The sequence below is a fragment of the Micromonospora narathiwatensis genome, assembly GCF_900089605.1.
Lineage (GTDB): Bacteria > Actinomycetota > Actinomycetes > Mycobacteriales > Micromonosporaceae > Micromonospora > Micromonospora narathiwatensis.
On the sequence record NZ_LT594324.1, the window covers coordinates 1482030 to 1593756 of the forward strand.

At 73.4% G+C, this 111727-nt stretch carries 117 protein-coding genes and 1 pseudogene (2 of these 118 only partly in view); 58 read left to right on the forward strand and 60 right to left on the reverse strand.

Annotated features, from left to right (window positions below):
• From GA0070621_RS06595 to GA0070621_RS06640, 10 genes are all read right to left on the reverse strand, one after another.
• On the reverse strand, positions 1-75 hold the beginning of the coding sequence (locus tag GA0070621_RS06595) for a replication initiator (protein WP_091192369.1). Its footprint begins 1716 nt before the window's first position; 75 of the gene's 1791 nt are visible here — the first part of the coding sequence; it begins with the start codon at positions 73-75; its stop codon lies beyond the left edge, outside the window.
• Entirely contained in the window at positions 75-341 is a 267-nt protein-coding gene (locus GA0070621_RS06600; RefSeq protein ID WP_091192371.1) for a hypothetical protein, read from the reverse strand. The genes GA0070621_RS06595 and GA0070621_RS06600 overlap by 1 nt, the downstream gene beginning before the upstream one ends.
• Positions 338-1078 (reverse strand): hypothetical protein, encoded by a 741-nt coding sequence (locus GA0070621_RS06605; RefSeq protein ID WP_091192372.1) that lies wholly within the window; start codon positions 1076-1078, stop codon positions 338-340. Before GA0070621_RS06605 ends, GA0070621_RS06600 begins: the two co-directional genes overlap by 4 nt.
• Positions 1078-1425 (reverse strand): RRQRL motif-containing zinc-binding protein, encoded by a 348-nt coding sequence (locus tag GA0070621_RS06610; RefSeq protein ID WP_091192373.1) that lies wholly within the window; start codon positions 1423-1425, stop codon positions 1078-1080. Before GA0070621_RS06610 ends, GA0070621_RS06605 begins: the two co-directional genes overlap by 1 nt.
• Positions 1422-1721 carry a hypothetical protein gene (locus tag GA0070621_RS06615; protein ID WP_091192376.1) on the reverse strand — a complete coding sequence of 100 codons (300 nt, stop codon included), beginning with the start codon at positions 1719-1721 and terminating at the stop codon, positions 1422-1424. Before GA0070621_RS06615 ends, GA0070621_RS06610 begins: the two co-directional genes overlap by 4 nt.
• Positions 1718-2164 (reverse strand): DUF6197 family protein, encoded by a 447-nt coding sequence (locus GA0070621_RS06620; protein ID WP_091192378.1) that lies wholly within the window; start codon positions 2162-2164, stop codon positions 1718-1720. The genes GA0070621_RS06615 and GA0070621_RS06620 overlap by 4 nt, the downstream gene beginning before the upstream one ends.
• A gap of 87 nt (positions 2165-2251) precedes the next feature.
• Positions 2252-2461 (reverse strand): hypothetical protein, encoded by a 210-nt coding sequence (locus GA0070621_RS06625; RefSeq protein ID WP_091192379.1) that lies wholly within the window; start codon positions 2459-2461, stop codon positions 2252-2254.
• On the reverse strand, positions 2458-3321 hold the full coding sequence (locus GA0070621_RS06630; RefSeq protein ID WP_091192381.1) for an FtsK/SpoIIIE domain-containing protein: 864 nt from the start codon (positions 3319-3321) through the stop codon (positions 2458-2460). Before GA0070621_RS06630 ends, GA0070621_RS06625 begins: the two co-directional genes overlap by 4 nt.
• Positions 3322-3408: 87 nt before the next feature.
• Positions 3409-4299: a hypothetical protein gene (locus tag GA0070621_RS06635; RefSeq protein ID WP_091192382.1), complete on the reverse strand. Its 891-nt coding sequence runs from the start codon at positions 4297-4299 to the stop codon at positions 3409-3411.
• A 276-nt stretch (positions 4300-4575) separates the two neighbouring features.
• The gene (locus GA0070621_RS06640) at positions 4576-4893 is read right to left on the reverse strand and encodes a hypothetical protein (RefSeq protein WP_091192384.1); all 318 of its coding nucleotides are present in this window, start codon (positions 4891-4893) and stop codon (positions 4576-4578) included.
• A gap of 168 nt (positions 4894-5061) precedes the next feature.
• Here GA0070621_RS06640 and GA0070621_RS06645 point away from each other — a divergent pair, with 168 nt between their 5' ends.
• On the forward strand, positions 5062-5802 hold the full coding sequence (locus tag GA0070621_RS06645) for a helix-turn-helix domain-containing protein (RefSeq protein ID WP_091192386.1): 741 nt from the start codon (positions 5062-5064) through the stop codon (positions 5800-5802).
• On the opposite strand, the gene GA0070621_RS06650 is transcribed toward GA0070621_RS06645, so the two are convergent.
• The 4 genes from GA0070621_RS06650 to GA0070621_RS06665 all read right to left on the reverse strand — a co-directional run bounded on the left by GA0070621_RS06650 (position 5790) and on the right by GA0070621_RS06665 (position 9753).
• Positions 5790-6518 carry an HAD hydrolase-like protein gene (locus GA0070621_RS06650; RefSeq protein WP_157739874.1) on the reverse strand — a complete coding sequence of 243 codons (729 nt, stop codon included), beginning with the start codon at positions 6516-6518 and terminating at the stop codon, positions 5790-5792. The two genes, GA0070621_RS06645 and GA0070621_RS06650, sit on opposite strands and share 13 nt — an antisense overlap.
• 646 nt (positions 6519-7164) lie before the next feature.
• Entirely contained in the window at positions 7165-8118 is a 954-nt protein-coding gene (locus GA0070621_RS29440) for a hypothetical protein (RefSeq protein WP_157739875.1), read from the reverse strand.
• 411 nt (positions 8119-8529) lie between these two features.
• Positions 8530-9324, reverse strand: a complete 795-nt coding sequence (locus tag GA0070621_RS06660; RefSeq protein ID WP_091192390.1) for an AbiTii domain-containing protein — start codon at positions 9322-9324, stop codon at positions 8530-8532.
• 210 nt (positions 9325-9534) lie between these two features.
• Complete coding sequence (locus tag GA0070621_RS06665; protein WP_091202095.1) at positions 9535-9753, reverse strand: hypothetical protein; 219 nt, start codon at positions 9751-9753, stop codon at positions 9535-9537.
• A gap of 360 nt (positions 9754-10113) precedes the next feature.
• On the opposite strand from GA0070621_RS06665, the gene GA0070621_RS06670 reads away from it, so the two are divergent.
• From GA0070621_RS06670 to GA0070621_RS31075, 4 genes are all read left to right on the forward strand, one after another.
• Positions 10114-10887, forward strand: coding sequence for an arsenate reductase/protein-tyrosine-phosphatase family protein (locus tag GA0070621_RS06670; protein WP_091192391.1), 774 nt, complete (start codon positions 10114-10116; stop codon positions 10885-10887).
• Positions 10888-10900: 13 nt separating this feature from the next.
• Complete coding sequence (locus GA0070621_RS06675; RefSeq protein ID WP_091192393.1) at positions 10901-11290, forward strand: VOC family protein; 390 nt, start codon at positions 10901-10903, stop codon at positions 11288-11290.
• Positions 11291-11536: 246 nt separating this feature from the next.
• The gene (locus GA0070621_RS06680; protein WP_091202097.1) at positions 11537-12397 is read left to right on the forward strand and encodes an alpha/beta fold hydrolase; all 861 of its coding nucleotides are present in this window, start codon (positions 11537-11539) and stop codon (positions 12395-12397) included.
• 151 nt (positions 12398-12548) lie between these two features.
• Positions 12549-12671: a hypothetical protein gene (locus GA0070621_RS31075; RefSeq protein ID WP_269455437.1), complete on the forward strand. Its 123-nt coding sequence runs from the start codon at positions 12549-12551 to the stop codon at positions 12669-12671.
• Positions 12672-12686: 15 nt separating this feature from the next.
• Here GA0070621_RS31075 and GA0070621_RS06685 read toward each other — a convergent pair whose 3' ends face one another.
• Together GA0070621_RS06685 and GA0070621_RS06690 are read right to left on the reverse strand one after the other, a co-directional pair.
• Positions 12687-13916, reverse strand: coding sequence for an RNA polymerase sigma factor (locus GA0070621_RS06685; protein ID WP_091192394.1), 1230 nt, complete (start codon positions 13914-13916; stop codon positions 12687-12689).
• Positions 13917-13919: 3 nt separating this feature from the next.
• Positions 13920-14321 carry a YciI family protein gene (locus GA0070621_RS06690; protein ID WP_091192395.1) on the reverse strand — a complete coding sequence of 134 codons (402 nt, stop codon included), beginning with the start codon at positions 14319-14321 and terminating at the stop codon, positions 13920-13922.
• Positions 14322-14468: 147 nt separating this feature from the next.
• On the opposite strand from GA0070621_RS06690, the gene GA0070621_RS06695 reads away from it, so the two are divergent.
• Together GA0070621_RS06695 and GA0070621_RS06700 are read left to right on the forward strand one after the other, a co-directional pair.
• Positions 14469-14681, forward strand: coding sequence for a hypothetical protein (locus GA0070621_RS06695; protein WP_157739876.1), 213 nt, complete (start codon positions 14469-14471; stop codon positions 14679-14681).
• 192 nt (positions 14682-14873) lie between these two features.
• Entirely contained in the window at positions 14874-15521 is a 648-nt protein-coding gene (locus GA0070621_RS06700) for an HAD family hydrolase (RefSeq protein ID WP_091202099.1), read from the forward strand.
• A 37-nt stretch (positions 15522-15558) separates the two neighbouring features.
• Here GA0070621_RS06700 and GA0070621_RS06705 read toward each other — a convergent pair whose 3' ends face one another.
• The 5 genes from GA0070621_RS06705 to GA0070621_RS06725 all read right to left on the reverse strand — a co-directional run bounded on the left by GA0070621_RS06705 (position 15559) and on the right by GA0070621_RS06725 (position 22061).
• A complete protein-coding gene (locus GA0070621_RS06705) occupies positions 15559-18111 on the reverse strand; it encodes an ABC transporter permease (RefSeq protein WP_091192398.1) in 2553 nt (850 codons plus the stop codon).
• Positions 18108-18878 (reverse strand): ABC transporter ATP-binding protein, encoded by a 771-nt coding sequence (locus GA0070621_RS06710; protein ID WP_091192400.1) that lies wholly within the window; start codon positions 18876-18878, stop codon positions 18108-18110. The genes GA0070621_RS06705 and GA0070621_RS06710 overlap by 4 nt, the downstream gene beginning before the upstream one ends.
• A 283-nt stretch (positions 18879-19161) precedes the next feature.
• Complete coding sequence (locus GA0070621_RS06715) at positions 19162-19848, reverse strand: response regulator (protein ID WP_091192402.1); 687 nt, start codon at positions 19846-19848, stop codon at positions 19162-19164.
• A 34-nt stretch (positions 19849-19882) separates the two neighbouring features.
• Positions 19883-21076, reverse strand: a complete 1194-nt coding sequence (locus GA0070621_RS06720) for a sensor histidine kinase (protein WP_091192403.1) — start codon at positions 21074-21076, stop codon at positions 19883-19885.
• Positions 21077-21152: 76 nt separating this feature from the next.
• Entirely contained in the window at positions 21153-22061 is a 909-nt protein-coding gene (locus tag GA0070621_RS06725) for a RecB family exonuclease (protein ID WP_091192405.1), read from the reverse strand.
• Between the two features lie 72 nt (positions 22062-22133).
• Here GA0070621_RS06725 and GA0070621_RS06730 point away from each other — a divergent pair, with 72 nt between their 5' ends.
• The 3 genes from GA0070621_RS06730 (at position 22134) to GA0070621_RS06740 (ending at position 25007) form a co-directional block, all read left to right on the forward strand.
• Entirely contained in the window at positions 22134-23285 is a 1152-nt protein-coding gene (locus tag GA0070621_RS06730) for a M50 family metallopeptidase (protein WP_231921027.1), read from the forward strand.
• On the forward strand, positions 23282-24268 hold the full coding sequence (locus GA0070621_RS06735) for a tRNA (adenine-N1)-methyltransferase (protein WP_167666664.1): 987 nt from the start codon (positions 23282-23284) through the stop codon (positions 24266-24268). Before GA0070621_RS06730 ends, GA0070621_RS06735 begins: the two co-directional genes overlap by 4 nt.
• A 166-nt stretch (positions 24269-24434) precedes the next feature.
• Positions 24435-25007, forward strand: a complete 573-nt coding sequence (locus GA0070621_RS06740) for a hypothetical protein (RefSeq protein WP_091192408.1) — start codon at positions 24435-24437, stop codon at positions 25005-25007.
• Between the two features lie 69 nt (positions 25008-25076).
• On the opposite strand, the gene GA0070621_RS06745 is transcribed toward GA0070621_RS06740, so the two are convergent.
• A complete protein-coding gene (locus GA0070621_RS06745; RefSeq protein WP_091202103.1) occupies positions 25077-25370 on the reverse strand; it encodes a ferredoxin in 294 nt (97 codons plus the stop codon).
• Between the two features lie 178 nt (positions 25371-25548).
• Here GA0070621_RS06745 and arc point away from each other — a divergent pair, with 178 nt between their 5' ends.
• The 6 genes from arc (at position 25549) to prcA (ending at position 31593) form a co-directional block, all read left to right on the forward strand.
• A complete protein-coding gene (gene arc / locus GA0070621_RS06750; protein ID WP_091192410.1) occupies positions 25549-27330 on the forward strand; it encodes a proteasome ATPase in 1782 nt (593 codons plus the stop codon).
• Positions 27331-27505: 175 nt separating this feature from the next.
• Entirely contained in the window at positions 27506-29023 is a 1518-nt protein-coding gene (gene dop / locus GA0070621_RS06755; RefSeq protein ID WP_091192411.1) for a depupylase/deamidase Dop, read from the forward strand.
• A gap of 108 nt (positions 29024-29131) precedes the next feature.
• Positions 29132-29338: a ubiquitin-like protein Pup gene (locus GA0070621_RS06760; protein WP_091202105.1), complete on the forward strand. Its 207-nt coding sequence runs from the start codon at positions 29132-29134 to the stop codon at positions 29336-29338.
• Positions 29339-29464: 126 nt separating this feature from the next.
• The gene (locus GA0070621_RS06765; RefSeq protein WP_167666665.1) at positions 29465-29932 is read left to right on the forward strand and encodes an endonuclease VII domain-containing protein; all 468 of its coding nucleotides are present in this window, start codon (positions 29465-29467) and stop codon (positions 29930-29932) included.
• Positions 29851-30690: a proteasome subunit beta gene (gene prcB / locus GA0070621_RS06770; RefSeq protein ID WP_091192413.1), complete on the forward strand. Its 840-nt coding sequence runs from the start codon at positions 29851-29853 to the stop codon at positions 30688-30690. The genes GA0070621_RS06765 and prcB overlap by 82 nt, the downstream gene beginning before the upstream one ends.
• A 66-nt stretch (positions 30691-30756) precedes the next feature.
• Positions 30757-31593: a proteasome subunit alpha gene (gene prcA / locus GA0070621_RS06775; protein WP_091192414.1), complete on the forward strand. Its 837-nt coding sequence runs from the start codon at positions 30757-30759 to the stop codon at positions 31591-31593.
• 156 nt (positions 31594-31749) lie between these two features.
• Here the strand turns inward: prcA and rfbB are convergent.
• Positions 31750-32712 (reverse strand): annotated as a pseudogene (rfbB, locus tag GA0070621_RS06780) (dTDP-glucose 4,6-dehydratase); the annotation flags it as partial.
• A gap of 127 nt (positions 32713-32839) precedes the next feature.
• Here rfbB and pafA point away from each other — a divergent pair.
• Together pafA and GA0070621_RS06790 are read left to right on the forward strand one after the other, a co-directional pair.
• Positions 32840-34198 carry a Pup--protein ligase gene (gene pafA / locus GA0070621_RS06785; RefSeq protein ID WP_091192418.1) on the forward strand — a complete coding sequence of 453 codons (1359 nt, stop codon included), beginning with the start codon at positions 32840-32842 and terminating at the stop codon, positions 34196-34198.
• Between the two features lie 62 nt (positions 34199-34260).
• Entirely contained in the window at positions 34261-34455 is a 195-nt protein-coding gene (locus GA0070621_RS06790; protein ID WP_091202107.1) for a hypothetical protein, read from the forward strand.
• A gap of 124 nt (positions 34456-34579) precedes the next feature.
• On the opposite strand, the gene GA0070621_RS06795 is transcribed toward GA0070621_RS06790, so the two are convergent.
• Together GA0070621_RS06795 and GA0070621_RS06800 are read right to left on the reverse strand one after the other, a co-directional pair.
• The gene (locus tag GA0070621_RS06795) at positions 34580-35665 is read right to left on the reverse strand and encodes a DUF3866 family protein (RefSeq protein ID WP_091192419.1); all 1086 of its coding nucleotides are present in this window, start codon (positions 35663-35665) and stop codon (positions 34580-34582) included.
• Between the two features lie 80 nt (positions 35666-35745).
• Positions 35746-36717: a cation diffusion facilitator family transporter gene (locus GA0070621_RS06800; RefSeq protein ID WP_091192421.1), complete on the reverse strand. Its 972-nt coding sequence runs from the start codon at positions 36715-36717 to the stop codon at positions 35746-35748.
• Between the two features lie 150 nt (positions 36718-36867).
• On the opposite strand from GA0070621_RS06800, the gene GA0070621_RS06805 reads away from it, so the two are divergent.
• The 7 genes from GA0070621_RS06805 to GA0070621_RS06840 all read left to right on the forward strand — a co-directional run bounded on the left by GA0070621_RS06805 (position 36868) and on the right by GA0070621_RS06840 (position 42881).
• Positions 36868-37866 carry a helix-turn-helix transcriptional regulator gene (locus GA0070621_RS06805; protein ID WP_091192423.1) on the forward strand — a complete coding sequence of 333 codons (999 nt, stop codon included), beginning with the start codon at positions 36868-36870 and terminating at the stop codon, positions 37864-37866.
• Positions 37863-38870 carry a helix-turn-helix transcriptional regulator gene (locus GA0070621_RS06810; RefSeq protein ID WP_091192424.1) on the forward strand — a complete coding sequence of 336 codons (1008 nt, stop codon included), beginning with the start codon at positions 37863-37865 and terminating at the stop codon, positions 38868-38870. The genes GA0070621_RS06805 and GA0070621_RS06810 overlap by 4 nt, the downstream gene beginning before the upstream one ends.
• A 10-nt stretch (positions 38871-38880) precedes the next feature.
• Positions 38881-39129, forward strand: a complete 249-nt coding sequence (locus tag GA0070621_RS06815) for a hypothetical protein (protein ID WP_091192426.1) — start codon at positions 38881-38883, stop codon at positions 39127-39129.
• Between the two features lie 217 nt (positions 39130-39346).
• Entirely contained in the window at positions 39347-39652 is a 306-nt protein-coding gene (gene tatA / locus GA0070621_RS06820) for a Sec-independent protein translocase subunit TatA (protein ID WP_091192427.1), read from the forward strand.
• A 17-nt stretch (positions 39653-39669) separates the two neighbouring features.
• Entirely contained in the window at positions 39670-40623 is a 954-nt protein-coding gene (tatC, locus tag GA0070621_RS06825; RefSeq protein ID WP_091192429.1) for a twin-arginine translocase subunit TatC, read from the forward strand.
• A 217-nt stretch (positions 40624-40840) separates the two neighbouring features.
• Complete coding sequence (locus GA0070621_RS06830) at positions 40841-41536, forward strand: cupredoxin domain-containing protein (protein WP_091192431.1); 696 nt, start codon at positions 40841-40843, stop codon at positions 41534-41536.
• A 418-nt stretch (positions 41537-41954) separates the two neighbouring features.
• Positions 41955-42881: a diacylglycerol kinase gene (locus GA0070621_RS06840; RefSeq protein WP_091192433.1), complete on the forward strand. Its 927-nt coding sequence runs from the start codon at positions 41955-41957 to the stop codon at positions 42879-42881.
• A gap of 64 nt (positions 42882-42945) precedes the next feature.
• Here GA0070621_RS06840 and GA0070621_RS06845 read toward each other — a convergent pair whose 3' ends face one another.
• Entirely contained in the window at positions 42946-43710 is a 765-nt protein-coding gene (locus GA0070621_RS06845; RefSeq protein WP_091202109.1) for an HAD family hydrolase, read from the reverse strand.
• Positions 43711-43796: 86 nt separating this feature from the next.
• Here GA0070621_RS06845 and GA0070621_RS06850 point away from each other — a divergent pair, with 86 nt between their 5' ends.
• Positions 43797-46595 carry a DEAD/DEAH box helicase gene (locus GA0070621_RS06850; protein WP_091192435.1) on the forward strand — a complete coding sequence of 933 codons (2799 nt, stop codon included), beginning with the start codon at positions 43797-43799 and terminating at the stop codon, positions 46593-46595.
• 13 nt (positions 46596-46608) lie between these two features.
• Here GA0070621_RS06850 and GA0070621_RS06855 read toward each other — a convergent pair whose 3' ends face one another.
• Both GA0070621_RS06855 and GA0070621_RS06860 read right to left on the reverse strand, forming a co-directional pair.
• Positions 46609-47529, reverse strand: a complete 921-nt coding sequence (locus GA0070621_RS06855; RefSeq protein WP_091192436.1) for a 5'-3' exonuclease — start codon at positions 47527-47529, stop codon at positions 46609-46611.
• Positions 47530-47592: 63 nt separating this feature from the next.
• Complete coding sequence (locus GA0070621_RS06860) at positions 47593-47817, reverse strand: DUF3040 domain-containing protein (RefSeq protein WP_091202111.1); 225 nt, start codon at positions 47815-47817, stop codon at positions 47593-47595.
• A 98-nt stretch (positions 47818-47915) separates the two neighbouring features.
• Here GA0070621_RS06860 and GA0070621_RS06865 point away from each other — a divergent pair, with 98 nt between their 5' ends.
• A complete protein-coding gene (locus GA0070621_RS06865) occupies positions 47916-48989 on the forward strand; it encodes a DUF4037 domain-containing protein (protein WP_091192438.1) in 1074 nt (357 codons plus the stop codon).
• A gap of 10 nt (positions 48990-48999) precedes the next feature.
• On the opposite strand, the gene GA0070621_RS29855 is transcribed toward GA0070621_RS06865, so the two are convergent.
• The 3 genes from GA0070621_RS29855 to GA0070621_RS06875 are packed head-to-tail and all read right to left on the reverse strand — an operon-like array spanning position 49000 to position 50627.
• Entirely contained in the window at positions 49000-49179 is a 180-nt protein-coding gene (locus GA0070621_RS29855) for a hypothetical protein (RefSeq protein ID WP_167666439.1), read from the reverse strand.
• A complete protein-coding gene (locus GA0070621_RS31240) occupies positions 49100-49339 on the reverse strand; it encodes an MBL fold metallo-hydrolase (protein WP_197673995.1) in 240 nt (79 codons plus the stop codon). The genes GA0070621_RS29855 and GA0070621_RS31240 overlap by 80 nt, the downstream gene beginning before the upstream one ends.
• Positions 49340-49361: 22 nt before the next feature.
• Positions 49362-50627: an MFS transporter gene (locus GA0070621_RS06875; RefSeq protein WP_091192439.1), complete on the reverse strand. Its 1266-nt coding sequence runs from the start codon at positions 50625-50627 to the stop codon at positions 49362-49364.
• An 83-nt stretch (positions 50628-50710) separates the two neighbouring features.
• On the opposite strand from GA0070621_RS06875, the gene GA0070621_RS06880 reads away from it, so the two are divergent.
• From GA0070621_RS06880 to GA0070621_RS06895, 4 genes are all read left to right on the forward strand, one after another.
• A complete protein-coding gene (locus GA0070621_RS06880; protein ID WP_091192441.1) occupies positions 50711-51592 on the forward strand; it encodes a winged helix-turn-helix transcriptional regulator in 882 nt (293 codons plus the stop codon).
• Positions 51593-51794: 202 nt separating this feature from the next.
• Positions 51795-53126, forward strand: a complete 1332-nt coding sequence (locus tag GA0070621_RS06885; RefSeq protein ID WP_091192442.1) for an extracellular catalytic domain type 1 short-chain-length polyhydroxyalkanoate depolymerase — start codon at positions 51795-51797, stop codon at positions 53124-53126.
• 128 nt (positions 53127-53254) lie between these two features.
• Positions 53255-53377: a 50S ribosomal protein L36 gene (locus GA0070621_RS06890; RefSeq protein WP_073836781.1), complete on the forward strand. Its 123-nt coding sequence runs from the start codon at positions 53255-53257 to the stop codon at positions 53375-53377.
• 189 nt (positions 53378-53566) lie between these two features.
• Positions 53567-56155 (forward strand): discoidin domain-containing protein, encoded by a 2589-nt coding sequence (locus GA0070621_RS06895; protein WP_091192444.1) that lies wholly within the window; start codon positions 53567-53569, stop codon positions 56153-56155.
• Between the two features lie 117 nt (positions 56156-56272).
• On the opposite strand, the gene GA0070621_RS06900 is transcribed toward GA0070621_RS06895, so the two are convergent.
• The 17 genes from GA0070621_RS06900 to GA0070621_RS30710 form a co-directional block, all read right to left on the reverse strand.
• The gene (locus GA0070621_RS06900; protein WP_091192445.1) at positions 56273-57736 is read right to left on the reverse strand and encodes a cellulase family glycosylhydrolase; all 1464 of its coding nucleotides are present in this window, start codon (positions 57734-57736) and stop codon (positions 56273-56275) included.
• Between the two features lie 142 nt (positions 57737-57878).
• Complete coding sequence (locus GA0070621_RS06905) at positions 57879-58613, reverse strand: hypothetical protein (RefSeq protein WP_091192447.1); 735 nt, start codon at positions 58611-58613, stop codon at positions 57879-57881.
• A gap of 30 nt (positions 58614-58643) precedes the next feature.
• Positions 58644-59120: a hypothetical protein gene (locus tag GA0070621_RS06910; protein ID WP_091192448.1), complete on the reverse strand. Its 477-nt coding sequence runs from the start codon at positions 59118-59120 to the stop codon at positions 58644-58646.
• On the reverse strand, positions 59117-60037 hold the full coding sequence (locus GA0070621_RS06915; RefSeq protein ID WP_091192449.1) for a carbohydrate-binding protein: 921 nt from the start codon (positions 60035-60037) through the stop codon (positions 59117-59119). Before GA0070621_RS06915 ends, GA0070621_RS06910 begins: the two co-directional genes overlap by 4 nt.
• Positions 60034-60639, reverse strand: coding sequence for a phage tail protein (locus tag GA0070621_RS06920; protein WP_091192451.1), 606 nt, complete (start codon positions 60637-60639; stop codon positions 60034-60036). The genes GA0070621_RS06915 and GA0070621_RS06920 overlap by 4 nt, the downstream gene beginning before the upstream one ends.
• A complete protein-coding gene (locus tag GA0070621_RS06925; protein ID WP_091192453.1) occupies positions 60620-63286 on the reverse strand; it encodes a putative baseplate assembly protein in 2667 nt (888 codons plus the stop codon). The genes GA0070621_RS06920 and GA0070621_RS06925 overlap by 20 nt, the downstream gene beginning before the upstream one ends.
• The gene (locus GA0070621_RS06930) at positions 63283-63726 is read right to left on the reverse strand and encodes a GPW/gp25 family protein (RefSeq protein ID WP_091192454.1); all 444 of its coding nucleotides are present in this window, start codon (positions 63724-63726) and stop codon (positions 63283-63285) included. Before GA0070621_RS06930 ends, GA0070621_RS06925 begins: the two co-directional genes overlap by 4 nt.
• Positions 63723-64061: a hypothetical protein gene (locus tag GA0070621_RS06935; RefSeq protein WP_091192456.1), complete on the reverse strand. Its 339-nt coding sequence runs from the start codon at positions 64059-64061 to the stop codon at positions 63723-63725. The genes GA0070621_RS06930 and GA0070621_RS06935 overlap by 4 nt, the downstream gene beginning before the upstream one ends.
• Positions 64061-65632: a phage baseplate assembly protein V gene (locus tag GA0070621_RS06940; protein WP_091192457.1), complete on the reverse strand. Its 1572-nt coding sequence runs from the start codon at positions 65630-65632 to the stop codon at positions 64061-64063. Before GA0070621_RS06940 ends, GA0070621_RS06935 begins: the two co-directional genes overlap by 1 nt.
• Positions 65633-65756: 124 nt before the next feature.
• The gene (locus GA0070621_RS06945; RefSeq protein ID WP_091192458.1) at positions 65757-66512 is read right to left on the reverse strand and encodes a CIS tube protein; all 756 of its coding nucleotides are present in this window, start codon (positions 66510-66512) and stop codon (positions 65757-65759) included.
• Entirely contained in the window at positions 66512-67948 is a 1437-nt protein-coding gene (locus GA0070621_RS06950) for a hypothetical protein (protein ID WP_091192459.1), read from the reverse strand. Before GA0070621_RS06950 ends, GA0070621_RS06945 begins: the two co-directional genes overlap by 1 nt.
• Positions 67923-68405, reverse strand: coding sequence for a phage tail protein (locus GA0070621_RS06955; RefSeq protein WP_091192461.1), 483 nt, complete (start codon positions 68403-68405; stop codon positions 67923-67925). The genes GA0070621_RS06950 and GA0070621_RS06955 overlap by 26 nt, the downstream gene beginning before the upstream one ends.
• 1 nt (position 68406) lies before the next feature.
• On the reverse strand, positions 68407-69648 hold the full coding sequence (locus GA0070621_RS06960) for a phage tail sheath family protein (protein ID WP_091192462.1): 1242 nt from the start codon (positions 69646-69648) through the stop codon (positions 68407-68409).
• Positions 69649-69673: 25 nt separating this feature from the next.
• Positions 69674-70354, reverse strand: a complete 681-nt coding sequence (locus GA0070621_RS06965) for a carboxypeptidase-like regulatory domain-containing protein (protein ID WP_091192464.1) — start codon at positions 70352-70354, stop codon at positions 69674-69676.
• A complete protein-coding gene (locus GA0070621_RS06970) occupies positions 70351-70959 on the reverse strand; it encodes a glycine zipper family protein (RefSeq protein ID WP_091202113.1) in 609 nt (202 codons plus the stop codon). The genes GA0070621_RS06965 and GA0070621_RS06970 overlap by 4 nt, the downstream gene beginning before the upstream one ends.
• Positions 70960-70975: 16 nt before the next feature.
• Positions 70976-71320, reverse strand: a complete 345-nt coding sequence (locus tag GA0070621_RS06975; protein WP_091192465.1) for a hypothetical protein — start codon at positions 71318-71320, stop codon at positions 70976-70978.
• Between the two features lie 101 nt (positions 71321-71421).
• The gene (locus GA0070621_RS30710) at positions 71422-72288 is read right to left on the reverse strand and encodes an LppM family (lipo)protein (protein WP_167666669.1); all 867 of its coding nucleotides are present in this window, start codon (positions 72286-72288) and stop codon (positions 71422-71424) included.
• A 186-nt stretch (positions 72289-72474) separates the two neighbouring features.
• On the opposite strand from GA0070621_RS30710, the gene GA0070621_RS06985 reads away from it, so the two are divergent.
• The 4 genes from GA0070621_RS06985 to GA0070621_RS07000 all read left to right on the forward strand — a co-directional run bounded on the left by GA0070621_RS06985 (position 72475) and on the right by GA0070621_RS07000 (position 77260).
• Positions 72475-72888: a phosphotransferase gene (locus GA0070621_RS06985; RefSeq protein ID WP_331715199.1), complete on the forward strand. Its 414-nt coding sequence runs from the start codon at positions 72475-72477 to the stop codon at positions 72886-72888.
• Between the two features lie 290 nt (positions 72889-73178).
• Positions 73179-75506, forward strand: coding sequence for an isoamylase (locus tag GA0070621_RS06990; protein WP_091202117.1), 2328 nt, complete (start codon positions 73179-73181; stop codon positions 75504-75506).
• Between the two features lie 44 nt (positions 75507-75550).
• Entirely contained in the window at positions 75551-75988 is a 438-nt protein-coding gene (locus GA0070621_RS06995) for an NUDIX hydrolase (protein WP_091192469.1), read from the forward strand.
• Positions 75989-76081: 93 nt separating this feature from the next.
• The gene (locus tag GA0070621_RS07000; protein WP_091202119.1) at positions 76082-77260 is read left to right on the forward strand and encodes an FUSC family protein; all 1179 of its coding nucleotides are present in this window, start codon (positions 76082-76084) and stop codon (positions 77258-77260) included.
• A 4-nt stretch (positions 77261-77264) separates the two neighbouring features.
• Here the strand turns inward: GA0070621_RS07000 and GA0070621_RS07005 are convergent, their stop codons facing one another.
• Complete coding sequence (locus GA0070621_RS07005; RefSeq protein ID WP_091192470.1) at positions 77265-77960, reverse strand: alpha/beta hydrolase; 696 nt, start codon at positions 77958-77960, stop codon at positions 77265-77267.
• Positions 77961-78030: 70 nt separating this feature from the next.
• Positions 78031-79020, reverse strand: coding sequence for a LacI family DNA-binding transcriptional regulator (locus GA0070621_RS07010; RefSeq protein WP_091192472.1), 990 nt, complete (start codon positions 79018-79020; stop codon positions 78031-78033).
• A gap of 159 nt (positions 79021-79179) precedes the next feature.
• Here GA0070621_RS07010 and GA0070621_RS07015 point away from each other — a divergent pair, with 159 nt between their 5' ends.
• Together GA0070621_RS07015 and GA0070621_RS07020 are read left to right on the forward strand one after the other, a co-directional pair.
• Entirely contained in the window at positions 79180-80397 is a 1218-nt protein-coding gene (locus tag GA0070621_RS07015) for an MFS transporter (protein ID WP_091192473.1), read from the forward strand.
• A 97-nt stretch (positions 80398-80494) separates the two neighbouring features.
• Positions 80495-80827: a hypothetical protein gene (locus tag GA0070621_RS07020; RefSeq protein WP_091192475.1), complete on the forward strand. Its 333-nt coding sequence runs from the start codon at positions 80495-80497 to the stop codon at positions 80825-80827.
• Between the two features lie 80 nt (positions 80828-80907).
• On the opposite strand, the gene GA0070621_RS07025 is transcribed toward GA0070621_RS07020, so the two are convergent.
• Genes GA0070621_RS07025 through GA0070621_RS07035 form a run of 3 tightly spaced genes read right to left on the reverse strand, consistent with a single transcriptional unit; the run spans position 80908 to position 82546 of the window.
• On the reverse strand, positions 80908-81657 hold the full coding sequence (locus tag GA0070621_RS07025; RefSeq protein ID WP_167666670.1) for an MBL fold metallo-hydrolase: 750 nt from the start codon (positions 81655-81657) through the stop codon (positions 80908-80910).
• A 50-nt stretch (positions 81658-81707) separates the two neighbouring features.
• A complete protein-coding gene (crcB, locus tag GA0070621_RS07030) occupies positions 81708-82070 on the reverse strand; it encodes a fluoride efflux transporter CrcB (RefSeq protein WP_091192477.1) in 363 nt (120 codons plus the stop codon).
• Complete coding sequence (locus GA0070621_RS07035; RefSeq protein WP_091192478.1) at positions 82067-82546, reverse strand: FluC/FEX family fluoride channel; 480 nt, start codon at positions 82544-82546, stop codon at positions 82067-82069. Before GA0070621_RS07035 ends, crcB begins: the two co-directional genes overlap by 4 nt.
• 278 nt (positions 82547-82824) lie before the next feature.
• Between GA0070621_RS07035 and paaK the strand changes: the two genes are divergently transcribed.
• The 4 genes from paaK to GA0070621_RS07055 all read left to right on the forward strand — a co-directional run bounded on the left by paaK (position 82825) and on the right by GA0070621_RS07055 (position 86346).
• Complete coding sequence (gene paaK / locus GA0070621_RS07040; RefSeq protein WP_091202125.1) at positions 82825-84132, forward strand: phenylacetate--CoA ligase PaaK; 1308 nt, start codon at positions 82825-82827, stop codon at positions 84130-84132.
• A gap of 37 nt (positions 84133-84169) precedes the next feature.
• The gene (gene paaI, locus GA0070621_RS07045; RefSeq protein WP_091202123.1) at positions 84170-84562 is read left to right on the forward strand and encodes a hydroxyphenylacetyl-CoA thioesterase PaaI; all 393 of its coding nucleotides are present in this window, start codon (positions 84170-84172) and stop codon (positions 84560-84562) included.
• Between the two features lie 45 nt (positions 84563-84607).
• The gene (locus GA0070621_RS07050) at positions 84608-85717 is read left to right on the forward strand and encodes a nucleotide disphospho-sugar-binding domain-containing protein (protein ID WP_091192480.1); all 1110 of its coding nucleotides are present in this window, start codon (positions 84608-84610) and stop codon (positions 85715-85717) included.
• Positions 85718-85779: 62 nt separating this feature from the next.
• Complete coding sequence (locus GA0070621_RS07055; RefSeq protein WP_091192481.1) at positions 85780-86346, forward strand: dienelactone hydrolase family protein; 567 nt, start codon at positions 85780-85782, stop codon at positions 86344-86346.
• Positions 86347-86602: 256 nt separating this feature from the next.
• On the opposite strand, the gene GA0070621_RS07060 is transcribed toward GA0070621_RS07055, so the two are convergent.
• A complete protein-coding gene (locus tag GA0070621_RS07060; RefSeq protein ID WP_167666673.1) occupies positions 86603-88867 on the reverse strand; it encodes an AAA family ATPase in 2265 nt (754 codons plus the stop codon).
• A 190-nt stretch (positions 88868-89057) separates the two neighbouring features.
• Between GA0070621_RS07060 and GA0070621_RS07065 the strand changes: the two genes are divergently transcribed.
• The 3 genes from GA0070621_RS07065 (at position 89058) to GA0070621_RS07075 (ending at position 95193) form a co-directional block, all read left to right on the forward strand.
• Positions 89058-92003, forward strand: coding sequence for a helix-turn-helix transcriptional regulator (locus GA0070621_RS07065; RefSeq protein WP_091192483.1), 2946 nt, complete (start codon positions 89058-89060; stop codon positions 92001-92003).
• A 118-nt stretch (positions 92004-92121) separates the two neighbouring features.
• On the forward strand, positions 92122-92892 hold the full coding sequence (locus tag GA0070621_RS07070) for a DUF5995 family protein (protein WP_091192484.1): 771 nt from the start codon (positions 92122-92124) through the stop codon (positions 92890-92892).
• Between the two features lie 195 nt (positions 92893-93087).
• A complete protein-coding gene (locus tag GA0070621_RS07075) occupies positions 93088-95193 on the forward strand; it encodes an APC family permease (RefSeq protein ID WP_091202127.1) in 2106 nt (701 codons plus the stop codon).
• Between the two features lie 124 nt (positions 95194-95317).
• Here the strand turns inward: GA0070621_RS07075 and GA0070621_RS07080 are convergent, their stop codons facing one another.
• From GA0070621_RS07080 to GA0070621_RS07095, 4 genes are all read right to left on the reverse strand, one after another.
• Positions 95318-95524: a hypothetical protein gene (locus GA0070621_RS07080; RefSeq protein WP_091192486.1), complete on the reverse strand. Its 207-nt coding sequence runs from the start codon at positions 95522-95524 to the stop codon at positions 95318-95320.
• A 285-nt stretch (positions 95525-95809) separates the two neighbouring features.
• A complete protein-coding gene (locus GA0070621_RS07085) occupies positions 95810-96571 on the reverse strand; it encodes a helix-hairpin-helix domain-containing protein (RefSeq protein WP_091192488.1) in 762 nt (253 codons plus the stop codon).
• 221 nt (positions 96572-96792) lie between these two features.
• On the reverse strand, positions 96793-97149 hold the full coding sequence (locus GA0070621_RS07090; protein WP_091192490.1) for a TcmI family type II polyketide cyclase: 357 nt from the start codon (positions 97147-97149) through the stop codon (positions 96793-96795).
• 199 nt (positions 97150-97348) lie between these two features.
• A complete protein-coding gene (locus GA0070621_RS07095; RefSeq protein ID WP_091192491.1) occupies positions 97349-98182 on the reverse strand; it encodes an AfsR/SARP family transcriptional regulator in 834 nt (277 codons plus the stop codon).
• A 441-nt stretch (positions 98183-98623) separates the two neighbouring features.
• Here GA0070621_RS07095 and GA0070621_RS07100 point away from each other — a divergent pair, with 441 nt between their 5' ends.
• Genes GA0070621_RS07100 through GA0070621_RS07135 form a run of 8 tightly spaced genes read left to right on the forward strand, consistent with a single transcriptional unit; the run spans position 98624 to position 106319 of the window.
• A complete protein-coding gene (locus tag GA0070621_RS07100) occupies positions 98624-98956 on the forward strand; it encodes a TcmI family type II polyketide cyclase (RefSeq protein WP_091192493.1) in 333 nt (110 codons plus the stop codon).
• Complete coding sequence (locus tag GA0070621_RS07105) at positions 98953-100671, forward strand: acetyl-CoA carboxylase carboxyltransferase subunit alpha (RefSeq protein ID WP_091192495.1); 1719 nt, start codon at positions 98953-98955, stop codon at positions 100669-100671. Before GA0070621_RS07100 ends, GA0070621_RS07105 begins: the two co-directional genes overlap by 4 nt.
• Positions 100668-101144 carry an acetyl-CoA carboxylase gene (locus tag GA0070621_RS07110; RefSeq protein WP_091192497.1) on the forward strand — a complete coding sequence of 159 codons (477 nt, stop codon included), beginning with the start codon at positions 100668-100670 and terminating at the stop codon, positions 101142-101144. The genes GA0070621_RS07105 and GA0070621_RS07110 overlap by 4 nt, the downstream gene beginning before the upstream one ends.
• Complete coding sequence (locus GA0070621_RS07115; protein ID WP_091192499.1) at positions 101144-102691, forward strand: acetyl-CoA carboxylase biotin carboxylase subunit; 1548 nt, start codon at positions 101144-101146, stop codon at positions 102689-102691. The genes GA0070621_RS07110 and GA0070621_RS07115 overlap by 1 nt, the downstream gene beginning before the upstream one ends.
• On the forward strand, positions 102688-103413 hold the full coding sequence (locus GA0070621_RS07120; protein ID WP_091192501.1) for an SRPBCC family protein: 726 nt from the start codon (positions 102688-102690) through the stop codon (positions 103411-103413). Before GA0070621_RS07115 ends, GA0070621_RS07120 begins: the two co-directional genes overlap by 4 nt.
• Positions 103406-103813 carry a cupin domain-containing protein gene (locus tag GA0070621_RS07125; RefSeq protein ID WP_091192502.1) on the forward strand — a complete coding sequence of 136 codons (408 nt, stop codon included), beginning with the start codon at positions 103406-103408 and terminating at the stop codon, positions 103811-103813. Before GA0070621_RS07120 ends, GA0070621_RS07125 begins: the two co-directional genes overlap by 8 nt.
• Positions 103810-105078, forward strand: coding sequence for a beta-ketoacyl-[acyl-carrier-protein] synthase family protein (locus GA0070621_RS07130; RefSeq protein ID WP_091192504.1), 1269 nt, complete (start codon positions 103810-103812; stop codon positions 105076-105078). Before GA0070621_RS07125 ends, GA0070621_RS07130 begins: the two co-directional genes overlap by 4 nt.
• Entirely contained in the window at positions 105075-106319 is a 1245-nt protein-coding gene (locus tag GA0070621_RS07135) for a beta-ketoacyl synthase N-terminal-like domain-containing protein (protein WP_091192506.1), read from the forward strand. The genes GA0070621_RS07130 and GA0070621_RS07135 overlap by 4 nt, the downstream gene beginning before the upstream one ends.
• A 12-nt stretch (positions 106320-106331) precedes the next feature.
• Here the strand turns inward: GA0070621_RS07135 and GA0070621_RS07140 are convergent, their stop codons facing one another.
• On the reverse strand, positions 106332-106790 hold the full coding sequence (locus GA0070621_RS07140) for a hypothetical protein (protein WP_091192508.1): 459 nt from the start codon (positions 106788-106790) through the stop codon (positions 106332-106334).
• A gap of 374 nt (positions 106791-107164) precedes the next feature.
• On the opposite strand from GA0070621_RS07140, the gene GA0070621_RS07145 reads away from it, so the two are divergent.
• Positions 107165-108562, forward strand: a complete 1398-nt coding sequence (locus tag GA0070621_RS07145) for a class I adenylate-forming enzyme family protein (protein WP_091192509.1) — start codon at positions 107165-107167, stop codon at positions 108560-108562.
• 8 nt (positions 108563-108570) lie between these two features.
• Here the strand turns inward: GA0070621_RS07145 and GA0070621_RS07150 are convergent, their stop codons facing one another.
• Complete coding sequence (locus GA0070621_RS07150) at positions 108571-109179, reverse strand: 4'-phosphopantetheinyl transferase family protein (protein ID WP_091192511.1); 609 nt, start codon at positions 109177-109179, stop codon at positions 108571-108573.
• 17 nt (positions 109180-109196) lie between these two features.
• Here GA0070621_RS07150 and GA0070621_RS07155 point away from each other — a divergent pair, with 17 nt between their 5' ends.
• The 5 genes from GA0070621_RS07155 to GA0070621_RS07175 all read left to right on the forward strand — a co-directional run.
• Entirely contained in the window at positions 109197-109463 is a 267-nt protein-coding gene (locus GA0070621_RS07155; protein WP_091192513.1) for a phosphopantetheine-binding protein, read from the forward strand.
• Positions 109463-109705 carry a hypothetical protein gene (locus tag GA0070621_RS07160; protein WP_091192515.1) on the forward strand — a complete coding sequence of 81 codons (243 nt, stop codon included), beginning with the start codon at positions 109463-109465 and terminating at the stop codon, positions 109703-109705. Before GA0070621_RS07155 ends, GA0070621_RS07160 begins: the two co-directional genes overlap by 1 nt.
• Positions 109698-110822 carry a beta-ketoacyl-[acyl-carrier-protein] synthase family protein gene (locus tag GA0070621_RS07165; RefSeq protein ID WP_091192516.1) on the forward strand — a complete coding sequence of 375 codons (1125 nt, stop codon included), beginning with the start codon at positions 109698-109700 and terminating at the stop codon, positions 110820-110822. Before GA0070621_RS07160 ends, GA0070621_RS07165 begins: the two co-directional genes overlap by 8 nt.
• A gap of 95 nt (positions 110823-110917) precedes the next feature.
• The gene (locus GA0070621_RS07170) at positions 110918-111430 is read left to right on the forward strand and encodes a beta-ketoacyl synthase chain length factor (protein ID WP_091202129.1); all 513 of its coding nucleotides are present in this window, start codon (positions 110918-110920) and stop codon (positions 111428-111430) included.
• Positions 111427-111727: the beginning of a class I adenylate-forming enzyme family protein gene (locus tag GA0070621_RS07175; RefSeq protein WP_091192518.1), read on the forward strand. It continues 1349 nt past the right edge of the window; the window shows 301 of its 1650 coding nt (coding positions 1-301); its start codon is at positions 111427-111429; its stop codon lies off the right edge, out of view. Before GA0070621_RS07170 ends, GA0070621_RS07175 begins: the two co-directional genes overlap by 4 nt.

Here is a 111727-nt window from a genome sequence, read left to right on the forward strand (position 1 = left end):
GTAGACGATGGTGTCGGCGTTCGAGCCCACCCCCCGGGCCGAAGCGCGGGGGGTGAGGTCCAGCGCCGAGGCCATCAAGCCGCCACCCCGGCAGGGTGGTGGTTGGTGATGGTGCGTTCGGTGACGATGACCCGGCAGGCGCCGCACTGGCGCTTGGCCGGCTCGTGCCGGTGACACGGGATGGTGGCGGTCATTTGCCCGCAGCGGATGGTGACCGGTGCCCGGCAGGGTCCGCCGGGGATGACGTCGACGACGGTCCGGCGGATGTCGTACGGGTGCGGCTCGGCGTGAGCGGGGCAGGTGTGGATGACCTGCTCGACGTCGACGAGGTAGATGGTCATCGGGCACCACCGGTAAGGGTGGTGAGGAGTTGCCCGGCGACGGCCGGGGCGACGTCGAGGCGGTTGGCCAGCTCGGCGGGCGTGATCGGGGTGCCGGTGGATTGTTCGTGCTGCACGGCGGCGAAGCGGGCCATGGGCAGCAGGTGGGTAGGGACGTCGACCGGCTCCGGGGCCGGCACGGTGACAGGTTCCGGCTCGACCACGGCCGGCACGGTGGCCGGGGTCGGTTCGGGTGCGGGGGTGATGGCGGCCGGCGGTGCCGGCTCGGTGACCTGCTCGGCCACCTGGACCCGGATCGGCTCGACCGGCTCGACAGCCGGCGGCGTGGTTTCCCGCGTGGTAGGTGCGGGGGCGAGGACAAGTTTGACCAGGGCCATAAAGGCCAGGGCCGGGACGGCCGAGAGGAGCCAGCCGGAGGCGCTGGGTTTGGCGACCGCGAGTTGTGCGGCGAGGGAGAGGCCGGCGGCGGCGATGAGCAGCAGCAGCGGGTAGCTGATGGATGTGCCGGTCCGGCGGCGTCGGCGGATGGTCAGCAGGGCGGCGATGGGGACGAGTTCGGAGATGACGGCGTTGGCCCAGCCGAACCACTCGCCGGTGCCGGTGGGGGAGTTGGCGAGGGTCCAGTCCTTGACGTGGGTGAAGGAGGCGGCACCGGCGAAGCCGGCGACGGTGATGAGGATGAGGACCAGGACGACACCCTCGATGCGGGTGCCCCGGGTCGTGGCGGTGGTGGTCATCAGTGACCTCCGGTGCAGTCGAGGCAGGAGCCGGTACGGCGAGGGATGTAGTAGGGCCTCACCTGGTCGCAGTGCCGGCAGGTGCGGCGGGCGCGTAGGGCCTTGGCGATGGCCTCCCGCTGGGCGGGCGTAGCAACCCGTTTGGGTGCGGCGAGGTCGAGGCGGTAGAGGTAGGCGACGCGCTTGCCGCGCCGCCAGACGATCTGGGCGACCGGGTCATGCCCTCCGGGTCGAAGGCCGGCGGCACGCAGTTGCCGACGAGTAGCCAGGCCGGCAGGGGCCATCCGGAAGGGGAAGGTCGGGAAACCGGTCACGGTGCCGGCCGGGTCGTAGATGGTGGTGGTCATTGCTGGCCTCCCCAGCGCTGCTGGGCGGCCTGCCGGGAGATCCCCAGCCGCTGGCCGATTTCGGCCCACGAGTAGCCGAACGTCCGCAGCCCGATGACGGCGTCGCCGATGGCGTCGTCGAGGTTGGCCGACAGGGCGACCAGGTCGCGGAGGGCTTCCACGTCGCCGGTGGCGACGCGGCGGCCGTGGGCGCGGATGATGCGGCGGGCGAAGGCCGCGAACTCGTCGTTCTCGACGACGTCCCGTCGCTTCTGGCGCGGGACGCAGGGCGTCAAGGTCGGCTTGACAGTGCTCATGCGTTTGCGCCTCCCTCGGTGTGGAGGCGGTCCCACTCGTCAGCGGCCTTCTCAAGGGCGGTGATGACCTGCTCGGCGGTGCGGGCCGGGTCGTCGTTCCACGAGTAGGGGGAGGTGTGCTCGTCGAGCAGGTGGCCGTCCTCGTCGACGACGCAGATGGGCTCGCAGTCGTCGAGGTAGGTGGTGAGGACGCCGACGGCCTGCCGGAAGGTGACCTGGGTGTCGAGGTCGAGGCCGTAGAAGTGCTCGACGCGGTGGCCGGCGCAGGCCATGCCGATGGCCCCGACGGCGCAGGCCGGCGGGGTGGGGAAGTCGGCGGGGAGCAGGTTGTTGTAGTAGGTGCCCTGGTGCCAGCCGTGCCGGCGTAGGTAGAGGGCAGCCATCCGCAGCAGGTCGGCCGGGGTGACCGGCGCGAGGGTGGGCGGTTGGTGGGTAGCCTTCATGGCAGCCACGTCCTTTCAGAAGGGCTTGGTGGGAGGTCGGCAGGACCGGCAGTTGCTGCCAGGCGTTGTCCGGTCCTGTCGGCCGTTTCAGTTGGTGCGCAGCCGCAGGTAGCGGCGGTGGCGGGTGTCGTCGCCGCCCATGCGGGTCGGCGGGGAGATGTAGACGAGTCGGCCGCTGGCGGAGGCGACCTGGACCATCGCGGCGATGTCCTCGGGACGGCCGATGATCCACAGTTCGGTGTACTGCGCGGCCCGCTGGTTGTTGGCGCGGGCGTAGGTGCGCTCTCGGATGGTCATGCCGCGATCTCCCACTCGGTCGGGTTGCCGGCCGGCGTGTTGGTGGGGCGGCGGGTCCAGGCGGCGTAGTCGGCGATGTTGTAGATGTCGGTGTCGGTGAGGTAGGCGGCCTTGATGCGGCGGGGTACGCCGCCTTCGGCGAGGAGGTAGGCCGCGCCCTGGTTGGTGGGTGAGATGTCGGAGGCGGTGTAGCCCTGTTCGGCCCAGCCTTGGCCGAGGATGATGTTCGAGCTGTTCAGCGAGGTGCAGCGGAACGCGGCCCGGTAGCCGAACAGGTCCCGCAGGCTGGCGGGGATGATGTCCCACGAAGGCCGCTGCGTCGCGGCGACGACGGGCATCCCGCAGGCCCGGCCGAGGGAGACCAGGCCCCGCAGGAGGGCGGAGAACTCTTCCTGCTGGGTCTTGGTGCCGAGCACGGTGGAGTACATGGCGAGTTCGTCGATGATGGTGACGATGACCGACATGCCGTCGCCGGGGGCGAGCTTGCGGCGCCGGTTCGCCAGGAGCCAGGTGTAGCGGTTGGTGGCCACGACCAGGAGGCGACGCAGCACCTCGATGCCCTGGTCAATGTCGGGGCCGATGAACGCATCGGCCAGGTCGCGCCAGGGGCCGAGTTCGACGAGTTTGGCGTCGAAGAGCACGAGGCGGGTGTTGTCGCACAGTGCGCCGTGGCCGCAGATGTTGTTGACCAGGCCGGACTTGCCGCCGCCCGGCTCACCGGCAATCAGGATGTTGCGGTAGATGACATCCAGGTAGACGGGCTGGCCGAACTCGTCGATCCCGATGAAGATCGGGTCGAACATCGACAGGCCAGGACCCACCGGCACCCCAGCGGCGGGGGCGGGAATCGTGGTGGTCATGGTGTGCCCTCCTTGGGCGGTTGGTGGGCGCGAGAAGCCACACGAACGAGCCGAAGGCGGCTCCTCGCGTCCCGGTTGGGTTTGGGGTCAGATCCAGTCGGAAACGTCGTCGTCCGGCGCGGACGACGAATCAGCCGCGGGCTTGCTGCCGTTGGCGGTCGTGGTGGTGGCCGGCTTCTTCGCCGGCTTGCTCTGGGCCGGGAGGGTGATCGTCGGCGCGTCGACGTCCGGCAAGTCCAGAGCGGTGGGCACCGTCAACGGCGATGCCGAGACGGGCGCGTTGCGGTCGATGGCCTCGACCAGCGGGGAGCCCACGTTGGCGGTAAGCACCTCGCGGCGCTTGATGTCGAACCGCACATAGGCGGCGTTGTTCTCCGTAGCGCGCTCGATGAGCACGGTGGAGGCGTGACAGGTCACGGCGATCTTGTCGAGCCGGCCTTCCAGGTCCTTGACCGACAGACCCGGGCGCAGGTACACCCACACCCGCTCACCGACCGGGGTGGGTTTGGCCCACAGGATCAGCGGCAGGCTTCCGGACTGGTTGGCGATGATGAACTGCGCGAAGCACACCCGCAGCCGATGCCGGACGATCAGGCACCACGCCCAGGCGACCACCAGGCGGCGAATCGCGGGAACGCCGGCAGGAACGCCGACGGCCAGGGCAACGACGAGCAGCGTCACCAGCATCGGCGTGTGGCCCGCAAGCTGCACCCAACCGGTCAGCAGCCCAGCCGAGAGAAGAACCTCGGTGGACCACCACCACAGCAGCCGCAGCACCGGCCACACCCGTACGAGCAGCCAGGCAGCCGCACCGCACGGGACACCGACCAGGGCACCCACGATCAGAGCCACGATCGGGTGCCAGTACGACGCGGCCACCACGGCCGCGAGAACACCGACCACGACGGCGGTGAGGACGAACGCCAACCGGGCGTTCCGCGCACTGGAACGGTGAACCCTGGCCTCGATGACCGTCACCGTTCCGGTTGTCTTGCCGGCGAACCGGCGAGGGCTAGACTTGGACACGACGAGTCCTCCCAGGTAATGGGCGGGATGAGTTGGAGGGCACGGGGTCGGCGATGTAGGAGTCGGACCGACCCCGCGCCAGCTCTTGCGGGGGATGTCACCACCACTGGTGGTGACCAGACCGGGAATGTAGGAGTCGGAACCACTCCCGGACCGTTGGATCAGCGGACCACTAGGCCGCTAGAGGTGAGACACCGCGCAGGCTTCACACAGCCGATGTGTGAAGGACTACTTGGCCGCCGAACCAGCCTTCGGCTTCAGCGAGATCGCACGGAACGCGACGCCGTTGCGCCCGTTGGTCGCCCACGGAATGGCCTCCAACTGCTCGACCTCGATGAGCTGCCCCACCATCACGCCCGGCTTCTCACCCGCCGTGGTGATGGTGATGACCTCACCGCCCGTCTCGTCGAGAACGAAGACCTGGGTCGACCACATGAGCCGGCCAGTGTTCTTCTCCGACCGCTGATTGCCGTTCTGGTCGTTCTTCGGCTCCGGGTCCTTCGACACCGTCACCTGCTTCGCCTTGGTGTCCACGTACAGCTTCACAACAGACCTCCTGTGTCTAGGCGCATCCTCTGTTGGATGACTTGCCCTGCAACCAGGAAACCGCAAGCGATAGGACACGGTAACCACAAGAGACAGTCTTCTCAGGACGGTGAGGCGGGGCTATAGTGTCCCTCTAGCGTCCCTTCCGCGTCCTCTTGGAGATTGACGATGGCAAACGAGCGGCTACGGAATGCTTTGCGAAGCAACAACCACACCGAGCGCACGTTCGCCGAAGATCTAGGGGTTGACCCAAAGACGGTTCAGCGCTGGATAACGACGGGACGCGTTCCGCACCAGAGCACGGCCCAACGCGCGGCGAAGCTGCTTGACGTGCCCATGAGCTGGCTCTGGCCGGACTTGGAGCGCCCGCAAGCCGCTGGGGCATCGGCCGAGGTCGTGGGCTTCTATCCTCACCGTTCCGAGTCGCCAAAGCAGCTCTGGTCAGACCTCCTGCTCAGCACTCACGAACGGTTGGACCTCGTTGCTTTCGCCAGTCTTTTCCTGCCCGAGGAGAACCCGGAGTCCATCGAGATCATCAAGTACAAGGCCAGCAAGGGTGTGAAGGTGCGGATTGCCCTCGGAGAACCGGGGACGCCGGAGCTAAAGCTGAGGGGCCGAGAAGAACGGCTATTCGACGCCATCGACGGACGCGTCCGGATGGCTCTTGCCTACTACCGTCCCTTGGTCGGCGTCGCGGGTATCGACTTTCACGTTCACACCACGACGCTCTACAACTCTATCTTTCGCTTCGATGATCAAATGCTGATCAACCAGCACATCTTCGGGACGTACGGCTACATGGCTCCGATTCTTCACCTGCGGCGTTGCAACAGCTCGACAGACCTGTTCGACACCTACGCGACTAGCTTTGAGCGCATCTGGGAAGAGTCCAAGCCTTACGAGCCGTAGGGGGCCGATGCGTTCGTGAGTCGGTGAAGAGAACGCAGGACCAGCTCCGTATCGGCAAGGTCCGCCAGGACCAGGTCAGCGCCGGCCTCCCGTAGAGCCTCTACTGAGTCGACGCCGGTAGCAACGGCGAGGACGCGAGCTCCACCCTTGACGCCCGCTTCTACGTCACGCGTCGTGTCGCCAACGAGGATTGTGTTACCACGGTCGAACTCGGTGTCGTACTTGCGGCTGGCTTTGGTCTGGGAAGCCGCCACCAGGTCGGCTCGAACCATGCTGTCCGACCCGAAGCCGCCGACCTCGAAGTCAAGATGCCTGTGCAGCCCGAAGGTCGCCAGCTTGGTGAATGCGTTCTCAGGGATATTGCCTGTCAACACGGATTGGACGAAGGCTGGGTCTTGGCCGACGGCGGTCAGGGCAGCCTCGGCACCAGGCAGAGCGTGGCCGCGAAGCCGAAGCGCGTCGGCGTTCTGCGTCATGGCCGCGACGAGCGTCGGAAAGAGGCGGTCACGGTGGGCCTGGGTAACGTCGACACCGTTAGCCGCGAACAGCTCCGCCATGATGGACTGGTCAGTGCGTCCGTCCGTCTGAGGCCGAACGGTCGGCGGCATGCCGATCATCAGCTCGAAGGCGAGCGCGTAGGTCTCTTTGCTGACGCCGCCGTTCTCGATCAGCGTGTGGTCGACGTCCCAGAGGATCAGCGTCTTCGGCGTGGTCACGCTGCCATCATCGCAGCTACCTCCGATAACCACACGGGACGAACGACCCGGTAGCACTTGCGGGGCCACTGATGAGCAGGGCCGGTCCGGCCGGGCTGCCGGCGATGTGGTTCAAAGTTTCTGTACGTCTTCAAGGCGGCCCTTGACGGGCCGCACGCGCCGCCGCCTGGGCGCGCGCCGGCCGCTGCCGCTGTCGCTCTGCGGCCGTCACGCCTGACGCCCGGCGGCTGGCGCGGAGAGCGGGGAGCCCGGTGGGCCGCCGCAGAACGACAGATCGTTGATGGGTGGTGTGGTGGGCCGGCAGCCGGCCGGGCCGCGCGGCCACGAGCCCGCGCGGCGTAGGGGAGCGGACGCCGGCCGCGTCGGCGAACTGGCGGCGGTCGCGGGGTTGCGGTTACTGCGCCTCCGGCGGGGGCGCTCCGGCTCCAGGATGGCCGGGGCACCGTCGGCGGGTCACGGTCCGTGGGTGGTTGCGGTAGGCCATCCCGCCCACCGTCGACCCGGGCGAGCCGAGCAGACCACCGCCCGACCCGCCAGCGTCCGTACGAGCCGTCAAGGTCCGCTTGACGTGGCGGGCCGGGCGGCGGCCCGCTCCCCAGGAGGGCGGGTCGACGGCAGACGGGATGGCTGAGCGCTTCAGGTCGGACTACTCCCTAATTCCAGTTCTCTTGCTGAACAGATCGAGCCACGTCTCGAATTCGGCAATCCTGCTCGGATCCCCATACTGCTTTCTCAGCCAGAAAGGATTGAACATCCTTGCCTTCGATGCCAAGGTTTGTTCGACGCTGTGCACAAATCGCAGGGCGCGCTCATTGATGTAGTTTTCAAGCTGGCTGAATTCGACAACCTCGATCAGGTATTTCTTGGTCTTGGTCCCATCGCTTAGATGTCGGACGACCGGAGCCCATGGGACGCGCCTAACGGACGGGCTCTCCTGGCCGATGGAGACCGTATAGACAGGACCGTTGGTTACGAGTATCGGGAAGTACAGGTGGTAGGTGGGATGTTCATCTTCGGGCTCGTAACTCGGCTTCTCCATCAGTGACACAGTGGCCTTGATCAGCGGCATGACAATGCTGTCGTAGACACTGTTGTTGTCGGCGCGCCACTTGCCGCTCTGCCTGTTCAGGCGGACGAGTTGGTTGCCCTCGAAGCCCCCTTCGAATGCTCGACCAAGAAGGGAGCCAGAATTGAGGAGAAAGGCCGCCGAGTAGGGTCCTCGGTTCCAGCCGAGTCGAAGGGGATCGAAAACCGGCACATATACGTTGTCGAACCTGTAGAGGGCCGCTTCGGGTGCGACATCTCTTCCCACTACAATGAAAGGGTTATCGGTATTCTTGCATTCAACAATAATGTCAGCGGAGACCCACGGGCATGCCATATTGCGGTCGCCTACAAAGGCTCCATAGTCGGCAACAACATCGATCTCTCGTGACTTTCCCGTATCGGGATCTGTGTAAGGGACGCTAATGCGGACGTCATCGAAGCTCGAATGCTCCTCAAAGAGGCGATAGACTCGTTGCTCAAGAAGAAATCCTGTTTGATCCAGGGCGGAAAGGATGTCCTCATTCGTCGGATCGGTGGCAGTCTTGCTATCCACTGGGAACCCCTCCGCCCGTCGCTGCGGTATTGACCGTAAATCGGTCCACAGCGGGTTGGTTGCTGTCGGCTCTTCTCCGTCATTCTTCACTACCCCGGCAGCGGTTTCTACCAACCTCGCGGCCGTTCTCTATGGAATGCCGGCCCTGCGCTGCCTCCTGAAGCGCATAGCCTGAGAGCGGTGTGGGGCACACTGGGGGCACCAGACACCGTGGAACGTCGTGAACCAGTGACCAACCATGGCAGCCCGTGACGCCGTGTGAGCAGGCATTGAGCGGCGTTGCCGCTGGTTGCGGGGTAGCGGCTCCAAGTTCCGCTTCAACGTCTGAGGACGCGGCTCCGCCTAGGCGGTGGCACGCTAAGCGCACTCCTCTACTTCGGCTGAGCAGCGGGCGTTGGCCGGCCGCCTGTCTCAGCCTCTGAGCTGCAGATACGCCATGTACAAGGCGGCGATCGCTACGACAACGCCGAGGACGGTCCAGTACGTCTGTCGCTTGGTCCACCGTACGGCTTCGTTGTCGCCTGCAGAAGCGGTGCCCGCGTGGCCGTGGACCGATTTATTCGTGGTGACGTTGATGCTATGCCGACTCCCGCCTTCTACATGCAGGTGGATGGCGTTGCTGGCGGCCTCGGTACCTGACATACCTACCTCGGCAGACTCGACCCGGATCTCGGTCAGGATCGACACAGCCGTGGTGCGAACCTGGTCGATCAAGCCGCGAAAGACTGAGGCACTTACGTTCCAGTACACATCGTCGATGTACGCGCCCGCTGAGGTTGCCTTGTTGAGGTGTGACTTGACTTCTTCGGCGCAGGGCACAGGCAAGTGCACTGATCCGGCCCAGTGCGCGTCCGCGTGAGCGGCCATGGCCTCCACCTCAGCTACGCCTGCGCGAACGTCGCAGCGACCACCCATGGCGCTCAGTTGCTCTCGAACTGACGCGGGTACGTTGTTGATCGACGTGACCTTGGCGATTCTGCCCCCGGCCCTCAGATCAGCGGCCAAACCCCCGGGGACCTTGCGATATGCCGGCGGCTCCACTTCGGCGGGGTACCCGGTCAACTCCCTCTGCGCCCACTCTCGTAGAGGAGCCGAACGGAGATCCGCACCGAGCGCAATGCACTTGCGCAGACAGTCGGGCAGGGGCGAGCCGTTCAGAAGGTCGTCCTCGATCGAATTCAGCCGCCGCTGCACCAGATCCGTCATGGCTCCATAGTGTCATTCTGGCTACCGTGGGCTGCGGCCCGGGGACGACAGCAACGCTGACAGCAACCGTCCGAGACGAGGGCAGCCGTCAGCGGCCGGTCATGGACAGCCGCCCGAGGCGGTAGACGTGAACGGACCTCGCCGAACGGAGCGCCCAGAACTTACAAGCGAGGGGTCGTGGTGAGCAGCCGGGTCGTGGGGCAAGCTGCGCTACTCGAACTCCTCGCGGAAGTAGACCGTGACTGAGTACCAGTCCCCATCGGCCGTGACCTCGTTGTGCAGGACCAGGTCTTGGACCCACACCTGTCCGAGCGCCTCGATCGAGTCGGCGACCCGACGCAGTAGGGCCGGGACGTCGCCCTGGCCCGGCCCTTCAGGATTGCTCTGCGAGAAGTGCCGCGAGGGGAAGGACTCTGTCTTCTGGGGCATCAAGGCAGTATCCAGCAGGTAGCCGCCGCCGTGGAGACCCCTGGGTGACGATCGGGCGTCCTGGCGTACCACCGAGGGAAGCCCCAAGATCAGGCCGTATCCAGGCCGTCAGAGGTGGACCAAGAGCAACGAACGTTGACCATCGACCACCAATGAACGGGCAGCTCAGGCGGCATCTTGTCCGCGTTGATCGACTATGCCCTTACCTTTCATCAATACAACGCCAAATAGTCGGGGCAAGTGGCCGCATCGACCATCCGCAGCCGCCGCAACTCCTCGTGACGCGGCTGCGACGCGGACACCATTGCCCACCCTCACGCAGAGTATTCAATCAAATTGACTTGATGTATTCTGTCGATCATGGCGTCGTCGAGTCAAACCACCCCGGCGTTCGTGCGCTTGGCCGCCCATCCGCTGAGGTGGCGACTGCTGACTGAACTCGCGGTCAGCGACTACCGAGTCCGGGAATTGGTGGCACGGACGGGTGAGTCGCAGAACCTCGTCTCCTATCACCTGCGGCTGCTACGAGACGGTGGACTGGTCACCGCCACGCGCAGCAGCTTCGACGGCCGCGACAGCTACTACCACCTGGACCTGGATCGCTGCGCGGACGCACTGGCCGATGCCGGAGCCGCGCTGCACCCGGAGCTGCACCGGGAGTCGGCGCCACGGACACCCCCGGTTGACCTGCGGCGATCTCCCCGCGTCCGCGTGCTGTTCCTGTGCACGGGCAACAGCGCTCGTTCACCGGTCGCTGAGGCGCTGCTACGCCACCGCACCGGCGGCCAGGCCGAATCGGTCAGCGCCGGCAGCCGCCCCAAGGCCCGCCTTCATCCCAACGCTGTCCGGGTCCTGCATGACGAGTTCGGCATCGACACCGCTGGGCAGCGCCCCCGGCACTTCGACACGGTGACCGGTCGCCGCTTCGACTACGTGATCAGCCTGTGTGACAAGGCCCGCGAGGTTCTTCCTGACTTCCCGGAGCATCCCCGGCGCGTGCACTGGAGCATTCCCGACCCCGCCGCTGCCGGCGACACCGACCAGGTCAGCTACCCCGCCTTCCAGCACGCCGCAGCCGACATCGACACCCGCATCAGGCACCTGCTGCCAGTCCTCAACGCAAATCGTTCATGAAGGAGGTTCAGCCGTGACAGCATCCGACCAGTACGCCAGTGTTCGCTACCTCGTTGATGACGTCCAAGCCGCCGTCGACTTCTACACCACCCATCTCGGCTTCACCCTGAACACCAGCGCCGCGCCCGCCTTCGCCGACGTGGTCCGCGGCCCGCTGCGACTGCTGCTGTCCGGGCCGGCTAGCTCCGGCGCTCGTGCCACCCCCGCCGACGCCACCACCGCCGGCCGCAACAGGATCCACCTGACCGTCGACGACCTCGACGCTGAAATCGACCGACTGCACGCCGCCGGCCTACCATTCCGCAGCGACCTGATCAGCGGCCCCGGTGGACGCCAGATCCTGCTCACCGACCCTGCCGGCAACCTCATCGAATTGTTCCAACCCGCCCACCGGCCTTCGTGAGTGACTAACCGAGTGACGACGGGAACGCACGCCCACGGACGGGCGTGGACAGCAACGGACTGTCACAAGAGGTGAGAGCGCGTCGCGGCGCAGGTTTGCGTCCGGGGCGCTTCCGCTGGCGGCGACCACCCGGGCGACGGCGGAGGCGATCCCGTCGGTCGAGGTTCAAGCTGCAACTCGTTCGTGACGTTCCGGCGGGCCCGGCACCCGAACTCCTCAGGGGGCGTGAGTGGCACGATCATCGCCGTGGAGAGCTTCAGGTCCTGGGACGGCACCGAACTGGCGTACCGAGCGGTCGGCTCCGGGCCGCCGCTGGTGTGCATCCCCGGTGGCCCCGGGCAGGCGGTGGAATACCTGGGCGAGCTGGGCGGGCTCGGCAGTCGCCGTACCCTGATCCTGCTGGACAACCGGGGCACCGGCGCGTCGCGCGTTCCCGCCGACCCCGCCACCTATCGGGTCGACCGCCTCCTCGATGACGTGGAGGCACTGCGGCAGCACCTGGGCTTCGACCGCATGGACCTCTTCGGGCACTCCGCCAGCGGCGGGACCTGCCTGCTCTACGCGGCCCGACACCCCGGGCGGCTGACCCACCTGGTGCTGGTCGCCCCGTCGTTGCGGGTGGTCGGGTTGCCCTCGGACCTCGACGTCGACAGCGTGCTGGCCCGGCGGGCGCACGAGCCGTGGCACGCAGCCGCGGTGGCGGCGCTGCACGCCGAGCCGACGACCCCGGAGGAGCAACAGCGGTACCGGTGGCAGGCGGCGCCGCTGCTGTACGGTCGCTGGAGTTCCGCGGCTCAGGCGCAGGCCGCGGCCGAGCCCGCCCAGTTCGCGTCGGCCGCCACCGACGGGTTCTACGCGGGGTTCGAACCCGACCCGGCGCTTCCCGCACGCCTGGCGGAGTTCACCGTGCCGACCCTCCTCGTGGCCGGCGAGCACGACATCTGGCCGACCGCTGCCGCGGTGCGGCAGCTCGCCGCTCTCTTCGGCAACGTCGACATGGTGACCCAGCCGGAGAGCGGCCACTTCCCCTGGGTCGACGATCCGGCGGTCTTCGCGGCGTCGGTGGAGGAGTTCCTGTCCCGGTGTCGAGCGGCCCGCTCGGGGTAGTTGCACGGTGTGGGCCACTCGGAGACCTGAACAGCTCGGAAGATGCCGGCGCCGGGCGGCGTCGGCGAAGATAAGGTGACGAGGGAAGGGGACGACGATGGCCGACGACACGCCAGTCCAGGCTCGGCGGGCCACACCCACGATCGTCGGTGTGTCAGCCGACTCTCCCGAGGAACCGCCGAGCAGCCTCGACCTGTGGGCCAAGGCCCAGGTGCTGCACCGCTGTTTCGGCGAGGACGACGGGGAGCCCCACATCATGCGCGGCCTCGACTGAGATCTGCCGCCGCGCTCAGCCCAGCCGGGCAGCGCGGGCGTGCAGGTAGCGCTGCTGGGCCAGGTTCATCGACCGGCGGGCCGCCGCCAGGTACGCCTGCCGTGCCGCCTCCGCGTCGCCGGCCAGCTCCAGCAGGTGCGCGCGGGCGGCGTACCGGCGTGGGTCCTCGGCGACCCGACGGTCGGCACCGAGCGCGTCGAGCAGCCGCAGCCCGGCCCGGGGACCGCGCGCCATGGCCACCGCCACCGCGTGGTTGAGGCGTACCACCGGGTTGTCGGCGACGGCCAGCAGCATCTCGTACAGGGCGACGATCTGCGGCCAGTCGGTGGCCTCGACGCTGGGGGCCTCGTCGTGCAGGGCGGCGATGGCGGCCTGGAGCTGGTACGGGCCCACCGCGCCCCGGGGCAGGGCGGCGTCGACGAGCCGGGTCCCCTCGGCGATCTGCTCACCCCGCCAACGGCGCCGGTCCTGCTCGGCCATCGGCACCAGCGATCCGTCCGGTCCGGTTCGCGCCGGGGTACGCGCGTCGGTGAGCAGCATCAACGCCAGCAGCCCGGCCGCCTCCGGGTCGTCGGTGAGCCGGTGCAGCAGCCGGGCCAGCCGGATCGCCTCGGCGCGCAGGTCCGTGCGGTGCAGCCGTTCCCCGGCGGTGCTCGCGTACCCCTCGTTGAAGATCAGGTAGAGGACGTGCAGCACGGCGTCGAGCCGGGTGGCCCGGTCCGCGCCGACGGGCAGCGCGAACGGCAGGCCGCTGTCGCGGATGCGCTGCTTGGCCCGGGTGATCCGCCGGGTCATGGTGGCCTCCGGCACCAGGAACGCCCGGGCCACCTCGGCGGTGCTCAGCCCGCCGACCGCGCGCAGGGTGAGCGCGATCTGGCCGGCCGGGGGCAGCGACGGATGGCAGCAGAGGAACAGCAGGATCAGCGTGTCGTCGGCGTCGTCCGACCCGTGGTCGGCCGGCGGTGCCAGCCACCGGTCCGGCGGAAGCTGGCGGGCGACGGCGTCCTCCCGTCGGCGCCGGGCCTGTTCGGCACGGAGCAGATCGGTCAGCCGACGGGAGGCGACGGTGATCAGCCACGCCTTCGGGTCGTCGGGCGGTCCGGTGCCGGGCCACCCGCGGGCGGCGGCGAGCAGCGCCTCCTGGGTGGCGTCCTCGGCGGTGTCGAAATGCCCGTACCGACGCACGAGCGCGCCGAGGACCTGCGGCGCCAGGGCGCGCAGCAGGTCCTCGACGCCGTCGGCCACCGGTCAGCCCTGGAGGTTTTCGAAGCCAGCCACGATCGGGCGCACGTCGACGTACTCGCCCTCGGCGTCCGGGTTCACGAACCGGGCGGCGATCTCGGTGGCCCGGTCGAAGCTGGCGCACTCGACCACGGTGTAGCCGGCGAGCACCTCCTGCGTCTCGGCGTACGGGCCGTCGGTGACCACGGGCGCGCCGCCGCGCAGCCGGACCCGGCGGGCGTGCACCGGGGCGGTCAGGCCCTGGGCGTCCACCAGCTCCCCGGACTCGACCAACTCCTTGTGGACCGACTCCATGTGCGCGTGCATCGCCGCGATCTGCTCGGGGCTCATCGACGGCCGGTCACCCGGTCGCCCGGCGATGGCGTCGTAGTCCTGCTGGCTGCCGTAGAGCATGATCAGATACTTCACGGTCTCTCCTCTCGGCCGGCGTCGGTCGCGCCGCTCACCCGGGACGTCGGAGCCGGGCAGCCGCCCCGGACACCAGCCTAGGGAGGTGCGCCGCCCGGGCCCTGCGGTCGCCTCCGACGGGTGCGCCACGGTCCTACCGTGGACGGCATGACGACGATTCTGATTGTGCTGGCGGTGGTCGCCGTGGCCGCGGCGGCGTTCGGGTTCGTGTCCTGGCGGGACCGGTCGCGGTCCGTCGCGGGCGAGGACCGGACGGCCGTCCGCGACGCCGAGGTCCGCCACCAGCAGCACGAGGGACAGCGCCACGCCGCCCAGGGCGACACGGTCCGCCGGAACCAGTTCAGTTCGGGTAACTGGTGACCTCGCGACCCGGGCCGCCCGTCGGACCGTCGGTGGCCGTGGCGGGGCTCGCCGGGCACCTGCGGACCGGGCTGATGCCGTAGGTCACCCAAGCCGGGTGGGCCGGGCGCCGGCCCGTACCCGGCTGGGAGGATCGGCGGGTACGCCCAGCGCGTGAAGGAGGCCCCGCTGATCAGCAAGCATCCCGCCGCCGTGCTCTTCGACATGGACGGCACCCTGGTCGACAGCGAGAAGCTGTGGGACGTCGCGTTGCAGGAGCTGGCCGCGGTCTACGGCGGCGAGCTGTCGGAGACGGCCCGCAAGGCGATCATCGGCACCAGCATGGCCGCCTCGATGCGGATCGTGCACGACGATCTCGGCCAACCGGAACGAGACCCGCAGGCCAGCGCCGAGTGGATCAACGCGCGGATCCTGGAGCTGTTCCGCACCGGGCTGCGCTGGCGGCCGGGCGCGCTGGCGCTGCTGCGGGCGGTCCGTACGGCCGGCATCCCGACCGCCCTGGTCACCTCCAGCGGCCGACCGCTGGTCGAGGTCGCCCTCGACACCCTCGGCCGGGACAGCTTCGACGCGGTGGTGTGCGGGGACGAGGTGGGCGCGGCCAAGCCGCACCCGGAGCCGTACCTGACCGCCGCCCGGCTGCTCGACGTGCCGATCGAGCGGTGCGTGGCGATCGAGGACTCGCCGACCGGGGTGGCCAGCGCCCTGGCCGCCGGGGCGGCCGTGCTGGCCGTACCGGCCGAGGTGCCGCTGCCGCCGACGGACGGCGTACACCAGTTGGAGAGCCTGACCGGGGCGGACCTGGAGCTGCTCGCGGCGCTGCTCGGCGACCCGCCGGTGTGACAGGAGGGGCCCCTTGGTCAGGGGCCCCTCCTTCATCTCACTCGTGGGCGATGGCGCCCAGCACGTTGATCCGGGCGGCCCGGATCGCCGGCAGGACCGCGGCGACCACCCCGACGATCGCGGCCAGGCCGAGCATGATCGCCATCTGGCCCCAGGGCAGGATCAGGTCCTTGATGCCCTCGTCCTTCAGGGCCCGGACCACGGCGGCGCCCAGGCCGCTGCCGACCGCGACGCCCAGCAGCGCGCCGAACACCGAGATCACCACCGCCTCGACGGTGATCATGCGCATGGTCTGCGCCCGGCGCAGCCCGATCGCCCGCAGCAGGCCCAACTCCCGGGTGCGTTCCAGCACCGACAGCGCCAGGGTGTTCACGATGCCCAGCACCGCGATCACGATGGCCAGCGCCAGCAGGATCTGGATCATCGTGAGCAGCCCGTCGAGCGAGCTGGTCTGCTGCTTGATGAAGGCGTCCCGGTCGGCCACCGACACCTCGGGGGAATCCGCGAGCAGCCGTTCCACCTGCGGCTGGACGTCCGCCACCCGGGCGCCCGGCGCGAGCTGCACGAAGCCCTGGATCGGCTGCGGGATGGCGAAGTCGCGGGCCGCCTGCGGGGGCAGCATCATCGGGTTGGTCAGCTGCGAGCTCTCGTAGATGCCGCTGACCGTGTACGTGCGGGCATCACCGCGGGACAGCTGCACGGTCACCTGGGAGCCGACGGAGAGATTCCGTGACTTCGCCGTGTCCGAGCTGACCAGCATCTGTTCCGGGGTGAGCCGGCTGATGTCGCCGGAGGAGGACTTCGCCCCGAAGATCCGCTCCAACGCGGCCACGTTGCTGGACGCCGACACCCAGGTCCGTTCCCCGTTGACCAGGGCCATGTCGCCGTACTCGCCGTCGACCAGCTGCACGCCGGGCAGCGCCGCCGCCTTGTCCAGCACCGCCGGGTCGAAGCTCGGCGGTCGCGGGCCGCTCTGCGTCCCGGCGATCACCAGTTCGGCCTTGATGGTGTCCTTCGCCAGCGCGCTGATGCTGCCCTTCGCCGAGTCCAGGATCACCGTCACGCCGGTGACCAGGGCGATGCCGACCATCAGCGCGGCGGCGGTGATCGCCGTACGGCGGGGGTTGCGCCCGGAGTTGAGCCGCCCCAGCTTGCCCGGCACCGACCAGGCGAAGATCGCCCCCAGCAGGGAGACCACCGGGCGGCTGATCAACGGGGTCAGCAGCGCCACGCCGATGAAGGCGAACAGCACCCCGCTCAGGATGGTGGCCAGGGTGTTGTCCCCCGCGTTGCCGTTGAGCCCGAGGAAGAGCAGCGCGGCGCCGACCGAGGTGACCAGCGCACCGGCCACCGTGATCCGGGTCAGCGGCCGGTCGGGGGTGGCCACGTCCTGCATCGCCGCGATCGGCGGGATCCGGGACGCGCGCAGCGCCGGCAGCACCGCCGCCACCACGGTGATCACCAGGCCGACCCCGAACGCGCCGATCACCGCCGCCGCCGGTACGCCGATCCCGGCCAGGGTGAGCCCGCCGGCGAAATTGCCGAACACCCACGCCAGCAGCGCGCCGATGCCGATGCCGGCGGCCAGGCCGAACACCGAGGCGATCAGGCCCACCGCGATGGCCTCCAGCACCACCGAGCCGATGATCTGCCGGCGGCTCGCCCCGACGGCCCGCATCAGGGCCAGCTCACGGGTCCGCTGCGCGACGATGATCGAGAAGGTGTTGAGGATCAGGAACGTGCCGACCAGCAGCGCCACCGCCGCGAAGCCGAGCAGGATCCGGTTGAAGAAGGACAGGGCCTCCTTGAAGCTCTGCGCGGCCTCGGTGGAGAGCTGCTCGCCGGTCTTGACCACGTATCCGTCACCCACGGCGGCGGCCACCGCGTCGCGCAGCGAGTCGTCGGTGACCCCGCCGGTGGCCTTGACCGTCACACTGCTGAAGGTGTTCGGCTCGCCCAGCATCAGCCGCTGCGCCGTCGGGGTGGTGAACATGATCTCGCTGCTGCCGCCGATCGAGTCGCGGCCGCCGCTGTAGCCGGTGATCCCGACGATCGTGAACTCCTGCTTCGGCTCCAGGGGGGTGAGCACCCCCACCCGGTCGCCGAGCTTCACCTTGCCGGCGGTCGCGAGCCCCTGGTTGATGACGATCTCGTCGTCGGCCCGTGGCTCGTGCCCCTCGCGCAGCTGCAACTGCTCGGACTCGCCGGTCCAGTTCTCGCCCAGCTGCGGCGGGCCGAACGAGGCGACCGCCTTGCCGTTGCTGCCGATCAGCCGGGCCCCGTCGACGGCGACCACGCCGGTGGCCGAGGCCACCCCGGGCACCTCGCGGACCTTGTCCAGCGTCGCCGCCGGGAGCGGCGGCGACGTCTGCTCGCCCTCCATCTCCGACACGGCGATCTTCGGCTTGGCCGCGACGTTGACGTCCACCCCCTGGTACGCGTCGGCGAAGATCGCGTCGAAGGTACGGCCGAGAGTGTCGGTCAGCACGAACGCGCCGGAGACGAACATCACGCCCAGCACCACCGCCAGGCCGGAGAGGATCAGCCGCAGCTTCCGGGCCAACAGGCTCTTCAGCGTTGCCCGAATCATCGGCCGTTCACCTCGGCCGGGGCGTCCAGCTTCTTCATGGTGTCCAGCACCGTGTCGGCGGTCGGCTCGATCAGCTCGGAGACGATCTGCCCGTCGGCGAGGAAGACCACCCGGTCGGCGTACGCGGCGGCGGTCGGGTCGTGGGTCACCATCACGATGGTCTGGCCGTGCTCGCGAACCGAGTTACGCAGGAAGTTGAGCACCTCCGCGCCGGAGCGGGAGTCCAGGTTTCCGGTCGGCTCGTCCGCGAAGATCACCTCGGGGCGGGCGACCAGGGCGCGGGCGCACGCCACCCGCTGCTGCTGGCCGCCGGAGAGCTGCGCCGGCCGGTGCCCCAGCCGGTCCCGCAGGCCGACCGTGTTGATCACCGTGTCGTACCAGGCCGGATCCGGTTTGCGGCCGGCGATCGACATCGGCAACAGGATGTTCTCCTGGGCGGTCAGCGTGGGCAGCAGATTGAACTGCTGGAAGATGAAGCCCACCTTGTCCCGGCGCAGCCTCGTCAGCCCGGCGTCACCGAGCCCGGTCACCGTGGTGTCGCCGACCATCACGGTGCCCCGGGTCACCGTGTCCAGACCGGCCAGGCAGTGCATCAGCGTCGACTTGCCCGAGCCGGACGGTCCCATGATCGCGGTGAACCGGCCCCGTTCGAACTCGGCGCTCACCCCCCGCAGCGCGGTGACCTGAGCCTCACCGCTGCCGTACACCTTCCACACGTCGTTCGCCCGGGCCGCGGCCTGCGCCTGCCGGCCTATCGTCGCGGTCACGTCATCTACCTCTTCCGTCTGCCTGCTGATCCGCACCGCCCCCGCTGGCCGGTGCGGCAGTTCTCATCCTCGGTGCCGCCGAGTGGGAATCCGTCCGACCCCGGGCGGAGCCGCCGCCGGAAATCACGGTGGGGGTCGACCCCGAGACCGGCTCAGGGTCCCCCCTGACCCGCCGTCGCACGGCGCCGCCGACGCTAGGACGTCACGTCACGTCGCGTCATGGTCAACCCTGCCGCGCCGCCGATGGTCACGGTAGGTGATCGGCGCCACGCGCGTACGCCGCTCAGGCGCCCGGGCGCACCAGCCCCGTCTCGTACGCCAGCACGACCGCCTGCACCCGGTCACGCAGCCCCAACTTGGTCAGCACGTGCCCGACGTGGGTCTTGATGGTGGTCTCGCTGACCGACAGCGCCCGGGCGATCTCGGCGTTGGACAGCCCGCGCGCCACCTGCACCAGCACCTCCCGCTCCCGCTCGGTCAGCGCGCTCAGCGCCCTCGGCGGGGTCGCCGCGGGGTCCGGCAGCACGTCGGCGAAGCGGTCCAGCAGCCGGCGCAGGATCCGCGGCGCCACCACCGCCTCCCCGGCGGCCACCGTACGGATCGCGGTGACCAGGTCCTCGGCCGGCACGTCCTTGGCCAGGAAGCCGCTCGCCCCCGCCCGCAGCGCGCCCACCACGTACTCGTCCAGGTCGAAGGTGGTGAGGATGAGCACCCGCACCGGCAGCCGGGCGTCCACGATCGCCCGGGTCGCCGCCACCCCGTCCATCCGGGGCATCCGGATGTCCATCAGCACCACGTCCGGCAGCAGCCGCCGGGACAGCTCCACCGCCTCCAACCCGTCCCCGGCCTCGGCGACGATGTCCAGGTCGTCCTCGGTGCCGAGCACCATCCGGAAGCCGGTACGCAGCAACGGCTGGTCGTCGGCGAGCAGAATCCGCACCGGTCGTGGGGTCGCCGTGCTGTCGGTCATCCGTCTCCTCGTCGTGCCGGCGGGCCGGGAACGGTCACGCCGCGACCGCCCCGACGGACTCGAGCGGAATCCGCGCGTACACCCGGAAGCCGCCGCCGGTCCGCGGACCGGTCCGCAGGATCCCACCGTAGAGGGCGACCCGCTCCCGCATACCGACCAGGCCGTGCCCGATCCGGTCGGGCAGCGGCGCCGGACCGCGGCCGGTGTCGGTCACCTCCACGGCCAGGAAGTCGTCGGTGACGGTGAGCCGGACCAGCGCGGTGGCCGCCCCGGCGTGCTTGAGGGCGTTCGTCAGCGCCTCCTGCACGATCCGGTAGACGGTGAGCGCCACCCCCTCCTCCAACGGCCCGAACCTGCCGTCGACCCGCAGTGTCACCGGCAGCCCCGCCTCCCGGACCTGCTCGACGAGCGCCTCGATGCCGGTCAGCCCCGGCTGCGGGGCCAGCTCGGCGGCCGGCTCCGAGTCGGTGCGCAGCACGTCCAGCAGCCGGCGCAGCTCGCGCAGGGTGGCCCGGCCGGTCTCCTCGACCGTGGCCATCGCCGCGTCGGCCGCGTCCGGGTCGCGGCGCAGCACCCGGCGGGCCCCGGTGGCCAGCACTCCCATCACGCTGACCTGGTGCGCGACCACGTCGTGCAGCTCCCGGGCGATCCGGCGCCGCTCGTCGGCGACGGCCTGCTCGGCGAGGGACCGCTGCGTCGCCTCGGCGACCCGGGCCCGCTCGCGCAGCATCCGCGTCGACTGCCGGCGCGCCTGCACCGCCCGCCCCACCGCGTACGCCCCGGACGCGGCGAGCAGATTGTTGAGCGCCAGATAGGCCGGGCCCACGTCGAGCACACCACCCCGCGGCACGACCAGGGTGGCCAGCACCACCGGCGCCCAGAGCAGCGACGAGGCGAGCACGGCCGGCCGCAGCCGCTGGTGCGCCGCCATCGTGTAGGTGAGCACGACGAAGGTCAGCCCCTGCGCGGTCGGCGCCTGCCCGAGCAGCACCGGCACGGCCAGGGTGGCCACCGCCGCCCCCACCGCCGGCCACGGCGCGATCCGGCGTACCGCCACCGGGGCGGCGCACAGCGCGGCCCAGCCCAGCGCCGCCCACAGCTGGGCGGGGCGCAGCTCCCGCGGGGTGAGCAGCAGGAACGCCGCGTCCAGCAGGACCAGTGCGACCGCCACGCAGGCGTCGGCGGCCAGCGGCCGACCGCGTACCCACGCCCGCACCCGGTTGCTCATGCTCCGACGCTAGCCGCCGCCCGGCCCGACCCCTCGTCGTCGAAGCCGAACCCGGCCTCCTCCCCGAGGATGAGGGTCACTCGTCCGCCCCTGGGACGGCCGGCCGGGACCGGGCGTCGGTCAGCGGATCCCCGGCGCCGGCCGCCGGGAACGGCGGTGGGGTGCCGCCGAAGCTCGGGCAGAGCGCCTGATGGGCGCACCAGTCGCAGAGCCGGCTCGGCCGGGGACGGAAATCCTGCCGCTCGGTGGCCTGCTCGATGGCCTGCCAGAGCGCCACCACGGTGCGCTCGAAGCGCAGCAGCTCCTCCGCGTCGGGTGCGTAGTCGCAGACCTCGGCGTCCTTGAGGTATAGCAGCCGGAGCACCCGCGGCACCACCCCGCGGGTGCGCCACAGCACCAGCGCGTAGAACTTGAGCTGGAACAGGGCCCGGGCCTCGAACGCCTCGCGCGGCGCACCGCCGGTCTTGTAGTCGACGACCCGCAGCGCGCCGTCCGGCGCCACGTCGAGCCGGTCCAGGTAGCCCCGGATCAGCAGCTCCTCGTCGACCACCGCCGAGATCAACGCCTCTCGCTCCGCCGGCTCCAGCCGGCGCGGGTCCTCCACCGCGAAGTAGCCCTCCAGCAGCGCGGCGGCCGAGCGGAGGAACTCGGCCGGCCCCGTGGCGTCGCCCTCGGCGAAGAGCGTCGCCAGCTCCGGCTGCTCGGTGACCAGCCGGTCCCACTGCGGGGCGACCAGGTCGCCGGCGGACCGCGGGGTGCGCGCCGCCGCCGGCAGGTCGAACAGGCGCTCCAGCACCGCGTGCACCAGCGTGCCCCGGGCCTGCTCCACGGTGGGGCGCTCGGGCAGCCGGTCGATGCTGCGGAACCGGTAGAGCAACGGGCAGGTCTTGAAATCCGCCGCCCGTGACGGCGACAGCGACGCCCGCACCGTGGGCGGCGCCGCCGTGGGGGAGTCCTGCCTGTCGATCACCGGTTCCGCCGTCATGTCCGGAAGGTTAGGGCACCGGTGTGACAGGGCCACCGCCGCCGCACCGGGGCATGATCCGCACCGCGTAGCATCGACCCGGTGGAGCAGAGGCCCCGACCGCCGCGCCGGCCCGGACTGACCGTCGGTCGGGTGTGCGGGGTGCCGCTGCGCGTCGACCCCTCGATGCTGCTGCTCGCCCTCGTCGTCACCGTCCTGTACGCCGCCCTCGCCCGTCGTCAGCTCGACCTCGGCCACCTCGGCGGCTACCTGGTCGGCCTCGGCTTCGTGGTCTCGCTGCTCGGCTCGGTGCTGCTGCACGAACTGGGCCACGCCCTGACCGCCCGCCGCTACGGCATCGGTGTGCGCGGCATCACCCTGGAACTGCTCGGCGGCTACACCGAGATGGACCGGGACGCCCCCAGCCCCCGCGTCGACCTGCTCGTCTCCCTCGCCGGCCCGGCCGTGTCCGCGGTGCTCGGCGCCGCCGCCGTCGCCGCCACCCTGGCCCTGCCCGACGGCACCCTCGCCCACCAGTTCGCCTTCCAGCTCGCGGTGAGCAACGTGGTGGTCGCCGTCTTCAACAGCCTGCCGGGGCTGCCGCTCGACGGCGGCCGGGCGCTGCGCGCCGCAGTCTGGGCGCTCACCCGCGACCGGCACCGCGGCACCGAGGTGGCCGGCTGGGTGGGCCGGGCGGTGGCCGTCACCACCCTGGCCCTGGTCGTCCTGCTCACCCTGCGCCGGGCGCTCGCCCCGGTGGTCCTGCCACTGGTGCTGCTGGTCGCGGTCACCCTCTGGCGGGGCGCCGGCCAGTCCATCCGGATGGCCCGGATCAGCCGCCGCCTTCCACTGGTCGACCTGGCCCGGCTCGCCCGCCCGGTGTTCGGCGTACCCACCGGCACCCCGCTCGCGGAGGCGCAGCGCCGCCGCGCCGAGGCCGCCACCCCCGCCGCCGCGCTCGCCGTCGTCGACGCCGCCGGCCGGCCGGTCGCCCTGGTCGACCCGGCCCGGGCCGACGCCGTACCCCCGCAACGGCGGCCGTGGCTCGCGGTGGACGCGGTCTCCCACGACCTGGACACCCTGCCGGCCCTGCCGGTCGGCGCGGACGGCGAACGGGTGCTGGAGACCCTACGCACCCACCCGGCCGCACAGTACGTCGTGACCGCAGGCGAAGATGTCGTCGGCGTTCTGCACATCGCGGATCTGGCACAGCTCCTCGAACCCAAACGGAAGACGAACACGTGACCGCACATTCCTCCGCCGTCCCGGCCGACCCCGCCGCCCCGGCGCTGCCCCCGGTGCACCGTGGGCCGTTCCGTCCCGGCGACCGGGTGCAGCTGACCGACCCCAAGGGCCGGATGCACACCGTGACGCTGGAGCCCGGCAAGGAGTTCCACACCCACCGGGGGATCCTCAAGCACGACACGCTGATCGGCCTGCCCGACGGCAGTGTGGTCACCACCGCCGGCGGCGGCACCGCGTTCCTGGCCCTGCGGCCGCTGCTGTCGGACTACGTGCTCTCCATGCCGCGCGGCGCCCAGGTGATCTATCCGAAGGACTCGGCGCAGATCGTCGCCATGGGCGACATCTTCCCCGGTGCGAAGGTCCTGGAGGCCGGCGCCGGCTCCGGCGCGCTCTCCTGCTCGCTGCTGCGCGCCGTCGGCGTCGAGGGCGAGCTGCACTCCTACGAGCTGCGCGAGGACTTCGCCCAGATCGCCAGGCGCAACGTCGAGGCGTTCTTCAACGCGCCGCACCCCGCCTGGCGGCTGCACGTCGGCGACGTCGCCGACTGCCGGGAGACCGGATTCGACCGGATCATCCTGGACATGCTCACCCCCTGGGAGATGCTCGACATGGTCGAGCGGGCGCTCGTCCCCGGTGGCGTCCTGATCGGCTACGTGGCCACCACCCCACAGCTTTCCGAGCTGGTCGAGGCGCTGCGCGAGCGCGGCGGCTGGACCGAGCCGCGGGCCTGGGAGTCGCTGGTCCGGGACTGGCACGCCGAGGGGCTGGCGGTGCGCCCCGACCACCGCATGATCGCGCACACCGCGTTCCTGGTCTCCGCCCGCAAGCTCGCCCCCGGGGTCACCGCCCCGCCGCGCCGCCGCAAGCCCAGCAAGGGCACCGAGGCGTACGTCCAGCGCCGGCAGGCGCTGCGCGAGGCGGAGGCGGCCCGGCAGGCGGCGGCCGACCCCGACCCGACCGGGCCGGAGCTGGACCATTCGTGACCCGGCGGCACGGACGGGCATGAGTGGGCGTCGTAGAGATCAGACATCTCGGCGGGGACGACACCGGAACGGGCGGAGGCGGTGGGGTGAGCGAGCGTAGCGAGGGAACCGTCGGGCTCGGCGCGGTTCAGCCTCATGCCGGCGCCGACCGCAGGGAGGTGACGGCATGAGCAACCCCGGCTACGGCAACGGCGACCTGCCCGCCGTCTTCCCGGACTGGTCGCCCTACGCCGACCTGGAGTCGGCCGCCCGGGCGTACCTGCGCGACCCGGACATCGCCCTGGACGCCCTCGGCGGGGTGCTGCGCGGCGCCTCGGTGCTCGGCTTCACGCTGGAGCGCTTCGTCAACGAGGTCAACGGGGTGTGGCAGGAGGTCGTCGTCTGCGACGGCAGCCGGTTGATCCTCTGGCACGGCGAGGACGTCCCGCCGGGGGAGGGGCCGGCCGGCTCGATGACCTCGTCGCTGCGGGTGGTGCCGGTCTCCACGGTCACCGAGGTCGGCTGCCGGCGGCGGCTCACCCGCTCGGAGACCGGCGAGGTCCGGGTCGACAGCATCGACGTGTACCTGCTGCTCTCCTCGCTGGACGAGGCGCCACCCAGCGACGAGATGGTCGGCGCGCCCCGGCACGACGCGCTGCGCTTCGGCAAGACCCTCGACGACGGCGGCGCCGGGCAGATCGCCCGGCTGGAGGAGTTCGCCCGCCTGGTCGCCTCGGTCGTCGGCCGTCCCCTGCTGTGAGACGCCGCGCGGGCCGGGGGACGCTCGTCCCCGGCCCGCACCGTGCGGCTCTTCGTCGCCTGTCCGGGGTCAGTCCTCGGCGTCGGGCCCGGCCACCGCGGCGCCGTCGCTGCCGCGTACCACGTGGATGCACTCGCCCGGACACTCCTTCGCCGAGTCGATCACCTCGAGGCGCAGGTGCTCCGGCACGTCGACCCGGGCGCCCGGGGCCTGCCGCAGCTCGCCGTCCGGGCCCTTGACGTACGCCAGGCCGTCGACGTCGAACTCGAAGACCTCGGGCGCGTACTGGACGCACAGCCCGTCGCCCGTGCAGAGATCCTGATCCACCCAGACCTGAAGCTGGTCCGTCGCGACCTCCGCCACCGGTGCACCCCCCATGTTCTCCCGTCCCACCCTCCGACGGTACCCGAACGCCCGTACCCGCCCGACGACCAGCCCGTGGCGATCAAGCTTCGGTGACGAGCGCGTTGCGGAGGACCGAATCGAGCTCACAGCGGCTAGTGTTAGCTCAGAACGTTCAAGCCCCCCGGGGAGGTGGGACGTGGCACGCAGCGACGACGCGGACTCGCGCGCCGCACGGTGGGAGAAGGAGGCCCACGATCTCTCCACGCAGGTCGCGTTCCTGCAAGAGGAACTCGCCCTGGTGCGGCGCAAGTTGACCGAAAGCCCCCGACACGTCCGGCAGCTCGAAGAGCGGCTGGCGGCCGCCCAGGCCCAGTTGGCGCGGCTGACCGAGAACAACGAACGGCTCGTGAGCACCCTCAAGGAGGCTCGCGCGCAGATCGTGACGCTCAAGGAGGAGATCGACCGCCTCGCCCAGCCGCCGAGTGGCTACGGCGTCTTTCTGGCCAAGCACGAAGACGGCACGGTGGACGTGTTCACCGGCGGGCGCAAGCTCCGGGTGGCCGTCTCGCCCTCGCTGGACGCCGACGAGTTGCGGCGCGGCCAGGAGGTCCTGCTCAACGACGCGCTCAACATCGTCGACGCGTTCGGCTACGAGCGGGTCGGCGAGGTCGTGATGCTCAAGGAGGTGCTCGCCGGGCCCGGCGGCGCTCCGGGCGACCGGGCGCTGGTGGTCTCGCACTCCGACGAGGAACGGATCGTGCACCTCGCCGAGACCCTGATCGGCTCCGCGATACGGGCCGGCGACTCGCTCATGATCGAGCCCCGCTCGGCGTACGCGTACGAGCGGATCCCGAAGAGCGAGGTCGAGGAGCTCGTGCTGGAGGAGGTGCCCGACGTCGACTACGAGGACATCGGTGGCCTCCAGGCGCAGATCGAGCAGATCCGCGACGCGGTGGAGTTGCCGTTCCTGCACGCCGACCTGTTCCGTGAGCACCAGCTCCGGCCGCCGAAGGGCATCCTGCTCTACGGTCCGCCCGGCTGCGGCAAGACGCTGATCGCCAAGGCGGTGGCCAACTCGCTGGCCAAGAAGATCGCCGAGCGGCGTGGCGAGGAGAAGCACACCAGCTTCTTCCTCAACATCAAGGGCCCCGAGCTGCTCAACAAGTACGTCGGCGAGACCGAGCGGCACATCCGGTTGATCTTCCAGCGGGCGCGGGAGAAGGCCGGCGAGGGCACCCCGGTGATCGTGTTCTTCGACGAGATGGACTCCGTCTTCCGTACCCGCGGCTCCGGTGTCTCCTCCGACGTGGAGAACACCATCGTCCCGCAGCTGCTCAGCGAGATCGACGGCGTCGAGGGCCTGGAGAACGTCATCGTCATCGGCGCCTCCAACCGGGAGGACATGATCGACCCGGCGATCCTGCGCCCCGGCCGGCTCGACGTCAAGATCAAGATCGAGCGGCCGGACGCCGAGGCGGCCAAGGACATCTTCTCCAAGTACATCCTCGCCGGCCTGCCGCTGCACGCGGACGACCTGGCCGAGCACGGCGGCGACTCGCAGGCCACCGTGGCGGCGATGATCGACGCCGTCGTGCTGCGGATGTACTCGGAGACCGAGGAGAACCGCTTCCTCGAGGTCACCTACGCCAACGGCGACAAGGAAGTCCTCTACTTCAAGGACTTCAACTCCGGCGCGATGATCCAGAACATCGTCGACCGGGGCAAGAAGATGGCCATCAAGGAGTTCCTCACCTCCGGGCGCAAGGGGCTGCGGTTGCAGCACCTCCTCGACGCCTGCGTCGACGAGTTCCGCGAGAACGAGGACCTGCCCAACACCACCAACCCCGACGACTGGGCGCGCATCTCCGGCAAGAAGGGCGAGCGGATCGTCTACATCCGTACGCTCGTCTCCGGTGGCAAGGGCGCGGAGGCCGGCAGGTCGATAGAGACCGCCAGCAACACCGGCCAGTACCTGTAGTCCGACGGCACGACGGAGGCCCGCGACGCACCGCGTCGCGGGCCTCCGTACGTCCGGCCGACCCCGCCGCGGCCCGCCACACCGTACGCCCCGGGGCGGCCACGCCCTTTTCCCTGTGACGGCGACTACGCTCGACGTGACGGGGGACCGGAACGGCGAGCGGAGCGGCAGGTCGATGAGCGTCAGACGGATCATGGGCACCGAGGTCGAGTACGGCATCTCCGTGCCCGGCCAGGCCGGGGCCAACCCGATGGTCACCTCCTCGCAGGTGGTCAACGCCTACGGGGCGCGCCCGGAGCTCAACCGGGGCGGCCGGGCCCGTTGGGACTACGAGGAGGAGTCGCCGCTGCGCGACGCCCGCGGTTTCACCTACTCCGGGGCCGCGTACGACCCCGCCGAGGCGCTCGCCGACGAGGACCTGGGGCTGGCCAACGTCATACTCACCAACGGGGCCCGGCTCTACGTCGACCACGCCCACCCGGAATACTCCACCCCCGAGGTGACCAACCCCCTCGACCTGGTGCGCTGGGACAAGGCGGGCGAGCGGGTGATGGCCGAGGCGGCCCGGCGGGCCGCCACCATCCCGGGCACCCAGCCCATCCACCTCTACAAGAACAACACCGACAACAAGGGCGCCAGCTACGGCGCCCACGAGAACTACCTGATGCGGCGGCAGACCCCGTTCGCCGACATCGTGGCGTACCTGACGCCGTTCTTCGTCACCCGTCAGGTGGTGTGCGGCGCCGGCCGGGTCGGCATCGGCCAGGACGGTGGCCAGAGCGGCTTCCAGATCTCCCAGCGGGCCGACTTCTTCGAGGTCGAGGTGGGGCTGGAGACCACCCTGAAGCGGCCGATCATCAACACCCGGGACGAGCCGCACGCGGACGCCGACAAGTACCGCCGGCTGCACGTCATCATCGGCGACGCCAACCTGTCGGAGATCTCCACGTACCTCAAGCTGGGCACCACCGCGCTGATCCTCACCATGATCGAGGAGAAGTCGCTCGGCCCCGACCTCGGCATCGCCGACCCGGTCAGCGAGCTGCGGGCGGTCAGCCACGACCCGTCGCTCAAGCACCTGATGCGGCTGCGGGACGGCCGGCGGCTGACCGCCCTGGACGTGCAGTGGGCGTACCTGGAGCGGGTCCGGTCCTTCGTGGACGACCGGTACGGCGACGACGTGGACGCGCAGACCGCCGACGTGCTCGACCGCTGGGAGAGCGTGTTGGACCGGCTCGGCCGCGACGCGTTCCTCTGCGCCGACGAGCTGGACTGGGTGGCCAAGCTGCGGTTGCTGGAGGGCTACCGGGAGCGGGAGCAGCTCGGCTGGGGCGCGCACAAGCTCCAGCTGGTCGACCTGCAGTATTCCGACGTCCGGCCGGAGAAGGGCCTCTATCACCGGCTGGTCTCCCGCGGTGCGATGAAGACCCTGCTCGACGACGAGCAGACGCGCACCGCGATGACCGAGCCGCCGGAGGACACCCGGGCCTACTTCCGCGGTCGCTGCCTGGCCCAGTACGCCTCCGAGGTGGTCGCCGCCAGCTGGGACTCGGTCATCTTCGACGTGGGCCGGGAGTCGCTGGTCCGGGTGCCGATGATGGAGCCCGAGCGGGGCACCCGCAAGCACGTCGGGCAGCTGTTCGACCGGTGCGAGAGCGCCAAGGACCTGCTGGAGACGCTGACCGGGGGCTGAGACGTACCCTGCCGGAAAGCCCGTCCCGCGCCGGAACCCGGCGCGCGGCGGGCTTTTCGTCGCTCTACCGAGGTAAGTTCATCGCAGGCGATCGTGGAGGAGGCAACGATGGCGACCCAAGAAGGCGGCCAGACCCAGCACGGCAAGTCGCACGAGGAGGTCGAGGAGGCCACCGCGCAGGCCAACCCCGAGGTTGCCGAGCGGCACGCCGAGATCACCGAGGACGTCGACGACCTGCTCGACGAGATCGACTCCGTCCTGGAAGAAAACGCAGAGGAGTTCGTGAGGGGATATGTCCAGAAAGGGGGTGAATGAGAAGAATGTCCGATTCGCCCAGCGAGTCGGACAAGAAGTGCCCGCAATGTGAGCGGTTGTTGCCCGTCACGGACTTCCACCGCAACCGGCGGCGGGCGGACGGGCGCGCCTGTTACTGCAAGACTTGTGCGGCGGCACGCTCGCAGGCGAGCCGCCGCAAGCGCGGGATCGGACCGCAGAAGAGATCTTCGGTTCCGCGGACGGCACTCTTACTGCAAGCCCTGCCACAACGCCTGCGGTAAGGAGACCGCGCAGCGGCTCTACGGCGGCACGCGCGAGTACCACCTGCGGCGGCGGTACGGGATCGGGGAGAAGGAGTTTCAGGAGCTCCTCGCCGAGCAGGGCGGTGCCTGCGCGGTCTGCGGCGACCCCGATCCGGAACATGTGGACCACGATCATCGCACCGGGTGGGTGCGCGGGATACTCTGCTTCAACTGCAATGGCGGTCTTGGTCAGTTCCGCGACAGTCCGGTGAGGCTGGCCGGGGCGATCACGTACCTGAGAGGAACTACGTGGCAGCGGGCTTTGATCCATCCGGGCGTCTACCAGATGCGTTCACCAACGCGGGGACGTCCTCCTTCACAGCGTTCCTGAGCAAGGTCGCCCCCGAGATGCTGCCCGGCCGGAGGCCGCTGCCGCCCGGCATGGCCGCCGACATGGCGCCGCACGCAACGACCATCGTGGCCATGTCGGCCGCCGGTGGCGTGGTGATGGCCGGCGACCGGCGCGCCACGATGGGCAACCTGATCGCCCAGCGGGACATCGAGAAGGTGCACCCGGCCGACGCGTACTCGCTGGTCGGCATCGCGGGCACCGCGGGCATCGGCATCGAGCTGATGCGACTGTTCCAGGTGGAGCTCGAACACTACGAGAAGATCGAGGGCGCGATGCTCTCGCTCGACGGCAAGGCCAACCGGCTGGCGTCGATGATCCGGGGCAACCTGGGCGCGGCCATGCAGGGCCTCGCGGTGATCCCGCTCTTCGCCGGCTTCGACCTGGCGGCCGGCGACCCGGCCCGGGCCGGTCGGATCTTCAGCTTCGACGTCACCGGCGGCCCGTACGAGGAGACCGGCTACGACGCGATCGGTTCCGGCTCCCTGTTCGCCAAGTCGGCGCTGAAGAAGCGGTTCCGCGCGGGCCAGTCGATCGACGACGCGGTGCGGCTCGCCGTCGAGGCGCTCTACGACGCGGCCGACGACGACACCGCCACCGGCGGCCCGGATCTCACCCGCCGGATCTACCCGGTGGTGATGACCGCGACGGCGGAGGGCACCCATCGGCTCACCGATGCCGAGACGGCGGCGATCGCGGAGAGCGTCGTGGCCGGCCGGATGGAGAACCCGGGCGGCTGATCCCGCCCTCACCCCCACCTGAGTCAGCAGTCCCCGCAGCACAGCGCCCGAAGGAGAACCGCCGCCGTGGCCATGCAGTTCTACGCCTCGCCCGAGCAGATCATGCGCGACCGCTCCGAGTTGGCCCGCAAGGGCATCGCCCGGGGCCGCAGCGCGGTGGTCCTGAGCTACGAGGGCGGGGTGCTCTTCGTCGCGGAGAATCTGTCCAGCACCCTGCACAAGGTCAGCGAGATCTACGACCGGATCGGCTTCGCCGCGGTGGGCCGGTACAACGAGTTCGAGAACCTGCGCCGCGCCGGGGTGCGGATGGCCGACCTGAACGGCCTGAGCTACGACCGGCGGGACGTGACCGGCCTGGCCCTGGCCAACGCGTTCGCGCAGACGCTGGGCGCGATCTTCACCGAGCAGTCGAAGCCGTTCGAGGTGGAGATCTGCGTGGCGGAGGTGGGCGCGACCCCGGACGACGACTCGCTCTACCGGTTGACCTATGACGGGTCGGTCAACGATGAGCCGGGCCGGATGGCGATGGGCGGTCAGGCCGAGGCGATCACCGGGGTGCTGAAGAACGAGCACCGGCCGGACATGTCGCTGTCGGAGGCGGTACGGGCCGCGGTCAAGGCGCTGGGCAGCGTCGGCGGGGAGGGCGGGGCGGCCCGTGCCATCGCCGCCAACCAGATGGAGGTGGCGGTCCTGGACCGGCGCCGGATCGGGCGTACGTTCCGGCGGGTGACCGGGGCGGCGCTGACCGCGTTGCTGGAGGGGGACGCGAGCGCGGACACCGCGCCGGCGCCGGGGCGGGCGCAGACCCCCACGGTGCCCACCGAGGAGGCGAAGAAGCCGATCACGTCGGCCGGCTCGGCGGACCTGGAGGGCCAGCAGCAGGAGGAGCAGCCCGGGGAGTGACGGCCGGGGCCGGCGTCGGCGTCGGCCCGTACCCGTCGGTCGCCGTCCAACCGGTCCGGCGACGTCGTTCGCCGTCTACCTGGGCTGACGTTGGCCCGTACCGTCGGTCGTCGCCTTGCCGGGCCGGCGACGGCCGGGGTCAGCGCGGTGCGGCTTGAGCGGTTGCCACCAGGCGCGGTGGTCGCGGTACCAGTCGACGGTGGCGGCGAGTCCCCGGTCGAGGTCGACGGTGGGGGTCCAGCCCAGTTCGCGGCGGGTGGCGGCGCAGTCCAGCGAGTACCGCCGGTCGTGGCCCTGGCGGTCGGCGACGGGTCGGACCCGGTCCCAGCCCGCGGCGCAGGCGGCCAGCAGCCGGCCGGTCAGCTCGCGGTTGGTCAGTTCGGCGTCGCCGCCCAGGTGGTAGATGCCGCCGGGCCGGCCGTTGGTCTGGGCGAGCGCGATGCCGTGGCAGTGGTCGTCGACGTGCAGCCATTCCCGGACGTTGCCGCCGTCGCCGTAGAGGGGGACGTCGTGCCCGTCGAGCAGGTTGGTGACGAAGAGCGGCACGATCTTCTCGGGGTACTGGTACGGGCCGTAGGTGTTGGCGCCCCGGGTGACGACGACGTCGAGGCCGTGGGTGCGGTGGTAGGCGAGGGCGAGCAGGTCGGCGGCGGCCTTGCTGGCCGAGTACGGGGAGCTGGGGTCCAGCGGGGCCTGTTCGGTCCAGGAGCCGGTGGCGATGGAGCCGTAGACCTCGTCGGTGGAGACCTGCACGAACCGCGGGACGCCGTGCCGTAGGGCCGCGTCGAGCAGGATCTGGGTGCCGACCACGTTGGTGGTGACGAAGGCGGCGGCGTCGGCGATGGAGCGGTCGACGTGGGATTCGGCGGCGAGGTGCACCACGACGTCGTGGCCGGGGACGGTGGCGTCGACGAGGGCGGCGTCGCGGATGTCGCCGCGGATGATCCGTAGCCGGGGGTCGGCGCGTACCGGGTCGAGGGCGGCCTCGGTGGCGGCGTAGGTGTACGCGTCGAGCACGGTGACGGCGTCCACGTCGAGGGCCGGCTCGGCGCCGGCGAGCAGCCGCCGGACGTACGCCGATCCGATGAAGCCGGCCCCGCCGGTGACCAGGATTCTCACGGGTCGGAAAGTACCGGTGTCGGGATTTGCCCGCGGCGGGATGCCGTGGACTCCTGCGGGCGGGCGCCGCGGAGACGGCTGGGTTGAGCGTTGCCCATTTGGGGCCACGGGCGGCTAATGTCATTTCATGGAGCGGCGAATCTTCGGCCTCGAAACCGAGTACGGCGTCACCTGCACGTATCGCGGGCAGCGCCGGCTGTCCCCCGACGAGGTCGCGCGGTACCTGTTCCGGCGGGTGGTGTCGTGGGGCCGGTCGAGCAACGTGTTCCTGCGCAACGGGGCCCGCCTCTATCTGGACGTGGGCTCGCACCCGGAATATGCGACGCCCGAGTGTGACTCGGTGACCGACCTGGTGGCCCACGACCGGGCCGGGGAACGGATCCTGGAGGGGCTGCTCGTCGACGCGGAGAAGCGGCTGCACGACGAGGGCATCGCGGGCGAGATCTACCTGTTCAAGAACAACACCGACTCGGCCGGCAACTCGTACGGCTGCCACGAGAACTACCTGGTCTCCCGGCACGGGGAGTTCGGTCGGCTCGCCGATGTGCTGATCCCGTTCCTGGTGACCCGCCAGTTGATCTGCGGCGCCGGGAAGGTGCTCCAGACGCCGCGCGGAGCGGTCTACTGTCTGTCGCAGCGGGCCGAGCACATCTGGGAGGGCGTCTCCTCGGCGACCACCCGGAGCCGGCCGATCATCAACACCCGGGACGAGCCGCACGCCGACGCGGAGCGGTACCGCCGGCTGCACGTGATCGTCGGCGACTCGAACATGAACGAGGTCACCACGCTGCTGAAGGTCGGCACGGCCGACATCGTGCTGCGGATGATCGAGGCCGGGGTGGTGATGCGGGACCTGACGCTGGAGAACCCGATCCGGGCGATCCGCGAGGTGTCGCACGACATCACCGGCCGGCGGAAGGTGCGGCTGGCCTCCGGCAAGGAGATCTCGGCGCTGGAGATCCAGCAGGAGTATCTGGCGAGGGCGACGGAGTTCGTGGAGCGCCGGGGCGGGGACCAGACCGCGAAGCGGGTGGTGGACCTGTGGGCGCGGGTGCTGCGGTCGGTGGAGACCGGCGACCTGGACCCGGTGGCCCGGGAGATCGACTGGGTGACGAAGCTGCGCCTGATCGAGCGGTACCAGCGCAAGCACGACCTGCCGCTGTCGCATCCGCGGGTGGCGCAGATGGACCTGGCGTACCACGACCTGCGGCGCGGGCGGGGCCTGTACGGGCTGTTGGAGCGGCGTGGCGAGGTGGACCGGGTGGCGACCGATCCGGAGATCTTCGAGGCGAAGGAGACCCCGCCGCAGACCACCCGGGCGAGGCTGCGGGGCGAGTTCATCCGGCACGCGCAGGAGAAGCGGCGGGACTTCACGGTGGACTGGGTGCACCTGAAGCTGAACGACCAGGCGCAGCGGACCGTGCTGTGCAAGGACCCGTTCCGGGCGTACGACGAGCGGGTGGAGCGGCTGATCGCGAGCATGTGACCGGGCTCGGCGGCCGGTGCTGCGGGCACCGGCCGCCGGCGCACGGGTACGCTGGCGTCGCGATGAACACTTCCGAACCCTCCGGCCGGGACAGCGGCACCGAGAAGCTCAACTGGATCGACCGGCGCCGGGAGAAGATCCGCGCCGAGATCGAGCGGAACCGCCGCGGCGAGTACCGGGTGCCGACCTGGGTGCTGGCGGCGACCCTGATCATCATCGTGGGCGCCTGGCTCGCGTTGATCTTCCTCGCCGGCTGAGCCGGCCCGGCCCGGGGCGCGTTGCTCGCGCCGCCCCGGCAGTTCCGGCCCGTCGAGGGCCGGGAGGGCGCACGTCAGCCGAGGCGCGGGAGCCCAGGTCAGCCGAGGGCCGCGAGAGCGCAGGTCAGCCGAGCAGTCGGGCCGCGTGTCGGCCGGCGGCGGCCGCGGCCAGGAAGTAGGCGTGGTCGGCGTCGAGGCCCCGGCCCATCGTCGACAGCCCCACCGGGCTGGCCCGCAGCGCCGCGTCCAGGCCGTCGGTGGGCACGGCGACGATCCGGTGCCGCTCCGCGAGGGGGGCCAGCGCCGCGGCGACCTCGGCCGCGAGGGCCGGCTCCAGGCCGTCCGGTACGACCAGCTCCGCGGCGGCGAGGGCCACCCGACCGTACGCGGTGAGGCTGTGGTGGGAGACGCCACGGTGCCGGGGCCGGGGGTCGGCGGCGGAGATGCGCAGCGAGCCGACGGCCCGCCCGCCGAGGGTGGCGACCGCGTTGACCGCCTCGCCGACCGCCACGCCGGAGAAGCCCCACCGGGTGCCGGTGCCGAGGTTACCCGGGCCCTGGGCGACGATCGCCACGTCGGCGCGGAGCACGTGCCGGGCGGCGAGCAGGCCGGCGTGCAGGGTGCTCGCCTCCAGGTCGCCGCCGAACGCCTGCCCGACGCTGACCGTGCCCACCAGGTGGCCGGCGAGCCCGGCGAGGGTGCGGGAGAACCAGGCCGGCAGCGCTCCGCCGTCGGTGAGCAGGTACGCCACCCGGGCACCGGGGGCGTCGGCGTGCACGCCGGCCAGGATCGCCGGGAGGGCGGAGTGCAGGTCGGCGGTGACCACCGGCATCCCGTCGACGCTCTCCGCCGTGGCCAGTCGGGCGTGGTGCGGGGAGGCGTCCTCGTCGACGCCGAGCAGGATCGGCTGCAACGGGGTGTAGCGGGCCTTGACCAGGTGGCCGGCGGCGCGGGTGTCGGCGGCCTGCGGCGGGTCGGCGGGGAGCCGGTCGGGCAGGGCGACGACCAGCGCGTACCCGCCGGTGCCGAGGCCCATCAGCAGGGCGCCGACGTTGAGCAGCACCCGGTCGCCGGGCTCCGGGTCGCCGACCAGCGCCGGGTAGGCGAGGGCCCGCATCCGGCCGCCGTCGGGCAGGTCGACGTCGAGTTCCGTCGCGCCGGCCCACCGTCGCCGTACCGCCGTGACCGTGCCGGACCGCCATCGCACCATGCGGGGCACGCTATCGGCCGGCGGTGGGCCGGGGCGCGGCCGGGTCGCCGGCACGCGGGACAGGACCGGTACGCCGGTGGTCAGTCCTCGTTCTGGGTACGCCGGGCGCGGCCCCGGTCGGTGCCGGGCATCGAGCGCGTCGGGTCGAGGAAGACGTACCCGATCTCCGGGTAGCGTTCGGTCAGCCGCCGCTCGGCCTCGTCGGCGGCGGCCTCGATGTCGGCGCCGGTGGCGTCGTTGTGGAAGTCGACCTTGGCGGCGACCAGGATGTCGTCCGGGCCGAGCAGCATGGTCATCAGCGTGTCGACCCGGTCCACCGTCGGCAGCGCCAACATCTCCCGCTCGATCTGCCGGTGGATGCGCTCGGAGACGGCCCGGCCGACGAGCAGCGAGACGTTGCTCCTGGCCAGGATGGTGGCGACCGCCAACAACAGCACGCCGATGAGGATCGAGGCGATCCCGTCGTAGAGCTCGCTGCCGGTGAGCTCGGACAGCCCGAGGCCGACACCGGCGACGACCAGGCCGACGAGGGCGGCGGAGTCCTCCAGGAAGACCGCCTTGACGGTGGTGTCGGCGGTCAGGCGGAGATAGCGGCGCGGGGTGGCCCGCCAGCGGCGGGACTCCCGGCGGATCTGCCGTACCGCCCGGGCCAGGGAGACCGACTCGATCGCGAAGGAGACCACCAGCACGACGTACGACACCAGGTAGTTTCCGGTGTGCTGGTGCACGAGGATGGTGGTCACGCCGTGGGTGATGGCGAATCCGGCACCCACCACGAACGTGAACAGCGCGGCGAGAAACGCCCAGACGTAGCTCTCCTTGCCGTACCCGAACGGGTGCCGGGTGTCGGCGGGGCGGGCCCCGCGGCGCAGCGCCAGGTAGAGCAGCACCTCGGTGGTGGTATCGGCGATCGAGTGGGCGGCCTCGGAGAGCATCGCCGCCGAGCCGGAGAGCAGGCCGGCGATCGTCTTGGCGATCGCGATGGCGAGGTTCGCCGAGCCGGCCACGACGACGGTGCCGACGCTCTCGGCCTTGACCTCGGCCTCCGCCATGCGCTCACCCTATGACCGGTGCGGGCGGCCCGCCGGGCGAGCGGAATCACCCGCGGTCGCGGGGTGGCGGACGGCGGCCGTGGCGGGCCCACACCGCGGCACGCCCGCGCGGGTGCACGCCCACGGCGCGCGGGCTGCTAGCGTTCACACGTGTCGCGGAGCCGTACCGAACGCCTGGTCAACCTGGTGATCTGTCTGCTGTCCACGCGACGGTTCCTCACCGCCGCGCAGATCGCCGCGACCGTGCCCGGATACGAGCACGATCCGGAGGACGCCAAGGACCACGAGGCGTTCCAGCGTAAGTTCGAGCGGGACAAGGCCGAGCTGCGGGAGCTCGGGGTGCCGTTGGAGACGGGGACGGCGAGCGTGTTCGACGCCGAGCCCGGCTACCGGATCGCCCCCCGCGAGTACGCCCTGCCCGACATTCCCCTGGAACCGGACGAGGCCGCCGCCGTCGGCATCGCGGCGCGGCTGTGGCAGCACGCCGGCCTGGCCGCCGCGGCGTCGTCCGGGCTGGCGAAGCTGCGCGCCGCCGGGATCGACGTGGACCCGCAGGCCACCCTGGGCCTGGAGCCGATGGTGACGGTCGACCCGGCGTTCGCCCCGCTGACCGCCGCCGCCCGGGACCGGCGGGAGGTCAACTTCGACTACCGGGTGCCGGACCGGGACGCGCCGACCCGCCGCCGGCTGCAGCCGTGGGGCGTGGTCTGCTGGCGCGGCCGGTGGTACGTGGTCGGCCACGACCTGGACCGGGCGGCCACCCGCTGCTTCCGGCTCTCCCGAGTGGTCGGTGCGGTCCGGGTGACCGGCGACACCGGGGCGTACGAGCCGCCCGCCGGGGTGGACCTGATCAGCCACGTGGCCCGCTGGTCCGGGCCGGTGGAGCGGTCCAACCGGGCCACCGTGCTGGTCGCGCCGGGGCGGGCCGCCGGGCTGCGTCGCTGGGCGACGGAGTGCAGTTCCGGGCCGGACGGCGACCGGCTGATCCTGCCGTACGCCGACGCGGACTACCTGGCCGGCCAGATCGTCGGGTACGGCCCGGAGGTGCGGGTGCTGGAGCCGCCAGAGGTGCGGGAGGCGGTCATCCAGCGGTTGAAGGAGATCGCCGCCCGGCACGACGAGCTGGCGGTGGCCGGGGGTGCCCGGTGACCCGGCCGGCGGCCCGGGGTGGCCGCGCCTCGGCGGACCGGCTCGCCCGGCTGCTGAACCTGGTGCCCTACCTGCTGGCCCGCCCCGGCATCGAGATCGCCGAGGCGGCGCGGGACCTGGGGGTGACCGAGCGGCAGCTCCGCGAGGACCTGGAACTGCTCTGGGTGTGCGGGCTGCCCGGCTACGGCCCGGGTGACCTGATCGACATGGCGTTCGACGGTGACCGGGTCACCATCACCTACGACGCCGGCATCGACCGGCCGCTGCGGCTCACCCCGGACGAGGCGCTCGCCCTGGTGGTGGCGCTGCGGATGCTCGCCGAGACGCCCGGGGTGGCCAACCGGGAGGCCGTGGAACGGGCCCTCGCCAAGATCGAGGACGCCGCCGGGGACCTGGCCGGCGCCCCGGTGGAGGTGCGGCTGCCCGGCGACTCCCCACGGGTACGCGAGCTGCGGGCCGCCGTGGCGCGCGGCCAGGCGCTGCGGATCACCTACTACACCGCCGCCCGGGACGAGACCACCGAGCGGACCATCGACCCGCTGCGGATGCTGATGGTCGGCGGGCGGGCGTACGTGGAGGCGTGGTGCCGCCGCGCCGAGGCGGTGCGGCTGTTCCGGGCCGACCGGATCGACGCGGTCACCGAGCTGGACGAGCCGGCGGTGGTGCCGGCGCAGGCCCGCCCGTACGACCTCAGCGACGGGGTGTTCCGCCCCTCGGCCGACCTGCCGTCGATCACCCTGCGGATCGGCCGCGGCGAGCGGTGGATCACCGAGTACTACCCCTGCGAACGGGTGGAGGCCGACGGCGAGCAGTGGCTGGTGTCGCTGCGCGTCACCGACCTGGGCTGGGCGCGGCGGTTCGTGCTCGGGTTGGGTCCGGACGTCACCGTGGTCGCCCCGGCCGAGCTGGCCGAGCAGGTCCGCGCCCAGGCGGTCGCCGCGCTCGACGCGTACGCGACGCCGGCGGATCGCGCCGACCCGGCGGCGGCCGGCCGTACCCAGTAGGCTGACCGCCGTGGTGACGTGGATCGTGCTCGGGGTCGTCCTGTTCGCGCTCGTCGTGCTGGCCCTGGCGGTCCGGCCGGTGCTGGCGCGGCTGCCCCGGCTGCGTCGGGCCGCGGTGGCGCTGCAACGTCGCCAGGCCGAGGCGGAGGCGCTGCGGTCCGCCGCCGAGGCGCTCCAGGAGCGGGCCGGCGCGCTGCAGGAGCAGGCGGCCGTCACGCAGGAGCGGCTGGCGTTGATCAAGACCCGGCGCGGGCGGTGATCGACGGCCGTCGGTCGGGTGCGCGGTAGCTGCGCGTTCGCCGGTGTTTGCGTGCACAATCGTGCCGCGGTGGGTGGTTGACGGGACACTTCGGGTTGGTCGAGACTTCACCGACCAGGCCCGCACCGACGGGCCGGGTGGGGTGGCAACCCACCGTGCCGCACGTACGATGGGCTCCGACCACCCCTCACCGACACTTGAGCGACTGGAGCTTCCCATGGGTGCCCTCAAGCCGTGGCACATCGCCGTACTCGTGGTCGTGCTGATCCTGCTCTTCGGCGCGAAGCGGCTCCCCGACGCGGCCCGTTCGCTGGGCCGCTCGCTGCGGATCATCAAGGCCGAGACCAAGAGCCTGCACGACGACGACCGTGACCTGGCGGAGAAGGCCGACGCGCAGGCCGGCTACCAGCCGCTCCCGCCGAACGCCGGCCAGCAGCAGTACGCGCAGCAGCCGCCCCAGCAGCAGTACGTGCAGCAGCCGCAGCAGCCGGTCGACCCGGTGCAGCGCGTCCGCGACAACTGACCGGAGGGCCCACCACCGTGGCCTTCGCGTTGAAGAAGCGCGGCCCGACCAACTTCGAGCGGGCCTCCGACGGTTCGATGACGCTCATCGAGCACATCCGTGAGCTGCGCAACCGGCTGTTCCGTGCGTCGCTGGCGATCGTGGTCGGCCTGGCGGGCGGCTTCTGGCTGGCAAACCCGGTCTTCGAATTGCTGAAGCGGCCGTACTGCCGGCTGCCCGACACGACGAACGCGCTCGGCGAGTGTCAGGATCTGCTGGCCCTGGCGCCGACGACCGGTTTCCTGCTGAAGCTGAAGCTGGCGCTCTGGCTCGGCCTGATCATCGGCGGCCCGGTCTGGCTCTACCAGCTCTGGGCGTTCATCGCCCCCGGCCTGCACCGGCACGAGCGCAAGTGGGCGTACGTCTTCGTGTCGATCGCCGCGCCGTTGTTCGCCGCCGGCGCGGTGCTGGCCTACTTCGTGGTGGACAAGGGCCTCGGGTTCCTGATGGACGCCGGGGTGGGCGGGCTGTCCAACCAGTTCGAGGTCACCGCGTACATCGCGTTCATCACCAACATGATCCTGCTGTTCGGGGTGGCGTTCGAGTTCCCGCTGATCCTGCTCATGCTCAACTTCACCGGGGTGGCCAGCGCCCGGCGGCTGCTGAGCTGGTGGCGTGTGGTGATCTTCGTGGCGTTCGCGTTCGCCGCGATCGCCACGCCGGACCCGGGCCCGTTCGGCATGACGCTGCTGGCCACCGCGCTCTCCCTGCTCTACTTCGTCGCGGTCGGCGTGGCCTTCCTCAACGACAAGCGTCGCGGCCGGGGCCGGGAGATGTACGCGGGCGTCGCCGACGACGAGGTCTCGCCGCTGGACCTGTCCAGCGAGCCGGTGGAGGTCGGCGGGCGGACCGAGGCCGTCACTCCGATCGAGTCGCCGGAACCGATCGCCAAACCGGCGCCGATCGAACGCCGCTACGACGACATGACCTGACCGGTTCACGCCGAGCAGCACCGGAACGCCGTCCCCGCGCGGGGCGGCGTTCCGCGTATCGGGACCGGGCCGGCCCGCCTCCGGTGATCCCGCCGCGCCGCCGAGCCCGTACCGGTCGGCCCGGCCGCCTGGCGGCACGCTTAGACTCACGTGATTCTGCCGTGGGTGCCGCCGGTTCTTCGCGGCGGCCCCGGTCCTGGTCTGTCACGGAGCGTCGATGAAGATCCGTACCGCCCTCGTCGTGGTCGCCGCGGCCTGCGCCACCGCCCTCACCGGCTGCGGTGACGAGGAGGCCGCCCCGACGGGCGCCGAGGTGGCGCTCACCGCCACCGACACCACGTGTGAGGTGGCCGCGACCAGCTTCGCCCCGGGCCCGGTGACCTTCGCGGTGACCAACCGGGGGCAGCAGACCACCGAGGTGTACCTCTACGGCCGGGAGGACGACGGCTTCACCAAGGTGGTCGCCGAGGTGGAGAACGTCGGCCCGGGGCTCACCCGAAACCTGCGGGCGACCCTGTCCGGCGGCGAGTACGAGATCGCCTGCAAGCCCGGCCAGAAGGGCGACGGGATCCGCACCCGGATCACCGTCTCGGACGGCGCCACCGATGCTCCCGCCGCCGAACCGGCGTACGACCGGGAGGTCGAGATCGAGGTGGCCGCGTCCGGGATCACGGGCCTGGACGGGCTGATCGCCGAGCCCGGCGACAAGATCGAGTTCAAGCTGACGAACAAGACGCCCACGGCCCGGACGCTGACGGTCGCCGACCCGTCCGGGAAGACGGTCGCCGAGGTCACGGCGGACCCGAACGGCGGGGCCGAGAAGATCGTGTCGCTCGGCGGCGAGGGGGACTGGAAGCTGACGGTCGAGGGTCAGGGCGCCACCCCGGTGACCAGCCGACTCGTCGTCCGCTGACCACCGCCGGGGCTAGTGCGGGTACCTGCCGAAGAGGTTGCTCAGCGCGACCCCCGACGTGCAGGGCAGCTCGCCCGGGTGTGCGACGGTCGCCAGATCTCGGCGCCGACGGCCGGGTCGAGGCCGAGGCCGGCCACGGCCCACCGGACGGCGGACTCGTCCGGGTCGGCCGAGCCGAGGGCCCGCTTCAGCCGGTCGTCGACGCCGTCGAGCGACGGATCGCGCGGGACCGGCAGCGGATCGCCCGCCGGGCAGGCGATGTCGTCGTCGCGGCGGTCACGCGCTGGGCCGAGCCGCAGCGCGTGGTCCCGGGCCTGGCGATCACCGGCCGATCGCCCGTGCGCGGCAGCACGCCCACCGGGCGGCCCGCTGCGGCCGACCCCGACGAGGCTGGAGGTGCCGCCCGCCGTGCCGTACGGTGCTCGCCGTGACCGCGCACGATCCTGTCCCGCCCGGCCCCGTCGCCGTGCTCGCCAACCCGACCGCCGGCCGGGGACGGCACCGTGGCCTGCTGCCCCGGCTGGTGGACCGGCTGGAGGGCGCCGGCCGACCGGTCCGGCTGCTGGCGGCCCGTACCCCGGAGGAGGCGGAGGCCGCCTGCCACGCAGCGGTCGCCGACGGCGCCGGCGCGCTGGTCGCGGTGGGCGGGGACGGCACGATCCACCGGGCGGTGCAGGCCGTCGCCGGTACGGCCGTGCCGTTCGGCCCGGTCCCCGCCGGCACCGGCAACGACTTCGCGGCCGACACCGGTTTTCCCGCCGACCCGCTCGCGGCCGTCGAGGTGATCGTCGAGGCGCTGCGCGGCGGCCGGACCCGCCCGGTCGACCTGGCCCGGGTGACCACCGCCGACGGCGACGTGCGGTGGTACGGGGCGGTGCTGGCGGCCGGCTTCGACGCGATCGTCAACGAGCGGGCCAACCGGATGCGCTGGCCGCGCGGGCCGCGCCGCTACGACCTGGCCATCCTGGTCGAGCTGGCCCGGCTGCGCCCGCGCCGCTACCGGCTGCGCCTCGACGGCGTGGAGCAGGAGGTGGACGCGGTCCTCGTCGCGGTCGGCAACTGCGCCAGCTACGGCGGCGGCATGCGGATCTGCCCCGACGCCGACCCCACCGACGGCCTGCTGGACGTGGTGGTCGGCGGGCGCTTCGACCGGCGCACCCTGATCCGCGTCAAGCCGCGCATCTACCAGGGCACCCACGTCGCGCACCCGCTGGTGCGCGTACACCGGGCCCGGACCGTGGAGCTGGACGCCGACGGCATCACCACCTACGCCGACGGGGAACGGACGGCCGGCCTGCCGCTGCGGATCACCGCCGTGCCGGCGGCGCTGCGGCTGCTGCGCTGACCGGCTCGACCGCGCTGACCGGCTCGACGTCGCCCCGTCTGGCTCGGCGGGGCCGGCGAACCGGTCAGGAGGGCACGGCGAGGTCGAGCACCGCGCCCAGGCCGTTGGGGCGCCCGGCGTCGGCGCAGGGCAGCACCAGCACCGCGCAGCCGGCCCCGACCGCGCCCGCGTCGGCGGGCGTGTCGCCCACCATCAGCGCCCGCTCCGGGTCGACGCCGAGCATCCCGCAGGCGCGCAGGAAGATCCCCGGATCCGGTTTGCACCGCCCCACCTCGTACGACAGGGCGTACGCGTCGATCAGCTCGGCGAGCCCCCAGGCGTCGACCAGCGGCCGGATGTCGAAGCCGATGTTGCTGACCACCGCCACCTTCACCCCGGCCCCGCGCAGCGTCCTGAGCACCGCCTCGGTGTCCGGGTACGGCACCCAGCCGTCGGGGACCAGCACCCGCTCGTAGAGCGCGTCGGCGAACCCCTCGATGCCCACGTCGACGGTCTCCGCCAGCCCGGTGTACGCGCCCCGGTGGGCGTGCGGGTAGAGATCCCGGTCGGCCCACAGCTCGGCCAGCCGGGGCGGCACCCGGGTCGGCAGCGGCCCGCCCGCCCGGCCGGCGGTGAGCAGCCGGTCGGCCAGCGCGGTGGCGCGGACGCGGTCAAGTTCCACCCCGCACGCCGCCGCGGCGGCCAGCACCCACTCCCGGGGCTCCTCCACCTGGGCGAGGGTGCCGTGGAAGTCGAAGAGCACCGCCTCCACGGGCCGGCGGGACGTGCTCGGGCGGACGACGTCGTCGGCGCCGCTCGAGGCATGGGGCGGTTCGGCATGATCCGGCACGTCGTGCACCCTACCGACCCGCTCCTACCCGGTTGCCGGATGGCCTTGTCCGGTGGTCGTCGGACGGACCGATTAATCTTGGAGGCATGTCGAGCCCCGCCGAGCGGTACGCCGCGGCGCGCCGCCGGGCCGCGCAGGCCTCCACCTTCCCGGCCCTGGACGAATTCGCGCGCGAGCTGGGGTTCGACCTCGACGACTTCCAGCGCGAGGCGTGCGAGGCCCTGGAACGGGGCAGCGGCGTGCTGGTCTGTGCCCCGACCGGGGCCGGCAAGACCGTGGTCGGCGAGTTCGCCGTACACCTGGCGCTGCGGGGCACGCCCGGCGAGCCGGCGGCGGCCGACGGCGGCCCGGGGCCGACCGCCCGGCGCAAGTGCTTCTACACCACGCCGATCAAGGCGCTGTCGAACCAGAAGTACCACGACCTGGTGGACCGCTACGGCGCCGAGCAGGTCGGCCTGCTCACCGGCGACAACGCGATCAACGGCGACGCGCCCGTGGTGGTGATGACCACCGAGGTGCTGCGCAACATGCTCTACGCCGGCTCGGCCACCCTGGAGGGCCTGGCCTACGTGGTGATGGACGAGGTGCACTACCTCGCCGACCGGTTCCGCGGCGGGGTCTGGGAAGAGGTGATCATCCACCTGCCCGCCTCGGTCACCCTGGTCTCCCTGTCGGCCACCGTCTCCAACGCCGAGGAGTTCGCCGACTGGCTGGTCACCGTGCGGGGCGAGACCGCCGTGGTGGTCAGCGAGCACCGGCCGGTGCCGCTGTGGCAGCACATGCTGGTCGGCCGGCGGATGTTCGACCTGTTCCACGACGCCGACGCCGCCCGCAAGCACGACGTGCACCCGGAGCTGCTGCGCTACACCCGGGACACGATGCGCCGGCTCGAACTGGGGGAGGGACGCAGCGCCGGCCCCGGCGGCGGGCGGCGCGGACCGCGCTGGCGCGGCCCGATGCGCCCCGACATCGTCGACCGGCTCGACCGGGAGGGGCTGCTCCCGGCGATCCTGTTCATCTTCAGCCGGGCCGGCTGCGACGCGGCCGTGCAGCAGTGTCTCGCCGCCGGCCTGCGGCTGACCTCCCCGGAGGAACGCGCCGAGATCCGCCGGGTGGTCGAGTCCCGGGTCACCGCCATTCCGGGCGAGGACCTCTCCGTGCTCGGCTACTGGGAGTGGCTCGACGGCCTGGAGCGCGGGCTCGCCGCCCACCACGCCGGCATGCTGCCCGCGTTCAAGGAGGTCGTCGAGGAGCTGTTCGTCCGCGGCCTGGTGAAGGCGGTCTTCGCCACCGAGACCCTGGCGCTGGGCATCAACATGCCGGCCCGCTGCGTCGTGCTCGAACGCCTGGTGAAGTTCAACGGCGAGGCGCACGTCGACCTCACCCCGGGGGAATACACCCAGCTCACCGGCCGGGCCGGCCGCCGGGGCATCGACGTGGAGGGGCACGCGGTGGTGGTCTGGTCGCCGGAGACCGACCCCCGGCACGTCGCGGGCCTCGCCTCCACCCGCACCTATCCGCTGCGGTCCAGCTTCCGGCCGTCGTACAACATGGCGGTCAATCTGGTCGGCACGGTCGGCGCCGAGCCGGCCCGGGCGCTGCTGGAGTCCTCGTTCGCCCAGTTCCAGGCGGACCGGTCGGTGGTCGGCCTGGCCCGGCAGGTGCAGCGCAACACCGAGACCATCGAGGCGTACGGCGTGGAGGCGGCCTGCCACCACGGCGACTTCGACGAGTACTTCGCCCTGCGGGTGGCCATCGCCGACCGGGAGCGGGCCATCGCCCGGCAGGGCCAGACCCAGCGCAAGGCCGCCGCCGTCGCCTCGCTGGAGCGGCTGCGGGTCGGTGACGTGATCCGGGTGCCCTCCGGCCGCCGGGCCGGTCTCGCCGTGGTGCTCGACCCGGCGACCGGCGGCTTCGGTGAGCCTCGCCCGCTGGTACTCACCCAGGACCGCTGGGCCGGCCGGGTCACCCCGGGCGACTTCACCACCCCGGCCGAGGTGCTCGCCCGGATCCGGGTGCCGAAGCATTTCAACCACCGGTCCCCGGCCGCCCGGCGGGACCTCGCCGCCGCGGTCAGCGGTACCGGGCTGGACCGGCACGGCGGCCGACGCGGCGGGCGGTCCCGGCAGGCCGCCGGCGAGGACCATCGGCTCAGCCAGCTCCGCACCGAGCTGCGCCGGCACCCGTGCCACGCCTGCCCGGAGCGGGAGGAGCACGCCCGCTGGGCGGAGCGGCGGCGCCGCCTGGAACGCGACACCGAGGAGCTGCGCCAGCGGGTCGCCGGCCGGACCGGCTCTCTCGCCCGCACCTTCGACCGGATCGTGGCGTTGCTGACCGCGCGGGGCTACCTCTCCGCCGAGGGTGAGGTCACCGACGCCGGGCGGATGCTCGGCCGGATCTGGACCGAGGCGGACCTGCTGGTCGCCGAGTGCCTGCGCCGCAAGGTCTGGGACGGGCTCTCGCCGGCCGAGCTGGCCGCCGCCGTCTCCGTGGTGGTCTTCGAGGCGCGCCGGGACGTCGACGAACGGGCCTCCCTGCCGCGCGGCCCGGTCGCCGACGCGGTCGACGAGACGCTCAAGCTGTGGACCGACATCGAGGCGGACGAGGCCGCCCGGGGGCTCGCCGTCACCCGGGAGCCCGACCTCGGCTTCGCCTGGCCGATCTATCGCTGGGCGCGGGGCGAGGCGCTGGCCAAGGTGCTGGCCAGCGGCCACCAGATCGACGGCGAGATGCCTGCGGGCGACTTCGTCCGCTGGGCCCGGCAGGTGGTCGACCTGCTCGGCCAGCTCGCCGACTCCGGCGGCGCGTCCGTGGAGCTGCGGGCCACCGCCCGGCAGGCGATCGCCGCGGTCAAGCGGGGCGTGCTGGCCTACCACGGCGCCTGAGCGGCGCCGCCGGTCAGGACCCGCCGGCCAGGGCGTCCACCAGCCGCCGGCAGGAGCCGGCCAGGTTCCACCGCTGCGCCAGCTCCAGCAGCCGGTCCGGGTCCGCCGGCGCCGTCGGCAGCGCCGTGGTCAGCTCCGGCAGCGGTACGTCGGTGGCCACCCGCACCACCTTCGGCGCGACCGCCAGGTAGTCCCGGGCCGCCTCCAGCTTGGTCCGCAGCCCGGGAGCGAAGCCGGATGCCCGGTCGTCGAGCGCGGCGAGGATGCCGGGCAGCCCGTCGTACCGGTCGATGAGCCGGGCGGCCGTCTTCTCGCCCACGCCGGGCACGCCGGGCAGCCCGTCGCTCGGGTCGCCACGCAGGGCGGCGAAGTCGGCGTACCGGTTGGCGGGGACGCCGTAGCGGGTGCGTACGGCCGCGTCGTCGCAGTCCTCCAGCTTGGCCACGCCGCGCCCGATGTAGAGCAGCCGCACCTGGCGGGCGTCGTCGACGAGCTGGAACAGGTCACGGTCGCCGGAGACCACCTCCACCGGGCCGGGCTGGGTCACCGAGAGGGTGCCGAGCACGTCGTCGGCCTCGTAGCCGGTGGCGCCGACCACGGCGATGCCGAGCGCGTCGAGGACCTCCAGGATCATCGGCACCTGCGGGGAGAGGGTGTCCGGCACCACCTCGCCGCCCTCCGGCGCGACCCGGTGCGCCTTGTACGACGGCAGCAGCTCCACCCGCCACGCCGGCCGCCAGTCGTGGTCGAGCGCGCAGACCATCCGGTCCGGCCGGCGGGTGCGGACGAGCTGGGCGAGCATGTCGAGGAAGCCGCGGACGGCGTTGACCGGCTGGCCGTCGGCGGTCCTCGCCGCCAACTCCGGGATGCCGAAGTAGGCGCGGAAATAGAGGCTGGGGGAGTCGATCAGCAGGATCGGGGGTTGGTGTGCCACGCCACCAGCGTGGCACAGCGGTGTGACGAGGTGGGGGACCGGCGAGGCGGTGCCGCCGGGGCGTCAGCCGTCGTCGTGCCGGTAGAGGGTCTCCCGGCGGGCCACCCGCTGCAACAGGTAGCTCGCGACGAGCAGCACGAACGCCAGCACCACCTCGACCCAGGCCAGGGTCCCGTTGGCGACGATCAGGCCGAGCAGGAGCAGCGCCAGCCCGACCACGGCGAGGAGGCCGGCCCACCACAGCCGGCGACGCCGTACGGCCGCCCGGTCCCGACCCCTGTCCGACACCGTCACCCTCCTCCACCCGCATTCAGGCTATCGACGCGAGCCGGCCGGTGGACCGATAACCGCTGGGTGGAGCGGCAGTCGGCCGGCAGACTGGCGGCATGGATTTCGTACCCGGCCTGACGCTCTGCCGGCGCTTCCACGACGAGGTCCTCGCCCCGCTGCTGGCCCGCCGCCTGCCCGGCCTCCGCTACGCCGCCGGGCTGCTCGACGGCGGCTCCGAGCTGCTCGGGCTGGACACCCCGCGCTCGACCGACCACGACTGGGGGCCGCGTACCCAGCTCTTCGTCGCCGACGCCGCCGACGTCGCGCGGGTACGGGCAGCCCTCGACGCCGAGCTGCCGGCGGAGTTCCTCGGCTGGCCGACCCGGTTCGTCGGCGGCCCGGACGTGCGCCTCGGCGTGGTGAGCACCGACGGCGACCGGCACGGGGTGGGCGTCGACGAGCTGGGCGGCTGGCTGCGCGGGCGGCTCGGCTGCGACCCGCGCACCGGGATGGCGGCGGTGGACTGGCTCGGCGCACCCACCCAGCGGCTCGCCGAACTGACCGGCGGGGCGGTGTTCCACGACGGGCTCGACGGGGAGCTGACCGCCGCCCGCGCCCGGCTCGCCTGGTATCCGGACGACGTCTGGCGGTACGTGCTGGCGGCCGGCTGGCAGCGGGTCGGCCAGGCCGAGCACCTGGTCGGCCGCTGCGCCGAGGTGGGCGACGAGCTGGGCAGCCGGGTGGTGGCCGCCGGGCTGGGCCGGGACCTGATGCGCCTCGGGCTGCTGCTGCACCGGCGCTGGCCGCCGTACGCGAAGTGGCTCGGCACGGTCTTCGCCGCGCTGCCGGCGGCGGACCCGGTGCTGGACGCGCTGGCCACCGCCCTGGGCCCCGGCGACTGGCCGCAGCGGCAGGCCGGGCTGGTCCGGGCGTTGGAGACGGTCGCGGCCTGGACCAACGACACCGGGCTGGCCGCTCCGGTCGACCCGACCGCCCGGCCGTTCCACGACCGGCCCTTCCTGGTCCTGGACGCGAACCGGTTCGTCGCCGCGCTGCGCGCGGCGGTCGAGGACCCGGGCCTGCGGGCCCGCCCGCCGATCGGCGCCGTCGACCAGTACCTCGACAACGTCGACGTGCTCACCCACCCCGAGCGGGTACGCCGGGTCGCCGCGGCGGTGCTGCCGGAGTGACCGCCGGGCGTCAGCCGGTCGCGTTGTCGAAGCCGAACCAGCGTTCGCCGTCGGTGCCGGAGTACGTGACCCAGCGCGGATCGTGGGCCCAGTGCGCCCGGGGGCGACGGTCACTGCGGGTGACCGTCGCCGCCCGATGCTCGGTTTCGTGCAGGGTGCACCCGTGCGGCTGGGAAGTCTGCCAGGCCACCGGTGTGGTCCCGGTGCAGGTGGGTCACCACGATGTGGCGGACGTCGGCCGGCGAGTGGCCGAGCCGCTCGATCTGGCGTACGGCCGTCTCGTGCGGGTCGAGGTCGGGCTGAGCGCAGGCGAGGAAGTCCTGCCCGAGCCTCGCCTCGGGGTCCCGGATGTCGAGCGTGCCGAAGCCGGTCTCAACCGGCCGCCGCGGCCGGCTCCCGCTCGGCCGGGTCGTCGACCCGCAGGTCGGTGAGGTCGCGCAGCCGGCGTACCGGGGACAGCAGCAGGGCCAGCGGCGCCAGCACGGTCGCCGCGGCGAACGCGACGAGGGTGAGCCGGGCGCCGGCGAGCCCGGCGAGCGCCCCGGCCGCCAGCCCACCGACCGGGATCGCCCCCCAGGAGACGAAGCGGACGGTGGCCATCACCCGGGACAGCAGGTCGGGCGGGCTGGCGGTCTGCCGGTAGGTGCGGGTGGTCACGCTGAGCACCACCACGCCCCCGGCGAAGAGCACGTTCCCGGCGCTGAAGGCCAGGTACGCCGGCCAGCCGACGCCCAGTGGCACCAGGAACGCGCCACCGACGGCGACGACGCAGGCGACCACCAGGGACCGCGCGGTGCCCCACTGCCGGGTGATCCACGGCGTCAGGGTCGCGCCGACCAGTGACCCGACCCCTTCGACGGCGAGCAGCACGCCCACCAGCGCGGCCGGGGCGTGCAGTTCCCGGACCAGATACAGCGGGTACCCGGCGAGCTGCGCCCCGCAGACGAAGTTGACCGCGGTGGCCGTCCACATCGTCGGCCCCATCACCGGGTGGCGGGTGACGTACCGCCAGCCCTCGCCGATCATCGCGCGTACCGGCGGCCAACGGTCCGGGGCGTCGACCCGGCGGGCCGGCAGGGACCACAGCAGCGCGGCGGAGAGCAGGTAGCTGGCCGCGTCGACCAGCACCGCCGGCACCGCGCCGAGCGCCTGCACGGCCAGGCCGCCGAGGGGCGGGCCGCTGAGCTGGGTGCCGGCGTGGGTGGCCGAGGTGAGGCTGTTGCGGCCGTGCAGCTGCTCCCGGCCGACGATGGCCGGCAGGAAGGTGGCGTTGGCGACGTCGAAGAGCACGTTGGCGAAGCTGACCACCAGCGCGACGACGACCAGTTGGGCGACGGTCAGCATCTCCCACCACCAGGCGAGCGGGACGGAGGCGACCGCGAGCGCCCGGGCCAGATCGGCGCCGACCTGGGCGCCGCGCAGCGGCAGCCGCTGCACGATGACCCCGGCCGGCAGCCCGATCACCAGCCAGGCCACGTAGCCGGCGGCGGCGACCAGCCCCATTTCGAACGCGGACGCGTCCAGCACGGTCAGCGCGGTCAACGGCAGCGCCACCGCGCCGACCGCCGACCCCACCGAGCTGGTCGTGCCGGCGGCCCACCAGCGCCAGAACACTCCGGCTCCCTGCCCGACGGACATGCCGTCAACCCCCGATCCGAGCCAGTGAGTTCCAAACTGAAACGGACTATAGTCGAGGCGGCCGGACGAGCGGGAGGTGGGATGTGAGGCGGGCGGAACTCGGCGACGTCGACTGCGGCATCGCCCAGGCGCTCGGCGTGCTCGGCGACTGGTGGACCTTCCTGATCGTCCGCGAGGTCGCCGGCGGCACCACCCGCTTCGACGCGATGCAGCGGGAACTGGGCGTCAGCCGGCGGGCACTCACCGAGCGGCTGGCCGGCCTGGTCGAGCACGGGGTGCTGCACCGCCGGCCGTACTCCGCGCACCCGCCGCGCCACGACTACCTGCTGACCGTCAAGGGAGAGGCCCTGCTGCCGGTCCTCGTCGCGTTGCAGGACTGGGGCACCCGGCACGTGATGGGCGACGGTGCGCTCACCGCCACCGCCGGCGCGGACTCCGCCGAGGCGCGCCGGGTGCACCGCCTGGTCGGCCGCCGCGTACCGGAGATGACCCTGCGGCGGCACGACGGCGGCGCGGAGCCACCGGCCGTGCCCGACCGGTGGACCGTCCTCTACCTCTTCCCGGGGGCGTTCGCGCCGGGCGGGCAGGGTCTCCCGCCGGGCTGGGGGGAGATCCCCGGCGCCGTCGGGTGCACGCTCGAGTCCCGGACGTACGCCGACCGGCATGCCCGCTTCCGCGCCGCCGGTGCCGAGGTACGCGGCGTGAGCACCCAGCGCCCGGACCAGTTGCGGGCCTTCGCCGAGCACGCCCGGCTGCCGTACCCGCTGCTGTCCGACGAGGACGGTCGGCTCGCCGCCGGCCTGCTGCTACCCACCTTCCGGGCCGGCGGGGTGGCGCGGCTCAAGCGGCTGACGCTGCTGGTCGACCCGGAGTCGGTGGTGCGCGCGGTGCAGTTCCCGGTGACCGACCCGGCCGGCTCCGTCGACGAGATGCTCGACCAGGTACGCCGGCGCGCGAGCCGGTAGCGGCGGCGCCGGCCGCCGGTCCGTCAGATGGACGGTCCGTTGTCGGCGACCGCGACGTTCCGTAAACTCCAGGGCGGCCGCACTGATCTGCGGCTGTCTATCTCGTCTCCGAGGGTCCGGGCCGCCGTGGAGGCGCCTCGCCGGCGAGGCCGTCGCGCGTGCCTGCCGCCGCGCGGCCGTCCCCACCACCCCGAGGAGAACCATGTTGAGAAAGAGGCTCCGACTGCTCGGCGCGGCCCTGGTCGCCGCCGGGCTGACCGCTCTGGCGGCCGTCACCACCGCGACTCCCGCCTCGGCGGCGGCGCTGACCGAGGTGACGAACTTCGGCACCAACCCGAGCAACCTGCGGATGTACCTGTACGTGCCGGACCGGGTCGCGCCGCAGCCGGCCCTGGTGGTGGCGATCCACTACTGCACCGGCACCGGACCGGCGTTCTACTCCGGCACCCAGTTCGCGTCGCTGGCCGACCGGTACGGCTACATCGTGGTCTACCCGTCGGTCACCCGCAGCAGCCAGTGCTTCGACGTGTCCTCCCCGCAGGCGCTGCGCCGCGACGGCGGCAGCGACCCGGTGGGCATCATGTCGATGGTCAACTACGTGCGGCAGCGCTACAACGTGGACCCGAACCGGATCTTCGCCACCGGCGTCTCGTCCGGCGCCATGATGACGAACGTCATGCTGGGGCTCTACCCCGACGTGTTCAACGCCGGCGCGGCCTTCGCCGGCGTGCCGTTCGGCTGTTTCGCCACCACCAACGGCTCCGAGTGGAACAGCGAGTGCGCCAACGGGCAGGTCATCAAGACCGCGCAGCAGTGGGGCGACCTGGTCCGCAACGCGTACCCGGGGTACTCCGGCAAGCGACCGCGGATGCAGCTCTGGCACGGCACCAACGACGAGACCCTGCGCTACCCGAACTTCGGCGAAGAGATCAAGCAGTGGACCAACCTGAACGGGTTGAGCCAGACCCCGACGTTCACCGACACCCCGCAGTCCGGCTACACCCGTACCCGGTACGGCAGCAGCGGCGGCACCGCGCCGGTCGAGGCGATCAGCATGCAGGGGGTGTCGCACAACCTCCCGGTCGACGCCGCCCAGGCGATCCGCTTCTTCGGCCTGGACACCAGCACTCCGCCGCCCACCACCGCGCCGCCCACGACCGCGCCGCCGACCACCGCGCCGCCGACCACCGCGCCGCCCACCACGCCGCCGCCGTCCGGCGGATGCCGCGTGGCGTACGTCGTGAACGCCTGGAACACCGGCCTGACCGCGGACGTGACCATCACCAACACCGGTGCCGCGACGGTCAACGGCTGGAGCCTGGCGTTCACGCTGCCGGCCGGGCAGACCATCACCAGCGGCTGGAACGCCACGTACTCGCCGACCAGCGGTGCGGTGACCGCCCGCAACGTCTCCTACAACGCGACCATCCCGCCGAACGGGTCGGTCAGCATCGGCTTCCAGGCCAATCACACCGGCAACACCGGGAGGCCCGCCTCGTTCACGCTCAACGGCGCCACCTGCGCAGTCGCCTGACGACCGGCACCGCCGGACGCCCCACGCGGGCGTCCGGCGGTGCGCGCCCGAGCGTGCCGCATGAGCCCGTTTCCGGCGGGTACGCGCAATCCGAAGGCAGCTCCACCCGGGAACGGAGGTGAACCGGAATGAAGGTACGAAGCTCACTGCGCGGGCTGAAGCGGAAGGTCAACTCGATCGTGGTACGCCGTCGAGGCAAGGTCTTCGTGCTCAACAAGGCGGATCCCCGGCAGAAGGCCCGACAGGGCTGACCGGGCGGGAAACACAGCTCAGGCAGTTGTTTTTGGACTTTTCACAAGAGGTGAAAAAAGGCGGGCGAGAGCGCCGAAGCCATTGACATATGCCACTGCGACAGGGAATCTCCACCCGACCGGACGGGTGTCCGCGACACCGCGGACACCCGTCCGTCATCCCGGCTCCCCACCGCCACGGAGATGCCCATGTCACCGGTCCCACCGCACCGCACCCCGCCCCGGCGCCCGGCACGGCGGCTGCTCGCCGCGCTGGCGTCGCTGCTCGCCGCGACCGCGCTGGTCGCCCCGCCGTCCGCGGCCCACGCGGCCGACCCGCTGCTCTCGCAGGGCCGGCCGACCACCGCGTCGTCGGCCGAGAACGCCGGCATGTCGGCGGCGAACGCCACCGACGGCAACACCGGCACCCGCTGGTCCAGCGCCTTCAGCGATCCACAGTGGCTCCAGGTGGACCTCGGCGCCACCGCCACCGTCTCCCGGGTCGTGCTGAACTGGGAGGCCGCGTACGCGCGGGCGTACCAGATCCAGACCTCGACCGACGGCGCCACCTGGACCACGATCTGGTCCACCACCACGGGTACCGGCGGCACCGTCGACCTGACCGTCAGCGGCACCGGCCGGTACGTGCGCATGTACGGCACCGCCCGGGCCACCGCGTACGGCTACTCGCTCTGGGAGTTCCAGGTCTACGGCAGCACCGGCGGCGGCACCGGCTGCGACACCGCGACCAACGCCGCCCTGGGCCGGCCCGCGACCGCCTCCTCCACCGAGAACGCCGGCTTCCCCGCCACCGCGGCGGTCGACGGCAACCTGGGCACCCGCTGGTCCAGCGCCGCCAGCGACCCGCAGTGGCTCCAGGTCGACCTGGGCAGCGCCCGCACCCTGTGCCGGGTCGTGCTGAACTGGGAGGCCGCGTACGCGCGGGCGTACCAGATCCAGACCTCGACCGACGGCACCGGCTGGACCACCGTCTACTCCACCACCACCGGCGCCGGTGGCACCGAGACCCTCACCCTTACCGGCACCGGCCGCTACGTGCGCGTGTACGGCACCGCCCGGGCCACCGGCTACGGCTACTCGCTCTGGGAGTTCACCGTGAACACCACCGGAGGGGGTGGCACCATCCCGGGCGGCGGGTCGCTCGGACCCAACGTGATCACCTTCGATCCGACGATGTCCAGCGCCACCATCCAGAGCCAGCTCGACACCGTCTTCCGGACCCAGGAGTCGAACCAGTTCGGCACCCAGCGGTACGCGCTGATGTTCAAGCCCGGTGACTACAGCGGGATCAACGCGCAGATCGGCTTCTACACCTCGATCATGGGGCTCGGTCGGAACCCCGGCGACGTGCGCATCCACGGTGACATCACCGTCGACGCCGGCTGGTTCAACGGCAACGCCACCCAGAACTTCTGGCGCTCGGCGGCCAACATGCAGGTGTTCCCGTCCGCCGGGTTCACCCGCTGGGCCGTCTCCCAGGCCGCGCCGTTCCGGCGGATGGACATCCAGGGCAACCTGAACCTGGCCCCCAACGGCTACGGCTGGGCCAGCGGCGGGTACATCGCCGACAGCCGGGTCACCGGCACCGTGCAGCCGTACTCGCAGCAGCAGTGGTACACCCGGGACAGCAACGTCGGCGGCTTCCAGAACGCGGTGTGGAACATGGTCCAGTCCGGCGTCGTGGGTGCACCCGCCACCAGCTTCCCCAACCCGCCCTACACCACCCTCGCCCAGACCCCGGTCAGCCGGGACGCGCCGTACCTCTACCTCGACGCGTCCGGCAACTACCAGGTCTTCGTACCGTCCACCCGGACGAACGCCTCCGGGGCCTCCTGGCTGGGCGGCGCCACCCCCGGCACCGCCATCCCGCTGAGCCAGTTCTACGTGGCGCGCCCCAGCGACTCCACGGCGACCATCAACGCCGCCCTGGCGCAGGGGCTGAACCTGCTGTTCACCCCCGGGGTCTACCCGGTCACCCAGACCATCGCCGTCAACCGGCCGGGCACCGTGGTCCTCGGCATCGGCTTCCCGACGCTGATCCCGCAGAACGGCGTCACCGCCATGTCGGTGGCCGACGTCGACGGGGTCCGGCTGGCCGGAATGCTCTTCGACGCCGGACCGGTCAACTCGCCGGTCCTGCTCCAGGTCGGGCCCACCGGCTCGACCGCGAGCCACGCCGCCAACCCCACCTCGGTCCAGGACGTCTTCTTCCGCATCGGCGGCGCCGGCGCGGGCAAGGCCACCACCAGCCTGGTGGTCAACCAGAACGACACCCTGATCGACCACATCTGGGCCTGGCGGGCCGACCACGGCACCGGCGTGGGCTGGACCGTCAACACCGCCGACACCGGCCTGATCGTCAACGGGAACAACGTCACCGCGCTCGGCCTCTTCGTCGAGCACTACCAGAAGTACGAGGTGATCTGGAACGGCAACAACGGCCGGACCGTCTTCTTCCAGAACGAGCTGCCGTACGACCCGCCCAACGCCGGCGCCTGGATGAACGGCTCGATGGTGGGCTACGCCGCCTTCAAGGTGGCCAACGCGGTCACCTCGTTCGAGGGCTGGGGGATGGGCAGCTACTGCTACTTCAACGTCGACCCGACCATCGCCGCGTACCACGGCTTCGAGGCGCCGAACGCGGCCGGCGTCCGGTTCCACGACCTGCTCACCGTCTCGTTGGGCGGCAACGGGTCGATCACGCACGTCATCAACGACACCGGCGCCACGGCGCAGGGCACCAACACCGTGCCGGTGTACCTGGTCAACTACCCCTGATCCGGCCGTGGGCGGCGCGGTCGCCGCGCCGCCCCCGACCGCCGGGGCCACCGCCCCGACCCGCGCCGGGTCAACGTCCGGCGGCGGCCCACGCCGGGCCGCCGCCGGACGAACCGGTCAGCTGGTGGGGAAGTTGTCCGGGGTACGGATGCGGCTGCGCATGTAGTTCCCCGACGTGGTCAGGTTCGCCGTGCCGGCGTACTGGCCGCCGGCGCAGGTGCCCGGCCGGAACGCGGCGCTGCCCTCGTTGGCGTCGGAGTACGTCCAGTTCGCGTAGCTGATCTTCAGCCGGTCGAGCAGGTCGAGCCAGGCGTTGCTGCTGGCCGTGTCGACCGCCCCGTCGCCGGTGTAGGTGACGGTGCCGAACTCGGTGACGAACAGCGGGATCCGGGACGCGGCCCGCTGCACCTCGTTGCGGTAGTTGTCCTTGTGCGACGCGGCGTAGAAGTGGAACGTGTACATGATGTTGCTGGCCCGGACCGGGTTGTTGACAATCTCGTCGGAGTTGCCGCCCTCGGAGACGCCCAGGGACGACCAGCCGCGGGTGCCGACGAGGACGACGGCGTCCGGGTGGTTGGCCCGGATGACCGGGATCACCTGCTCGGCGTAGTTCTTGATGGTGGTCCAGCTGACGCCGTTCGGCTCGTTGGTGATCTCGTAGATCACGTTCTTCTTGCCGGCGTTGCGGGCCGAGACCGCGGCGAAGAAGGTCTTCGCCCGCTCCAGGTTGTACGTCGGGTCACCGGGCGTCAGGGTGTGGAAGTCGATCAGCGCGTACATGCCGCGCGCCGTGGCCTTGTCCACCAGGTTGTTGACCTGGTTGGTGAAGCCGGTCGGGTTGGTCTCGTAGCCCTGCTCCTGCACGTACATGGAGATCCGCAGCAGGTCGGCCTGCCAGTCGTTGGCGAGGGCGTCGAGCGAGGCGTCGTTGTAGCAGTTGGCGAACCACTGCAACCCGTGGGTGCTCATGCCGCGCAACTGGATCGGCCGGCCGTACTGGTTGCAGAGGTTGACCCCGCAGACGCGCAGCTGGCCGTTGATGGCCGCCGGGGTGGTGCCGGTCGGCGGCGGAGTGGTCGGCGGCGGGGTCGTCGGCGGGGGCGTGCTGGGCGGGGGAGCGGTGGTCGGCGGCGGCGTGCTGGGCGGGGTGGTGGTGCTGCCGGTGCAGGTCGTGCCGTTGAGGGTGAACGCGGTCGGGGCCGGGTTGGCGGTGGTCCAGGTGCCGTTGAAGCCGACGGTGGTGCTCGCCCCGGTGGCCAGCGCGCCGTTGTAGTCGAGGCTCTTCGCGGTGACCGCGCTGCCGCTCTGCTGGAAGGTCGCCGACCAGCCCTGGGTGACGCGCTGCCCGGAGTTGGGGAAGGTGAAGCCGAGCGTCCACTGGTTCACCGGGTCGCCCAGGTTCTTGATGGTGATGTTGGCGGTGAACCCGCCCTGCCAGTCGTTGGTCGTGTAGGTGACGGCGCAGCCGGTCGCGGCCATGGCGTTGGTCGACGGCAGCAGGGCCGCCCCGGCCAGGGCGAGCGTGCCGACGGCGCCGGCCGCGAGCAGGGAGCGCCGTGACGGGCGCGGAATCGTGGTCATGCGGGATCGTCCCATCTGGTGGGTGGTGGTGAGTCATGGCGGTGCCGTCGCGAACTCGCCCGGACAGTCCGGCGCGGCAAGCCTCGGGAGCGCTCCCACGAGAGAGTAGAGGGGCCCGTGGCGCAGTGCAACACATCGACGGTTACGCCTTGACCGCCTTGACGATGGCGGGGATGGAACCGATCAGCAGGACCAGCGCCCAGACGACCGCCACCACGGCGAAGACCAGCGCGCCGAGGTCGTCGGTGATGCTGACCAGGATCACCGGCACCAGCCGGTGCAGGAACTCCAGCACCACCGTGCACAGCAGCGTGGTCAGCGCCAGCAGCACCAGGCCCTTGTTCTGGACGAAACGCGGCTGGGCGAGCAGCAGCAGGCCGGCCCAGACCAGCTTCAGCAGCAGCACCAGGCCGAGCAGCACGCCCGCGTCGCCGACCGGGAAGAACCCCCACACCACCAGGTACGCCAGCGTGCCGAACGGCGCCGCCAGGAAGAGCGAGACCATCACGGTCAGCTCGACGAAGGCCACGATCAGCAGGACCACCGACACGATCAGCAGCACGATCGAGAAGACCAGGGTGGCCGCGCCCTGCACCCGGCCCTGGACCCGTTCCGGCACCACCAGGCTCAGGCAGAACAGCCCGGTGGTCCAGAGCGCCACCACGTCGATCAGGGCCAGGTGACCGGTGCCCCGGCCGGAGGGCTGGGCGACCCGCCCGACGTCATCGAGTTCCACGCCGAGCTGGCCGGCGCTGTCCCGCAGCGCCCCGCCCGCGTCGCCGCCGCCGGTGAGCAGCGCCGCGCCCAGTTCCAGCCCCACCACCAGGGCCACCGCGAGCAGCGCCAGCAGCAGGAACGGTCTGCGCAGCTCACCCATGGCGTACCTCCGGGCCGGGCGGCCTCACGGTCAGGACCGGGCGACGACGACCGTGCATCCGCCACCTCCCGGGCAGGTCAGGACGACGTCGACGGCCCGGTCCACGGCCACCCGCGCCAGCGCCGTACCGTCCGCGCCGGGCGTCACCTCGTCGTGCACGGTGACGTCGGCGTCGCCGGGCGCGGTAGCGGTCACCACGAACGGCGCCCGGCTGCGCAGCACCAGGCTGCGCAGCCCGCCCGGGTCGGCGACCCGCAGCAGGCAGCCGGAGGTGAAGGCGACCACCGTGCCCTCGGCGGACGCGGTCGGCGGTGCGGCGGGCGGCACGCAGTCGGCGGTGACCGTGGCCGGGTCGACCGTGGCGGCGCGACCGCCGAGCCGGCCCAGCCAGCCGGGCCCGGCGGTCGGATCCCCCCGATCGTGCCGGCCCCCGGCCGCCGCTACCAGGTACAGCGCCGCCAGCAACCCGGCCAGCGCCGCCAGCAGGACCTTCTGCCGTCCGCTCATGGCTGTAGGAGCTGGGTGAACCGGAGCTGGTCGACGCCGGCGTAGTACCGGTCGGTGCCCTGTGTCTTGCCCACCACCGCCAGGGTGACCTGGTGCGGACCCTTGACCAGGGTGAGGGTGGCGACGTCGATCCAGTCGGTGCGTACCACGGTGGGGGTGAAGCCGAAGAACGGTTCCCCGACCTGTCGGCCGTCCACCAGGAAGACGGTGTTGGCGTAGTCGTAGGACGTGGTGCGTACCGTCGAGAAGCGCCAGGTGCCGTCGACCGGGAGATTCACGGTGACCGTCACCCGGTCACCGACGGCCCGCCCCTGGAAGAACAGCTGGGCGTCGCCGGACCAGGTCACCCCGCAACAGTTCGGCTGGGCGACCACCTCGGCCTTGACGCCGGTCGACTCGACCGCCGCGCCCGACACCAGGCTCTCCGCCTCCACGGTCACCACCTCGGCCCGGGGCGGCGGCGCCGGAGGCTCGCCGTCCCGGGAGACCAGCCAGACCACCACCCCGGCCACCACCAGCACCAGCGCCGCCGCGGCCGCCAGCCACGGCCACGGCGTGCGCTTCGGGGGTACGACCGCCTGCACGTCGTACGTCACCCGGCCGCTGGAGCGGGAACTCTCCTCCGGCGCGGTGTTCGCCGAGTACGCGAACCCGGTCATGTCGTAGCGCCGGGGCGGGGTGCCCGCCGGCACGGCCAGTCGGACCAGGAACGAGACCGAACCCTGCCCGGGCACCACCCGCTGGGGTTCGGCGACGGTGAACCAGGCGCGCTGACCGCCCTCGCCGGGTGCCACGTCGAAGACCACGGTGTCCGGGGCCCGGCCCGGGTTGGAGACGGTGAAGGTCAACTCACCGCTGTTGCGGGCGTCCAGGGTGAACTGCCCGGCGGCGGCGACGACGGCCCATTCGGTGGTCATGACGGCTCCTCGGTGGACGACACGGGCGGCGGGGACGGGACCCGGGCGCGGCCGATCGCCGGCCCGCTCGGCAGCGGCGGGTCCGCGTCCGCGCCGGATTCGGCGGCGGTCACCTCGACGGTCACCGCGGCGGGCTTCTCCGCCTCGACGATCCGGGTGATCAACGCGAGCTGGTCGGCGGCGGCCGGCGGCACCCGGACCAGCAGGTGGAAGGGCCGGTCCGCCGGCTCGTCCAGCACGAAACCGGTCACCCCGGTGGCCAGCTCCAGCGCGGTGCGCATCCCGTACGGGGTGCCCCGCCACCGGGCCAGCAGCGCCCCGTGCGCGACCAGGTCCCGCAGCCGGCCCAACGGCAGCGGCAGCGGCGTGTCCGCCCGGGGCGCGGCGACCACGTGGTCCAGCGCCACCCACCGGGTCAGGTACGCCACGAACCCGTCCCGCGTCCGGTACGGCCCGAACAGCGCGTCGACGTCGGCCAGCACCGCCTCGTCCGGGGCGTGCAGGGTCTCCATCACGTCCAGCAGCGCGCCCAGCACGCTGCCCGGCCCGGCGGCCCGCTGGTACGCGGCGGGCAGCAGCCGCTCAATCGCCGTTCGGCGCATCCTGCCGCACCACCTCGATGTCGTGCTCGCCGGAGCAGAGCAGCCAGGTCCCGGGCACGGTGACCACGTCGGCGGTGGCCTGGTTGGCGCTGGCCGTCCAGTCGACGGCGTCGCCGCTGCGATACACCCCGCGCTCCCCGCCGGCGAGGATCAACCGGTCGGCGCCGTCAGCGCCGGCGGACGGCACGGTGGCCGCGATCGCGTCGACCGGCACGAACCTCGTCCGATCCCGCAGCGGCAGCCCGCAATTGACCATCACCGGCTGCCACTGCGGCTGGGCCGCGAGGGTGTCCAGCCGGACCACCCCGCCGCTCTGCGTGGCGGCGAGCGCCAGCGTGCCGCTGAACGCGAGGTCCCGGCAGGTGCCGCCGATCCAGCCGGCCGGCACGCCCTGCCACCGGACGTCCGACTCGAACAACCGGGTCCGGTGGCAGCCCTGACCGGGCTTCTTCGGGTCCGGCTCGCCGGCGCCGCTCCAGAGCAGGGTGGCCGGTCCGTCGTACTGGACGGCGAGGACCCGGTTGTCCACGTTGGCCAGGCCCACGTGGCCGAAGGTGCCGGGCCGGCCGGCGGCGGTGGACAGGTAGACCCCGAAGCCGGCCTGCGCGGCCACCGCCACGCCGGGCGCGCCGCGCTCGGAGACGAACGCCCGGACGGCGTAGAAGCCGCGGTCGGCGTCGGCGGGGTCGACCAGGATCTGCAACGGCACCGACCCGGGCAGCAGGGAGACCTCGAACAGGCCGGTGTCGGTGGCGAGCAGCAGCGCCCCCGCGCCGTCCCGGTCGATCCAGGCCAGATCCTGCACCCGGGAGTCCAGGTCGGTCAGCAGGGTCCAGGTCTCGCCGAGGTCGGTGCTCAGGCGTACCCGGGAGCCACCGGAGTCGCGGGTGGTGACCACGGCCACCGAACCGGCCCGGGCCACGATGCCGGGGCGGACCGGGGCCGGCGCCGGGACCACCCGGACCACGCTCTCGTCGTCGAACCGGCCGGCCGGCTCCCAACCCGCCCCGGCGTCGGTGGAGCGGAACAGCACCGGGCCGCGCCCGGCGTACCAGGTCCCCGGCTGGTACTGGTCCACGGCGACGGTCCGGACCTGCGCGTCGGGCGCCTCGTCGACCACGAACCGGACCGACTCGACGTACCGCACGCCCGGCTCGGCGTGCTCCAGCATCCGGTACACGTTGGACGCCCGCAGCGGCTCGCCGAACGCCCAGCCGGACGGGTTGAGCGGGGTCGGCAGCGGGCTGAGCGTCTGGTGCAGCCGGTCGTGGATGCGGCGGCGGACCGCGTCCACGTCCTCCTCCCGGCGGACCACCACCCGGGCCCGGACGGAGACCGCCTTGTACCGGGCCCACCCGGCCCGTACCGCGGTGCCCAGCGCGCGGCGTCGCTCCAGGTCGGCCTCCACCCGCCGGCGGGCCTCCTCGACCTCGTGCTCGCGCAGCACGTCCACCGGCAGCCGGCCGCCGGGGCGGGCCTGCTCCGGCACGTACGGCACCAGCACCACCTCGACCTCGCCGGGGCGGGCGAAGCTGTAGACGGCGGCGCGGGTGAACGCCCTTGCCCGGGCCACCGCCCCGGAGCCGGCGGCGAGGATCTCGTAGTCGCGGGCGGTGACCGCGCGCTGCTGGGCGAAGAACTCGTACGGCCCGCGCGCGAGGGCCGACTCCAGCGACTCCAGGTCCCGGCCGCCGCCGGCCGGCTCGGGATTGTCCACCCGCAGCCCGGGCAGCGGGTCGCGCAGGCTGGTCAAGGTTCCCGCGGCCACGTTCCCGGCCGGCCCGCCCCCGCTGCGGTACCAGAGCCGGATCTGCCGGCCGGCCGGCGGCACCGCCGCCACGGTCGTCGGCCCGGGCGCCCCCTCGACGCCCGGGCCGGCAACCGCGTCCAACGCGCCCGGGCCGGCAGCCGCGTCCGGTGCGGCCGGCGGGCGCAGGTCCAGCGCCGGGGCGAAGGTGACCACCCCGGAGGCCCGGTCGACCAGGTAGACCTTGGCCTGCGGGCCGACGCCGGCGAAGCTGTCCACCGGCCGCCAGATCTCGTACGTGCGTCCCTCGTGCTCGCGGGCCGCCGCGCCCAACTCCACCGAACCGGTCGGCACCTCCACCCCGAGCAGCAGGTCCAGCGCCTCGGCGGTACGGGTCAGCGGCGCCCGGTCCGCCCGGAACACCTGGCCGGCCTGGCCGGTGCCGGTGCCGAGCAGTTCCGCCTCGACCGGCTCGCAGTGGTGCACGCGTACCGTGACCTCCGTGTCCCCGGCGGGCAGCAGGGCCGGCTCGGTGGTGACGAAGACGACCGGCCGGGGGTCGGCGCCACGGGCGGCGGCGACCCGGGTGCCGGCGGGGACGCGTACCGCGCCCCGGTCCGGGCCGGTCCGGCTGAACCGGACGTCCGCCCAGGCGGCGGTGGGCGGGTGCCGGGTCACCCCGAGCAGGTTGAGGAACGCGACGTACGCCTTCTCCGGCAACTGGTTCAGCCGGTAGATCATCACCTCGGTGAGGTACGCGAACGCCTCCAGCAGCGCCATCCCCGGATCGTGCGCGGAGAGGTCCGTCCAGTCCGGGCAGGACCGGCGGATCCGTTCCCGCGCCTCGGTGACCAGGTCGAGGAAGGCGCGGTCGTCGAGATGCGGCACCGGCAGCGTCATGAGCTTCCCTCCTCGGCGTGGTCCTCGGGGTCCTCGTCGGGCAGCAGGTCGACCGGGAAGACGAGCTGCCCGGGGGAGAGGCTGGCCCGGACCCGGTAGTCCAGCCGGATCACCAGCCGCCACGGATCGTCCGGGTCGGGCCCGGCGTCCACGTCGATCACCTCGACCCGGGGCTCCCAGCGCCGGATCGCCTGCCGGACGTAGTGGATGGCAAGGCCGGCCGTGGTGTCGTCGTTGGGCGCGAAGACCAGCCGGTGCAGCCGGGAGCCGTACCCGGGGCGCATCAGCCGCTCGCCGGGTGTGGTCGACAGCAGCAGGAAGAGCGCCTGGCGTACCGTCTCGTCGCCCTCGGTCATGGCGAGCCCGCCGGCGGCGGTCAGCGCGAGACCGCCGGTGCGACCCGCGTCGAAGCCGGCGCCCACGAAGCGGAAGGCCCTCATCCGTCCGCCCCCAGGAAGGTCTGCCGCGGGTCGCGGACGGTGTGGTGGACCGACCCGGGCGGGGTGCCGTCGGTGCGGCCGTCCAGGTTCGACAGCACCACCCGGTGCCCGTCGACCCGCAGCCACGCGCTGTAGCCGACGGTCACGCCGAGGGTCTTGGCGCAGGGCTTGATGGTGGGGCCGTAGTTCGGGCAGCCGCCGATGTCCCGCCCCTCGGGGTCGGCCTCGACGAGCACCGGGACGCCTTCGACGGTCAGCCACTGCTGCGACGCGCGGTTGGCGATCCGGCCGCCGTGGTCACAGGTGATCAGCGAGTCGCGGTGGATCCAACGCATCAGCCACCTCCCTGGGCGCGGACGAGGGTGCGGGCCTGGGCGGCGGCGGTGTCGGCGTCCTCGGCCGCCTCGGCCCGCCGGAAGTCGACGGTCCGGGCGCGGACCACCATGGCCCGACCGGGAGCGGAGAGCACCAGGTCGCCGGCCGCGTGCACGGTGGTCAGCTCGGGTCGCAGCTCCACGAAGCTGCCCGCGTCGGTGGCCAGCCGCAGGGTGCGGCCGTCGTCGTCGATGACGATCGACTGGCCGGTGCCAGTCCGCATCGACCAGCGCCGCGACCGCCCCGCCACGATCCCCGCGTCGTACGGCTCGACGGCACCGAACAGCGAGCCGAGCACGATCCCCGCCGCCGGTTCGCCGCCGGGCAGCGCCACCAGCACGGTGTCGTCCGGGTCGGGCAGCGCGACGATGCCCTTGCCCCGGCCCGCGCCCGGGCAGACCACGGCCAGCCAGCCGGCGTCCAGGTCTCCGTACGCGGGCAGCGTCACCCGGGCCCGGCCCAGCCCGTCGGGGTCGTCGACGTCGGTGACCGTGCCCAGGGTGACCGTGGCCGGGGCGGGCGCGGCGGCCGGCGGCGGTGCCGGCGGGGCGGTGGAGAAGCGGGTCAGGTGGCCGTTCGCGTCGACCGTGTGCACCACCTCGGTGAGCACGTACACCCCGGCGACCGGGCCGGGTACGCCGGCCAGGGCGATCCGCCGGCCGGGACGCAGCGCCGGGTCGCCCTCGGCCGTGCCGTCGGCGGTGACCAGCGCGGCGACCCGCGCGTCCAGCCCGGCCTGGGCCAGCGCGGCCAGCTCGTCGTCGCTGCGCCCGGGCTGGTCCACGGCGGTCCGTACGCCGTCCGCGCCCACCTCGCCCGGCTCGGGGCGCAGCGGGACGTGCCGGCCGGAGCGCGCCTCGGTGGCCTGCTGGCGCAGCGGCTCGGCGCGCTGCGGGTGCCAGCCGAGCGCGGCGCACTCCCCGCCGGCCCGGTCCAGGTTCTCCGCGATCCGCACCGCGTGCACGGTGTCGCCGAGGGTCAGCGGGACCGGCTCGCCGTACCCGTCGAGGGTCAGCAGCCGCAGCCGGTCGCCGTCCACAGCCAGGTGCAGCCCGGCCCGGCCGGTGACCTCACGCAGCAGCTCCAGGTCGGTGTGCCGGTGCTGGAGCAGCCGGTCCAGGCGCGGCCCGTCGGCGTCCGCGTCGACGGTGAGCCCGAGATCGGCGCAGAGCGCCCCGGCCAGGTCGGCGGCCGTCACCGACTCGAAGACCCGCAGCTCCTGCCGCTTGCGCAGCCGGTGCAGCGGGTCGTACGCCCGGATCCGCAGCTCGGCGGCGCCATCGGCGGCGTACGCCACCTCGACGCCGGTGACCTCGCCGGTGAACAGGGCGTCCGGCTGGCCGTCCAGGCGCACGTCGAGGGCGGCGCCGGGGCGTACCGGCGGGTCGAGGGCGGCGCTGCCCGGCGCGGTGGCGAGGGTGAGTTCGCACTGGGTCGGCTGGTCGAGGCGGGCGGCGACCCGTACCCCGCGCAGCCGTCGGCCGTCGGCCAGCGGGGTGCCGTCGATCGTCACGGTGACGGCCCGGTTCACGGCGTACCTCCGTTCGCGCGGTCGGCCGGCGGGGCGGTCACGGCGGGGGCGGCCCCGGTCGTGCGTTCGGCCGGCGTGGCGGTCACGGCGGGGGCTGGCCCGGTGGCGGCGGGCCGCATCGCGGTCACGGTGCGCCTCCCGGCCCGCCGGGTCCGTCGGGTGGTGTGGCGGCGGTGAGCGGCGGGACGGCCAGCGCGGCGCCGGCCGGCACGGTCAGCGGGTCGCCGATCCGGTTGTGCTCGGCGAGCAGCCGCCAGCGCAGCGGCGAGCCGAGCGCGTCATGGGCGAGCAGGTCGAAGCGCACCCCCGACCAGCCCGGCTCGGCCGCGCCGTCGGCGGCGGCGACCACCGCCGAGCCCGGCGGCAGCGGGGTGCTCGCGGCGGCCAGCTCCTCCTCGAACCCGGCTCGGGCCGCCTCGCCGGACTCGGCCACCCGGACCAGCTTCAGCCGCAGCCAGGAGCGGCGCGGCGTGCCGGTGCGGGTGAACCCGTCGAAGCGTTCCGCGATCGCCACGATGACCCCGGGCACGTTCCAGGTCTTGCCCCAGACCAGGCGGACCAGCGGGGGCCGCAGCCAGCCGTGCTCGGTGGCGGAGTTCTCCGCCAGCAGCCACAGCGGACGGGTGAGGGTGCGGACGTCCTCGGGGCGTACCTGGGACTCCACGAAGTCGGTGTCGAAGAGCAGGTCGAGGACGAGTTCGGTGCGCCCGCCGCCGGTGAAGACCAACGGGTCGTCGGCCAGCCCGGCGCCGGTGAGCGCGCCGCCGGCGGCGCCCCGGGGGCGTACCCCGGCCAGCCGGGTGACCTGCACGGTCTCCGGGTTGAGCAGGCAGTCCACCCGGGTGCCGGACTCGTCCACGAGGAAGGCCACCCGTTCCATCAGGCGCCCGCCTGTTCCCGGTCCAGCCGGCGCAGGTGCCCGGCGTCCGGCACGCCCGTCACCGGTGCCCACAGCTCCCGGTCGTCGGGCAGCGCCGGCCAGGGATCCCGCCGGCCCTCACCCCGGGGTACGTCGTGGACCTCGTCGGGCAGCGCCGGCCACGGCCCGGCGTCCGGCCCGCGCCACTCCGGGCGGCCCGGTGCGCCCCGGCCAGCCGGGCCGGTTCCGCCGGTGCCGGCCGACGCGGCGGGCGGGTTCGGGTGCGGTCGTGGTCCCTGGCGCGGCGACAACCGGACCCGAGGGTCCGCCGAGCCGGCCGGGGCGAGCCCGGAGCCCGGCGAACCCGGCCCGAGGCCGTGCGGGCGGCCGATCTCCGGTGGGTCCGTCCACACCGCGGGATCGCCGGGCCGGAGCCGTGGGCCGGCGGGTGCGGGTCCGGTCGCCTCGACGCGGGGTCCCCGTTGCACCTGGGCGGAATCGCCGAGGGCCCGCCTTGGCCGGCGTACCTCCGGCCCGGTGCCCGCGGTGCTGGCGTACCCCGGTCCGTCGGGGTCGGCACCCGGCGGGGCTCCGCGTCGGGCCGCCGCGTCGATGGTCGGGGCTCCGGGCGGGCTGGTCGTCGTGGCCGCAGCGCCGGGCCGGGGTTGCCCGGCGGCGGTGTCGGGTCCGGTACCGGAGCCGGGCCGGAGGCGCCGGCGGAACGTGCGGGCGCTGACGGAGGCGGACGCCGCTCCGTCGGGCGCCGACGCCGGCCCGCCACCCCGGGCGGCGCCGTCCGGGTGGCCGCGCGTCGCAGCGGCGCCGTCCGGGTGTCCGTGGGCCGTGGCCGTGCCGTCCGGGCGGCGGTGGGTCGCGGTCGCGCCGTCCCGGTGGCGGTGGGTCGCGGCGGTGCCGTCCGGGTGGCGGTGGGTCGCGGCGGTGCCGGTCTGGGCGGGGCGTCGGGGCGAGCCGGGGGCGGATGGCCGTAGCGGCAGTTCCCGGGTGACGACGACGGGTTCCCCGCCGGGGTCGACGCCCGCTCCGTGGTCACGCGGGCGGAGCCGTCCGGACCGGCCGTGGTCGCGGCCCGGGTCGTCCCGGCCCGGCCCGGCGGCCCCGTCTCCCGCACCGGCCGGCCCGGCCCCGGCGCCGTTCCCCGCCGCCCCACCCTCGTCGATCAGGAGGATCGCGTCGTCCAGGAGCCCGGAGCCGACGGAGACGTCCGGCTCGGCCGGACCGGGGGGCAGGTCGCGGAGGAGGCCGGGTGCGTGGGCGGCGACCAGGCGGAGCCAGTGCTCGGGGGGTTCCCCCGGGCGGCGGGGGCGAGGCGGCTCCGCGCGTTCCGGCGCCGCGCCCGGTGGCGGCGGGGCCAGCGCGCGGGCGAGACGGTCGGCCGTGGCGGCGGCCCGGCGCAGGGCACGGGCCAGCCGGTCACGGGGCGGTCGGGGCGGGCGCACTGCCGGACTCCAGCTCCAGCCCCTCGTACGCCAGGGTCAGCGCCTCGATGGCGATCTCCTGCGCGAGGGTGTTCAGGTGCGCGCCCCGCCACCGGGTCGGCCACGCGTTGATCATGTTCCAGCGCAGCATCTCGGCCGTGCCGGCCGGGTCCAGCAGCACCACCGAGACGTTGCGCCGGCTGACCGTCCCCTTCGCCGCCGCGTTCACCCAGTCCCACAGCTCGCGGGACGAGGTGAGGCCGAAGTGGAGGGTCACCGGGGCGTACTCGACCTGCCCCGGAACGGACCGGATCCGCTCGTTGCCGGCCTCCCGGTACGCCAGCGACGGAATGGTCACCTCAAGCCCGCTGACCTCCGTGAAGTGCCCGTTCGTGACCCCGTTGATGAGCAGCTTGAAGTGGTAGGCCCGGTACGGGTCGACGGGCGTGCCCGGTTGCGGGGTGGCCGTGGTCGGCATGTCAGCCTCCGATCGTGTCGGTCTCGGTGCCGCCGGCCCACTGGCTCAGCTTGAACACCACGAACTCCGCGGGCTTGACCACCGCGATGCCGATGTGCGCGACGACCATGCCGGCGTCGCGGACGTCGGCCGGGTTGGTCTCCTCGTCGCACTTGACGAAGAACGCCTCCTCCGGCGTACGTCCGAGCAGCGCGCCGTCGCGCCACACACGGGTGAGGAACGCGCCGATGTCGCGGCGGATCGAGCGCCAGAGCGTGTAGTCGTTCGGCTCGAAGACCATCCACCGGGTGCCGTTGGCGATGGCCTGCTCGATGGCGATGGAGAGCCGCCGGACGTTGAGGTATCGCCACTCGCTGGCTTCGGCGGCGAGGGTACGGGCGCCCCAGAGCCGGATGCCCTCGCCGGCGAAGTAGCGGATCACGTTGACGCCCTTGGGGTTGAGCACGTCGTGCTCGGGGCGGGTGACCCGGCAGGCGAGGTCGACCGCGCCGCGTACCGGCTCGTTGGCCGGGGCCTTGTGCACGCCGCGCAGCGCGTCGGTGCGCGCCCAGATGCCGGCCACGTGCCCGCTCGGCGGGGTGAGTACCAGCTCGCCGGTGAGCGGGTCGCGTACCTTGATCCACGGGAAGTAGAAGGTGGCGAAGTCCGACTGCCGGGGCCGGTACGCGGCCGGCCCGTCGTCGTCGGGCTTGGGCGTGCCGTCGGCGGGTTTCGGCGTGCCGTCGGCCGGTTTGCCGGACGGCCGCGCCGAGCCCGGCGTGGCGACCCGGGTCAGCGTGGAGACGTCGTCCACGTCCGGGGGCGGGTCGCAGATCGCCACCATGGTCCGCAGCCGCTCGGCCATGCTGATCAGCGCCTCGTGGGACACCGGGTCGTGGTAGCCGGGGGCGGCCAGGATGGAGACCTCGTCGACGGCCTCCAGCAGTTGCAGCCCGCTGCGCCGCCCGCCGGCGCCGGTGAGCTGGCCGCCCGCGCCGACGTTGACCACCCAGCACCGGGTGCCCCCGTTGTCGAGGAAGCCGAACACCGCCCGCGCCAGCGGGGTGCTCGCCAGGTGCTCGCCGTCGGCGTACAGCCGGAGGAACTCCGACCAGCTGTTGATCGCGAGGGCCTGGCCGACGTGCGCGGTGGGGTCCGGCGCGACCCCGACGAAGGCGGCGGTGCTGGTGCCGGCCGGCCCGATCGGGCGGGCGCCGCTGGGCACCTCCTCCACGTATATGCCGGGGGAGAAGTAGGTGGGCATCGGGTCCTCCTTGGGGCGGTCCGGCTCAGTCGGGGGCGCAGACGATGACGAGGTCGGGGTCGGCGGGGTCGAGGTCGGCGGTGAAGGTGCGGCCCCGGCCGAGCAGCCGGACCCGGACCGGCCGGCCCGGGTCGTCCGGGTCGTGGGGGAGCCCGACCAGCCGGAACCGGCCGGCGCCGTCGGTCCGCGTCGCGTACGGGGTGCCGACCACCTCGACCCGCATCGCGGCGAGCGGTTGCCGCTCCGGCCCGACCACGCGGCCGTCGAGGGTGCGCATGCCGAGCTGCCGCAGCCGCAGCGGATGCCGCACGGGCGGCACGGGTGGCAGCGGCCGGGCGATCTGTGCCGGCACGTCGAGCAGCAGCGCCGGCCGGGGCGCGACGCCGAAGGCCCGCCACAACTCCGGGTCGCCGGCGGCCAGTGCCAGCTCCGGCTCGCCGGCGGTCGCGGCGGCGGCGAGCACCCGGTCCAGCGCGGGCAGCGCCGCCGGTCCGGCCCCGCTGACCAGCAGCCGGACCACGAACCGGTACGGTTCCCGGGCCTCGCCGCCGGCGGCGGTCTGCCGGGCCGGCCGCAGCTCCAGCGGCCAGACGGTGAGCCCGCCCGCCGGGTCGTCGCGGGGCGGGCCGACCGGGACGGGGTCGCCCGCCGCCCCGGTCAGCCAGGCCGCGACGTCCGCGACGGCCGCCTCGATCGCGCCGGTCATCGCGGCGGGGTTCCCTGGATCCGGTACGCGATGGCCTCGTTCCACACATGCGGGTAGACGCCGATCTCGAAGTACCGGGTGAACCGGTTGATCGGCGCGTTGACGTGGTCGTGCCAGAGCAGCCACACCGGGGCGATGGTGAACAGCACGTAGTTGAGCCCGACCAGGGGCAGGTAGAGCGGGCCGAGCAGGCGGGCCTGGAGGATGTGCACGTCCTCGTGCCGCTGGATGCGGGGACTGGACCCGGCGCAGACCGTGCCGATGGTGGTGGCGTACCGGGGCGACACCCCCTCGACCACGTTGACCCGGCCGCTGCCCTGTGACACCACCCGGTCGAGCTGGTGTCCGACGATCAGGTGCGGGGCCAGGTAGATCGCCCCGGCCACGGTGTTGAGCAGGCTCCAGGTGTGGTCGACCACGAAGCGGAAGATCCCCTTCGGGTCCGCCCCGTACGTGCCGGCCGCGGCGACCGCCCAGCCGAACGGCGCGCCGACCAGCAGACCGACGACCGCGCCGATCACCAGGCCGAGCAGGCCGCCGGCGAGCTGGCCGAGCAGCGCGCCGAGGACGATGTGGACGGCGGCGGTGATGATGCCGAAGATCATCTCGGTCACCCCTTCCTCAGACCCACGAGCGGACGTAGCGGGGCTCGCGTCCCTGCGCGAGCTGGGTGGGCGACGCCTGGGTCGCCTGCCGGTTGCCGGGGGGCAGCTGGTTGATGCCGAGGGCGGCGGAGAAGATGACCAGTCCGTTGAAGAACGCGATGATCCACTTTTCCGGGCCGGCGCCGTCGGCGAACGCCGCGGTGAGGTACGACAGCGCGAGGGCGACGCCCAGCGCGATCCACTTGCGTGCCTTGTCGCCGCTCGGGCCGATCAGGCCGCCGACGACGTTGGTTGCCAGCAGCGTGGCCGCGCTGGCGCCGGTCAGGCTGCCCAGGGCGGCCCAGGTGAAGAGATCGTTCACGGCGATCTCCCTTCGGATGGTGCGGTGGTGCGTCGGGGTGGGTGGTGCGACGGCCGGGCCCGGGTGGGCCGGGCCGCCCGGATGGCGGCGTTCGCGCCGGGTCAGACCGATCCCGGGTGGTCGGCCGGGGGTAGCGGCGCGGGCGTGGGGGCGGCCGGGGCGGCGGTGACCGGGCCGCGCGGGCGGCGGAGCAGGAGTACGACGACCACGGCGAGCAGCAGCAGGACGACCACGCCGCCGACCACCAGCAGCCAGGGGAAGGAACCGCCGGAGGCCGCGGCGGTCGTGCCGGTCGGGGCGGGCTGTGCCGGCGCCTCCGCCACGGCCCGCAGCTCAGCCGGCTTGGTCTGGTCGGCGGCCAGCTTCCAGCTCACCGTCCGGTCGTTGACCGTGCCGTTGCTGTCGAGCACCCGACCGGGGAATGTCATGGATATCTCGAGCGACAACGATCGCAGAAATTCCTGTTGGGTCTGTGGGTTGTACTGGGCCGCTTTCTCGCCGTAATTCTTCGGGTCCAGGGAGAGCGTGAAGCGGTAGAGGTTGCTCTCTCGGCGCAGATTCACGCCATCTCTGTTGAATTCCGCCAGCGGCTTTTTGTGATAGGAGATGTGAACGCCGTAAACCTGGGCCGTCTCGTACACGGTCTCGTCGCCGGCGGGCAGCGTGGGGAGCTTGCCCCGCAGTTCGTCGAAGGCGGCCGGGATGTCGGTGCGCTGCGGGGGATTGGGCACCTGTCCGGCGGGGCGGGTCGCTCTGATGGCGGGGCCGGTCGGGGTGATGACGGGCAGGTTGGGCAGGTGCGGTCTGATGACGCGCCAGTCGGGGATGGCCGGGCCGATCACGGGTCCCGAGCCGGGCGGTGCGAGCTTGGACTTCTCGGCGGTCACCAGGAGTTGGCCCGTCACCGTGTCGTCGCCGTTCACGGTCAGCCCGAGGTTGAACTGCGTGCAGCCGCTCAGCGCGGCCACGAGGGCGAGACACACCGCGAGGCGGAATGCCCGGCCGTGGTGGAGTCCCCTGTTCATGCGAACAGTGTGTGTGATCGCTATCACATCCAGCAGTCAGCGATCAGTCACATGCATGTCGCCGATCTTACCGGTCACCTGTCCCGTTCGGCCGACCCCGGAAAGTCGACCGATAGATATTCTGAAAGGTTGACCATTGCGCGGTTTCCGGCGGTGATCTCCTTCGCCCCGACGGGTGACGCGCACAGCGCGTACCGGGGCGCCGCGCTGGCCACGTACGACGGCGAGACCAGGCGGACCGTCGAGCTGCTCGGCGACCGGATCCCCACCGACACCGTCCGGCGGATCTGGGCCACGGCCCTGGAAACGACCTGGATGGGGCCGCATGTCTGGTTCCACGGCGACGTCGCCTGGGGGAACCTGCTGGTGCGGGACGGCCGGCTCGTCGCGGTCATCGACTTCGGCTGCTGTGGGATGGGCGATCCGGCCTGCGACCTGGCCGTCGCCTGGACGCTGCTGTCCGGCCCGAGCCGGGCGGCGTTCCGCGCCGCGCTCGGCGTGGACGACGCGACCTGGGCCCGGGGGCGGGGCTGGGTGCTCTGAAAGGGCCTGATCACGCTCGACAGCCCCGACCCGGTCCGCGTCGCCGAGGCCCGCCACATGGTCGACGCCGTCCTCGCCGAGTACGCCGAGTCCATCCCGGGCCGGGGCCGCCCGCTCGGGTGAGGGTGTGGCCGCCGGGACCGTCGACCCGTCCCGGCTCTCTTTACGAGCATGAAATCGACTGTTATCTTTCCGGCAAGACTTGCAAGAGTTTGCAGTCTCCGGAGGTCGGCCGGCGCGGCGTTCGGGCGTACGAACCATCCACCACCCGCGTTCCGTCGGAGATCACCATGCCCAGACCCCGTACCCGCGCTGTCCTCGCCCGGTTGCTCGTCGCCATGCTGGCGGCCGCCGGCCTCACCGTCGGCTCCCCGCCCGCCGCCGCCTCGATCGACACCCGGTCGCTCGGTGCCCGCTACGACGCCACCGGCGCCACCATCACGTTCCGGGTCCACTCGGCCGCCGCCACCCGCATCGCCGTCTACCTCTACGCCGCGCCGACCGACGCCGCCGAGCGGGTCAGCTACGTGCTCACCCGGGACGCGTCGGCGATCTTCAGCACCTCGGTTGCCGTCGCCACCCTGCGGGACACCTACGGCATCACCGGCACCGTCTACTACGGCTACCGGGCGTGGGGGCCGAACTGGCCGTACAGCACCGCCTGGACGAAGGGATCGTCGGCCGGCTTCATCTCCGACGTCGACTCCGCCGGCAACCGGTTCAACCCCAACAAGCTGCTGGTCGACCCGTACGCCCGGGAGATGAGCCACGACCCGCTGCGCCCCGGCATGACCAACGGGACGGTCTACGCCTCCGGCCCGTCGTACCGCACGCTGGACAGCGGCCCGTACGCGCCGAAGGGCATCGTGCTCGCCGCCGGCACCGCCGCGACCGGCACCAAACCGACCCGACCGTTCAAGGACGACATCGTGTACGAGGTGCACGTACGCGGACTCACCAGGAACGACCCCGGCGTGCCCGCCGCCTACCAGGGGACCTACCGGGGCGCCGGGATGAAGGCCGGCTACCTGGCCTCGCTCGGGGTGACGGCGGTGGAGTTCCTGCCCGTGCAGGAAACCCAGAACGACGCCAACGACGTCAACCCGACCAGCACCAGCGGGGACAACTACTGGGGCTACATGACGCTGAACTGGTTCGCCCCCGACCGCCGGTACTCCTCGGACCGCACCCCCGGCGGTCCCACCCGCGAGTTCCAGGCGATGGTCAAGGCGTTCCACGACGCCGGCATCAAGGTGTTGCTCGACGTGGTCTACAACCACACCGGCGAGGGCGGCGCGTACAACTCGGGCGGCTCGTCCGTCTACGACCTGTGGTCCTGGCGGGGGCTGGACAACCCGACGTACTACTCGCTGACCGCCGACCGGCAGTCGTCCTGGGACAACACCGGCGTGGGCGGCAACTACAACACCTACAATCCCGTCGCCCAGGACCTGATCGTCGACTCGCTGGCGTACTGGAAGGACATCCTCGGCGTCGACGGATTCCGGCACGACCTGGCCACCGTGCTCGGCAACACCTGCCAGCACGGCTGCTACCAGTACAGCCGCACCGACCCGAACACGGCGCTGAACCGGATCGTCCGGGAGATGCCGGCCCGGCCGGCCGGCGGCGGCAGCGGGGTGGACTGGATCGGCGAGCCGTGGGCCGTCGGCGCCGGCACCTACCAGGTGGGCAACCTGCCCGCCGGCTGGTCGGAGTGGAACGGCCAGTACCGCGACACGCTGCGCAGCGACCAGAACCGGATGGGCTATGACGCGGTCACCCCGGGACAGCTCGCCAACCGCTTCGCCGGCTCCTCCGACCTGTACGGCGACGACGGCCGCCGGCCGTGGAACTCGGTGAACTTCATGGTGGCCCACGACGGGTTCACCCTGCGCGACCTCTACGCCTGCAACACCAAGAACAACACCCAGGGCTGGCCGTACGGGCCGTCCGACGGCGGCAGCGACGACAACCGCTCCTGGGACCAGGGCGGGGTCGCGGCCGACCAGCGGCGGGCCGCCCGCAACGGGCAGGCATTCCTGATGCTCTCCGCCGGCACGCCGATGATGACCGGTGGGGACGAGGTGCTACGCGGCATCCGCTGCAACAACAACCCGTACAACCTGGACTCGTCGGCGAACTGGCTGGGCTGGAGCCCCGACGCCGCCCAGATCACCTTCCGTACCTTCACCGCGCGGCTGGCCGCGTTCCGCAAGGCCCACCCGGCGCTGCGTCCGGCGTCCTTCTACTCGGCGAGCGACGGCAACGGCAACGGCCTGGCCCAGCTCGTCTGGTTCACCCCGACCGGGAGCAGCCCGGACAGCGCGTACTGGGGGGACGCGAACAACCACGCGATCGGCTGGCGGATCGACGGCACCGAGTTCGGCGACCCGGCATCGGCGATCTACGTCGGCTACAACGGCTGGTCGGGCGACGTGAACTTCGTACTGCCCTCGCCCGGCGCGGGGAAGCAGTGGTACCGGGTCACCGACACCTCGAACTGGGCGGAGGGGCCCGAGCAGGTGGCGCAGCCGGGCGCCGAGGCGTACCTCGGCGGACAGGGCACCAACTACCTGCTGCGCGGCCGGGCGGTGCTGCTGCTGGTCGCCAGGTAGCGGGCGGGGCGGCGGGCCGGGCGGGGTCGGACTAGGTTGACCGGATGCATGCTGTTGCCTGTGTCCTGCTGGTCGACCGCGCCGGCCGGCTGCTGCTCCAGCTCCGCGACGCGCACGCGGCGTACCACCCGAACGTGTGGGGCCTGCCCGGCGGGCACTGGGAGCCGGGCGAGACGATCGAGGAGACGGCGCTGCGGGAGCTGCGGGAGGAGAGCGGGCTGCGCCCCGACGGCCCGCTGCGCCTCTTCGCCGAGCAGGAGATACCGGAGGTCGACCGGGTCAAGCACTACTTCTTCGGCGCGACCGCCGCCCGGCAGGAGGACGTGGTGCTCGGCGAGGGTAGGGCGATGGTCTTCACCGCCCCGGCCGACGTGCTGGACGGCCGGCCGTACACCCCGGGCACCGTGGACGTGCTCGCCCGCTTCCTGTCCTCCCCCGAGTACGCCGAACTCGCCGCCCGATCCCGCGCGGGCCGGGGGTGATCGGGGCCACCGGCGAGTGGTGGCCCCGATCGCTGCCGTCCGGTCGGCCGGGGCGCACCATGGGTGGGTCCGGACGGGCGACGGGAGGCGACGATGGCGCGGTGGGGCAGCTGGCGACCACTCCGGGTCGGCGGGGCCGACGCCACGCCCCGGCCCGGAGCGGTCGTCCGCGAGGCCGCGGGGCGGCTGCGGCGGCGCTGGCTGCCGGTGGCGGAGGCGACCATCGCGGCCACCGTCGCGTGGATCCTCGCCACCCGGCTGGTCGGCCACCCGCAGCCGTTCTTCGCCCCGGCCGCCGCGCTGATCGTGCTCGGCCAGGCGCGCGGCCAGCGGATCCGCCGGGCGGTCGAGGTGGTGCTCGGCGTGGCCGCCGGCGTGCTCGTCGCCGACCTGGTGGTGCAGGCGCTCGGCCCGCGTACCACCTGGACCGTCTTCACCGTCATCCTGCTCACCGTGGCCCTCGCGGTGGCGGTCGGCGCCAGCTCGGTGACCGTGGTGCAGGCCGCCGTCTCCGCCCTCTACCTGGTGGTCGTCGCGCCGCCGTCCGAGACGCCGGTCCCGTTCCGGTTCGTCGACGCGCTGATCGGCGGCGCGGTGGCGGTCGTGGCGAGCCAGCTCATCGACGCCCGCCGGCCGCTCGCCCCGCTGGTCACCGAGTTCCGGCACACCTTCCAGGAACTGGCCGGGGTGCTCGACGAGATCGCCGCGGCGCTGGACCGGGGCGACGACGGGGCGGCCCTGGCCGCGCTGGAGCGGGCCCGGCAGGCCGACGCCGGGGTGGAGCGGCTGCGCGACGCGGTGCAGGCCGCAGGCGAGGCGCTCCGGCTCAACCTGCGCCGCCGCCGGCACCTCGGGCGGCTGCGCTCGGTGGCGGGCTCGATCCGGCAGATCGACTACGCGGTCCGCAACGTACGGGTCCTCGCCCGCGCGGCGGTCACCCTCACCCGGGGCCCGGCGCCGGTGCCGCCCGACCTGGGCGCCGCCGTCCGGACCCTGGCCGAGGCGGTCCGCTCGGCCGGGGACGCGCTCGCCGCCGACCTCAACGGGCAGGACCGGATCGCCGACACCCACGCCGAGCGGGCCGACACCGCCGCCCTGGCGGCGGTCCGAGCGGCGGGCCGCCTGTTCACCCCGGGCCAGACCCTGCCGCTCGCGATGATCATCGGGCAGGTCCGGGCCACCGCCATCGACCTGCTGCGCGGGGTCGGCGTCGACGACGACGCCTCGGTGCTGAGCCGGGTCGACGCGGCGGTCGCCGGACCGGCCCACTGACCGCTCAGCCGGACAGCCAGTCCACCGCCCGCTCGCGGACCTCCGCCGGCACCTCGTGGCCGCCCGGGAACTCGGCATACTCCACCGGGTAGCCCAGGGTGTGCAGGCGCGGCACGAGCCGCCGGCTGCACACGTCCACCGGGAGGACCCGGTCGTCGGCGCCGTGCGAGACGAAGACGCGCGGCCGGCCGTGGGTGACCAGGGGCGCGGCGAAACCGGGGGAGAAGGCCAGCACCGCGTCGACCAGGTCGCCGTTGGTCAGGCCCAGGGTGAGGGCGTACGACGCCCCGTCGGAGAAGCCGCCCAGCGTCACCCCGGCCACCGGGTACGCCGCGAACGCCGCGCCCACCAGCGCGTCGATCCGGCGTACGTCCGGGCCGAACCCCTCGGCGATCAGGTCCCAGGTGCTCGCGGCGGCCGGTGGGGCGAGCAGCAGCAGTCGCCGCGCCTCGGCGAGGGGCAGCAGCAGGTCCAACCCCTGCCGGGCCGAGCCCCCGGCGCCGTGCAGCAGCACCACCAGCCGGTACGGTCCGGCGTCGCCGGCCGGGGCGTACCGCAGCGCCGGCGGTCCGCCCTCCGGGTCGGGGACGAAGGTCAGCCCGGTCGGACCGGGCGCGGCCACGGCGGCGGGGCGGGCGCTCAGCCGGCCGTGCCGGTGCCCCTCCTCGGGCTGCCGGTGCGGTGGCGCGGGCTCGGTCACCTCTGCTCGCCCTTCGTCGGCGGTCGGGTCGGCCGGCGCATACCCGGCTCCCGGCCGCCCAACCGCCCGGTCAGGCGCTCTCCCTCGCGACCAGCGTCGAGGGGAACGCGGTGACCGGCGGCACCCGCCGCCCGTGCAGCACGGCCGTGGCCGCCGCCGTGGCGATCCGGCCGACCGGGTGGGTGGCGGTGGTCAGTGTCGGACTGCTGACCGCCGCGTACGGGATGTCGTCGAAGCCGGCGACCGCCACGTCGTGCGGCACCCGGAACCCGCGCCCACGCAGGGCGGCGATCGCGCCCAGCGCCGTCGCGTCGCTCGCCGCGTAGATCGCGTCGGTGTCCGGCCAGCGGGTGAGTGCCTCCAGCGCCGCCGGGCCGCCCCGGTCGGCGGTGAAGTCCCCGGTCACCAGGCGCACCGGCAGGCCGCCCGCCCGCATGAGCGTCTGGTACGCGGTCACCAACCGCTCGGCGCAGGCGAGCCAGCGCGGACCGGTGACCATGGCGATCCGGCGGCGGCCCCCGGCGTACAGGTGGCGCAGCACCGCCTCGGCGCCCGCGGCGTTGTCCACGTCGAAGGAGGGGACGGTCGGCGAGCCGGTGCCGATCGAGGCGACCCGCCCGCGCAGTCGGGCGGGGACCTCGGCGAGCACCGCCGCGGTGGTGTTGACCAGCAGCACCCCGCAGACGCTCCGGTCCTCGCCCAGCCGGCGCAGGCCGGCCGGGGCGGTCAGCGACAGCCATTCCAGGGCCACGCCGACCCCCTGCGGGGCGCACACCCGGGCCGCGGCGCTCACCACCCGGTCCACGTACGGGTCGTCCAGGACCGTGGCGTCCGCGCCGGAGACGACGACCACCAGCCGTACCCCGGCGCCACGGACCAGGGCGCGGGCCGCGGTGTTCGGCACGTAGCCGAGGCGGTCGGCGGCGGTGGTGACCCGGTCCCGGGCGTCGGGCGAGGCGAATCCGTAGCCGCCGAGCACCCGGGAGGCGGTGGCCCGCGACACCCCGGCCGCCCGGGCCACGTCGTCGAGCGTGGCGGGACGTGTCGTCGGCGTACCCATGTCTGGTCCTCCAGGCCCGGCCGAGCCCCCACACCCGGCTTTGTCGGCATCATGCACCGTCCGGGCCGCCCACGGTAAGGGGTGGTGGCGCTTGCCGTGTGAGCGCTCTCAGGTGTGGGATGGTCGTCGGACAGCCTGGGGGAGAGGAAGACAGCCACGGTGAGCAGCACCATCGACGCGGCGACCGCCGACCGACCCGTCGCACCCCGGGCGGTCCTGGCCGCGCGCAACGGGGTGGCGGTGGTGTTCGCCCTCAACGGGCTCGCGGTCGGCACCTGGTTCTCCCGGGTGCCCGCGGTCCGCGAGGCGCTCGGGCTCAGCGCCGGGCGGCTCGGCCTGCTGCTGCTGGCCATGTCGGCCGGCGCGGTGCTCGCGATGCCCGTCGCCGGGCTGCTCACCCAGCGACTCGGCCCGGCCCGCACGGTGGCGGCGTCGGTGCTGTTCGTCGCGTTCGGCACGGTCGTCGCCGGTCTCTCCGCCGGCCTGCTCGGCTCGGCGATCGGGGTCGCGCTTGGCCTGTTCGCCTTCGGCTACGGCTCCGGCACCTGTGACGTGGCGATGAACGTCGAGGGCGCGGCGGTGGAGAAGCGCCTCGGCCGGACGATCCTGCCCCGATTCCACGCGGCGTGGAGCCTGGGCACGGTGGCCGGAGCCGGGATCGGCGCCGGGGCGGCCCGGCTGGACGTACCGGTGGGGGTGCACCTGCCCGCGCTCGCGGCCGTGGTCCTGGTCGGCACGCTGCTCGGCGTCCGCGCGTTCCTGCCCGCCCCCGCCGAGGCGGACGGCCCGGCGGACCCGGCGGCCCGGCGTCGAGCGCTGCTGGCCACCTGGCGGGAGCCGCGTACCCTGCTCATCGGCCTGCTGGTGCTGGTCATGGCGTTCACCGAGGGCAGCGCCAACGACTGGCTGGCGGTCGCCTTCGTCGACGGGTACGGCGTCAGCGAGGCGGTCGGCGCCACCGTGTTCGGCGTCTTCGTGGTCGGCATGACCCTCGGCCGGACCGCCGGCACGATCGCCATCGACCGCTGGGGGCGGGTGCCGGTGCTGTTCGGCACCATCGGGCTGGCCGCTGCCGGTGCCGCCCTGGCCGTGCTGGCCGGCTCGGGGGCGCTCGCCATCGTCGGCGTGGCGCTGTGGGGCATCGGGGCGTCGCTCGGCTTCCCGGTCGGGATGAGCGCCGCCGCCGACGAGGAGGACCGGGCCCCGGCCCGGGTCAGCGTGGTCGCCGTCATCGGCTACACCGCCTTCCTGGGCGGGCCGCCGCTGCTCGGCTTCCTCGGCGACCACCTGGGCATCCTGCCCGCCCTGGGCGTCGTGCCGCTCCTGCTGCTGCCCACCCTCGCCCTGGTTCCGGTGCTGCGCCCGCCGGCCCGCTGAGCCGGGTGGCCCGGGGTCAGCGGACTCTCACCGGGCTCGCAGCCGGTTGCCAGGTACGGGTGTTGCACTGGGCGGGACCCGACGAGAGGAGGCCGGCATGGGCTGGTTCAGCCGACGGGCCGCCGACCCGACCACCCCGACCAAGCTCGACCGCGAGGCCACCGGCGAGGACCTGGCCGCGCTGGAAGCCTTCGTGACCAGCCGCCGTGGCGTGGAGTTCTACCTGGAACCGGAGACCACGGCCACCGACACCACCGTGGTCGCCATCGCCGACGACGGCGAATGGATCCGCCGCCGTACCGGCTCGCCCCGGGTCGCCGCCAAGATCGCCCGACGGCACGCGGTCCCGCTGTACGAGGCGGCCCGCACCGGCTATCCCGAGCGGATGCGGGCCTGGAACCGCGCCCACCCGGAGCGCCGCGTCCGCTGACGGCCGGCTCCCGCCCGGCCCTGCGGGCCGGGCGGCGTGCTGTTTCTGTCCGCCGGTCAGCTCTCGTCTCTGCCCGGCGGTCAGCCGGTCAGCGCGGCCCGCGCCTCGGCCAGCCGGATCGGCTCGTCGTGGGCCGAGACGTACCATTCGACGTCGCCGCTGAGCAGGCCGCGCGCCATCGCCAGGTCGGGCTCGTCCGCCGGGGTCCGCAGGTGGGCCGGGGGCGGATACCAGCAGTCGCCGAGCAGCAGCACCCCCGAATCGGGCACCAGCACCACCGACGAATCCGGGGCATGCCGCCCGCCCACGTGCCGGACGACCACCCCGGTGGGCAGGACGAGCTCGTCGCCGAAGGTACGCGTCGGCGGCAGCACCGCGAAGCCGTCCCAGGAATCCACGGCGAGGGCCCGGGCCCGGAAGCTGGGCCCGAGCCGGGGATTGTCGCGTACCTGCTCGCGCAGGTAGCGGTGACTCCACGGGCGGGCCGCCTCGGCGCGCAGCGGCGCGACGCCGGCCTCGTGCCCGACGATCTCGACGCCCGGCCAGGCGCACGCGCCCCAGACGTGGTCCCAGTGGTGGTGGGTGTAGACCAGCCAGCGGGGCTCCGGCAGGCCGGCCGCGCGCAGCCCGGCCCGGATCTCGCGGGCGTGGGCCGGGCTCTGCCCCGCGTCGACGAGCACGCTGCCACGGTCGTCGGCGACGACCGCCACGGTCGGCCGGACCGCGTACGGATCGGGGTCGCCGGGGAACAGCCAGACTCGACCGGCGAGCTGTCGGGGCGCGAGGGTGTCGATGGCGCTGCCCCCTCCGCTCGGTCGACCGCGGTCCACAGTCGAGCGCGATGCTACCGTCCCCGTCCCCGTCCCCGTGCCCGTCCCGCTCAGCCGGCCAGGGCGCGGCCGAGGGCGTAGCCGAGGGACGCCGCGCCCAGCCCGGCGACCAGGCTGACCAGCGCGTTCGCCAGCGCGTGGCGGCGCGCGCCGGTCCGGGCCAGCCGTAGCGTCTCGTAGCTGAGCGTGGACCAGGTGGTCAGCGCGCCGCAGAAGCCGGTGCCGATCAGCGCGGTCACCGCCGGCGCGGCCGGAACCGCGGCCACCGCGCCGAGCAGCAGCGACCCGGCCACGTTGACGGTCAGCGTGCCCCAGGGGAAGACGGAGTCGTGCCGGGCCTGCACCGCCCGGTCGGTGAGGTAGCGCAGCGGAGCGCCCAGCGCGGCCCCGATCACGATCAGCAGGACGGTCACCGGGCCGCCCCACCGGCCCGGACCAGCAGCCGGCTGGTCACCGTATCCCCGGTCCAGACCGCCAGCAACGCCCCGACCAGGGTCGCCGCCAGGTACGCCAGCGCCGTACCCGGCGCCCCGGCGGTCACCGCCTGCTGCGTGTCCACGACGTACGTGGAGAAGGTGGTGAACCCGCCGAGCACGCCGACGCCGAGGAACGGCCGGAGCAGCGGGCCGGCCGGGCGGGCCGTGAGCACCGCCATCAGCACACCGATCAGCAGGGAACCCACGACGTTGATGCCGAAGGTGGCCCACGGGAAGCCGGTGGGCGGATGCGGGAAGGTGGCCTGGAGGCCGGCCCGGGCCAGCGCGCCGAGCGCGCCGCCGGCGGCTATCGCGCCGAGCACCGCCGCCGGGTGTGCGGCCAGTTCCCCCCGGTCGGCGGGTACGCGCAGGTCGACGTCGGGGTCGACGGGAAGTTCGGGTGTTGGTGTCACGGTGCCTCCCCACCAGTCATGGGCATCACTGGCAGGGACCGTTGGCGACGTGACGCGGTTCTCCCGGCGCGGCCCGGGACGGCGGGCCCCACCGCCGGTCACCGCCGAGCATAGCCCTCCCGGGCCGGCCCGGACCCGTGCCGGGGACCGCGTCCACCCATGATCATGAATCGGGCCGGCCGCCCCGCCTGACCTGGCAGGACGGCCCGGTACGGGCGTACGGTATGCGGCATCGTCCGGCGCGAGGCGGCGTCCGGACCGTCGCGCAGGAGGCAACCGTGCAGGACCGCACCCCTCGTTCCGACGAGCTGGAACCCGTCGAACGGGCCGGCGTCGACGAACTGCGGGCGCTGCAACTGGACCGGCTGCGCTGGTCGCTGCGGCACGCGTACGAGAACGTGCCGCACTACCGCCGGGCCTTCGAGGCGGCCGGGGTCCACCCGGACGACCTGCGCGAGCTGTCCGACCTGGGCCGGTTCCCGTTCACCGGCAAGGCCGAGCTGCGGGAGAACTACCCGTTCGGGATGTTCGCCGTGCCCCGCGAGCGGGTCGCCCGGCTGCACGCCTCCTCCGGCACCACCGGCCGTCCCACCGTGGTCGGCTACACCCGGGCCGACGTGGCCACCTGGGCGAGGCTGATGGCCCGCTCCATCCGGGCCGCCGGGGGCCGTCCCGGCGACCGGGTCCATGTGGCGTACGGCTACGGGCTGTTCACCGGGGGCCTGGGCGCGCACTACGGTGCCGAGGAACTGGGCTGCACGGTCATCCCGGTCTCCGGGGGCATGACCGAGCGGCAGGTGATGCTGATCCGCGACTTCGAGCCGGATCTCATCATGGTCACCCCCAGCTACATGCTGGCCATCGTCGACGAGATGGAACGCCAGGGCGTCGACCCCCGGTCCACCTCGCTCAAGGTCGGCGTCTTCGGCGCCGAGCCGTGGACCGAGGACATGCGCCGCGAGATGGAGGGGCGTCTCGACATGCACGCGGTGGACATCTACGGGCTGTCCGAGGTGATGGGGCCGGGGGTGGCCGTCGAGTGCGTGGAGACCAAGGACGGCCTGCACCTGTGGGAGGACCACTTCTACCCGGAGATCATCGATCCGGTCACCGGCGCGGTGCTGCCCGACGGCGAGCAGGGTGAGCTGGTGCTCACCTCGCTCACCAAGGAGGCCATGCCGGTGGTCCGCTACCGCACCCGGGACCTGACCCGGCTGCTGCCCGGCACCGCCCGTACGATGCGGCGGATCGAGAAGATCACCGGCCGGACCGACGACATGATGATCGTCCGTGGGGTGAACGTCTTCCCGACCCAGATCGAGGAGTTGATCCTGCGTACGCCCGCGCTGTCGCCGCACTTCCAGTGCGTGCTGGACCGGCAGGGCCGGATGGACACCCTCACCGTCCGGGTCGAGCGGCGGGCCGGGGTGGCCGCCGACGAGGCGGAACGGGCCGGGGCGGTTCTGGTCCAGCAGGTCAAGAACACGATCGGGGTGAGCGTGGCGGTGCGGGTCATCGAGCCGGACGGGGTGGAACGATCGATGGGCAAGATGCGCCGGATCGTGGACCAGCGGCGGGGGAACTGACGTGGCGGAGTACGACGGCCGTACCCCGGCGCACGACATGTTCGACGTCGACGTGGCCTCCAAGGGGCTCGGCGTCGAGCTGGTCTCGGCCGGCCAGGGCGCGGCGGTGGCCCGGATGCGGGTCACCCCGGCCATGCTCAACGGCCACGCCATCGGTCACGGCGGTTTCGTCTTCCTGCTCGCCGACACCGCGTTCGCGCTGGCCTGCAACAGCCACGGCCCGGCCACCGTGGCCGCCGGCGGCGAGATCAGCTTCCTGCGTCCGGTGCACGAGGGTGACCTGCTGGAGGCCCGGGCCACCGAGCGGGTCCGCTACGGCCGCAGCGGCATCTACGACGTCACGGTCTGGCGGGACGACGAGGTGGTCGCCGAGTTCCGGGGTCGCAGCCGCACCCTGGCCCGGGACGCGCGGGGCGGGGCGGCCGGCTGAGCCACCGGGCCCCACGGGCCGGCGGCCACCTCCTAGCATCGGGGAATGCGTGTGCTGGTGGCGTCCGCGCCTCTGCTCGGTCACGTCTTCCCGCTGCTGCCGCTCTCCCTCGCCCTGCGCGACGCCGGGCACGAGGTGCTGGTCGCCACGGCGGCCGACGGCCTTGCGGCGGCCCGGTCCGGGCTGCCGGTCCGCGACGTCGCGCCGGCGTTCGACTTCGGACGGATCGCCCGCGGCGTCATGCTGCGGCATCCGCTGATCGCCCGCGCCGAGCTGACCGGCACGGCCGGCACCCGGGGCGGTGCCCTCCTTTTCGGACAGGTCAACGAGGAACTGGCCGACGGTCTGGTCGCCCTGGCCCGGGAGTGGTCACCCGACCTGGTGGTGTACGAGCCGTTCGCGGTGGCCGGCGCGCTCGCGGCCGCCCGGGTCGGCGTCCCGGCGGTGCGCCACGAGAACTCGCTCTTCGACGGGCGCGAGCTGGTCCGGGTCACCTCGGAACGGCTCACCCGGGCGCTGCGCCGGCACCGGGTCGCCGCGATCCCGCCACCCGCCGGGGCGATCGCCGTGTCCCCGCCCAGCGTGGTGGCACAGGACGGCTGGCCGATGCGCTACGAACCGTACGCCGGCGGCGGTGAGCTGCCGGGCTGGTTGCGCGAACCGGGCGAGCGGCCGCGGGTGCTGGTCAGCCGGAGCACCGTGGCCGGTCCCGGCGGGGCGGGCCCGATGCGGGCGGTGGTCGCGGTCGCCGACCGGGTGGACGCCGAGTTCGTCCTGGTCCGGCCGGACGGGCGGCTGTCCCGCTCGGCGTTGCCGGCCAACGTCCGGACCGTCGACTGGATCCCGCTCAACGCGGCCCTGCCGGCCGCTGCGGGGCTGGTCCATCACGGCGGCGCGGGCGGCGTTCTCGGCGCGTTGGCCGCCGGGGTTCCGCAGGTCGCCACCCTCGGTCCGGGGGACCGGCGGTACAACGCCAGGTTGGCGGCCGACCGGGGCGTCGGCATCGCCGCGCCGGCCGGCGGGATCACCGCGGACGTCCTGACCCGGCTGGTCACCGACGCCGAGCTTGCCGCGGCGGCCGGGCAGGTGAGCCGGGAGATCGCGGCGATGCCGCCGCCGGCCGAGCTGGTGGCCCGGCTCGAATCGCTGCGCTGACCTCCGGATATGCCGCCGGCGCGGCGGCCGGGATGCGCGCTGGCCGGAGGCAGGATGAGCCGATGGCACACATCCTGCTGTTGCACTCCGTCCACGGGCGACGGCCCGCCGTGCTGGCCGCCGCCGACCGGCTGCGCGCCGCCGGGCACGAGGTCACCACCCCCGACCTGTACGGGCTGCCGGCGGCGGACACCGTCGAGGAGGGCTTCGCGCTGCTCGACAAGGTCGGCCGGGACACCGTGCTGGAGCGGGCCGCCGCGGCGGCACGCGACCTTCCGGGCGAGACGGTGCTGGCCGGCTTCTCGATGGGCGCCGGGGTGGCCGGGGCGCTGCTCGCCGAGCGGCCGCGGACGGCGGCGCTGGTCCTGCTGCACGGCACCGGCGGCGCCCCGGAGTCGGTACGTCCGGGGCTGCCGGTGCAGCTGCACCTCGCCGACCCCGACGAGTACGAGCCGCCGGACGAGGTGGACGAGTGGCGGCGGGCGATGACCGCCGCCGGCGCCCGGCTGGCCGTCTACCGCTACCCGGGCCCCGGGCACCTCTTCACCGATCCCGAGGCGCCCGATCACGACGCGCTGGCGGCCGCGCTGACCTGGGACCGTACCCTGGCGTTCCTCGCCGACCGCTGAACCGTCGGCGCCGGGTCGCGGGTGGGTCGGTGCGGCATGGGCGCGGGCGGCATCGCCGCGCCCGGCGACCGGGCCTGAATCGCTTGCGCCATCAGCTCTGTGGTGGGTGCGGAGGACCACACCCGGTGGCCGATCTCGCCGTCGCCGGCCGTGCGGCCGGGCGCTCGACGGTGTGGGTGCCTCGTCGGGCCGGCCGGCGTCGGGTGACGACGTCGGGGCGGAGCAGCCCCGTGCCCGCTCCGCCCCGACGCCGGGCTCAGGCGGCGGCGAGCGCCGGCGACCCCGTGGTGGTGCCCGTGTCACCGGGCCCCGGTGTTCGTGCCCCTACCCGGCGCGTCGCTCCCCGACCCCGCCCCGGGAGGGCCGGGGGCCCGAGGGACGGCAGAGCCGACGGGTGACCCCACGCGCGCTGGGACGCCCCGCCCGGTAGCCCCGCGCGTTCGGACGGCCCGCCGGGTGGCAGCCCCGCGCGCCGGGACGCTCCGTGGGGTGGCCGCACCGCCTGGTGGGACGCTCCGTGGGGTGGCAGCACCGCCTGGCGGGACGAGGCGCAGGGCGCCGAGACACCGGGCGGGCCGCCCTCGGGGCGGGAGGCCGCCGGGCGGACGGCGGCGCGGTGCGGGCCCGGGGACGTGAGGGGGAGCGGCCGGCGGGCGGTGGGCACGACGCCGGTCGACACCGGAGACGACCCGGCACCCGGCCGGCCCGCCGCGAGACCAGGGCCGGCCGTGGCGGGGACGCCGTCCGGGCGCCCACCCGCGCCGGCCCGGTCGGCCGTCGTGGGCCGCGGGGTGAGCCGCGCCCGACGGGCGAACCCGGCCCGGAGCGCGCGGGGCAGTCGGTGCCGCGCCACCCGGGCCACCGTGGGGTCGGCGACGGCGTACCCGTCGGGGCCGCTGCGGCGCAGCAGGCCGGCCGCGACCAGGCGGCTCAGCGTCGGCTCGGCTCGGCCCGCCGCCCAGCCGAGCAGCCGTTCCACCGTGGCGGCCGGGAACTCCGACCCGTGGGCCGCGCCGGCCATCAGCACCGCCCGCTGGTCGCCGTCCAGCCGGTCCAGCCGGGCGTCGATCATGCGGCGGACCGCGTCCGGCACCCCGGCCGGGTCACCGTCCTCGCCGAACGCCCGGACGTAGGCTCGCGCGACGGCCGGATTGCCGCCGACCAGGGGCAGCAACTTCGCGGCCAGCGCCGCCGGCCGGCCGGCCCGGTCCAGCAGGTGCCGCAGCAGCCGACCGGTGTCGACGGCGCCCAGCGCGGGCAGCGGCACCCGGCGCCGCCGGCCGCCGGCCCCGGGCAGCAGGTCGGCCCAGCCCGTCCCGTGCGTGGCGAGCACGGCGAGGGGCAGGTGCCGCTCGCTCGCCGTGGCGAAGAGCCGGTGCAGGAACCGGCTCAGCGTCGGGGCGGCGCGGTCCAGGTCGTCCACCGCCACCACCACCGGCTGGCCGGCGGCCACGGCGAGAAGCACCTCCCGCCAGACCTCGGCACCGCGACCGGCCGCCCCCGCGTCCCGTGGCGCCGCGACGAACTCGACCAGCGCGTGCGCCGCCGCGCCGCACCGGACCGGTGGCAGCAGCCCGTCCAGCGCCGCGGCCAGCCGTCGGCGTGCGGTCGCGGCGGGGTCCGCGTCGCGGGCCCCGGCGAAGGCGCGGACCATGTCGGCCAGCGGCGCCAGGTCCCCCTCGGGGTACGGCGGGCACTGCGCCACGAACCAGCGGACCGGACGTCCGTCCACCGTCGACACCGTGCGGGCCAGCTCGTGCAGCAGCCGGCTGCGCCCGCTGCCGCTCGGCCCGACCAGGGAGATCCAGCGCGGCTGGCGGTCCCGCACCGCGCGCAGGATCTCGTCGCCGGCCGCGGCCAGCTCCCGCCGCCGGCCGACCAGCGGGCCCTGGTGGCGGGCCGGCGTCGGCCGGGCCACCCCGGTCACCCGCCAGACGTCCAGCGGCGACGCCTTGCCGGCCACCGCCATCGCCGCCAGCGGGCGCTGCTCGACCAGCCCGGCGGTGGCCCGACGGGTGGCCGCGCAGATCACCACACCGCCCGGTGGGGCGTACTCCTGGAGGCGGGCGGCGGTGGTGATCACCGCGCCGCTGGCGGTGCCGTGCGCGCCGTCCCGCGTGGCGGCCAGGTCGACCAGGACCTCGCCGGTGGCCACGCCGACCCGGACCCGCAGCCGGGTGCCGGCCGGTGCCCGCCGGTCCAGCGCATCCTGGATCTCCAGCCCGGCGCGCACCGCCCGGTACGCGTCGAACCCGTCGGAGCCGTGCGCGCCGAACAGCGCCATCACCGCGTCGCCGACGTACTTCTCCACCACGCCGTTCCACCGGCGCAGCACCCCCGCCACCGTGCCGAAGTACGCGCGTTGCAACTCCCGGACGTCCTCCGGGTCGAGCCGCTCCACCAGACCGGTCGAGCCGACGATGTCGGCGAAGAGCACCGTGACCGTACGTCTCTCCTCGGGCACCGGCCAGCGCGTGACGGTGGCGGCTTCCCGACTACCCACGATCGTGGTCATTGGCATCGCACCCACCCTTTCGCCCCGCCCGGTGCCTGACGACCTCCGGAGACTTTCACCACCGGATCGTCGGGGGATCTGTAGGACGACGTATGTCGACCACCCGCAACCTTTAGTCGCAATGTCGACGCGAGAGGTACCACTGGCACCCTGAGCCCGTAGAACGGTGCGGGGACCTGTGATTAGGCTGCGAGCCATGGGCAGCGATGTGGACACCGCACCGCTCGTCGGCCGTGGTGACACCCTGGCGGCGCTCCGGTCGGCACTGCTCGACGACGTCGCGGCCGGCCACACCGCGGCGGTCTTCCTCACCGGCGAGAGCGGGGTGGGCAAGACCCGGCTGCTGGCCGAGGTCAGCGACCGGCTGCGGGACGCGGGCGCGCTGGTGCTCACGGGTTCCTGCCTGGACATCGGCGACGCCTCGCCGCTGCATCCGTTGCGGCAGGCGCTGCGTCGCTTCGACGCCGAACTCACCGAGGCCCGTACCTCCTCGGCGGTGCGTGGCCTGCTCCAGGTCTTCGACGAGGAGACCCCGGGGCCGGACGGCGCGGGCGCGCTGCTGGAGCGGGTGTCCCGGGGGCTGCACGTGGTCGCCGGCGGCCGGCCGCTGGTCCTCGTCCTGGACGACCTCCAGTGGGTCGACCGCAGCACCCGGCAACTCCTGCTCTATCTGCTCGCCGGCCTCGGCGATCTCCAGCTCTCGGTGCTCGCCGCGATCCGGGCCGAGGCGTTGCAGGGCGCGCACCCGCTGCGCCGGGTGCTCACCGAGCTGCGCCGGCTACGGTCGGTGCGGGTGGTCGACCTGGCGCCGCTGGACCGCGCGGGCACCGACGGGCTGGCCGCCGCGATCGTCGGCGCGCCGCTGCCCCCGGACGCCGCCGACCAGATGTGGCAGCGCAGCGGCGGCAACCCGTTCGTCGTCGAGGAACTGGCCCGGGACCTGCGCGACGGCCGGGACGGCCTCTCCGACACGCTGCGCGAGGTGTTCCTGGCCCGGGTCGACGCGCTGCCGGAGCACGCGCACGCCGTGGTGCACGCGGTCGCCGCGGGTGTCGAGCCGGTGGAGCACTGGCTGCTGGCCCGGGTGGTGCCGTTGCCCGAGGCCGAGCTGATCGAGGCGGTGCGCGCCGCGGTGGCGCACCGGCTGCTGGTCGGCGCCGACGACGGCTACCGGTTGCGGCACCGGCTGGTCGCCGAGGTGCTGGCGCACGAGCTGCTGCCCGCCGAGCGCGCCGCGCTGCACCGTCGCTACGCCGAGACGCTCACCTCGGCCACCGCCGAGCTGCACCAGGCCCGCCTGGCCCACCATTGGCGGCTGGCCGGCGAACCGGGCCGGGCGCTGCCGGCCGCGATGGCCGCGGCCCGCGAGGCCGAGCGACTGCACGGGTACGCCGAGGCGCACCGGCACTGGTCGGCGGCGTTGCAGCTGGCCACCGCCCCGGCGGCGGTCCCGCCCGACCCCGCCCGGCCCGCCCCACCCGGGGTGGACCGCGTCGAGCTGCTGGAGCACGCCGCCGAATCGGCGCACCACTGCGGCGAGCACGTCCGGGCGTTGGCGCTGCTGGAGGAGCTGGCCGGCGATCCGGCCGGCCCCCGGGCCTGCGCCCTGCACATCCGCCGGGCCCGGTACCTGGCCGCCGCCGGCCGGTCCGCTCCGGCGGAGGCCGAGTACCGGCGGGCCCTGGCGGCGGTCGACTGCACGCCCGGCGAGCGGGCCAGCGCCGCCGCGCACCTGGCCGAGCTGCTGCTGCACCTGGGCCGGTACGCCGAGGCCGGCGACCAGGCGCGGGAGGCGCTCCAGCTCGCCGGCGAGGTGCCGGGCTCCACCTCGGCGGTGGTGCTGGCCAGCGCCGCGCTCGGCTTCAGCGAGGCATTCCTGGAGGACCCGGACGGCGGGCTGGCCGTCATGCGGCAGGCCCTGGAGACCGCCGAGCGGTCCGGCCGGCCGGAGGACGTGGCGTTCGCGTACCTGCACCTGGCCGAGCTGCTGACCGGGCCGCTGAACATCCTCGAGGAGGGCGTGGTGGTGGCCCGCCGCGGCGCGGAGCGGGTCGCCGAGCTGGGGCTCGGCCGCACGTGGGAGACCCGGCTGTTGGCCATCGCCACCAACGGGCTGTTCCGGGTCGGGCAGTGGGCCGAGGCGGAGAAGGTGGTCGCCGCCGCGCTGCGGCACCGGCCCTCCGGCGCGGACGCGGTGGAGCTGCTGCTCGCCCGCTGCCGGCTCTCCGTCGGGTACGGCGACATCGAGGCCTCCGACCGGGACCTGGAGGCGGTGGCCACGGTGCTCGCCGGCGGCGGTGCCCGGCACGTGCTGCCGATGCTCATCCTGCGGGCCGGGCTGGCCATGTGGCAGGGCCGGCACGACCTGGCCCGGCAGGCCGTTCAGCGGGGGCTGACCGAGAGCCGCTCCGACGATGTCATCGTGCTCGCCACGCTCGCCTGGCACGGGCTGCGGGCGGAGGCCGAGGCGTACGGGAGCCGGACCATCGCGGTGGATCCGACGGCGGTACGCCGGCTCCGTGAGGTGGTCGAACGGGTGGCCCGCAAGAGCGAGAAGGCCGGTGCCCCGGTGCGCTACGTCGCCGACGGCTTCCTGGCGCTGTGTGACGCCGAGATCAGCCGGCTCGACGACGGCCGGGGCGATCCGGAGCTGTGGGCCCGCTCGGCGACCGAGTGGGACCGGCGGAACCACCCGTACCCGGCGGCGTACTCGCGGCTGCGGCAGGCCGAGGCGCTGCTGGGCCGGCGCGTACGGGTGGCCACCGCGGGCAAGCTGCTGCGGCGGGCGCACCAGATGGCGCAGGGGCTGGGCGCGGTGCCACTGAGTTCGGAGATCCGGACGGTGGCCGGCCGGGCGCGGGTGACCCTGGAGGAGGGGCCGGCCGTCGTCCGTCCCGCGCCCCGGCCCCGGTCCGCGACGTCGGCAGCCGCACCGGCGGTGGACGAGTTGGCCGTGCTCACCGCCCGGGAACGGGAGGTGCTCGCCGCCGTCGCCGAGGGACTGACCAACCGGGAGATCGGCCAGCGGCTCTTCATCAGCGAACGGACCATCGGGGTGCACGTGTCGCACATCTTCGACAAGCTCCAGGTCCGGACCCGGGTGCAGGCCAGCGCGATCTTCCTGCGTAACCGTCCCGAGTGAGACGTACACAGGTCGCGGTGAATACGTAGTTCTACTGATCCGGCCGGCTCGCGCCGGCTGGCAGGCTGTCCAGCGTCGCCGGTGGCGCCGGCCGGCGCAACGCCACAGTGGAGGGAAGATGACCGAACCGGTCTGGGGTCCTGTGCACCAGGACATCGTCGGGCTGCTCGCCGACCACCCCGCCGACGTGCCGGCGGTCGTCGACCACCTCACCAAGCTTCAGGACCTGCTGGTCCGGCTGCCCCCGCTGGAGGAGAGCTGCCCCCTGGCGGACTTCAACAAGCTCTACCTGGTCATCACGAGCACGGTCCTCGACGGCCTGTACGACGACCGGTTCACCGACCCGGCGTTCCTGGCCCGCCTGGACGTGGAGTTCGCCGCCCGCTACTTCGACGCGTTGCGGCTCTGGACCGAGTCCAGCCCGAACACCCCGAGGGCGTGGTCGTGCCTGTTCAAGCGGATGCGCGGCCCGGACGCCCGGCCGCTGCCCTCGGCCGCCGCCGGGGTGAACGCGCACATCAACTACGACCTGCCGTTCGCGCTGGTGACCACGTTCGACAGCCTGGAGTCCGAGCCGGTCGACGGCACCGAACAGCACCGCGACTACCTGGAGATCAACAAGATCTTCGCCGAGCGGATCCCGGGGCTGCGCCGGGGCTACCTGGACCACTGGCAGCTCATGATCGACATGCTCAACGGCGACATCGACGACTGGTACCAGGGCGAACTGGTGGAATACACCCGGAACGTCGCCTGGCGCAACGCGCAGAAGATCTGGCGTTGCCGGCACGACCCGGAGGCCCGCGAGTGTGAGCGGCGGCGGCTGGACGACAACGCCGCGCGGTTCGGCCGGTTGCTGCTGTCGCCGCTCGGGGCGTTTCTCCAGTAGCCGGGGCCTGGCTGGGCGACCACGGCGGCACGTACTCCCTCACCACGACGCCGCGCCGTGGAACCCGGTCCGGTCCGCCCGCCAGGCACCGGAGATCCCACCGTGCCGCCCCGATGATCTCCACCGGTTGTCGGGTTCGGCCGGGCGGCGCCCGGGGGACCGCCTACGGTCGGTTCAGGGCCGAAAGGGATGCACATGGCGGAGGGACGGGACGGGGCGTCGCAGCCCCGGCGCCCGCGGGGGCGGCGCAACCAGGCGCAGGCCGCCGCGGCGGATCGTGCGCTGCGTGCCGCCCGCGACCCGGGGTACGGCGACCGCGCCGGCCGGGAGCCGGTCCAGATCCCCGCCTGCGTGGAGAGTCCGGTGCGACCGCGCGAGCCGGCCAGCAGGCTGAGCCGGTGGCTGTCCCAGCACCAGGTGCAGCCGGTCGGCCCGGAGACCCGGGAGCACCAGGCGGCCTCCCACGCCTGGTGGCAGGTGATGTGCCTGACCGGCGTCGACTACTTCTCCAGCCTCTCCTACGTGCCCGGTATCGCCGCGGTGGCGGCCGGGGCGCTCTCCCCGCTGGCCACCCTGCTGATCGTGGCGCTGACCCTGTTCGGGATGCTGCCCATGTACCGACGGGTGGCCGGGGAGAGCCCGCACGGCCAGGGCTCGGTGGCGATGCTGGAGCGGCTGCTGCCGTTCTGGCGGGGCAAGATCTTCGTACTGGTGCTGCTCGGCTTCGTGGCCACCTCGTGGATCGTCACGATCACGCTGTCGTCCGCGGACGCCACGGTGCACCTGCTGGAGAACCCGTACCTGCCGAATTCGTTCCCGCACGGCGGCACCGCCGCGGTGGTGGTGACCGGGGTGCTGCTGCTCATCCTCGGTGGCGTGTTCCTGATGGGGTTCCGGGAGGCGGTGCAGGTCGCCATCCCCCTCGTCGCGGTCTTCCTCGTGCTGAACGCGGTGATCGTGGTCGTCAGCCTGTCGCACATCATCGCCGACCCGACGGTGGTCAGTGGCTGGACGCAGCGGTTGACCACCACCGGCGGGGTCGGCGGCCTGGTTCGCACGTCCGTGCTGGCCTTCCCGCTGCTGGTGCTGGGGCTCTCCGGTTTCGAGACCGGGGTCAGCATGATGCCACTGATCAAGGGAAACGGCGTGGACGCCGAGGCGCGGCTGCGGGCACGGATCCGCAACACCCGCAAGCTGCTCGCGGCCGCGTCGCTGATCATGTCGGTCTACCTGATCGCCACCACGTTCGTCACCACGGTGCTGATCCCGCCCAAGGAGTTCCAGCCCGGCGGAGCCGCCAACGGGCGGGCGCTGGCCTGGGTGGCCCATGAGCACCTGGGCGAGGGGTTCGGCACGATCTACGACATCAGCAGCATCCTCATCCTCTGGTTCGCCGGCGCCTCGGCGATGGCCGGGCTGATCAACATCGTGCCCCGCTACCTGCCCGCGTACGGCATGGCGCCGGAGTGGGGGCGGGCCATCCGCCCGGTGGTGCTGGTCTACACGGCGATCAGCATCGCCATCACGGTCGCCTTCCGCGCCGACGTGAACGCCCAGGCCGGCGCGTACGCCACCGGGATCCTGGCGATGATGGTCTCCGGCTCGATCGCGGTGACCATCTCGGCGTACCGGGCGCGGCACCCGTTCGCCGGGCTCGGCTTCACGGTGCTCAGCCTGGTGCTGCTCTACGCCCTCACCGAGAACGTGATCGAGAAGCCGGACGGCATCGCCATCTCCGGCCTGTTCATCGCCGGCATCATCGCCGTCTCGCTGATCTCCCGGGTGTCCCGGACCACCGAGCTGCGCGCCGAGCGGATCGAGTTCGACGAGCCGGCCCGGCGGTTCGTCGCCGAGTCGGTCGCCCACGACGGCCAGCTCCACCTGATCGCGAACAAGCGGCAGAGCGGCGCGATCAAGGAGTACCGGTTCAAGGAGCGCGCGCAGCGCGGGATGAACCCCGTGCCGGGCGCCGCCGACGTGCTGTTCCTGGAGATCGACGTGAGCGATCCGTCGCAGTTCAGCCAGGTCCTGCGGGTGTACGGGGTGGAGGCCGGCGGGTACCGGATCCTGCGGGCCAGCAGCCCGGCCGCGCCGAACGCGATCGCCGCCATTCTGCTGGCCCTGCGTGACGCCACCGGGGTCCGCCCGCACTGCCACTTCGAGTGGTCAGAGGGGAATCCCATCGCGCACCTGTTGCGTTACCTGATCCTCGGCCGTGGCGACACGCCGCCGGTGGTCCGCGAGATCATCCGCAAGTCCGAGCCGGACCCCACCCGCCGCCCCGGCATTCACGTCGGCTGACCGGCGGGGCCTTGGCCCAGCCTCCTAGGACGGCCTGCGGGTGGTGACGAGGTACGGACGGTGACGACCCCGGGCACGACGAGGCCCGCGCCGCGGGGGAGCGGGCGCGGGCCGGCGGCGGCGTCTACTTCGACGGCTCGGGGAGGGCACAGTCCACCTTCGGGTTGGCGCCGATGTAGTTCAACGGACCGGCCACGATGGTGACCAGGATCGTGCCCGCCTCGGCGCAGTTCTTCTCGTCGTTGGTGTAGTACCCGCGCTGTCCGGCGGCGATCGCGCCGATGATGAGCCAGATGACGACCAGGACGCCTAGTATCGAGGTGCCGCGCATGGGTTGCCTCCACAGGGGTGTGGTGGTTTCGGGGTGAAGGCCAGGTACCCAGAACAGGGTCACCGTCAAACAGCGCCGCGACGCCGGCGCGGGCCGATTTCGACCATCACGGTCGGGTCAGTGTGGCGGGGACGGGTTCTCGGGCGGCACGCTCCGCACCGACGGCTACCCGGACTCGTATCTGGTTCCGGGCTTTCGATCCCGCCTGGCCGGCCCCGATCGCGCCGTGCCGGAAGGTTCGTCCCGGGCCGGTGCTGACGGTGTCAGCACCGGCCCGGGACGGGTTCAGGCGTTTCCGCCGGCGGCCGGGAGCACCGGCTCGGCGCCGGCCAGCACCTTCGCCTGCTGCGGCCAGGTCGCCAGGCCCGGCGCGGCGCGCAGGCCGGCCGCCTTGATGACCTCCCGCAGCGCCGCCTCGTCCAGCTCGGCGAGTTGGCGGTAGGTGCGGATGCCGGCGTCCTGGAGGCCGGCCGCCATCTTGGGCCCGATGCCCTGGATCTTCCGGAAGTCGTCGGCGGGCCCGTTGTCGGGCGTGGCGGGCTCCGCCGTGGCCACCGCGCCGTTCTCGACCGGGGTCCGTGGCACGGGGATGGTCGCGGGGGCGACCGGCTCAGCGGGAGCCGTGGCCGGCTCCACTTCGGCCGCAACGGGCTCCGTCACGGTGCTGGCCGGCTCGGGCTCGACGGTGGCGGGCTGCTCCGCCTCAGCCGGCTCGGCGGCGGCGTCCTCCGCCTCGGCCGCGTCGGCGGCGGGTTCGGCGTCGGCCGGCTCGGCCGCGTCGGCGGCCGGCGGGACGGTGGTCTCGGCGACCGGGGTGGCCTCCTCCCGAGCCGGGGCCGGCTCATCGATGACCGCAGCGGGTGGGGGAACCTCGTCAACGACCGTGGCGTGCCGTTCCTGGTCACCAGGGGCGCTCGCGGGGTCACCTTCCACGATGGGCGCCGCCTGGTCAGTGGTGGTGCGGCCGCCGGCCAGCACCCGCCAGATCACCAGGCCCGTCACCACAGTCAGGATCCCGACCAGCCATAGCGCGAAACTCGGCGACACGGCCAACCTCCTCCTCAGTATGTGAACGAAAGTCGCGAGAAAACTCGGGGCAGCTTCCCACACGCGGGTCGAGGACGACAGGGCGGTCCGCGGCTTTCGTCGCTGATGAGACGGACTCGTACCGGGAGGTGGCGGTCGGGTGACCGAGCGTGTGCCGCTGGTCGGGCTGAGGTGGGCGTCCCGGACCCTGGTGCCGTATGAGGGTTCCGGGACGCCCGGTCTCAGCCTTCCGCGCCCGGCCGGGCGTAGAAGGTCGCGTCGACGGCGTCCCAGCTGTAGAAACAGCCGGCGACGGCGTCCCGGGGGGAGCGCCAGGTCGGCAGGTACGGCGACGTGTGCGCCGACAGCCGCTCGTTGACCCGCTGGTAGAGCGGGTGGTTGCGGGCCCCGGCCGCCGCGTCCGGGTCGACGTCCGCGATTTCCATCAGGTGGACGCACAGGTCGTGCAGGCAGTACAGCGACCGGTGCCGGACGCCGGTCAGACTGGGCAGCTCGGTCGCGTCGGACTCGGCGAAGATCTGCGCCACCCGTCCCTCCGCGCCCGGCACGATCCGGCTGACGACCAACAGTCGACTCATCGGGACCCCTCTCGCCGGTGAACCCCCCGGGCTGGGGCGGGGGGCGTCGGACACCGTGTGGGAAGAGCCTGCCCGGCCGGCTGTCACCTCTCCGTCACCATTGGTGGCCGCCCGGTGACGGCGGTGAATACCCCGGCGCGCCACCAGGCCGCCGGGGCGTACGACGCCGCGCGCCGGGGCCGGTGGTGGGTGTCGTCGCTCAGCGGGGCGCGGTGGGGGCGGTGTGACCCCGTTGCGGGGCGGGAGCGCTCGATCCGGGGTGCGGGGCGGGGCGTTCGGGCCGCCGGGCCGGGTCGGGCGGCTGGCGCCGGGTGGCGCGCCGGATCGGGGCGAGGGTGTCGTCGAGCAGCGCGCACATCGCCGGGGACGGCTCCAGGCGTAGCTCGCGCAGCAGCATGTCGCGGTAGACGTAGAAGGCGTGCACCGCCTCGAACGCGTTGCCCTCGGCGAGGTGGATGCGGACCACCAGGCGGTGCGGGGTCTCCCGCAGCGGTTCGGCGGCCATCGCCTCCAGGGCCGCCTCGAGGGCCTCATCGTGCCGTCCGGCGGCGAGGTGGTTGCCGGCGAGCTGCTCCAGCATGTGCAGCCGTAGCTGGCGCAGGCGTTCGCGTTCCAGCAGCACCCAGTCCTCGTACCAGCCGGGGAGCAGGTCGTGCCGGCCGGCGTTGCCGGCGGCGGGCGGCAGCTCGCCGGCCCGGACCCGGGCGGCGACGTCGACCAGCTCGTCGACGTCGAGGTGGACGGTGTCGCCGAGCCGTACGGCGTCGCCGTCGGTGAGCAGGGGGCAGCACGGGTCCTGCCGCAGCCGCCACAGGGCGGTGCGCAGCGAGGACAGTGCCCGCTCCTCGGACGCCTCGGGCCAGAGCAGTCCGGCCAGGTGGCTGCGGGTGGCGGCCGGGCGCAGTCCGATCAGGGCGATGACCCGTTGCAGCCCACGGGGCACCACCACCGGCGTGTCGCCGTGGAGCAGCCGGAAGCCGCCGAGCAGGTGCAGCGACACCCGGGGTGTGGACGGGTCCCCGGCTGTCGGCATCCTTGATCCACCGGTCACGGGCGCAACCCCCCTGCACCGGAACCCTCGTCCCGGCCGTTCCTCTTGCCCGGCGCGGCAGCCCCCGCGACCGCGGTGTCGGAACGGCTCCGCCGCTGCGGCGGACGACGCTTTTCGCCAGGCTGACCGGAACGGAGGCTATCAATCAAAGTTACGCTGAGTCAACAGGGCGTCGCCTAGGCGACCAGCCGCAGTGGTCCAGCGATACCGATGTTGAACTGCGAAGAAGTGTCGTCATGAATCGATATCAGATGATCTTCGCATAGCTCGGGCACAGGTTCCGTCAACGCAGCGTCACCAAAATCCGATTTGGAAGGCCGCTGGGTGACGCCGCGTTGACGGTGTCGGCGGCACGGTGGCGGAAGTCGTCCGGCGCGACCGGTGGCACCCGCCCACCGGAGCGCGCCCCAGGGGAGGCAGTCCATGGACCGTTCGCTCATCGTCGCCAAGGTGGTGCCGACCGCCGAGGATCGGGTTGCCGAGATCTTCGCCGAGTCCGACGCGACCGAACTGCCTGGCCTGGTCGGCGTCCGGCACCGGTCGCTCTACCGGCTGCACGACCTCTACGTCCATCTGTTGGAGACGGAACTACCGGCGCAGGGCGCGGTGGAGCACGCCCGTGGGCATCCCGAGTTCGTCCGGGTCAGCGAGCGGCTGCGGCCGTACATCTCACCGTACCTGCCGACGTGGCGCTCGCCCCGGGACGCCATGGCCCACTGTTTCTACCGGTACGACGCCCAGGGGCGGCGGCCGTGACCACCACCGCGCCCCGCGACGAGCAGCTCTGGTCGCGCTGCGACGGGTGCGCCTCGCTGCTGTACCGCAAGCGGCTGCGCCGCAACCTCGATGTCTGTCCAGAGTGTGGGACGCACACCCGGCTGGACGCGCCCGACCGGGTGGCCCAACTGGTCGACCCGGACTCGTTCACCCCGCTGTCGGACCGGGCGGCCCGGGTCGACCCGATCGGTTTCGTCGACGCCCTGCCGTACCCGCACCGGCTCAGCGCCGCCCGGGCCGGCACGGGGCTGGACGAGGCGGTGCTCTGCGGTACGGCCCGCATCGGCGGTCAGCCGGTGGCCCTGGCGGTGATGGACTTCCGCTTCCTGGGCGGCAGCCTGGGCTGCGCGGTCGGTGAGCTGATCACGGCCACCGCCGAGCGGGCGCTGGCCGACGAGGTGCCGCTGGTGCTGGTCACCGCCTCCGGCGGGGCCCGCATGCAGGAGGGTGCGCTGTCGCTGATGCAGATGGCCACGGTCAGCCAGGCCGTCGCCGGGCTGCGCGAGGCCGGCCTGCTCACCGTCAGCGTGATCACCGACCCGACGTACGGTGGGGTGGCGGCGTCCTTCGCCACCAACACCGACGTGGTGCTCGCCGAGAGCGGGGCCCGAATGGGCTTCGCCGGCCCCCGGGTGATCCGGCAGGTCACCGGCGCCACGCTGCCCGAGGGCTTTCAGACCGCCGAGTTCCTGCTCCGGCACGGGCAGGTCGACATGGTGGTGCCCCGGCACGCGTTGCGCGGCCGGCTGACCGCGCTGCTCGCCGCCGCGCGGTCCGCCCGCCGGGTCGCCCGGCGTCCGCCCGTACCCCGGCAGGAGCCGGCGCCGCGACCGGCGAACGGGACCGACGCGGCCGGGCCCGCGACGGCGGCCGGCGGCCCCGAGCGCGACGCCTGGGCGACGGTACGCCGGGCCCGGCACCCCGGCCGACCCACCACTCTGGACTACCTGGAGACGGCGTTCGACGGCTTCGTCGAGCTGCACGGTGACCGGTTGGCCGCGGACTGCCCGGCGGTCGTCGGCGGGGTGGCCCGGCTCGACGGCCGGCCGGTGATGGTGATCGGCCACCAGAAGGGGCACACCACCGCGGAGCTGGTGGCGCACAACTTCGGCATGGCCAGTCCGGCCGGGCACCGCAAGGCGCTGCGGTTGATGCGCCTCGCCGCCCGGCTCGGCCTGCCGGTGGTGACCCTGGTGGACACGCCCGGCGCCGACCCCGGCGTGAGCGCGGAGCAACAGGGGCAGGCGGCGGCGATCGCGGAGAACATCCTCGCGCTGAGCACGCTGCCCACGCCGGTCGTCGCGGTGGTCACGGGGGAGGGTGGCAGCGGCGGGGCGCTCGCCCTCGCGGTCGCCGACCGGGTGCTGATGCTGGAGAACGCCGTCTACTCGGTGATCAGCCCGGAGGGCTGCGCCGCCATCCTCTGGCCGGACAGCTCCGCCGCGCCGCAGGCCGCCCGCGCGCTGCGGCTCACCGCCACCGACCTGTGCCGGCTCGGCGTGGTCGACGAGGTGGTGCCCGAACCGCGGGCGGCCGCGCACGACGACCCGGCCGGCGCCGCCGAACTGCTGGCCCGGGCGGTGGCGGCGAACCTCGCCCCGCTGCTCGACGTGCCGGCCGCCACGCTGGTCCGTCGCCGCCGGCACCGCTTCCGCCGCTACGGCGCGGCCCGCACCACCGGGGTTTCGCGATGAGTGCCGGGGGCCACTCCGACGAGGTGCTGGACGGGCTGCGGCGGCACGCGCGCAAACTCGTCGCCGACCTGCGCGGCCCGCTCCGTCGGGTCCGGCTGCGCAGCGGCGAGACGGTGCTGGAGGTGGAGTGGCACGACCCGGCCGAGGCGGTTGCCGTGCCGCGTACCGATCCGGTGCCGGGTGCCGGGCCGGTCGCGGAAACGGTGCCCGGCCCGGACCGGCTGGCCGTGCGGGCACCCGTGGTGGGCACCTTCTACCGGGCGCCGGAACCCGGTGCCGCGCCCTTCGTGGCCGTCGGCGACCCGGTCCGGCCCGGTCAGGTGGTCGGCATCGTCGAGGCGATGAAGTTGATGAACGAGGTGACCGCCGGCCAGGCGGGACGGGTGGTCGAGGTGTTGGTGGAGGACGGCAAACCCGTCGAGTACGACCAGCCGTTGCTCGCCCTGGAACCGCTCGCCGGTCAGGGGGACTGATGTTCGAGAAGGTGCTGATCGCCAACCGGGGCGAGATTGCGCTGCGGGTGCTGCGGGCCTGCCGGGAACTGGGCATCCGTACGGTGGTGGTGCACTCCAGCGCCGACACCCACTCGCTGCCGGTACGGCTGGCCGACGAGACCGTCCGGATCGGACCGGCGGCCAGCCGGCAGAGCTACCTCAACGCGGCCGCGATCGTCGAGGCCGCCCGGCAGACCGGCGCGCAGGCGGTGCATCCCGGCTACGGCTTTCTCTCCGAGGACGCCGACTTCGCCGAGATCTGCGCCGAGAACGGTCTCACCTTCGTCGGCCCGCCGCCACAGGTGATGTCCGCCCTGGCCGACAAGTCGACGGCGCGGGCGTTGATGCGCAGGGCCGGGCTGCCGTTGCCGCCGGGCAGTGTGGAGACCCAGCCGACGGCCGCCGACGCGCTCGACGTGGCCGCCGAGGTGGGATACCCGGTGATCATCAAGGCGGCGGCGGGTGGGGGCGGGCGCGGGATGACGGTGGTTCGTTCCGCCGCCGAGCTGCCCCGCGCGTACGCCCGCACCCGCGCCGCCGCCCAGGTCGCCTTCGGCGACGACCGGGTGTACGTCGAGCGGTACCTGGCCGACGCCCGGCACGTCGAGGTGCAGGTGCTCTGCGACAACCACGGCAACGGGGTGCACCTGGGCACCCGGGACTGCTCGGTGCAGCGCCGCCACCAGAAGCTGATCGAGGAGGCGCCGGCCCCGGCGCTGCGCCGGTCCACCCTGGACGGCCTCGCCGAGACGGCGTTGCGCGGCGCGCTGTCGGTCGGCTTCACCGGCGCCGGGACCGTCGAGTTCCTCGTCGACGAGGCGGAACGGTGCCACTTCCTGGAGATCAACTGCCGGATCCAGGTCGAGCATCCGGTCACCGAGATGGTCACCGGCGTGGACCTGGTCCACGAGCAGCTGCACGTCGCCGCCGGTACGCCGCTGCGCTGGCGGCAGGAGGAGATCCAGCTCCGGGGCGTGGCGGTGGAGTGCCGGGTCAACGTGGAGGACCCGGACCGGGGCTTCGCGCCCGCCCCCGGGCGGCTCGACCGGTTCCGCCCGCCGGGCGGCCCGTTCACCCGGGTCGACACCCACGGCCACGCCGGCTACCTGGTCAGCCCGCACTACGACTCGCTGCTGGCCAAGGTGGCCGTGTGGGCGCCGGACCGGGCGGGCGCGCTCGACCGCCTCGACCGCGCGCTCGGCGAGTTCGAGGTGGCCGGTCCGGGTGTCCGTACCACCATTCCGTTCGTCCGGCGGGTGCTGCGCGACGCCGCCTTCCGCGCCGGGCGTCACACCACCGGCCTGGTCGACCGGCTGCTCACCGCCGGTGCCGACGCCGCCGGCTCCGGCGCTGCCGGACCCGCGACGAGCGCTGGTCCGGTACCCGGCCAGGCCGAGCCGGCCGCCGGGGAGGCTGCCACGCCGGCCGTCGCCCGCCCGGCGGCGGCCGCCGCGCCCACCGCCGGCCCGGCCGACCGTACCCCTGTCACCGCCGCGCCCGGCGCGGCCGCAAGGAGGACCCGATGACCGTCGCTTCCGACCGACCGTACGCCACGGAGATCACCGACATCCTGGTCACGCACTGCGGCCTGGACGCCGACGCCGCCGCGCGCACCCCGGCCGCGAGCCTGGAGGAACTGGGCATGGACTCCCTCGCCCTGCTCGAACTGTCCGCCGTCGTCGCCGACCGGTGGCGGGTCCGGATCCCCGAGCAGGCCGCGCAGCTCAGCATCGCCGGCGTCGCCGACCTGGTGGCCCGCAAGGTCGATCCGCCCGGGCACACCGAGAACGCGATCGACATCGCCGCCCCGCTGCCGCTGGTCTGGGAGGTCACCAACGACGTCGCCCGGTGGACCGAGCTGTTCACCGAGTACGCCGTGGTCGACATCCTCGACCGGACCGGCGACACGGTGCGGTTCCGGCTCACCATGCACCCCGACGAGAACGGGGTGTCGTGGAGCTGGGTCAGCGAACGTACCGCCGACCCGGCCACCCGGCAGGTGCACGCCCACCGGGTGGAGACCGGCCCGTTCGAGTACATGCACATCCACTGGCGCTACGACGAGGTCCCCGGCGGCACCCGGATGAGCTGGGTGCAGGACTTCGCCATGAAGCCGGACGCGCCGGTCGACAACGCCGGCATGACCGACCGGATCAACACCAACAGCAAGGTTCAGCTCGCGGTCATCAAGGAGCGCGTCGAGCGGCGGGCCGCCGCGTCGACCGGGAACGGGGGCCGGGATGCCTGAGACCACCACCGCCCCGATCTGCGCCCGGGACGTACCCGCCGACCGGCGACGCGGCGGCGAGCTGCGGGTGCTGCTCGGCCCGCGCACGGTCGGCAGCACCTCCGGCTTCATGGGCGTGGCCGCGCTGAACCCGGGGGAGCGGATCGCCGAGCACTACCACCCCTACAGCGAGGAGTTCCTCTACGTGGCGCGCGGCGCGATCACCGTCGACCTGGACGACCGGCCGGTGCCGCTGGCCGCCGGGGAGGCGCTGTTCGTGCCGAAGGACGTCCGGCACCGGCTGCGCAACACCGGTGACGAACCGGCCGAGGTGGTGTTCCACCTGGGTCCGCTCGCCCCCCGTCCGGAGCTGGGTCACGTCGACACCGAGGTCGCTCCGCCGCCCCGGGAATCGTCGTGATCGGCCGGCGTACGGTGGTGACCGGCGTCGGCGTCGTCGCACCGGGCGGCGCCACCCGGGACCGGTTCTGGAAGGCCGTCACGGAGGGGCGCACCGCGACCCGGCGGATCACCTTCTTCGACCCGTCGCCGTTCCGCTCCCAGATCGCCGCCGAGTGCGACTTCGACCCGGACGCCGCCGGCATCACCCTCGCGGAACGGCAGCGCGCCGACCGGTACGTGCAGTTCGCGCTCGCCTGCTCCGCCGAGGCGCTCGCCGACAGCGGCCTCACCCTCACCGACGCCGAACGGGACCGGACCGGGGTGGTGCTCGGCACCGCGGTCGGCGGCACCATGGCGCTGGAGAAGGAGTACGTCCGGGTCAGCGACTCCGGCCGGCACTGGCTGGTCGACCACACCCTCGGCGGGCCGTACCTGTACCAGGCGCTGGTCCCCAGCAGCCTGGCCGCGGACGTGGCCTGCCGGCACGGCCTGCACGGCCCGGCCCAGGTGGTCTCCACCGGCTGCACCTCCGGCATCGACGCCATCGGGTACGCCCACCAGCTCGTCGTCGACGGTGAGGCGGACGTGGTGCTCGCCGGCGCCGCCGACTCGCCGATCTCCCCGGTCACCGTCGCCTCCTTCGACGCCATCCAGGCCACCAGCCCGGACAACGACGACCCGGAGCACGCGTCCCGGCCGTTCGACGCCGACCGGCACGGCTTCGTGCTCGCCGAGGGGGCGGCCGTGCTGGTGCTGGAGGAGGCCGAGCACGCCCGCCGCCGGGGTGCCCACGTCTACTGCGAGGTGGCCGGCTACGCCAGCCGCAGCAACGGCTTCCACATGACCGGGCTGCGTCCCGACGGGGTGGAGATGGCCCTGGCCATCAGCGACGCGCTGCGGCAGGCCCGGCTCGCCCCGTCGGCCGTGTCGTACGTCAGCGCGCACGGCTCCGGCACCCGGCAGAACGACCGGCACGAGACCGCCGCGTTCAAGCGGGCGCTCGGCCCGACCGCGTACCGGGTGCCGATCAGCTCGATCAAGTCGATGGTCGGGCACTCGCTCGGCGCGATCGGCTCGATCGAGATGGCCGCCTGCGCGCTCGCCATCGAGTACGGGGTGGTGCCGCCCACCGCGAACTGGACCACCCGTGACCCCGAGTGCGACCTGGACTACGTGCCCAACGAGGCGCGGGAGGTGCCGGTGGACGTGGCCCTGTCGGTCGGCAGCGGCTTCGGCGGCTTCCAGTCCGCGATGATCTTCCGCCGGCTGGCGGTGGCCCGATGACGACGCGGGCGGTGGTGACCGGGATCGGGGTGGTGGCGCCCACCGGGGTCGGCGCCGACGCGCACTGGGCCGCCGTGCTGGCCGGCACCCGGCGTACCGGGCCGATCACCCTCTTCGACCCGGCCGGCTATCCCACCCGGATTGCCGGGGAGGTACCCGACTTCGACTCCGCCGGGTACGCCGACACCCGGCAGCGGGTGCAGACCGACCGGTGGACCCATCTCGGGTTCGCCGCGACCCGGCTGGCCCTGGCCGACGCCGGCCTGCCGGAGCGGGCCCCCGACCCGTACCGGTGGGCGGTCACCCTGGCCAGTTCCTCCGGCGGCAACCTGTTCGGCCAGCGGGAGCTGCAACGGCTCTGGGGCGGCCCGACCCGGACGGTCGGGGCGTACCAGTCGATCGCCTGGTTCTACGCGGCCAGCGTCGGGCAGCTCTCGATCCACCACCAGCTCAAGGGGCCGTGCGGGGTGACCGTCTCCGAGGCGGCGGGCGGGCTGGACAGCCTCGCCCACGCGGTGCGGACCGTCCGCCGGGGCACCCCGCTGGTGATCGCCGGGGCGACCGAGTGTCCACTCAGCCCGTACGCGCTGGCCTGCCAGCTCCGCTCGGGGCTGCTCAGCGACACCGCCGACCCGGAGCGGGCGTACCGGCCGTTCGACGTCGGCGCCGGCGGCTACGTACCGGCCGAGGGCGGCGCCGTCTTCGTGGTGGAGGAGTTGGGTCACGCGCTGGACCGGGGTGCCCGGATCTACGGCGAGATCACCGGCTGGGCGGCCACCCACGACGCCGCGCCCACCGATCCCGTCGCCGGCCCGGACCCGGCCCACTACGCCCGCGCGCTGCGGCTGGCCCTGGACCGCGCCGGCGTACGCCCGCACGACGTGGACGTGATCTGGCCGGACGCGCTCGGCGTGCCCGCGTACGACCGGGCGGAGGCGGCGGCCCTGCGCGCCGTGTTCGGCGAGCGCACCCCGCCGGTCACCACCCAGAAGCCGCTCACCGGGCGGGCCCATCAGGGCGGATCGGCGTTGGACGCGGCGACCGCGCTGCTCGCCTTCCACCACAACCTGCTGCCCGCCTCCGCCGGCCCGGAGCGGCCCGCCGAGGGGTGCGAGCTGACCTTCCTGCGGTCGCCCCGCCCGCCGCGCAGCCGGATCGCGCTGGTCGGGGCGCGTGGTTTCGACGGCTTCAACAGCGCGCTGGTGCTGCGCGGCGCCGCGCCGCCCCCGCCGCCGGAATAGCGTCTCGGGCGCTCAGGTGTCGTATTCGCCGCTGTCCCAGGGCTCGGTGAAGGCCATGTAGTTGCCCGGGTGCAGCTCCACCCACCAGCTGTCGTCCTCGTCCTCGTCCTCGGGCGGGCGGGGGAGCAGGCCGAAGGTGGTGTCGAACCGCTGCACCGCGAACGGCGCCACCTCGATCCGGTCGAACGTCACCGGCCCCAGCTCCGCCAGCCGCGCCTCGTACGTCCGTCGACGGGCGTCGCGGTCCATCAGGTGGCGCGGGCCGAACGCGTCGATCGCGGCGTCGAGCAGCCGACCCGAGGCGTCGAAGAGGTAGCGGGCGACGAACTCGGCGCCCCCGCCGGTCTCCGGGTCGCCGGGCTCGAACGGTGTGGTGAGGAAGAACTGCCGGCCGTCGGCGGTGTGCCCCACGTGTTCGGCGTGGTAGTCGTCGTGGTCGATCGCGATGAGCCGCGGCGGCCCGTCGGTCATCGGTGCCCTCCCTGCTGCCGCCGGGCCGGTGCCGACGGGCGTGTGGAGGATACCGACCCCCACCGACGCCGTGGCCGGCGTCGCCCGATGGGTGGATCGGCGGGCTGTGCCCGCTCGCCCCGGCCCCGGACCGGCTGCCGGTGCGGGCGCGCGTGGGCGCGCGGCGACCCGCCCCCAGCGGGGTCGTGCGCCGGCGCACGCGCCCGATACTGCCTGTCCGATCGAGCCTCGGCAATCCGCCCAGCCGCTTTTATTGATCTAGCCATTTGCATGTAGCAATGCGATAAACGGCTGTCGTAGGGTTCCGTCAGCACCCCGGAGAACGTATCTGTTGGGCGTATTTCGCCCACTTTGACGCTGGGCGGTGGGCGATCATGACTGTGCATCCCGTAGCGGGAGATCCTTCGGCGGCGACGGTGGGCTGGGTGGACGACATCCTGTTCACCGGACATCCCAGTGACATATGTCTACGCCTGCCGGAGCCGGTCGACAAGGGCACCCTGCGCCGCCTGGTGGGCGAGGCGCAGACCCGGCTGGCCGAGGCCGGACTGCGTCGCGGGGGCGCCGCCGCGCTGCGCCTGCCGCCGTCGCTGGCGTACGTGGTGAACCTGCTCGCCACCTGGCGCAGCGGCGCCCAGGCCGTCCTGCTGGACCACCGGCTCACCGACCACGAGGTCGACCGGGCGCTGCGCCGGCTCACCCCGCAGGTGGTGGTCGCCCCGGTCCGGACCGGCGGGGGCGCGCTGCGGGTCTTCGTCGACGTCACCGAGGGGATCACGCCCTGGTCCGACCGGCCGGCCGGCAGCCCGCACGCGGTCATCCAGCTCAGCTCCGGCTCCACCGGGCCGTCCAAGGTGATCGGCCGGACCGCCGAGGACCTGGTCGGCGAGGTACGCCGCTACACCCGGATCGACGGGGTGGCGCTGCCCGGCGAGCGGATCATCCTGCTGCCCTCCATGGTGCACGTGCTCGGCCTGGTCGGCGGCCTCCTCTACGGGCTGCACGCCGGCGTCGAACTGTGCCCGCCGGAGCGGCTCGGCGGCGACGCGATCCTCGCCGCCGTCGCCGCCCAGGACAGCCCGGCCACCGTGCTCGGCGTGCCGTTCCACATCGGGCTGCTCGCCTCCACCACCCCACCCGGGAGGTTGCCGCAGCTCAAACGGATGACCACCGGCGGCGAACTGGTCCCGGCCGCCGTCGCCCGGGCCTTCACCGACCGCTACGGCGTCCCGCTCGGCAACATGTACGGGATGACCGAGGTCGGGGTGATCGGCACCGACCTGTACGGGGCGCACCGCCCCGCCATCGCCCCCGCCCCCGGCATCCTGGTCCGCGAACGGGGCGGCGAGTTGCAGGTGAGCTGCCCGGCGTCCCCGTACGTCGGGCTCGCCGACCCGACCCGCTGGTCCGACGGCTGGCTGCACACTCGCGACGCCGGCGTCGTCGACCCGGACACCGGGCTGGTCACCGTGCGGGGCCGACTCGACTCGCAGGTGTCGGTCGGCGGCATGAAGGTGGACCTGACCGAGGTGGAGACCACCGTGGCCGAACTGCCCGGGGTGGGCGCGGCGGTGGTGGTCTGGGACGACGGCATCACCGCGTACGTGCAGCCGGACGGGCCACTGTCCGAGGAGACCCTGGACAAGCTGCTCGCCGAGCGCCTCGCCGGCTACAAACGGCCGCGCACCCTGCACCTGCTCGACCAGTTGCCGCGCACCACCACCGGCAAGCTGGTCCGCTCCGCCTCGGCGTTGCGGGACGCGGCGTCATGACCGGTCCGCTACGCGAGGACGACGTCGACCGCCCCGGCCGCCCCGGCGACCGCCACCGCGAGGACCAGGCCGTCGCCGGCCGGCGGGTGGCCGACCCGTACGCCGGGACAGCCGGGCACCGGGCGCAGCAGCTCGCCCGGGCCGTCGGGGGCGGGCATCCGGCGGCGCAACCCGCCGTCGCGCAGCCCCGTGCCGAGCGCCTTGCCGACCGCCTCCTTCGCCGTCCACAGGCGCAGGAAGTCCAGGTCCCGGCCGGTTTCCGCCCGGCTGCGCAGCCAGGCCGTCTCGTCGGGGTCGTACCAGCGGCCGGCCAGCGGCGCGGCGGGCAGCGGACGACGCCGCTCGACGTCCACCCCGACCGGTCCGCCCGTCCGGGCGGCGACCACGACCAGCCCGTCGGCGTGGCTGACGCTCACCGACAGCGTCCGCCCGTCGCCGGCGTACACCTCCGGGCGCCCGCCGGCTGCCCGGCGTACCCCGAGCTCCGCCTCGGACCGGTCGAGCAGCGCGCCACCCGCGCGCCGCAGCAGCCGCCGCGCCAACTCCGGCCGATCGCCGGCGGTACGGCCGATCCACACGTACACGGTGTCCCGACCGGGCACCGGTAGCTGGCTCACGGAAAGAGGTTAACGCCATGCGAGACGAGGTCCGCACCTTCGTCATCGAGCAGCTCTCCGACATGAACTACGACGTCGACGACATCGACGACGACACCACCCTCGGCCCGTCCGGCGTCGATCTCGAGTCGCTGGCCCTGGCCGACCTCGCCGTCCGGGTCGAGGACCGCTACGGCCTGAAGTTCGCCGACGACGAGTCGGAGCGGCTGGCCCTGATGACGGTCGGCGAGTTCACCACGATGGTCGCGGGCCGGGCGGCCGGCGCGAAGAGCGACGCGGCCTGATGTCCGGTCAGCCCGACCTGGGGCGAGCTGACCTGGTGAGCATGCTCGCCGAACTGACCGCCAAACCCGTCGACCAGGTGGCGGACCGGATCGGCTCGATGGAGCTGGCCTGGCTCGTGCACCTCGTCGAGCAACGATACGACCGCCGGTTGGAGCTGACCGACGACCAGCTCGCCGGCATCCGTACCGTCGACGACGCGTTGGCGGTGTTCCACACCTCGCTGACCGCCGCCGATGGCTGAGCGGGAGCCCGTACGGATCACCGGCGTCCACGCGCTCAGCGCCTTCGGCCGGGGCGCCGACGCGCTGCTCGCCGGCGTGCTCGCCGGCACCCCGGCGTTCGCGCCGGTACGCCGGTTCGACACCGCCGGCCGCCGGGTCACCGTGGCGGCCACCCTGCCCGAGGTCGGTTCGCTGGCCGACGAGCTGGCCGACGCGGTCGACACCGCCTGCCGGGCGGCCGGCCTGGACGGGAGGCGGCGCGCGGAGGCGGCGCTGTTCCTCGCCACCCACGGCGGGCCGGTCTCGCTGCCCGGCGGCGGTCCGGAGGCGCCGGCGCTCGCGGGTCACCTGGCCAGGGGCGGCGGGCTGGCCGACCGGACCCGGGTCTACACCACCGCGTGCGTGTCGGCGAGCACCGCGGTGGCCGACGCGGCGACCCTGATCGGCCGGGGCGACCTGGACCGGGTCGTCGTCGCGGCCGGCTACCTGGTCGAGCCGGACCAGTACGCGCTCTTCGACGCCGGCCGGGCGTTCGCCGCCGACGGGGCGGTCCGCCCGTTCAGCGCCGGACGGCAGGGGCTGCTGCTCGGTGACGGGGTGGTCGCGGTGGTGCTGGAGTCCGCCACCGCCGCCGCCCGGCGGGGCGCCCCGGCGCTGGCCGAGGTGTCCGGGTGGGGTCGGGCCGGGGACGCGTACCACCCCTGCCAGCCCGACCCGGCGGGTGCTGGGCTGGCCCGGGCGGTCGAGGCGGCGCTGCGCCGGGCCGGGCTGCCGGCCGGGGCGGTCGGCTACGTGAACGCCAACGCCACCGGCACCCCGTACAGCGACGCCTCGGAGGCGGCGGCGCTGCGGCGGGTGTTCGGCGATCTGGCGGGCCGGATCCCGGTCAGCTCCACCAAGTCGACGCACGGGCACGCCCTCGAAGCGTCCGGCCTGCTCGAACTGGTGGTCACCGTGCTGGCGCTGCGGCACGGCGTGTTGCCCGTCAACGCCGGCTACCTGGCCCGAGACGAAGCCTGCCCCCTCAACATCATCACCCCCACCCCCACCCCCACCCCCCACCCCACCCCTCACGCCCTAACCCTCAACGCCGCCTTCGGCGGTGCCAACACCGCCCTCCTGGTCGGTGCCCCGTGACCCCCGACGCCCCGCGATCTTGCACTTCGGGTCGCGTTGAGCCGGACAAAAACCGCGTATCGGCGACACAGCCTGCAAGATCGCGGGGAGGGGTGGTGGTGCTTGCCGAGGGGCGGTGGGGGGTGGTGGGGGATGGGGAGGGGGATGGGGAGGGGGAGCCGGCGGGGGTGGCGGGGTTTGTGTATTCGGGGTTCGCGCCGGTGGTGGTGGCGGTGGCGGAGCGGTGCCTCACCCAGCACCACGGGGCGGGGCCGCTGCCCCCGGGCAACCGGACGGCGGTGGTGCTGGTCAGCGCGAGCGGCGACCGGGCCAGCGCGGAGCACGTCCGGGCCACCGTCGCCGGCGGCGGCCGGATCGGGCCGTTGTTCTTCTTCCAGTCCGTGCCGAACAGCGTCGCCGGGCACGTGGCGGCGCGCTGGGGACTGGACGGGCCGGTGGTCTGCCTGAGCCCGACCGGCGATCCGCGGGCCGAGGGCACGGCCGAGGCCGAACTGCTGCTGTACGACGGCGACGCCGACGAGGCGTTGCTGATCCTTGTCGAACAGGCACCCGACGGGACGCCCACCGAGGCGGTCGCGGTGCTGCTGGGGGAGGGAACAGGTCAATGAGGACGAAGGGACTACGCGGAGCGCTGGCCGCCGACACCGAGCTGGGCGCCGGAAACGTGCTCGCCCGGGTCCTGGCGCACGGCGCCGACCCGGACGGGCCCGGGCTCACCTTCGACACGGCGGTCGACGGCCACCCGGCCGAGCACCCGCTGACCCTGGGCCTGCTCGACGAGCGGGTCGCCGCCCGGGCCGCCTGGCTGCACGAGCGCGGGGTGAAACCGCGAGACCCGGTCGCCGTCTGGGCCGGCACGGCCGCCGACATGGTGCTGTCGTTCCTGGCGCTGACCCGGCTCGGCG

Coding starts and splice junctions, on each gene's coding strand:
- GA0070621_RS06600 (WP_091192371.1), bottom strand. CDS start 341: ATGACCATCTACCTCGTCGACGTCGAGCAGGTCATCCACACCTGCCCC.
- GA0070621_RS06605 (WP_091192372.1), bottom strand. CDS start 1,078: ATGACCACCACCGCCACGACCCGGGGCACCCGCATCGAGGGTGTCGTC.
- GA0070621_RS06610 (WP_091192373.1), bottom strand. CDS start 1,425: ATGACCACCACCATCTACGACCCGGCCGGCACCGTGACCGGTTTCCCG.
- GA0070621_RS06615 (WP_091192376.1), bottom strand. CDS start 1,721: ATGAGCACTGTCAAGCCGACCTTGACGCCCTGCGTCCCGCGCCAGAAG.
- GA0070621_RS06620 (WP_091192378.1), bottom strand. CDS start 2,164: ATGAAGGCTACCCACCAACCGCCCACCCTCGCGCCGGTCACCCCGGCC.
- GA0070621_RS06625 (WP_091192379.1), bottom strand. CDS start 2,461: ATGACCATCCGAGAGCGCACCTACGCCCGCGCCAACAACCAGCGGGCC.
- GA0070621_RS06630 (WP_091192381.1), bottom strand. CDS start 3,321: ATGACCACCACGATTCCCGCCCCCGCCGCTGGGGTGCCGGTGGGTCCT.
- GA0070621_RS06645 (WP_091192386.1), top strand. CDS start 5,062: ATGGCAAACGAGCGGCTACGGAATGCTTTGCGAAGCAACAACCACACC.
- GA0070621_RS06660 (WP_091192390.1), bottom strand. CDS start 9,324: ATGACGGATCTGGTGCAGCGGCGGCTGAATTCGATCGAGGACGACCTT.
- GA0070621_RS06665 (WP_091202095.1), bottom strand. CDS start 9,753: ATGCCCCAGAAGACAGAGTCCTTCCCCTCGCGGCACTTCTCGCAGAGC.
- GA0070621_RS06670 (WP_091192391.1), top strand. CDS start 10,114: ATGGCGTCGTCGAGTCAAACCACCCCGGCGTTCGTGCGCTTGGCCGCC.
- GA0070621_RS06695 (WP_157739876.1), top strand. CDS start 14,469: ATGACGACGATTCTGATTGTGCTGGCGGTGGTCGCCGTGGCCGCGGCG.
- GA0070621_RS06705 (WP_091192398.1), bottom strand. CDS start 18,111: ATGATTCGGGCAACGCTGAAGAGCCTGTTGGCCCGGAAGCTGCGGCTG.
- GA0070621_RS06715 (WP_091192402.1), bottom strand. CDS start 19,848: ATGACCGACAGCACGGCGACCCCACGACCGGTGCGGATTCTGCTCGCC.
- GA0070621_RS06720 (WP_091192403.1), bottom strand. CDS start 21,076: ATGAGCAACCGGGTGCGGGCGTGGGTACGCGGTCGGCCGCTGGCCGCC.
- GA0070621_RS06725 (WP_091192405.1), bottom strand. CDS start 22,061: ATGACGGCGGAACCGGTGATCGACAGGCAGGACTCCCCCACGGCGGCG.
- GA0070621_RS06740 (WP_091192408.1), top strand. CDS start 24,435: ATGAGCAACCCCGGCTACGGCAACGGCGACCTGCCCGCCGTCTTCCCG.
- dop (WP_091192411.1), top strand. CDS start 27,506: ATGAGCGTCAGACGGATCATGGGCACCGAGGTCGAGTACGGCATCTCC.
- GA0070621_RS06760 (WP_091202105.1), top strand. CDS start 29,132: ATGGCGACCCAAGAAGGCGGCCAGACCCAGCACGGCAAGTCGCACGAG.
- pafA (WP_091192418.1), top strand. CDS start 32,840: ATGGAGCGGCGAATCTTCGGCCTCGAAACCGAGTACGGCGTCACCTGC.
- GA0070621_RS06790 (WP_091202107.1), top strand. CDS start 34,261: ATGAACACTTCCGAACCCTCCGGCCGGGACAGCGGCACCGAGAAGCTC.
- GA0070621_RS06795 (WP_091192419.1), bottom strand. CDS start 35,665: ATGGTGCGATGGCGGTCCGGCACGGTCACGGCGGTACGGCGACGGTGG.
- GA0070621_RS06800 (WP_091192421.1), bottom strand. CDS start 36,717: ATGGCGGAGGCCGAGGTCAAGGCCGAGAGCGTCGGCACCGTCGTCGTG.
- tatA (WP_091192427.1), top strand. CDS start 39,347: ATGGGTGCCCTCAAGCCGTGGCACATCGCCGTACTCGTGGTCGTGCTG.
- GA0070621_RS06830 (WP_091192431.1), top strand. CDS start 40,841: ATGAAGATCCGTACCGCCCTCGTCGTGGTCGCCGCGGCCTGCGCCACC.
- GA0070621_RS06850 (WP_091192435.1), top strand. CDS start 43,797: ATGTCGAGCCCCGCCGAGCGGTACGCCGCGGCGCGCCGCCGGGCCGCG.
- GA0070621_RS06865 (WP_091192438.1), top strand. CDS start 47,916: ATGGATTTCGTACCCGGCCTGACGCTCTGCCGGCGCTTCCACGACGAG.
- GA0070621_RS06875 (WP_091192439.1), bottom strand. CDS start 50,627: ATGTCCGTCGGGCAGGGAGCCGGAGTGTTCTGGCGCTGGTGGGCCGCC.
- GA0070621_RS06885 (WP_091192442.1), top strand. CDS start 51,795: ATGTTGAGAAAGAGGCTCCGACTGCTCGGCGCGGCCCTGGTCGCCGCC.
- GA0070621_RS06890 (WP_073836781.1), top strand. CDS start 53,255: ATGAAGGTACGAAGCTCACTGCGCGGGCTGAAGCGGAAGGTCAACTCG.
- GA0070621_RS06895 (WP_091192444.1), top strand. CDS start 53,567: ATGTCACCGGTCCCACCGCACCGCACCCCGCCCCGGCGCCCGGCACGG.
- GA0070621_RS06900 (WP_091192445.1), bottom strand. CDS start 57,736: ATGACCACGATTCCGCGCCCGTCACGGCGCTCCCTGCTCGCGGCCGGC.
- GA0070621_RS06905 (WP_091192447.1), bottom strand. CDS start 58,613: ATGGGTGAGCTGCGCAGACCGTTCCTGCTGCTGGCGCTGCTCGCGGTG.
- GA0070621_RS06910 (WP_091192448.1), bottom strand. CDS start 59,120: ATGAGCGGACGGCAGAAGGTCCTGCTGGCGGCGCTGGCCGGGTTGCTG.
- GA0070621_RS06915 (WP_091192449.1), bottom strand. CDS start 60,037: ATGACCACCGAATGGGCCGTCGTCGCCGCCGCCGGGCAGTTCACCCTG.
- GA0070621_RS06920 (WP_091192451.1), bottom strand. CDS start 60,639: ATGCGCCGAACGGCGATTGAGCGGCTGCTGCCCGCCGCGTACCAGCGG.
- GA0070621_RS06925 (WP_091192453.1), bottom strand. CDS start 63,286: ATGACGCTGCCGGTGCCGCATCTCGACGACCGCGCCTTCCTCGACCTG.
- GA0070621_RS06930 (WP_091192454.1), bottom strand. CDS start 63,726: ATGAGGGCCTTCCGCTTCGTGGGCGCCGGCTTCGACGCGGGTCGCACC.
- GA0070621_RS06935 (WP_091192456.1), bottom strand. CDS start 64,061: ATGCGTTGGATCCACCGCGACTCGCTGATCACCTGTGACCACGGCGGC.
- GA0070621_RS06945 (WP_091192458.1), bottom strand. CDS start 66,512: ATGGAACGGGTGGCCTTCCTCGTGGACGAGTCCGGCACCCGGGTGGAC.
- GA0070621_RS06955 (WP_091192461.1), bottom strand. CDS start 68,405: ATGCCGACCACGGCCACCCCGCAACCGGGCACGCCCGTCGACCCGTAC.
- GA0070621_RS06960 (WP_091192462.1), bottom strand. CDS start 69,648: ATGCCCACCTACTTCTCCCCCGGCATATACGTGGAGGAGGTGCCCAGC.
- GA0070621_RS06965 (WP_091192464.1), bottom strand. CDS start 70,354: ATGACCGGCGCGATCGAGGCGGCCGTCGCGGACGTCGCGGCCTGGCTG.
- GA0070621_RS06970 (WP_091202113.1), bottom strand. CDS start 70,959: ATGATCTTCGGCATCATCACCGCCGCCGTCCACATCGTCCTCGGCGCG.
- GA0070621_RS06990 (WP_091202117.1), top strand. CDS start 73,179: ATGCCCAGACCCCGTACCCGCGCTGTCCTCGCCCGGTTGCTCGTCGCC.
- GA0070621_RS06995 (WP_091192469.1), top strand. CDS start 75,551: ATGCATGCTGTTGCCTGTGTCCTGCTGGTCGACCGCGCCGGCCGGCTG.
- GA0070621_RS07000 (WP_091202119.1), top strand. CDS start 76,082: ATGGCGCGGTGGGGCAGCTGGCGACCACTCCGGGTCGGCGGGGCCGAC.
- GA0070621_RS07010 (WP_091192472.1), bottom strand. CDS start 79,020: ATGGGTACGCCGACGACACGTCCCGCCACGCTCGACGACGTGGCCCGG.
- GA0070621_RS07020 (WP_091192475.1), top strand. CDS start 80,495: ATGGGCTGGTTCAGCCGACGGGCCGCCGACCCGACCACCCCGACCAAG.
- paaI (WP_091202123.1), top strand. CDS start 84,170: ATGTTCGACGTCGACGTGGCCTCCAAGGGGCTCGGCGTCGAGCTGGTC.
- GA0070621_RS07050 (WP_091192480.1), top strand. CDS start 84,608: ATGCGTGTGCTGGTGGCGTCCGCGCCTCTGCTCGGTCACGTCTTCCCG.
- GA0070621_RS07055 (WP_091192481.1), top strand. CDS start 85,780: ATGGCACACATCCTGCTGTTGCACTCCGTCCACGGGCGACGGCCCGCC.
- GA0070621_RS07060 (WP_167666673.1), bottom strand. CDS start 88,867: ATGCCAATGACCACGATCGTGGGTAGTCGGGAAGCCGCCACCGTCACG.
- GA0070621_RS07065 (WP_091192483.1), top strand. CDS start 89,058: ATGGGCAGCGATGTGGACACCGCACCGCTCGTCGGCCGTGGTGACACC.
- GA0070621_RS07070 (WP_091192484.1), top strand. CDS start 92,122: ATGACCGAACCGGTCTGGGGTCCTGTGCACCAGGACATCGTCGGGCTG.
- GA0070621_RS07075 (WP_091202127.1), top strand. CDS start 93,088: ATGGCGGAGGGACGGGACGGGGCGTCGCAGCCCCGGCGCCCGCGGGGG.
- GA0070621_RS07080 (WP_091192486.1), bottom strand. CDS start 95,524: ATGCGCGGCACCTCGATACTAGGCGTCCTGGTCGTCATCTGGCTCATC.
- GA0070621_RS07090 (WP_091192490.1), bottom strand. CDS start 97,149: ATGAGTCGACTGTTGGTCGTCAGCCGGATCGTGCCGGGCGCGGAGGGA.
- GA0070621_RS07095 (WP_091192491.1), bottom strand. CDS start 98,182: ATGCCGACAGCCGGGGACCCGTCCACACCCCGGGTGTCGCTGCACCTG.
- GA0070621_RS07100 (WP_091192493.1), top strand. CDS start 98,624: ATGGACCGTTCGCTCATCGTCGCCAAGGTGGTGCCGACCGCCGAGGAT.
- GA0070621_RS07110 (WP_091192497.1), top strand. CDS start 100,668: ATGAGTGCCGGGGGCCACTCCGACGAGGTGCTGGACGGGCTGCGGCGG.
- GA0070621_RS07115 (WP_091192499.1), top strand. CDS start 101,144: ATGTTCGAGAAGGTGCTGATCGCCAACCGGGGCGAGATTGCGCTGCGG.
- GA0070621_RS07120 (WP_091192501.1), top strand. CDS start 102,688: ATGACCGTCGCTTCCGACCGACCGTACGCCACGGAGATCACCGACATC.
- GA0070621_RS07125 (WP_091192502.1), top strand. CDS start 103,406: ATGCCTGAGACCACCACCGCCCCGATCTGCGCCCGGGACGTACCCGCC.
- GA0070621_RS07135 (WP_091192506.1), top strand. CDS start 105,075: ATGACGACGCGGGCGGTGGTGACCGGGATCGGGGTGGTGGCGCCCACC.
- GA0070621_RS07140 (WP_091192508.1), bottom strand. CDS start 106,790: ATGACCGACGGGCCGCCGCGGCTCATCGCGATCGACCACGACGACTAC.
- GA0070621_RS07145 (WP_091192509.1), top strand. CDS start 107,165: ATGACTGTGCATCCCGTAGCGGGAGATCCTTCGGCGGCGACGGTGGGC.
- GA0070621_RS07155 (WP_091192513.1), top strand. CDS start 109,197: ATGCGAGACGAGGTCCGCACCTTCGTCATCGAGCAGCTCTCCGACATG.
- GA0070621_RS07160 (WP_091192515.1), top strand. CDS start 109,463: ATGTCCGGTCAGCCCGACCTGGGGCGAGCTGACCTGGTGAGCATGCTC.
- GA0070621_RS07165 (WP_091192516.1), top strand. CDS start 109,698: ATGGCTGAGCGGGAGCCCGTACGGATCACCGGCGTCCACGCGCTCAGC.